This is a genomic window from Streptomyces sp. NPDC107546 (assembly GCF_055639175.1).
This window is the reverse complement of the sequence record NZ_JBVKBA010000009.1, coordinates 56,673-137,964: the sequence shown is the minus strand read 5'-3', so window position 1 is coordinate 137,964 and position 81,292 is coordinate 56,673. Positions and strand designations below refer to the sequence as shown.

Sequence of the window (81,292 nt, the reverse complement as noted above, 5' to 3'; positions counted from 1 at the left end):
GAACGACCGCTCACGGACGACGACCACGAGCGACGATCCCCGAACGACCGCTCACGGACGACGACCACGAGCGACGATCCCCGAACGACCGCTCACGGACGACGACCACGAGCGACGATCCCCGAACGACCGCTCATGGACGACGACCCACGAACGACCGCTCGCGGACGCCCACCCCCGGGCGATGCCCCCGCACGGCCGCTCACGGGCAGCGAATCACCTGTCCCGCGTACGAGAGGTTCCCGCCGAACCCGAACAGCAGCACGGGTTCACCGCTCGAGATCTCCCCGCGCTCCACGAGCTTCGACAGGGCGAGGGGGATGCTCGCCGCCGAGGTGTTCCCGGACTCGGTGACGTCGCGCGCGACGACCGCGTTCACGGCTCCCAACTTCTCCGCGAGCGGTTCGATGATGCGCAGGTTGGCCTGGTGCAGCACGACCGCGGCGAGCTCCTCGGGCGGGATCCCGGCCCGCTCGCACACCCGGCGCGCAATGGGCGGCAGCTGGGTCGTCGCCCACCGGTACACGCTCTGCCCTTCCTGCGCGAACCTCGCAGGTGTGCCCTCGATTCGGACCGCGTGCCCCATCTCGGGCACCGAGCCCCACAGCACGGGCCCGATCCCTGGCTCCTCACCGGCGGGGCACGCCTCGACGACGGCGGCCCCCGCACCGTCCCCGACCAGCACGCATGTCGTACGGTCCGTCCAGTCCGTGACATCGGACATCTTCTCGGCGCCGATGACCAGTGCCCTGCTCGCCGCGCCCGCGCGCACGGCGTGGTCGGCGGTGGCGAGCGCGTGGGTGAAGCCGGCGCAGACGACGTTGACGTCCATCGCGGCGGGCTGCGCCATGCCGAGCCGGGCCGCGACGCGGGCCGCCGTGTTCGGGGAGCGGTCGACGGTGGTGCAGGTGGCGACCAGGACGAGGTCGATGTCACCGGGCGCCAGGCCGGCCGCCGCCAGCGCCTTGGCGGCGGCGTGCGCGGCGAGCTCGTCGACGGGCTCGCCGGCTCCGGCGATGTGGCGCGTACGGATGCCCACCCGGGTCCTGATCCACTCGTCGCTGGTGTCGACCATGCCCGCCAGGTCCTCGTTGGTGAGCACCTTGGCGGGCTGGTAGTGGCCGACGGCGGTGATGCGTGAGCCGTTCATGGGTGGTTCCCCCTCGTTGCCGTAGGTGTCGGGATCCACCAGTCTGATCAGTGACTCACGGGTAGGACGGCAGGTGAAACGACAGGAATGGGGCGCCCGGCTTGTCGGCTTCCCGCAGTTCTTCGGGCGCCCCGGCATGTGCCCGAACTGTCACCCGGTGAAGAGCTGCTTGGCCTTCAGGACCAGCTCGTACAGGCCGTAGCCCAGCGGCGCCCCCACCCACACCCAGGCGAGGGCGATCAGGGCGCGCCGGTCAGGCGGGCTGCTCTCGGCGGCCATCGGCGGCCTCCTTCGGTGCGGGGACGTGGTGACGGGGGTGGACGGGCCGGACCAGCTCGTTGGCGGCGAAGCCGATGACGAGCAGCCCGATCATGATCACGAAGGACAGGCCGTAGAGGGACGACCCGTGCTTTCCGGCTTCCTTCTGGTGGTCGGCGATCCAGTTGACGATCAGCGGCCCGAGGACCCCGGCGGTCGACCAGGCGGTGAGCAGCCGGCCGTGGATCGCACCGACCTGGTACGCGCCGAACAGGTCCTTCAGATAGGCGGGGATGGTCGCGAAGCCGCCGCCGTAGAAGGAGAGGATCACCAGCGCACAGAGAATGAACAGCGGCTTGGAGGAGTCGCCGAACGACGCGATGAGCAGGTACATGATCGCACCGGCGCCCAGGTAGACGCGGTAGACGTTCTTGCGCCCGATCAGGTCGGAGGCCGACGACCAGCCGATCCGGCCCGCCATGTTGGCCGCCGACAGCAGGGCGACGAAGCCGGCCGCGGCGGAGGCCGACACCGGGGTGGAGGTGTCCGCGAAGAAGTCCGCGATCATCGGGGCGGCCTTCTCGAGGATGCCGATGCCGGCCGTCACGTTCATGCAGAGCACGATCCACAGGCACCAGAACTGCGGGGTGCGCACGGCGCTCCGGGCGGAGACCTGCACCCCTTCGAAGGCGCTCGGCCCGGCGGCCGTGCCTGCGAGGTCCTCGCTGCGCGGCACCCGTACCAGCAGGACCCCGAGCGACATGAAGACGGCGTACGACAGCCCGTGCACCAGGAAGGCGAGCGCGATCCCGGAGTGGTCGGAGCCGAAGGAATGGAGCATCTGCGCCGACCAGGGGGAGGCGATGAGCGCGCCGCCGCCGAAGCCCATGATGGCGATGCCGGTGGCCATGCCGGGCCGGTCCGGGAACCACTTGATCAGGGTGGAGACGGGTGAGATGTAGCCGATGCCGAGGCCGATGCCCCCGACGAACCCGTAGCCGAGGACGATCAGCCAGTACTGCTGTGTCTGCGCGCCCAGCGCGGAGATCAGGAAGCCGGTCGAGAAGCAGACCAGGGCGACGGTCATGGCCCAGCGCGGGCCGTTGCGTTCGACGAGCGTGCCGCCGAACGCGGCCGACAGTCCGAGCATCACGATGGCGAGCTGGAAGGGCAACGCGCTCTGGGTGCCGCTGAGGTGCAGGGCGGATTCGAGCGGCGGCTTGAACACGCTCCAGGCATAGGCCTGGCCGATGGACAGGTGGACGGAGAGAGCTGCGGGCGGCACCAGCCAGCGGCTCCATCCCGGGGGTGCGACAGGAGGGCTCATGATCCCGAACAGTAGGAAGGAGGACGGGAGTTGAGAACCCGCGGGTCGACCGTATGCGGTGAACGGTATCCAGGGTGCGCCGAACGGTCGTGCCGCCCGGTGTGACCCTGCACAAGGCAGGGCGCGGGGGCGGACGGCGAGCCCGATACGGCTCGCGGTCCGCCCCCGCGATGTTCTCACGTCCTCACCGCGCGGGATGTCAGAATCCGATGGCCTCGCGCAGTAGCAGGACGGTGCCACGCCCGGGATGCGGCTCGGCGTTGAGGACCAGCAGACGGTTGACCGCGCTCGGCTGCCCGTAGACCGCCTGGGCGCGCGCGGTCTCCAGTGGGAGGGCGTGCTCCTCGACCCGGCGCAGTGCGGTGCTCAGGTCGGGCACCACCTTCTGCGCCCCGACGACCCAGATCACCCTCGCGGCGCCGCCGGCACAGGCGGGCAGCTGGCTGCCGCTGCCCGAGGCGATGACGAGCGAGCCGGTCTCGGTGACGGCCGCGACGCTGGCGACGAAGACGTCGGGGGCGGCCACCAGCCGGCGGATCTGGTCGGACTCGGTGGCGCGGTCCATCTTCAGCACGCGCGGCCGGATGGCCTGGTAGCGGTCGCCCGCCTCGATGTCCTCCGCGATGCCGGAGATCCGAAGCGTCTCGCTGGCCCCGGTGAACACGCCCGCGCCCTGCGGGATCAGATCCTTGATGCGGGCGCGGGCCGCCGCGGCGTCGTCGAGCAGTTCGGCGGTGAAGCCGTTCGCCCGCAGCGCCGCGATCGCCCGGTCGAGCCGTTCGCCGGACGCCGGTGCGGCGAAGTCGTCGGCCACCCCCGTGGCCGACGCTCCCGTCTCGCCGGCCCGCGGTGCCCGACCGGCGTCCCCGGCCTTACCGGAGTCGAGCGCCTGAGCGTCGGGGCCGGGCGCCGAACCCCCCAGCGGGGTGCTGTCGAGGTACCTGACCTCGTAGACCCGCTCGGTGAACTTCCATCCCTCCGGCGTACGCCGGTAGGTGTCGTGGTAGATGGCGAAGTTCAGGCCCGATCGGCCGTCGAGCAGGCGCGCGATCTCTTGCACGTAGGTGCGACCGGTGGCGGTGTCACCGTCGATCCGGATGGTGCCTGGATGGCTGTTCTGCACGAAGAAGTCCCACTGGCTCTGCAGGCGTTCACCTCCGGTCCGGATCTCCTCCCGGCCGATGAGCTCGACCGGGACGTTGGGCATGCGCAGAACGCCGTCGGGGGTGAACAGTGCGGCGAGGCGGGCGCGGTCGCGCATCATCGCCGCGTCTGTGAACTCGGCGCGCAGCGCCTCGATCTCCACGCGGTCGGCGATCTCCTGGAAGTCGTTCATGCTGAGCTTCCTGTCCTGTGGATGGTGTCTCGTCCTCACCAGTCCGACAACGCAGCCCCACCGAATGTGAGGCGAGCCGCCGACCTCACGTTCCGCCACTCTGATTTGCCGTACCGGAGGGGGCACAAAGTCGCCGACGACGACCGGATCACGCACATCCGGGGGGTGCGCAACCCGGACCGTCCCAACGGGCCGACGGTCTCCGGTGCTGCACGGACTCTTGCCGCCCCAACTTCCATACTGTAGACAATATTTCGTCGACATCCTGTATCGACCCTCATCGGCAGTTCCTGCCACCTCCGCGGTACTCCCTCGACCGAACGGAGTGTTCCTGTGAAAGTCGCAGTTCTCGGCGCCGGTGCGATCGGCGCCTACGTCGGCGCCGCGCTGCACCGTGCGGGCGCCGATGTGCACCTCATCGCCCGTGGACCGCATCTGGCGGCCATGAGGCGGCACGGAGTGCGGGTGCGCAGCCCGCGCGGTGACTTCACCGCGCACGCCCACGCCACCGACGACCCGGCCGTGATCGGCCCGGTCGACTATGTGTTCCTGGGTCTGAAGGCCCACTCGTACGCGGCGTGCGGGCCGCTGATCGAGCCTCTCCTGCACGGCACGACGGCGGTCGTGGCCGCCCAGAACGGCATCCCGTGGTGGTACTTCCACCGCCACGGCGGCCCCTACGACGGCCGTCGCCTGGAGAGCGTGGACCCCCACGGCGCGGTCAGTGCGGTGCTCGCGCCGGAACGGGCCATCGGCTGTGTGGTGTACGCGGCGACCGAACTCGAAGGCCCCGGTGTCGTACGGCACCTGGAAGGCACCCGGTTCTCCGTCGGCGAGCCGGACCGCAGCATCTCCGGGCGCTGTCTGGCCTTCGGTGAGGCGATGCGGGCGGGCGGCCTGAAGTGCCCGGTCGAGCCGGACCTGCGAAGTGACATCTGGGTCAAGCTGCTCGGCAACATCTCCTTCAACCCGATCAGCGCGCTGGCCCGCGCCACCATGCGCCAGATGTGCCTGCACGGCGGCACCCGCAGGGTCATCGAGATCATGATGCGGGAGACGCTCACGGTCGCCGAGGCCCTCGGCTGCACGGTCGGCGTCTCCATCGAACGGCGCCTCGCGGGCGCCGAGCGCGTCGGCGACCACCGCACCTCCACGCTCCAGGACCTGGAACGCGGCAAACCGCTCGAACTCGACGTACTCCTCGCAGCCGTCGTCGAGCTGGCGGAGATCACCGGCGTCGAAGTGCCCACCCTGCGGACCGTGCACGCCATCTCGGACCTGCTCGCGCTGAGGAGCGCCGCATGAGGAAACGCGAACCGAAGACCTACACCCGGCTCACCCACCCGCTCGTCCGTGACTCCCGCGACGAGCCCTTCCGCCCGGCGACGTGGGAGGAGGCGCTGGACCGCACCGCGCGGGGCCTGACCCGCAACCGCGGCGCGTTCGGCATGTTCTCCTGCGCCCGCGCGACCAACGAGATGAACTACGTGGCGCAGAAGTTCGCCCGGGTGGTGATGGGCACCAACAACGTCGACTCCTGCAACCGCACCTGCCACGCCCCGAGCGTCGCGGGCCTGTCGGCCGCGTTCGGCTCGGGCGGCGGGACATCGTCGTACGAGGAGGTCGAGCACACCGACGTCATCGTGATGTGGGGCTCCAACGCCCGCTTCGCGCACCCGATCTTCTTCCAGCACGTGCTGAAGGGCATCAGGAACGGCGCGCGGATGTACGCCGTCGACCCGCGCCGCACGTCCACCGCCGAGTGGGCGGAGAGCTGGCTCGGCCTGAACGTCGGCACCGACATCCCGATGGCGCACGCGATCGGCCGCGAGATCATCCACGCCGGCCTGGTCAACGAGGCGTTCGTCGAGCGGGCCACCACCGGCTTGGAGGAGTACAAGGCGCTGGTCGAGCCGTGGACGCTGTCGCTCGCCGAGAAGGTGACGGGCGTACCGGCCCGCGCCATCCGGGAGCTGGCCCACGCCTACGCCCGCGCCGAGCGCGCCCAGCTGTGCTGGACCCTCGGCATCACCGAGCACCACAACGGCACCGACAACGTCCGCGCCCTGATCAACCTGGCCCTGCTCACCGGTCATGTGGGCCGCCACGGCTCCGGGCTGCAGCCCCTGCGCGGCCAGAACAACGTGCAGGGCGGCGGTGACATGGGGGCGATCCCGAACCGTCTGCCCGGCTTCCAGGACATCCTCGACCCCGAGGCGCGCCACCGGTTCGAGTCCGCCTGGGACACCGTCATCCAGCCGCACTACGGGTTGAACCTGACGGAGATGTTCGAGGCGATGGAGGAGGGCTCGCTCCGGGCGGTCTACTGCATCGGGGAGAACCCGGCGCAGTCGGAGGCGGACAGCGAACAGGCCGTGTGGCGGCTGCAACAACTGGACTTCCTCGTCGTGCAGGACATCTTCCTGACGAAGACGGCCCAGCTGGCGGACGTGGTGCTGCCCGCGACGGCCGGCTGGGCGGAGACCGAGGGCACGACGACCAACAGCGAGCGCCGGGTGCAGCGGGTACGCCGGGCGGTCACCCCGCCCGGTGAGGCGCGCGAGGACATCGACATCCTGTGCGACCTGGCGGCACGCCTCGGCCACGAGTGGAAGTACGCCGACGCGCAGGCCGTGTGGAACGAGCTGCGGTCGGTGTCGCCGGACCACTACGGGATGACGTACGCGCGCCTGGAGGAGCACCAGGGCATCCAGTGGCCGTGTCCCAGCACGGACCGGCTGGAACCCACCTACCTGCACGGCCGGTTGTGGGAGAGGGACCCGGAAAGGCGTGGCACGCCCGCGCCGTTCGGGATCGTCCGGCACGACCCGCCCGTCGACCTCACCGACGAGCAGTACCCGATCCGGCTGACCACCGGGCGTCGGCTCGACTCGTACAACACCGGGGTGCAGAGCGGTGGTTATGCCTCCCCGCTCCGGCGCGGCGAGTACGTCGAGCTGTGCCCGGAGGACGCCGAGCGCTACGGGGTCGTCGTCGGTGAGGAGGTGCGGGTGACCTCGCGGCGCGGGTCCGTGGTCGCGCCGGTGTGGATCGACACCGGCCTCAGGCCCGGGCTCGCCTTCATGACCATGCACTTCCCCGACGAGGTGGACACCAACCAGCTGACGATCGAGGCGAACTGCCCGATCGCCGGCACGGCGGAGTTCAAGGCGTCGGCGATCCGGATCGAGAAGCTGCCCGTCGCGACCATCGTGAGGTGACGCAAGTGGACCTGCACTTCGGTGACAGCAAGCCGACGGACGAGGAACGGGCGGCCGTCGACGCCCTGTTGGGCCCGCCGGAGTCCTCGTGGGATGGCGCCGACCGTACGGACGCCGACCTGAGGTGGGCCCGCGGCGGCCGCGCGGCCCGGGACCGCCGCGACCTGCTGTTGCCGGGGCTGCACGCGCTCAACGACCGGGTCGGCTGGATCAGCGAGGGCGGCCTCGACTACCTGTGCCGGCGGCTGACCGTGCCGCCGGCACAGGCGTACGGGGTGGCCACGTTCTACGCGATGTTCTCGGTCAGGCCCCGCCCGGTGACCGTGCTGCACGTCTGCACGGACCTGGCCTGCACGGCCGCCGGGGCGGCCGGGTTGTGCGCCGGTGTCGAGGCGCGGCTCGGCCCCGGCAGCGGGGTGAGCGTCGAGCGCAGCCCGTGCCTGGGCCTGTGCGAACGCGCCCCGGCGGCGCTCGCGATCAAGGCGGGCGACCCGGTGCGAACGGCGGTGTCGGCGCCGGGGACGGTGGAGGCGGCCGTCCTCGCCGCCACCGCGCCCGACTCGGCACCCAAGGAGCCGCAGGCGGCGATGGCGGTGCCCCAGGCCGGAGACCCGTCGTTGTTGCTCCTGCGCCGGGTCGGCGTCGTCGATCCGTCCTCCCTGGACGACTACCGGGCCCACGGCGGCTACACGGCCCTGCGCCGGGCCTTCGCACTCGGCCCCGCCGGGGTGATCCGCGAGGTCACCGACTCCGGTCTGCTCGGGCGTGGCGGAGCGGCCTTCCCCACCGGCCGCAAGTGGCAGACCACCGCGTCCCGGCCCGAGCACCCGCACTATCTCGTGTGCAACGCCGACGAATCCGAGCCGGGCACCTTCAAGGACCGCGTGCTCATGGAGGGCGACCCGTACGCGCTCGTCGAGGCGATGACGATCGCGGGGTACGCGATCGGAGCGCACCGGGGCTATCTGTATCTGCGCGGCGAGTACCCGCGCGCACTGCGCCGCCTGGAGCACGCCCTGGCGCAGGCACGCGCGCGGGGCCTGCTCGGTGACGACGTCCTGGGCCAGGGATACGCCTTCGACATCGAGATCAGGCGGGGGGCGGGCGCCTACATCTGCGGGGAGGAGACGGCCCTGTTCAACTCCATAGAGGGATACCGGGGCGAGCCGCGCTCGAAGCCGCCCTTCCCCGTGGAGAAGGGTCTGTTCGGCAGACCGACGGTGGAGAACAACGTAGAGACCCTGGTCAATGTGCTGCCCATCCTCACGATGGGCGCCTCCGCGTACGCCGCGATCGGCACGGAGATCTCCACAGGGCCGAAGCTGTTCTGCGTGTCGGGCAGCGTGGAGCGGCCGGGGGTCTACGAGCTTCCGTTCGGCGCCACGCTCGGCGAACTGCTGACGCTCGCGGGTGCGCGGGAGCGGTTGCGCGCGGTGCTGCTGGGCGGTGCGGCCGGCGGTTTCGTACGGCCCGACGAGCTGGAGATCCCGCTCACCTTCGAAGGCACCCGGCAGGCGGGCACGACGCTCGGCTCGGGCGTCGTCATGGCCTTCGACGACACGGTCCCCCTTCCGCGGCTGCTGCTGCGCATCGCGCAGTTCTTCCGCGACGAGTCGTGCGGGCAGTGCGTGCCGTGCCGGGTGGGGACCGTGCGCCAGCAGGAGGCGCTCCAGCGGATCGTGGAGCGTACGGGCGCCGACGCCGCCGACGACATCGCCCTGCTCCGGGAGGTGGGCCGCGCGATGCGGGACGCCTCGATCTGCGGTCTCGGGCAGACCGCGTGGAACGCCGTGGAATCCGCCATCGACCGTCTGGCGGCGTACGCATGACCGCGATACCGCTGGGGGTGCCGCGCAGGCTCGTCGAGTTCACTCTCGACGGGCAGCGGGCCCGGGTGCCCGAGGGCTCGACGATCCTGGACGCGTGCCGTGCCGCCGGGAGGGACGTCCCGACCCTCTGCCAGGGCGACACGCTCACCCCGAAGAACGCCTGCCGCGTCTGCGTGGTCGAGGTGGAGGGGTCGAGGACCCTCGTCCCGGCCTGCTCGCGGAAGGCCGAGCCGGGCATGGAGGTGCGGACCGGCACCGAGCGCACCCGGCACAGCCGGAAGGTCGTGCTCGAACTGCTCGCGTCCTCGGTGGACCTGTCCACCACGCCGGGGGCCGCCGAGTGGATCAAGGAGTACGAGGCGAAGCCGGACCGTTTCGGCCCGGACGCGGCCCGCGTCGACGAGCAGCCGAGGATCGACAACGACCTGTACGTGCGCGACTACGGCAAGTGCGTCCTCTGTTATAAGTGCGTGGACGCGTGCGGCGAGCAGTGGCAGAACACCTTCGCGATCTCCGTCGCCGGGCGCGGCTTCGACGCCCGGATCGCCGTGGAGCACGACGCGCCGCTGACCGACTCGGCGTGCGTGTACTGCGGCAACTGCATCGAGGTGTGCCCGACGGGCGCGCTGTCGTTCAGGTCCGAGTTCGACATGCGCGCGGCGGGTACGTGGGACGAGTCGGCGCAGACGCGGACCACCACGGTGTGCGCCTACTGCGGTGTGGGCTGCAACCTCACGCTGCACGTGCAGGACAATGAGATCGTGAAGGTCACCTCCCCGCACGACAACCCGGTGACCCACGGCAATCTCTGCATCAAGGGCCGTTTCGGCTACCAGCACGTACAGAACCGGGGCTGATCAGGACATGGGACGAGTCACGGAACGACGCAAGGTGATCCGCATCCGGGACGGGGTGGTCTCCACCCGGCCGGACACGCTGGTCGCCGAGGAGCCGCTGGAGATCCGGCTCAACGGCAAGCCGCTGGCGATCACCATGCGCACACCCGGCGACGACTTCGCGCTCGCCGCCGGGTTCCTGGTCAGCGAGGGCGTGCTGGGCGACCACCGTGACCTGCAGAACATCGTCTACTGCGCGGGCGCCACCGTGGACGGCTCCAACACCTACAACGTGGTGGACGTGAAGACCGCGCCCGGTGTCGCGATCCCGGACATCACGCTGGAGCGCAACGTCTACACCACCTCCTCCTGCGGCCTGTGCGGCAAGGCCAGCCTGGACGCGGTCCGTACGACGGCGCGCTGGCCGATCGCGGACAAGCCGCCGGTGCGGGTCGAGCCGGAACTGCTGGCGAGCCTCCCGGACCGGCTGCGCGCGGCCCAGCGGGTCTTCGACCGGACCGGGGGCCTGCACGCGGCGGCCCTGTTCGCCGAGGACGGCGAGCTGCTCGACGTACGGGAGGACGTGGGCCGGCACAACGCGGTGGACAAACTGGTCGGCCGCGCCCTGCAGAACGGGGACCTGCCGCTGTCCCGCGCGATCCTGCTGGTGTCGGGCCGGGCCTCCTTCGAGCTGGCGCAGAAGGCCGTGATGGCGGGCATCCCGGTCCTCGCCGCCGTGTCGGCGCCCTCCTCGCTGGCCGTGGACCTGGCCGCGGAGTCCGGGCTGACCCTGGTGGGCTTCCTGCGGGGCAGCTCCATGAACGTGTACGCGGGCGAGGACCGCATCGCCCTGCGGGCCACGGCCGCCCAGGGCTGACCGCCTCCCCGCGACACGGCGGCGGGGACCCCGGCCGGCGGGGAGCGCCCCCTGCGCCGCCGGGGTCCTGCTGTGCCCTCGCGCCCGAAGCAGCAGGCCCCGCGCAGGTCGAGATCTCCGGTCGCGCTTTGCGCCGTTCCGGTGGCGGTGCCCTCCGGGTATCGCCACGGACGGAAGAGGTCTTGGACGGCGAGGTGCCGCCGGGCGCAGGCTGAAACCCCGTCGGACACATCGGAAAGGGGCATCGGACACGGGCCTGCGAGGACAGCGGATCGTGGTCGTCGGCGGTACGTCGGGCATCGGCCTGGCGGTCGCTGAAGGGGCCGCCCGCGAGGGGGCCGAGGTGGTGGTCGTGGACGGCGGCGGGCTGCTGGTCTGAGGCCCTGTGGCACCGGCTCTGCCGTGTCAACCGGTCGTGAGCCGCACCTGCGAGGCGGCCACGACCGATCCTAGGCGCGGGAAGTCCAGCCCGACCGACGCCTGGTGCTCTGCGGCGGTGAGGGCGGCCATGGCGTCCTCGACGAAGACGAGGTCGTACCCGAGGTCGGCGGCGGCACGGGCGGTGGACTCCACGCCGAGGTTGGTGGCGACGCCGCCGAACACCAGGGTGGTGATGCCGCGTTCGCGCAGGCGCTCGTCGAGGCCCGTGCCCTGGAAGCCGCCGATCGTCCGCTTCACCACCTCGAGGTCACCGTCCCGGAGCAGGCCGGCGACCAGGCCGCTGCCGGGCGGCTGTTCGGCGACGCCGGGGCGTTCGACGCGGATGAGGACGACGGGAGCGCCGGCCGAGCGGAAGGCGTCCGCCAGCCCCTCGGCCGTGGCGAGGACGTCCGTGCCCTTGCGTGGCTCCAGAGGCAGGGCGACGATGCGGTCCATCAGGTCGACGAGCACGAGGGCGGTGCGCGCCGGATCGAGTGTGTCAGCTGCGGTCATGACGGAACGTTAGCCGTCGTCCTCCGTCCGTACCGGAAATACGGATCAACAGATCCATGAACCGCTCGCGTTCGGCCGCGGAGAGCGGGGCGAGCAGTGTGTCGTTCGCCTCGCGGGCCGCCTTCTCGCAGCGCTTCAGCAGTCGGCCGCCCTCCTCGGTGAGCGACACCGCGTTCTTGCGGCGGTCCCTGGGGTCGGGCTCGCGCAGGACGAGACCCGCGGCCTGCAGGTCGTTGAGGATGCCCACCAGATCCTTCGGGTCGAGCGCGATGCCGCGGCCGAGGTCGGCCTGGGCGACCGGGGCGAGGTCACGGACGGCGGAGAGCACCACGTGGTGCCACATCTTCATGCCCTCCGCGGCGAGGGCGTCGGCCATCTCGCCGTGCAGTTGGCCCGGGTGCGCGGGGCGTCCCGCGTCGTGGGCGCCGTGTCCGGCTCCGGCAAGGCGGAGTTCGTGCGCGCGCTCGGCGCCGACGAGGTGGTCGCCTACGACGCTCCCGAGTGGGGCGAGCCCGTCGACTACGCCCTCGACGCGGTGGGCGGCGACCTGCTCGGACCGGCCGTCGCCGCGCTCGCCGCGGGCGGCCGGCTCGTCGCGTACAGCTCGGGCGGCGGCACCGTTCAGGCGTACGACCTGCTGGTGGGCGCCAAGTCCGTGATCGGCTTCCAGATGGCGCGGATCGCCCGCGGGAAGCCGGAACTGTACGAGCGGTGGCGGCAGGAGCTGTGGCGGCTGTTCGCCGAGGGCGCGCTGAAGCCCGTCGTGCATGCCGAGTTCCCGCTCGAGGAGGCGGCGAAGGCACACGCGGTCATCGAGTCGCGCGGCAACCTCGGCAAGGTGGTACTGCGCCCCTGAGCCGCCACTGGCGCCGACCGGTGGCGGTCCGGATGTGGGCCGGCTCGTCAACGGGCCACCGCGTCTCGAGCGCCGAGCGCCTTTCCACGGTCGGCGCGGGCGTACCTCAGCCGGAACGTGTCGCCGTACCGACCGCGGTCCGTGATGCCGCGGCCGGCTCCGGGCCGGCGGCGTCCTGGGCGCGGCGCTTGGCGATCACCGCGCAGACCATCAGCTGCATCTGGTGGAACAGCATCAGCGGGAGCACGGCGAGGGAGGCCTGAGCGCCGAACAGGACGCTCGCCATGGGCAGCCCGGAGGCGAGGGACTTCTTCGACCCGGCGAACTGGATCGCGATCCGGTCCTCCCGACCGAAGCCGAGGGCACGGCCGCCGTACCAGGTCAGCGCCAGCATCACGGCGAGCAGCGCGGCCTCGACCACGAGCAGGCCGCCGAGCCGGAGCGGGCTCACCTGGTGCCAGATGCCACGCACCATGCCCTCGCTGAACGCGGTGTAGACGACCAGCAGGATCGAGCCGCGGTCGACGAGCCCGAGCACCTTCTTGTGCCGGGTGACGAACTCCCCGATCCAGCGCCGCAGGACCTGTCCCGCGACGAACGGCACCAGCAGCTGCAACACGATCTTGACGAGCGAGTCCGCCGAGAATCCGCCGCCGCTGTCGCCCAGCAGGGCCGCCGCGAGCAGCGGGGTGACGACGATGCCGGCGAGGGAGGAGAAGGAGCCCGCGCAGATCGCTGCGGGCACGTTGCCGCGGGCGATCGAGGTGAAGGCGATCGACGACTGGATGGTGGAGGGGACGAGGGTGAGGAAGAGCAGTCCGGTGTAGAGATCGTGCGTCAGGAACACCGGCACCAGGCCCCGGGCCGCCAGACCCAGCAGCGGGAAGATCACGAAGGTGCAGGCCAGCACGGTGACGTGGAGCCGCCAGTGCCGGAGCCCCTCCAGCGCCTCACGGGTGGAGAGCCGGGCCCCGTACAGGAAGAAGAGGAAGGCGATCGCGGCTGTGGAGGCACCGGAGGTGACGCTCGCGGCCGTGCCCCGCGCCGGGAGGAGGGCGGCGAGCCCCACGGTCCCCAGCAGCAGGAGGATGTACGGATCGACGGGCATCCGACGCGGCCATCGCAGGCGTTCCACAGTGCTCCACTACTTCGCTGTACGTCCGGTGCAGGGGCACGATCGTGCCCGGTGCGGGGCACGGTCGTGCCCTCTCCATGCTCCTCCTCCGGCGGGTGATCGGGAATCCGTCATACCGCTCTGAGTGCCATCGTGTTCCGCGATAACCTTCACGCCATGTACGACCCGTCCCACCTCCGTACGTTCCTCGCGGTGGCCCAGACGCTGAGCTTCACGCAGGCCGCCCGGCGGCTGGGGTTGCGCCAGTCCACGGTGAGCCAGCACGTGCGGCGGCTGGAGGACGCGACCGGGCGCCCCCTCTTCCTGCGGGACACGCACTCCGTGGAGCTGACCGAGGACGGCGAGGCGATGCTCGGCTTCGCACGGCGGATCCTGGAGGTGCACGAGCAGGCGACGGCCTTCTTCACCGGGACCCGGCCGCGCGGTCGACTGCGGTTCGGCGCCTCCGAGGACTTCGTGCTCACCCGGCTGCCGGAGATCCTCGAGGGCTTCCGGTACGAGCACCCCGAGGTGGATCTGGAGCTGACGGTCGAGCTGTCGGGCACACTGCACGAACGGCTGGCGGCGGGCCGGCTCGACCTGGTGCTGGCCAAGCGACGCCCCGAGGACCCACGCGGCGAACTGGTCCGGCACGACAAGCTGGTGTGGATCGGCGCGGAGCGACTGCGCCTGGACCCAGACCGCCCGGTTCCGCTGATCGTCTACCCGCCGCCGGGCATCACTCGCGCCCGCGCCCTTCAGGCCCTGGAGGAACAGGGGCGGCCCTGGCGCATCACCTGCACGAGCGGCAGTCTCAACGGCCTGATCGCGGCGGCCCGCGCCGGCCTCGGCGTGATGGCCCACTCCCGGGACCTCATCCCTCCGGGACTGGTCAGGATCCCCGAGCGTGCGGGCCTGCCGGATCTGGGTGAGGTCGACTTCGTCCTGGTCCACTCAGAGCGCCGGGGCCCCGCCCACAGCGCGGCCCAGGCGCTGGCGGCCACGATCCTCGCGGGCGGCGACCGGCTGCACCGACGGTAGTCACCGCACCGGCCGCGGATACGCCGGGCCTGGGCGCCGTCGGGGCCGTCCCGGCCGTGGTGCCGCCCAAGCGGCGGGCATGGCGGAGTGCGGTGAACCCGGTCCGGCAGCGTGACGGCCGGCATGGTGGGGCTGGTCGCGGGGGCGGCCGTGCTGGTGCCGGTGCAGCAACCGCGGGACCGAGTGACAGGATCGGCGCCGCGGACGCTGATGAAGACAGTGGTGGGCCGGAGTGACCGCCGGGGGCGGTGGCCGGCGGAAGGCACCGGCCCCGCCGCGCCGTACTCGTCAGTAGGTCGTGCGGCGCGGTAATCGGCCCGTACAGATTCCGTGGAGATTACGGGACCGGAACTTACGCCGCCGTAAGGGATTCTGTCCGTCCCTTCCCTTTGTGCTCGCATTTTCCATGGCTGACCTGTGCGTTTGTGAGCAGTTCCGGGGTTCTCGACCCTCTCCCGCCGGGCTCCTGGGTGGGGTAGCTTTCACGGCGCTGTGCGGAGCGCCACCAGTGAGCCTGACCGGCTGGAGCACCCCGCAGGCGAACCAAGAGCCGGGAGCGGGGATTGCGCGAGTTCACCAACCCTCCGTTGGCGTCGGCGCCGCCGGTGGGCGGCCTGGCCGATGTCGTCTTCGAGTATGCCCAGGAAGATCCGCTCCGTGTCGCCCTCGGCCGCAAGGACGAGCAGGGCCGGTGGCGCGATGTGACCGCCGCCGAGTTCCGCGACGAGGTGCTGGCGCTCGCCAAGGGGCTGCTGGCCCAGGGCGTGCGCTTCGGGGACCGCGTCGCGATCATGTCCCGTACGCGCTACGAGTGGACGCTCTTCGACTTCGCGCTGTGGACGATCGGCGCGCAGGTCGTCCCCGTCTATCCCACCTCGTCGGCCGAGCAGGTCTTCTGGATGCTGCACGACGCGGAGGTGGTGGCCGCGATGGTGGAGCACGAGGACCACGCGATGACGGTCGCCACGGTCATCGACCGGCTGCCGCAGCTGCGCAGGCTGTGGCAGCTCGACGCGGGCGCCGTGCAGGAGTTGTACGACGCGGGCGCGACCATCGAGGACGAGGTGGTGCACCGGCACCGGCAGGCGGTCACCCCGGAGACGGTGGCGACCGTCATCTACACCTCCGGCACCACCGGCCGCCCCAAGGGCTGTGTCCTCTCGCACGGCAACTTCATGTTCGAGGCCGACACGGTCATCGAGCGGTGGGAGCCGGTGTTCCACTCCAAGCGGGGCGACGAGGCGGCGACCCTGCTGTTCCTGCCGCTGGCGCACGTCTTCGGGCGGATGGTCGAGGTCGCGGCCATTCGCGGCCGGGTCAAGTTCGGCCACCAGCCGCAGCTGAACGCGGCGGCACTGCTGCCCGATCTGGCCGCGTTCAGACCGACGTTCTTCCTCGCCGTGCCGTACATCTTCGAGAAGGTCTTCAACGCGGCCCGCCGCAAGGCCGAGAAGGAGGGCCGCTCCGGGCCGTTCGAGAAGGCGGTCGAGGTCGCCGTGAAGTACGCGGACGCGATGGAGGCCAAGGCGTGGGGCACCGGCCCCGGCCCGTCGGCGGGTCTGCGCATGCAGCACCAGTTCTTCGACAAGGTCGTCTACGCCAAGATCCGCGCCGCGATGGGCGGCCGGGTACGGCACGCGATGTCCGGCGGCTCGGCGATGGACCGCCGGCTCGGCCTGTTCTTCGCGGGCGCCGGCGTGCACATCTACGAGGGCTACGGGCTGACGGAGTCGACGGCGGCGGCGACCGCCAACCCGCCCGAGCGCACCCGCTACGGCACGGTCGGCCAGGCCGTCCCCGGCACCACCGTGCACATCGCGGACGACGGCGAGATCTGGCTGCGCGGCGCCCATGTCTTCCAGGGCTACCTCAACAACCCCAAGGCCACCGACGAGACACTCCACGACGGCTGGCTCGCCACCGGCGACCTGGGCTCCCTGGACGAGGACGGCTATCTCACGATCACGGGCCGCAAGAAGGAGATCCTGGTGACCTCCGGCGGCAAGAGCGTCTCCCCCGGGCTGCTCGAGGAGCGCGTACGGGACCACCCGCTGGTCGCGCAGTGCATCGTCGTCGGCAACGACCGCCCCTACGTCGCCGCGCTCGTCACACTCGACTCCGAGGCCGTGGAGCACTGGCTGCAGATGCAGGGCAAGCCCAAGCTGTCCCCGGCCGAGATGGTGCGCGACCCGGACCTGGAGACGGAGGTGCGGCGCGCGGTGGTCGCCGCCAACACGCTGGTCTCGCAGGCCGAGTCGATCCGTACGTTCCGTATCCTCGCCCACCAGTTCACCGAGGAGCACGGGCTCCTCACGCCGTCGCTGAAGCTGAAGCGCAAGGCCATCGAGAACGCGTACGCGAACGAGGTCGAGGCGCTGTACCGGACCTGAGGCCGGCACAGCGCCCCCTCCCGCTTCGCTCCCTTCGGGGCCGGCTACTCGATCGTCACTCGGAAGATCTTGTCGGAACCGTCCGCCGCGCCTCCGTTGTTGTCGCAGTTCGTGGTGGACAGCCACAACTGGTCGGCGCCGGGCACCTTGCTGACCGTGCGCAGCCGGCCGTAGGTGCCGACGTAGTACGCGCTCGGGGTGCCCACGCTCTCACTGTCGCCGTTGATCGGGATCCGCCACAGCCGCTCGCCGCGCAGGGAGGCCATGTAGACCACGTTGCGGACGATGGCGATGCCGCTCGGTGAGGCCTCGGAGACGTTCCAGGTGGCCTTGGGGTTGGTCATCCCGGCGACGTCGCAGCTTCCCTCACAGGTGGGCCAGCCGTAGTTCGCGCCCGGCTTGATGAGGTTCAGCTCGTCCTTGGAGCTGTTGCCGAACTCCGCCTCCCACAGGCGGCCGTTGCGGTCGAAGGCGAGGCCCTGCGGATTGCGGTGACCGAGACTGTAGACGTAGTTGCCGAACGGGTTGCCGGGGGCCGGCTTGCCGTCGGTCGTCATGCGCAGGATCTTGCCGTTCAGGGAGTTCCTGTCCTGCGCCAGCTCGGGCGTCTGGGCCTCGCCGGTGGAGACGTACAGATAGCCGTCGGGGCCGAAGGCGAGGCGGCCGCCGTTGTGGTAGCGGTTCTTCTTGATGCCCTGGAGCAGGATCTTGTAGTCGCCGAGCCTGGTGCCGTCGTACGTCATGCGGACCACGCGGTTGCCCTCGGACGCGGTGTGCATGAAGTAGACGTAGTGGTCGGTGTCCCACTTGGGGTCGACGGCGACGCCGAGCAGTCCGCCCTCGCCGTTGGTGGTCACCGCGTTCGGCACGGTGCCGACCTGCGTCTTCGTGCCGTCCTTGGTGACCTTCCAGACCCGGAAGTCGTCCCGCTCGGTGACCAGCGCGGTCTTGCCGTCGGGCATCCAGTAGGTGCCCCACGGGATGGTCCAGCCGCTGGAGAGGGTTGTTATCGAGGACGGCACCCCGCCGTCCGTCGAGCAGGCCCTGGTGGTGAACGTGACCGTGTTGCTCGGCTCGGAGACGTTGCCCGCCGCGTCCCGGGCGACCACGTTCAGGCTGTACGGGCTGTTGCAGGCGAGCCCGGTCAGCGTGGTCGAGGTGCCGCTGGTGACCGTGTCGTAGACGGTGGTGTCGCTGCGCACGTCGTAGGCGGCGACCGCCTTGTCGTCGGTCGAGGCGCCCCACTTGAGATCGACGCTGTTGGTGCCGACGTTGCTCGCGGAGAGCGGGCCCGGCCTGCTCGGCGGGGTGGTGTCGGAGCTGGGCTTGGTCGTGCAGTCGACGACGGGGCTGGCGAGCGAGGTGTTGCCCGCCGCGTCGCGGGCGATCACCGTGAGGTTGTAGTCGGTGTTCGGCGTGAGCCCGGTCAGCGCCTTCGAGGTCGAGCTCCCGGGCGCCTCACCGATCTTGTTGCCGTGCTCGTAGATGTCGTACGCCGTCACGCCCACGTCGTCCGTGGAGGCGCCCCAGGTCAGGGTGAGCGCGTCCTCTCCGATGTCCGAGCAGCTGGGCCGGCCGGGGCGGGTCGGGGCCTGGGTGTCGGCGGCCGCGTCCAGGCTGACGCGGTCGAGGTTGGGGCCGCCGTTGGCGGTGGTGGCGGTGGCCCGGATCTTGTCGGTGCCCGCGGTCAGCGGCACGTTGAGGGTCTTGGTGACCCAGGTGTTCCAGTCGGCGGTGGCCGGGAAGGAGACGCCGGAGGCGACCACGGTGCCGTTGACGGAGATGTCCATCGGTCGGTCGGTGGAGGTCCCGTTGGCGTAGCGGAGCGTGAGGGCGGAGGTGCCGGCGGAGGGCGCGTTCACCGTGAACTCCACGTAGGAACCCTTGACGTTGGAGTAGTCGACGAAGCCGCTGCCCGTGTAGCCGGTGTGGTTGGTGGCCACGGTGCCCTGCGAGATCCGGGCGTCCTCGGCCTGGTAGTCGGTGGCGGCGAGGGCGGTGCCCTGGCCGAGACCGGCGAGCGGCAGCGCCAGGGCCGCCGCGACGCCGTACGGCAGAACTCTTCTGATGTGCACGGATGTTCCCCTCAGCCCGTGTACTGGGTGAAGACCTTGAGGTAGTCGTACGGCTGCTGCGTCACGCCGCTGCAGGAGTCGCCGTCGGCGCCCGAGCCGCAGGCCCGGTCGCGGTTGACGGCCCAGTAGGTGAGCCGCCCGATGTGGTGCTGCTGGGCGTAGGCGAGCATGGTCTTGAAGTCGGCCACCCGGACGCGCTCACCGGAGTCGTCGGTCCTGCCGTTCATCGACGACAGCCCGATGTGCGTGTAGGCGGTGGCGTCGCTGTAGCCGTACGCCGACTTCACCTGGGCCTTGAGGCCTTCCATGGCCTTGGTGGTGAGGGTGCCCATGTTCGTGGTGCCGCCGCCGAAGTCGAACGGCATGATGCACCAGACGTCGTTCCCCAGACCGGAGGTGGCGGCCCGCTTGATCATGTCGACGCCGGTGGAGTCGGGACCGCTGGAGGTGGTGCCGAAGGTGATGACGGTCTTCAGCCCCGGGTTGTTCGCCTTGACCGTCTTCAGCGCGTCGACGACCCGCTGCCGCACGGTGGCGTTGGACCACTCGGTGTTCTCGATGTCGATGTCCAGCGCCTTGAGCTTGTAGGCGTTGATCACCTTCTGGTAGGCGCCGGCGAGCGCGGAGGCGCTGGAGCACTTCTCACCGAGCTTGTTCCCGCTCCAGCCGCCGACGGAGACGACGACGTCACCGCCCGCCGCTCTGACCGCGTTGATCGTCGACTGGTCGCTGCCTCCGGTCAGCGGGCGGGAGCCGTCCCACTTCGGGTTGCAGGTGCCGTCGGAGAGGATGAAGGCGAGGGTGAACCACTTGACGCCGGTCGCGGACATGACGGACGTGGGGTTCTGGGGGTTGCCCCAGCCGAGGTACTCGTATGGGGCGACGGCGAAGCCGGGGGAAGCCGCGGTCGTGCTCAGGGAGTTGACGGGCTTGACCCGGATCAGCCGGGTCTCGCCGGGGCGCAGGGTCGCGCTGTACGAGTTCGCGATCACGCCCTTGTGGGAGCCGGACCAGAGGTCGGTGACGTCACCGGAGCCGCTGAAGCCGACCTGCGACCAGTTCACGCTCACGGTGGCGTTGCCCGAGGTGCCGGTGTTGAAGAGCGCGACGACGTACTGTCCGTCGCTCTCCTTCTTGCTCCAGACCTGTTTGACACCGCTGTCGACGATCCGCTTCGCGGCGACCCCGTCCTGGTCCACCCCGATCAGCCGGTCGTTGGTCAGCATCGCCTTGTCGACGGAGTCGAGTTGCGTGAGGTCGGTGCCGAGCAGCAACGGGGCCGCGGCCATCGCCCAGAGCGTGAAGTGCGAACGGCGCTGGTCCGCCGTCAGGCCCACCTGGTCGCCGTTGCCGATCTCCAGCGAGTCCAGGTCGTTCCAGCCGCCGGACCCGGCGTACGGCTGCCAGGAGGCGGCCGAGTCGAACCGCTTGGAGACGTGGGACCAGTCGGTCAGCGGATAGCCGCTGCCGTTGCTCCCCGGTCCGCAGTAGCACTCCACATCGCCCTGGGTACGCCAGCTGTTCGCCAGTTTGCGCCAGGTGGCGGCGTCGGCGATGGGCAGGTTGTTGGAGAGTGCGAAGTTGATGGGCCGTCCCGAGGCCCGCAGCGCCTTGTCCCAGGCCTGGACGTCGGGGATGTCGGCGCCGCCCACCCCGTCGATCTTCAGGTAGTCGACTCCCCAGGACGCGAACTGCTTGGCCCAGGAGTTCACGAACTCCTGGGCGCCCGGCTTGGAGTAGTCGATGGCGTACATGTTCTTGCAGTTGTAGTTCTTCTCGGTCTTCGACGTGTCCGCGATGTCCTTCGCGTGGTACGAGGTCCCCTCGATCGGCGTGTTCTCGGCGACCGCGTTCTTGGCGATGCCGGGGGTCACGTAGAAACCGAACTTCAGGCCCTTGGAGTGGACGTAGTCGGCCAGCCCCTTGATGCCGTTGGGGAACTTGGCCGTGTCGACGGCCCAGCGGCCGTAGTTGTCGACGGTGAAGCCGTTGTCGTCGCACTTCTGCCAGAAGTCGTCGAGGTTGACGTAGACGAAGCCGTGGTCCTTCAGACCACTGGAGACCAGGGCGTCGGCCTGCGCCTTGATCTTCGCCTCGGTCGGCGTGCGGCGCACGAAGCTCCAGCTTGACCAGCCCATGGCGGGCCGGACGGACTGGCCGTTGTCGGAGGCGGCGGCCGGATGAGCGGTGACGCCTGCCAGCGGTACGGCGGCCGCCACGAGCAGGCCGGCCGCCGCGGCCGTGAGCGATCTGATGCGGGTCATGACTGTCCCCCGTTCACGGGTGTCGCGTATGACGTGCCGATCCACGCCTCGTCGATCCGCAGGCGCTTGTAGCGGGCCGAGTCGCTGGAGGCGGCCCAGGTGGTGTCGACCTCGAGACGGACGTAACGGGCGTTGGCGGCCGTCAGGTCGATGCCCTGGATTCCCCGACGACTCGGCAGTTGCCCGGTCTTGACCGCGCTCCCCCAGGTCGAACCGTCGTTGCTCAGGAACACCTTGTAGTCCTTGATCCGCGCGGACTGCTCGGTACTGGAACGGGCGTAGGCGACGGAGTCCTCGCGTTGGTTGAGCCCGATGTACTGCACCTTCTTGGCCGAGCCGAGGTCGAAGGTGAGGTTCACCGGGAGGGTCTTGTTGTTGTCCCAGTAGGTGAGGTAGTCGCCGTCACCGGCGGCTGATCCGGCATGTCCGCCGGCGGAGGCGCTCGCGCTGACCTTGACGCCGGTGAGGGTGCCCTCGCGGCCGGCGGTGGTCACCTTGAAGACGGTGTCGTACGGGTCCCAGCCACCGAGCCCGGACAGCGTCAGCACGCCCCCTGACTGCGACCACGAAACCGCCTCGCCTGTACGGAGGTCGGCGACCGAGGCGATGCGGTAGCCGTTGTCGCGGACGCGCAGGGTGCCGGTACTGGGCGGGGTCAGGACGTGGATGTACTGCCGGTTCGCATCGTCCTTGGCGACGGTCGTCACGCCGTGGGCGCCGTCGTTCCAGGCGCCGGGCTTGAGGCCGCCGTACATGTAGCCGCCGCCCTCGGTGCCGTGCAGGGACTCCCAGATGGGGCCCAGGTAGGAGTTCGCGAAGTTGTTGAAGGAGGCCTGGTTCGACGGGAACTTGCCGTTGACCTGGGCCGTCTCGGCCATCAGCGCCTTCACCGAGGAGCCGGCGTTGGTGATGAGGCGGCCGAGGGTGAGCATGCGGTCGACGGAGGGGTCGGAGCCGTCGTACCACCAGGCGCCGGTCGAGGGCAGCTTGAAGTCGGCCTCGGTCAGGCGGGGCTGGGCGGTGTAGATCGCCTGCGGGTAGTCGTAGGCCGGGGTCATCCCGGTCTTCTGCTCATTGCTGATCATGTCCATGATCGGCGTGTCTTCGTTGTTGTTGCTGAGCGTGTAGTTCGGGCGCTTGTCGTAGATCTGCTGGTAGAGGTTGTGGCTCTCCCAGTACGGGTTGTCGTTGTCGATCCAGAAACCGCCGAGGTCGGGGTAGCGGTCCATGACCTCGAAGAAGTTGTCGTAACTGAACTGCCCGAAGCCGTCGTTGGTGGTCAGGTCGACGTTCTTGCCCTTGTAGGCGGAGTAGGCGGCCGAGTCGAGCCATTCGTGGCCGCCCTCCTCGTGCCACTGGGGGTCGTTGGTCATGTAGAGGACGACCTTCATGCCCTTGGCCTTGGCGGCGGTGATCAGCTCGCCGAGGAAGTCCCGCTTGGTGGAGCAGGAGCCGGGGATCTTCGACGGCCAGGGGCGGGCGTAGCCGAGGCGGCTGTGGAAGGTGGCGAGGACCATGTACTGGGTGTGCAGCTTCTGCGCCTCGTTCACCCAGTAGTCCGGGCTCCAGCCGCCGCTGGTCACGTCGTTCTCCCAGGCGGTGCAGCTTGCGTGGGCCGGCGCGGTGCGCAGGCCCCAGTGCAGGAAGAGCCCACCGACGGAAGCGCGCAGGAAGTCCTGACGGGGGTTCTCCAGGTCGAGCGGTTTCACCGCCGTACTGGCGCAGTCCTGGCTTCCCGAGACCCGCAGAGCGCCGCCGGACGTGTTGTGGCTGCCCGTCAGGCAGGCGCCGGTGACGTCGTGGAAGCCCACGTCGAACGGGGAGTCGCCGCCCTTCTGCGCGGTGAAGCGGGTGAGGCGGATGCCGTCGGCCGCGTCGGCGATGAACGCGGGCCGGCCGTCGTTCGAGGCGAACTTCACCGAGCTGTCCGTGAACTGGACGTTGTCGGCGTTGTGCAGATACCAGCCGTAGGCCGGGCGGGTGCCGATGCTCTTGGGGTTGTAGTCGGTCGGGTCGTTGCTCGGCACGCCCGTGGACATCGTTCCGTTGCCGCCGGGGACCGTGACGTTGACGTCGGTGAAGGTCACGCCGTTGATGCGGTGGCCGCTCTCGCCCCACAGGGTCGGGCTGAGGGACGGGCTGTTGCCGGTGGCCGTGATGTGGTCGTACGTGACGTCGCTGATCGATCCGACGCCGGGACTGTTCCCGCACCGCTTGCGGGTGCCGATCTTCTGCATGATCGGCGAGTGGACGTTCGTCATCGTGATGTCGCGGTAGTGGACGTCGGAGATCTTCGAGCCGTCCATGGAGACCATGCCGAGGCCGGACTTGTCGGCGCCGTCGATGCGGATGTTCTCGAACCGGTAGTCCGAGAAGTCGCCGCAGGTCTCGGAGCCGAACATCAGGGCGTTGCAGCACTTGGCCCCGAGGGTCGAATCACTCACCCGCACATGCCCGTTGGCCAGCTTGGCACCGAGCGCGTAGTCGCTCTTGAAGACCAGGGCGTCGTCGTTGGCGTGGATGGTGGCGTTGGTGATCGTGACGTTGGTGGTGGAGATGACGTTCCAGCCGTCGCGGTCGCTTGCGGTGTCGATGGTGAGGTGGTCGGAGGTCACGTTCTTGCAGCCGTTGATGAGGGCCGCGAAGTGGCCGCCCCGGCGCAGGGTGAGGCCGTCGCCGATGCGCAGGCCGTCGCACCGGGTCAGCGAGATGATCTTGTCGGCCTCGCCGGACTTGGGGTTGCCGGTGATCAGGTTGCCCGCGCCGTCGATGACGCCCTGGCCGACGAAGCCGATGTCGGTCAGCTTGTCGCCGTGGATCATCGCGTCGTGGAAGTGGCTGTGCCCGTAGTCCTGGTAGCCGTCGTACGGGTTGGACTCGGCCTTGTCGTAGGTGTCGGCACTGGAGCCCTGGAGAGTGGCGCCCTTGTCGAGTTGGAGCGTCACATGGCTCTTCATGTGGATGGTGTTCCTGGACTTGTAGGTGCCGGAGGGGAAGCGGACGGTACCGCCGCCCGCCGAGTTGGCCGCCGTGATCGCCTTGTCGATGGCCGGGGAGTCGTTGGCGGAGCCGTCGCCCTTGGCGCCGTAGTCGCGCACGTCGTACTCGGTGGCGGCGCGGGCGGTGGTGTGCGGGGCGGCGAGGGCCGCGGGATGGGTGAGGCCGAGGACGGCGGCCACGACGAAGAGGACGACGGCCGCCGCTCGGCTGCGTGGACCGGTGGGGGGTTTCACGTGACGGCTCCTCACACCAGTTGGTATCCACGGAGGTCGGTGAGCAGGAGGTAGGTGTCCTGCAGGGACCCGGAGGTGTCGCCGAGGGAGCGGTAGATGCCCCACTTCGGGCGCACCCGGTCGGCCAGGAAGGTGTCGACGCCTGTCTTCGACGCGTCGATCACGGTCGAGCCGCCGGACTTGAGTATCCAGCGGACCGAACCCGCCGAGCCGTTGCCGACCTTGATCTGGAAGTCGACGTCGGTCCACTTGTCGTGTAGCGGGTCCAGGTCGGTCCGGCCGACGAGGATGTCATCGACGGCGAGCTTCAACTCGATGGTCTGCTTGCCGTTCACCCGCCGCAGCGACTGCACGACGATCGGCGAGGTGCCGTTGCCCGGCTGCTTCATCTGCATGATGTGGGTGAAGGTGGTGGTCGCCTTCAGCGAGCTCGGGATGTACATCGAGTACGTGACCCGCCAGGTCTGTCCCTCGGTCCACTTGAGGTAGCTGCTGCTCGTGCGCAGGCCGGTGACCTCCTGGCGCTGGCGGTCGGTCGAGGTGTCGCGGTCGACCATGTGCATGTTGAAGCGCCAGTTGTCGCCGGTGGCGAAGATGTGCGGATGCCCGGCGGGGTGCGAGTCGGCACGGTCGTCCTCGATCGTCTCGAAGGCGCCGAGGCCGTCGCTGCTCGCGGAGGGCGCCCACTTCTGCCGCCAGGAGGCGGCGTGGGCCGTGGCAGCGGTCGGCAGGCCGGCCGCGACCGCCGCCGCACCACCGAGGGCGGCGCCCAGCAGCGCCCTTCTGGACGTGCTCATGACACTAATCACCTCGCAGTTGTTCGTTCATGATCAGGAAGGCACCCAGGCCGTGGAAGTCGTTGGTGGCCCGGGGGCGGCCGACGTAGTACGCGTAGTCGCCGACGTTGGTGCCGATGGAGATGTCGGCGAGATTCGTGCGGCCGTCGGAGCCGACCGAGAGCTTCGCCAGCACGCCCTGGTAGCCACGGCGCGCGACGGCGGCGTAGTGCGGGTCGATGTAGCCCTGTCGCGCGCCGCGCGACAGGGCGTAGGTGAACATGCTGGAGCAGGAGGTCTCGGTCCAGTCGTCGGGCCGGCTCCCCTTGTCCATCACCTGGAACCAGCGCCCGGTCGCCGGGTCCTGGTACTTCTCCAGACCCGCGGCCAGCTTCCGGAAGATCGACACCAGTCGGGGGCGGCGGGGCTGGTTCGCGGGGACGGCGTCCAGGACGTCGACGATCGCCATGGAGTACCAGCCGACGGCCCGGCACCAGTGCTCGGGGGCGAGCCCGGTCTGCGGATCGGCCCAACCCGCGCTCCTGGACTCGTCGTAGGCGTGCTTGAGCAGGCCGTCGGCGACCTGCAGATGGCTGCCGTAGACGGAGAGCTGCTTGGCCGCCTCGTCGTCGGTGTACGCGCTGTCGCCGAACTCCTTGCCGTACTCGACGAGGAACGGGTTCACCATGTAGGCGCCGTCCGCCCAGAGCTGGTGCGCCCGGCTGCTGGTATCGGCGTGCCAGAAACCGCCGTCCGAGGTGCGGGGATAGGTGTTCAGCCGGTCGCGGATCTGCCGGGCGGCGATGCGGTAGCGGTCCTGACCGGTCTCGTGGTGCAGGAGCACGAGCAATCGGCCGGCCTGCATGCTGTCGAGGCTGTCGAAGCCCTGGCCGATCGAGCCGTCGCTTTTCACGAAACGGTCGACATAGCTCTTGATGTACGTCAGGTAGCGAGCGTCGTGTGTGCGCCGGTAGACGAGGTACTGGCCGTACAGGTACAGGCCGACCGGGTAGGACCAGCCGCCGATCGTGCTCGGCGTGTAACGGGACGTGGTCGAGTCCACGACCGCGACCGACCAGTCCGGGGCGGCGACGGGGCGCGCGGCGTGGGGTACCGGAGCCGGGGCGGCCGGTGCGGTGGCCGCCAGCCCGGTCAGCCCGGCGGTGGCGAGCGCGCCCGCCGTCAGTGCGGCTCGCAGGCGTCGTCTCATGACGCTTCCTTTCGATGGGCGCAGGGATGGGCTCGGGACGGGCGCGGGATGGGCGTACGGGTGCGGCGGGTGACGGCGGCCTCGTGCCGGGAGCGGGACGGTGGCCTCGTGCCGGGAGCGGGACGGTGGCGTGTGAGCAGGCCCCGCCCGGCCGCACGCCGCCCTCCGCGAACTCCGCGCGCGCCGTCAACTGCCGTGGAACGGCGAACAGTTCGCTTCACCGGGTCGCCGGCGCACCGGTGGTCCGGTCAGTCGGGGACCTGACCGGCCACGTCCTCCGATGTTTCCCGGATGCTCTGCTCCAGTTGGCAGGCCCCGTGGGCCTTCTCGTTCATGGCTGCGTACCTGCTTTCCAGCGAGTGGGGGGTGGGATGGGCCCAGTCAGGGCCAGGCAGGCGCGTGATTCACATAGATGCACCGGGTTCAGTGATGCGTTCGGTGCCGCGATACAGAGTTGCGGCATGGCGTGACCCGGTCAATGGTCCGGACCGATAAGGTCGGATCCATTTCCGGCCAATCTGGGGTTGTCGTCGAGACTTCGCGGGGAACCCGGGGCTCAGGAATGCACGTAGGGTGGTGATCGTTGACGATAGGAGCACCACCCGACGACTGAAGGATCGAGAGCTCGTGAGCAGCAAGGTCCCCCCGATCATCCTGAACAACGGCGTCGAGATGCCCCAGCTCGGCTTCGGCGTCTGGCAGGTGCCGGACGACGAGGCGGAGAGCGCGGTCACCACCGCGCTTCAGGCCGGTTATCGCAGCATCGACACAGCGGCGATCTACGGCAACGAGGAGGGCGTCGGCAAGGCCGTCGCCACCTCCGGCATCCCCCGCGAGGACCTCTTCATCACCACCAAGCTCTGGAACAGCGACCATGGGTACGACGCCACGCTGCGCGCCTTCGACGCGTCGCTGGACAAGCTCGGCCTGGAATACGTGGACCTGTACCTGATCCACTGGCCGCTGCCGTCCCGGGGCACGTTCGTCGAGACGTACAAGGCCTTCGAGAAGCTCCACGCGGACGGCCGCGCCCGGGCGATCGGTGTCTCCAACTTCCTTCCGGAGCACCTTCAGACGCTGCTCGACGCCACGTCCGTCATCCCGGCGGTCAACCAGATCGAGCTGCACCCGCACCTGCAGCAGCACGCCGCCCGCGAGTACCACGCGGAGCAGGGCATCGCGACCGAGGCCTGGTCGCCGCTCGGCCAGGGCAAGGGTCTCCTCGAGGTGCCGGCGATCGTGGCCATCGCACAGAAGCACGGCCGCACCCCGGCCCAGATCGTGCTGCGCTGGCACGTCCAGCTCGGCAACATCGTGATCCCGAAGTCCGTGACGCGGGCCCGGATCAGGGAGAACATCGAGGTCTTCGACTTCTCGCTGGACACCGAGGACATGGCGGCGATCAGCGCGCTGAACGAGGACCGTCGCCTGGGTCCCGACCCGGCGACGTTCGACCTGGGCTGACCGGCGACCGAACGACGCGCCCCGAACCTCCGCCACGGCGGTTGCGGGGCGCGTCGCCGTGGTCCCGGGGCGCGTCGCCGTGGTCCCGGGCCGCGTCGCCGTGGTCCCGGGCCGCGTCGCCGTGGTCCCGGGCCGCGTCGTGGTGCGCGTCCCCGCGTGCCGTCACATAGGCGCTGACCAGGATCAGCGCGCAACCGACCCCCTGCATCGACGTGGGCCGCTCCCCCAGCACCAGGGCGCCGAGAGCGAGCGCGCCCACCGGGGTGAGCAGGAGCAGGACCGCTCCGGTGTGGCTCGGCAGCCGTGGGGAGTTGACGGCCACCAGCAGCCAGCCGACGACCTGGCTGCTCAGCGCGACCAGCGCCAGCCAGCCCAGCGCAGTCCAGGACGGCGTGAGGTCCAGGACGCCCCATGCCGCGCCGCCGACCGCCGAGACGACGGTCGCCGCGCAGATCACCACGGTGTACGTGGTCCGGACATGCCCCCGGAAGCCCCCGCGGCGCAGCAGGAAGAGAAAGCCCGAGTAGCTCAGCGCGGCGAGGACCGCGTGGACCGTGCCCGCGGTGGGATCGCTGCCACCGGCGCCCTTCTCGAACAGCCCGCCGGTCAGTACGACCCCAACGACCAATACCGGCAGCCAGCTCAGGAACCGGCGGGGCACATGCTCCCGGTCCACCGCCCAGGCGAGCAGCGGCACCACCACGACCTGCACATTGACCAGCACGGTGGACAGCCCGGCGCCGACCTCGGTGATCGACCTGGCCCACAGCAGGGTGTCCCCGGCGAACAGCACCCCACCGGCCAGCCCGTAGCAGAGCTGTCGCCGGGGCGGTGGGCCTTCGCGGCGCCACTCGGGGAGGGCCAGCAGCACCAGGAACGGCAGAGAGATCAGACAGCGGTACGCCGAGGCGGTGCCCGCCCCGGCGCGGCTGAGCGCGATGAAGACAGGTGACGCGGACAGCGACAGGGCACCGGCCGCCTGACCCCAGCGAGGTCCGCGCGGGACCCGCGGGGCGCGTCGACGCGTGGCGGCGATGTCCGTTCGCGTCACTCGGCGGACTCCTCACGGCAGGCGTGAAAACGTGCTTCGAGTACCCGCCGGCCGATCGGCCATGCGCGGCCTCGCTCACGCGGCCGAGCTGCGGATTTCGCCGTCGGCGCCCAACCGGGGCCGCTTCCCCGCGCGTTGCAGGGCTTGACGCGAGCATGCAGACGGGTCCACCTTGTACGGCACCCGGTAAGGAAACTTTCCTAACAGAAGGGTCCCCCACAGTGCGCACTCGACCACTGACCCTCGCCGCGGCCGCCGGCGCCGCACTCCTCGCCACCGCCGTACTCCCCGCGAACGCCTCCGGAGCCGCCCCCACGTCCGCCCAGGAGGGCTCGGTCAGCGCGGCCGACCTCCTCGCCAAGGTGACGTCCTGTTCTCAGATATCGAACGGCAAGTACAAGACGGACGACGAGACCTCGGCCACCGTCCCCGTCTGCGGCAAGAACGGCGCGGTGTTCTGGAAGGCCGACATGGACGTCGACTGCGACGGCCAGGTCACCGGCAAGTGCAACGGCGACACCGACCCCTGGTTCCAGGACGACACCGCGTTCCACCAGTCCGACGGCAAGCCACTGCGCGCCGACTCGCTGCCGTACGTGGTCGTGCCGAGCGCCGGCAGCATCTGGAAGTACTCCAGCTCCGGCATCAAGGGCGGTGGCGTGGTCGCCGTGATCTACAACAACAAGGTCGAGTACGCGGTCGTCGGCGACACCGGCCCCACGAAGATCATCGGCGAGGCGTCCTACGCCACCGCGAAGGCGCTCGGCATCGACCCCGACCCGGCCACCGGCGGCGCGGACTCCGGCGTGACGTACATCCTGTTCAAGAATTCGCAGGTATCACCGATCGAGAGCCACAGCGCGGCGGTGTCCCTCGGTGAGTCGCTGGCCAAGAAGTTCATTCAGAACAACTGAGCCCGTGATGCCGGGCGCCCGCCACCGGGCGCCCGGCACACGTCAGTCGGGCCGGCCGGTCGGTCGTGGAGCGCTCGCCGAGTCAGGCCTTGACGGCCGTGTGCATCGTGTGCGCCTGCAGCACGTAGACATCGCGGCGGTGGTACAGGCTCGCCTTGTCGTCCGGGTCCAGGAGGCGGTCCAGGGTTGAGCGGTCCGTCGCGTCCAAGCCGTCCGCGAGCTTGTCGCGACGGCGCTGGAACTCGGCGACGACACAGGTGCGGGCCTGGTCGGAGAGCGGAGCGGGCAGCTCGAACAGGAAGGTGCGGGTCACCGGCGCGCGCAGCCCGACGGAGGTCATGAGCGCGGCCCAGTCCTCGGTCTCCGTGACCGCGCCGGGCAGCTCCGCGCGCATCGCGGTGAACCGCTCGGTCTCCACCGCGTCCAGCCGGGCCTCCAGACCCGGGCGTCCGATGCCGATGTCACGCGGGAGCGAGCGCGGGGGCAGACCGCCCTCCAGCAGGGCCAGGACTCCGCCGGGAGCGAGACGATCCGCGAAAGCGGCAAGTGCCGCGCGCTGGTCACCGAGGTGGTGCAGGCTGCGACTCGCCCACAGCAGGTCCGCCGGGTACTCCAACTCCCCCAGGACACCCGGAAGTTCACCGGACAGAGTGCTGAAACGGTCGGCCAGCCCCAGCCGGGCGGCCCGCATACGGGCGCGTTCCAGCAGCGGCCCGGACCCGTCGGCCGCCACGACCCGGGCGTCCGGGAAGGCCTCGGCGAGGACGCAGGTGACGGCTCCCGGTCCGCTGCCGGCGTCGACGATCAGCCCCGGCCGCGCACCGCGCTCCTCCAGCCAGCTCGCGATCCGCCGGTACATGGGGGTGAGCAGCTCGGCCTGCGACTCCAGCAGCGGGGCCATCGCGGCCCAGTCGACATCGGCGTGCGCGTGATGGTCGTGGTGCTCGTGCGCCATGGTGGTCACCCTCTCTTCTCGGTGCCGCCAGCCTGCGCCGACGCACCGTGAGGGGGCAACTTCTGTTGCCGCTGCGGCAAAACGGGGTGCGCCGCCGCCGGCCGGTCGCCGATGATGGCCCCATGGACGACCGGATGGTGGAGCGCTTTCTCCAGGACGGGTTCGTGCGGATCGAGGGCGCCGTGCCGCCGCGGGTCGCGGAGGACTGCGCGCGGCTGCTGTGGCGGGAGACGGGGTACGACCCCAAGGACCCCGGCACCTGGAAGGATCCGGTCGTCTGGGTGGGCGGCATGGCCCAGGGCCCGTTCGCGGCAGCGGCCAACTCCCTGGTTCTGCACGAGGCGTTCGATCTGCTGGTAGGCGAGGGCCGGTGGGTGCCCCGGTACTCGCTGGGCAGCTTCCCGCTGCGGTTCCCGCACGAGCGGGAGCCGGACGACGCGGGCTGGCACATCGAGGGCAGCTACCTGCCCGAGGGAGCGAACTGGCACTACGCCAACCTGCGCTCGAAGGACCGCGCGCTGCTGATGCTGTTCCTTTTCAGCGAGGTGACCGAGGACGACGCACCGACCCGCATCCGGGTCGGCTCCCACCTGGACGTGCCGCCGCTGCTGGAGCCGTACGGCGAGGAAGGCGTCTCAGGGCTGGAGATCGCGCCGAAGCTGGTGGCGGCGACGGAGCACCGCCCCCTGGCGTACGCCACCGGCCGCCCCGGTGACGTGTACCTCTGCCATCCCTTCCTCGTCCACGCCGCCCAGCCCCACCACGGCACCCGTCCTCGCTTCATGGCGCAGCCGCCGCTGTACCCCGCGGTGCCGTACGAGCTGGACCGCCCCGACGGCGACTACTCGGCGGTGGAGTTCGCGATCCGCCGGGGCCTGGCCCGGGAGGACTGACCCCGGCGGATCACCTCAGCTCACGGCAGAGGCGGGTAGGCGTTCTGCATCAGCTGCTGGAACTGGGCCGAGAACCAGTGCCCGGACAGCGGTGCGTTCGGCAGGGCGCCCGACATGTTGTTGTTGTTCCGTGCGTTGCCCGTGTACGTCGGGTCGCACATCCGGTCGAAGCCCTTGCCCTCGTCGTTCGGGATCGCGGAGCTGGAGCCGTCGGACTCCCCCGGCGGCTTCATCCACACGTAGGCGTCGATCCCGGCGGCCGGGTTGGCCTGCGGACGCTCACCGAGGCCGGCGCCCGCCTGGTTGCACCAGTTGCCGGTATTGATGCGCCGGTCGTAGCGACCGCCGTTGACGTACGCGTCCACGTCCGTCTTGGGACCGGGGCCGGTGGGCCGTGCCGAGCCGCCCCAGCCGTTCCTGGAGGTGTCGATCAGCATGCCGATGTTCGAGTTGAAGCCGACCGAGATGAGCTTCTCCCGCAAGGCCTGCGCGTACGACAGCTCGTCGACGTACCGGTTCCAGTCCACCCACTTGGACTGGCGCACCGACGTGCCGTTCACGGTGTCGTCGACGGTGAAGTTGTCCTCCTTCAGGGCGCTGTAGTTCGCCGTGTTGGTGATGAAGCCCGCCACGTCGTCGACCGTCGCGCCCTCACTTGTGGCCGCCTGCTTGAGCAGGTCGGCCGTCGGGCCGAAGTTGTCGTCCCAGCCGAGCCAGCCGTGGTGACCTGCGTCCACGTAGTTGTAGACGTTCGGGATGGCGCCGAGTTTGGCGAGCGCGTAGCCGACGCCCTTCACGTAGTTGCCGTTGGCCTTCATCGTGTCGCACAGCGGGACGGCCGTGGCGCGGCTGCCGGTGTTGGTGATGAGGTTCGGCAGCGAGTCGAGCTCGACGGTGGTGACGATCCTGAGGGAGGCGTACTTGGAGTCGGAGAGGATCGCCGCGATCGGGTCGATGAACTGCGTCTTGTACTTGTCGATCTCCGTCGGGCCCAGCTCGCCATTGGACGCCAGGGCCGAGCAGTCCCGTCCCGGCAGGTCGTAGACCACGAGCTGGACGACCTCCTCGCCGCTGCCCTTCTGCTTGAGCGCCTCGTCGAGGTGGGCGCGCAGGCCCATGCCGCCGTTCACGCCGTTGATCGCGGCGATGCGGTCGAGCCAGACGCCGGTGGGCTGGTTGGAGACGCGGGTGCCGCCCGGCTCGGCGGCGGCCTTCGCGGACCACTCCGGGTTCACGTACACCTTGGCGCCGGTGTACGGGTTGTCGACGCGGCTGCCCGAGCCGGTGCCGCCGCCTCCACCGCCGCCACCCCCACCGCTGCCGCCACCGGCATCGACATTGCAGATGACACCGTCGAGCGTGAAGGTGGCGGGGATCGCGTTCGTGCCGCTGTAGGAGGCGTTGAACCCGAAGCCGACCGAAGCACCGGTCGCCAGCGCTCCGTTGTAGCTCTCGTTGGCGGCGGTGACGTCGGCGCCGCTCTGGCTGATCCTGGCGTTCCAGCCGCTGGTGACCTTCTGGTTTCCGGCGTACGACCACTTCACCGACCAACTCGACTTGGCTGCCGAGTTGTTGGTGACAGTGACGGCGGCGGTGAAGCCGGTGTCCCACTGGTTCTGCACCTTGTAGTCGACGGTGCAGGGGACGGCTGCATGCGCGGGGGTGGAAACGGCCGCGGTGCCGATGCCGCCCGCGACGAGAGCCAGGGCGGCCAGTAGCGACGTTCTTGTACGACTCATGAGTGCGGGTTCCTGTCTGGTCGTGAACTGTGTGGACTATCCGTTGAGGGCGCGCAGGTGGTCGCGCAGCCCGATGCCGTACGCCGTGGGCGTTCCGTCGTAGTTGGAGATCAGGGACGGCCCCGACGAGCAGTCCCAGGTGTTCCAGGTCCAGCCGAGGTAGGACAGGTTGCGGTCGTCGAACCACTTCATGACCTGGTCGACGAACCCGTGCGAGCAGGTGTTCTCACCGATCTCCCCGGCCACCAGCGGCACCTGGGCCGCGACCGGGGCGAGCGTTGACTTCCAGCAGCTCTCGCTCGCACAGGTGTTGAAGTTGTAGACGTGGTAGGCGGCGACAAGATTGCCCGCCGGGTCGCTCGGCCTGTACGTCAGCCACCGGCTCAGGTCGTTGGAGTACGCGAGTCCGCCGGACAGGATCACGTTCTTGGCGCCGCTGGAGCGCACCGCGTCGACCAGGTCCTGCATGCCGGCGACCTCGTAGGAGATGCCGGGACAGGTGCCGCCGTCCTTCCAGCACTTCCAGGCGTCCGTGACGGAGGACGTCGCCCGGTCCGGATAGGGCTCGTTGAACAGATCGAACGCCACCGCCTGGTCGTCCTTGAACGTACTCGCGACCGACGACCAGAACGACGGGGTGTACTGGGCGTCCGGCATGGGCTTCTGGCAGGTCGCGTGCACGTCGGAGCAGCCGGCCGAGTTGCCGGTGTACTGGCCGTAGGTCCAGTGCAGCTCGACGATCGGGGTCATGCCGTGCGCCTCGACGCGAGCCACCAGGTCCTTGACGGCCTTGATGTAGTTGGCGCCCGCGTACTCCGGCTTGACGTCGGAAAGACCCAGCCAGCACTCCTCGTTGAGCGGAATGCGGACCGCGTTCGCCTTCCAGTCGGCGATCGCCTTGATCGCCGCGTCGTCCACCGGGCCGTCGAAGATGCCGTAGCCCTGGACGCACATGAACTCGCCGCCGGACCGGTTCACGCCGAGCAGACGACGCGTCCTCCCCGCGGCGTCCACGAGTCTGTTCCCGGACACGTGCAGGGCCGGGGCCGAGCCGCTCGCCGGGGGCTCGGTCGGGGGCGGCGTCGGTTCGGAGTCGACGTTGCACGTGGTCCCGTTGAGCTTGAACGCCGTCGGGACGGCGTTGCTCCCCGACCAGGAGGCCAGGAACCCGGCGCTGACGCTCGCGCCGGTGGCCAGCGGGCCGTTCCAGCTCTCGTTGGCCGCGGTCACCGTCGTGCCGGACTGGGACCACCTGGCGTTCCAGCCCTGGCTGACCTTCTGACCGCCCACGAAGTCGAAGGTCAGGGTCCAACTGCTCACAGCGGCGCTGTTGTTGGTGATCTGCACGGCGCCCTGGAAGCCATTGCCCCACTGACTGGTGACGGAGTACTCCACCGTGCACGCGGGGGCGGCGCCCGAGGCCGTGACCACCGGGACGACCACGCTGCCGACGACGGCGACCGCGCCGGCCATGAGTAAGAGTGCTGAGCGAGGGGGGTGTCGCATGAGCGATTCCTTGCAGCTCGGGCGCGTCCGTGACGGACGCGTCGACTGGTGGAGTCGCTCCCACTGGTGCCGGTGAAGGTAGCGCCGAGTGACGGCAAAGAACAGAGGGGTCGCTGACTTTCCTTCAGCGCACCGTGTCGAATCTTTTCGACTCTTCAAGCACCTTGACCCCTCTTGGCCTCCTCCCCAATATGGGAGCGCTCCCACTGGTTCAAGGCTTGTCGCTCCTCCCCCCACCTCTGCCCCGAGCCGCAAGGAGGAACCAGCACATGGCACCCAGACGCAGACGCCGCGCCGCGCGACGGCTCTGGACCGCTGTCACGGCGGCCCTCGCACTCCCCCTGACCATGCTCGCGAACGGTACGACTCCCGCCCACGCGGCGGTCCTTCAGTGCAGCGTCGACTACAAGACCAACGACTGGGGGTCCGGCTTCACCGCGGACCTCACGATCACCAACCGCGGCGCCGGCGCCATCGACGGCTGGACGCTGACGTACGACTACTCGGGCAACCAGACGCTGACGAACGGGTGGAGCGGCACCTGGTCCCAGTCCGGCAAGTCGATCACGGTGAAGAACGCCTCCTGGAACGGCACGATCGCCGCCGGGGCCGCCGTGAACACGGGCGCCCAGTTCACGTACAGCGGCACGAACGCCGCGCCGACGAACTTCGCCGTCAACGGCACGACGTGCGCGGGCGCGCACCAGCCGCCGGTCACCGTGGTGACCAGCCCGGCCGCCGGCGCCGTCTACACCCAGGGTGACGCGGTCCCGCTGGCAGCCACCGCGGCCGCCGCCGACGACGCGACGATCAGCAAGGTCGAGTTCTACGACGACACGACGCTGCTCGGCACGGACACGAGCGCGCCCTACTCGCTCTCGGTCTCAAGCTTGACCGTGGGCAGTCATTCCCTGGTGGCGAAGGCGTACGACAGCCTGGGTGCGTCGGCGGAGTCGACGCCGGTCGGCATCACGGTCGCCTCGGGTCCCGCCGTGGTGGCCTCGCCGACCCAGCTCGGCGTCCAGCAGGGCAAGACGGGCACGTTCGGTGTCACGCTGTCGAAGCAGCCAAGCGCGAACGTGACGGTGTCGGTCGCCCGTACGTCCGGCAACTCGGGCCTGAGCGTCACCGGCGGCTCCTCGCTCACCTTCACGCCGTCCGACTGGAACACGGCCCAGACGGTCACCGTCGCGGCGGACGCCTCCGGTACCGGATCGGCCACCTTCACGGCCTCCGCGACCGGCTACGCCAAGGCCACGGTCACCGTCACGGAGCTGGCGGCCACGAAGGCGTACGACGCCCGCTTCCTGGACCTCTACGGCAGGATCACCAACCCGGCGAACGGCTACTTCTCCCCCGAGGGCATCCCCTACCACTCGGTGGAGACGCTGATCGTCGAGGCGCCGGACCAGGGCCATGAGACGACGTCGGAGGCGTACAGCTATCTGCTGTGGCTGCAGGCCATGTACGGGAAGGTGACGGGCGACTGGTCGAAGTTCAACGGCGCCTGGGGTCTGATGGAGAAGTACATGATCCCGACCCACGCCGACCAGCCGACCAACTCCTTCTACAACGCCTCGAAGCCCGCCACCTACGCTCCCGAGCTGGACACCCCGAACGAGTACCCGGCCAAGCTCGACACGTCCGTCTCGGTCGGCTCGGACCCGATCGCCGGCGAGCTGAAGAGCACGTACGGCACGGACGACGTCTACGGCATGCACTGGCTGCAGGACGTGGACAACGTGTACGGGTACGGCAACGAGCCCGGCAAGTGCGAGGCGGGCCCGACGGCCACCGGGCCGTCGTACATCAACACCTTCCAGCGCGGTCCTCAGGAGTCGGTGTGGGAGACGGTGCCGCAGCCGACCTGCGACGCCTTCAAGTACGGCGGCAAGAACGGGTACCTCGACCTGTTCACCGGGGACTCGTCGTACGCGAAGCAGTGGAAGTTCACCGACGCACCCGACGCCGACGCGCGCGCCGTGCAGGCCGCGTACTGGGCGGATGTGTGGGCCAGACAGCAGGGCAAGGGCAGCGATGTCTCCGCGACCGTGGGCAAGGCCGCGAAGATGGGCGACTACCTGCGCTACGCGATGTACGACAAGTACTTCAAGAAGATCGGCAACTGCGTGGGCGCCTCGTCCTGCCCGGCGGGCACCGGCAAGGACGCCTCGCACTACCTGCTGTCCTGGTACTACGCCTGGGGCGGCGCCACCGACACCAGCGCCGGCTGGGCTTGGCGCATCGGCTCCAGCCACATCCACGGCGGCTACCAGAACCCGCTCGCCGCGTACGCGCTCAGTTCCTACGCCGACCTGAAGCCCAAGTCGGCAACGGACGCCTCGGACTGGTCCAAGTCGCTGCAGCGGCAGCTCGAGTTCTACCAGTGGCTGCAGTCGTCCGAGGGCGCCATCGCGGGCGGCGCGACCAACAGCTGGCAGGGCCGGTACGCGACTGCGCCGAGCGGCACCTCCACCTTCTACGGCATGTACTACGACTGGCAGCCCGTCTACCACGACCCGCCGTCCAACCAGTGGTTCGGCTTCCAGGCGTGGTCGATGGAGCGGGTCGCGGAGTACTACCAGCAGACGGGGAACGCCACGGCGAAGGCGGTCCTCGACAAGTGGGTGAAGTGGGCGCTGTCCAAGACCACGGTCAACCCGGACGGCACCTACCGGATCCCCTCCACGCTGCAGTGGTCCGGGCAGCCCGACACGTGGAACCCGTCGTCGCCCGGCACCAACAGCGGGCTGCACGTCACCGTCGCGGACTACACCAACGACGTCGGTGTGGCGGCCGCGTACGCGAAGACGCTGGCGTACTACGCCGCCAAGTCCGGTGACGCGACGGCGAAGTCGACGGCGAAGGCGCTGCTGGACGGCATGTGGAGCAACTACCAGGACAGCCTGGGCATCGCCGTCCCGGAGACCCGCGCCGACTACAACCGCTTCGGCGACACGGTGTACGTGCCGAGTGGCTGGAGCGGCACGATGCCGAACGGCGACGCGATCGACTCCTCGTCCACCTTCACATCGCTGAGATCCTTCTACAAGAACGACCCGGCCTGGTCGAAGATCGAGGCCTACCTCAAGGGCGGCGCCGCGCCGTCGTTCACGTACCACCGGTTCTGGGCCCAGGCGGACATCGCCCTCGCCATGGGCTCGTACGCGGAGCTCCTCGAATAGTCCCCGCGGGGTCCTGTCGCCCGGCTGACGGCAGCCCGGCGACAGGACCCCAGCTCTGCGTACCGCGCCGGGCGGACTCCACCCGCACTGGGGTCCGCCCGGTTGCCGCGCCCTTGGCACCCCCCAGCCATCAGCGTGACCATCCGCAGGCCGGACGGTTATGCCGGTCATGGAAGCCCCTCGTTCCGGCAGGTCCGCCGCCCTCGGCGCCGTGACCTCACTCCTGCTTCTCGTCGTCACCGTCCTGGCCGGGTCCCCGGCCACCGCCGCCCGTCACGCGGTCCCCTCGGCGGACCCCGCGGCGATCCGCGCGTGGAACGCCATCGCCACCGACACCATCGCCACCAACCTCGGCCCCGCCCGCCCATCGGGACAGGCGGTCGTCTGGCACGGGTTCGTCTCGGTCGCCGTCTACAACGCCGTGGTCGGCATCCAGGGCGACTACGCACCGTACAAGTGGCAGCAACGCGGCCCCTCCACGGCATCGCCCGAGGCGGCGGCCGTGGCCGCGGCACACCGTGTCCTGCTCACCTACTTCCCCGCCTCCCGGGCCGGGCTCGACACCGCCTACGCCGACTGGCTCGCCAGGATTCCCGACGGCGCGGCGAAGACACAGGGCGTGGACTTCGGAGAGCGTGCCGCCGACCGCATCATCACGTTGCGAGAAGGCGACGGCCGGTACGCGCCCGTGCAGTTCACCACCCCGCCTGCGCCCGGTGTCTGGCGACCCACCCCGCCGGGCCATCTGCCCTTCATCGACCCCTGGCTCGGCAGGCTGCGCCCGATGCTGCTGCTCTCCCCGGCCCAGTTCCGTCCCGGCCCGCCACCGGCCCTGCCCTCGGCCAGCTATGCCCAGGACCTGAACGAGGTGAAGAGCATGGGGGCGAAGACCGGCTCGCCGCGCACCGCGCTCCAGACCGAGACGGCCCTGTTCTTCGGGGGCAGTCTGGTGACACAGATCCAGGCGGCGCTCAGGGACCACACCGACCGGCACCACCTGGGCATCGCCGAGACGGCGCGCATGTTCGCCGCGGTGAACACGGCGGCGACCGACGCCGTCATCACCGCCTGGGACGCCAAGCTCCGGTACGGACGCTGGCGGCCCATCACCGCCGTCCAACTGGCCGACACCGACGGCAACCCCGCGACCCAGGCCGACCCGCGGTGGCAGCCGCTGCTCGTCACGCCACCCCACCCGGACTACCTCAGCGGCCACACCACGGTCACCGGCGCGGTGACCCGGACCCTCAGCGGAATCCTCGGCACCACGCGGTTGGACCTGAACATCCCGTCCGAGATCACCGGCACCACCCGGCACTACGCATACGCCGACCAGCTCAACCAGGACATGATCGACGCGCGTGTGTGGGCCGGAATCCACTTCCGCTCGGCGGACGTGGCCGGGGCCCAGGTTGGCAAGCGGATCGGCGGCTGGGCACTGACCCACTACTTCCAACCGCTGCACCGCTGATCCGAGGCGGTCCCCTGGCGTCCGCCGAAGGTACGGGAACGCGGGAAACGGAAAGCACGTATGAGTGCGGGCATGGATCGTCCGGGGCCGCGGGTATGCGAGCGGTCCCTGACCGACCGTGCCCTTGAAGCGTGCGGCGAGAGGGGAAGGGGCGGATCGCTCGCGCTGTCCGGCCTTGTGCCGCTGGTAGTGGTGGGCGACGCACCCGGTTGCCGCAGCGGGCGGCGGAGCACCGTCAGTCCGCCTGCTCGCGCCGACGGGTGGTGAGACCGGCGCACCTCCTGAGGGGACTGCGGGGGGGCCGTGGCCTCAGTCGCCGCCACCCGGCCCAGGGGTGCCGTATCTTTCGGCCAGCTCGGACGCCGTTCGGGCGATCCGCCGGCGCAACTCCTCGGGTTCCAGCACCTCGATGTCCGCGCCCAGACTGAGGAACTCCCCGTACGCGTGCTCGACGGACTCGATCGGTACGGTGGCCAAAGTCCATCCGTCGTCCATCTCACGGCCGTCGGTTTCGACCGCCTTCCCCGCCGGTCCGGTGAGCCGCGCACCCGGGGCCAGCCGGACGACCGCCTCGCCGCGGTACAGCCGCTCGTGGAAATCCCTTTGGTACGCCGCCCAGTAGGTTGCCAGATCGAAGTCCTCGGGGACGGTGAACTCCTCGTCGCTCGGGCTGAGTTCGAGGAACTGGTCGACCCGGAAGGTGCGCGGTCCCGGCCCGGCGACGACGTACCAGCGCCCCGCCTTCAGTACGAGCCCGTACGGCTCCAGACGGCGCTCCACATCGGTGGGTTCGCGCCAGCGCCGGTACAGGACGTGCAGCACACGGCTGTTCCAGACGGCGTCCGCGACGGCAGTCAGAAACGGGGCCTCGCCGGCGTCCGCGTACCAGCCGGGGGCGTCCAGGTGGAAGCGACCACTGATCCGGTCGGCGTGCACGCGCAGTTCGGGCGGCAGCGCGGCGCGGACCTTCAGCTGGGCGGCCGCGAGGACGGAGCCCAGTCCGAGTGCCGCGGCCGGTCCTGGGGCGCCGGACAGGAACAGGGCCTCGGCCTCGCCCGCGGTCAGTCCGGTGAGCCGGGTCCGGTAGCCGTCGAGCAGCCGGTAGCCGCCCGCGTGACCGGCGTCGCCGTAGAGCGGAACGCCCGCGGCGTGCAGCGCCTCGACGTCCCGGTAGACGGTGCGCACCGAGACCTCCAGCTCTGCGGCCAGCTGGGCGGCGGTCATCCGACCGCGCGTCTGGAGCAGCAGCAGGATGGAGACGAGCCGACTGGACTTCACTGACACAGGATGTCAGGGAACCGGCCTTAGCGTTGCCGGCATGGCCTTCAGGGAGAAACTCCTCACCGTGCCGCCGCCGATCGAGGTGGCGGGCCGGTGGATCAAGCGGTACCACGTCACTGCCGACCCGGCCGGCATCGCGCCCGACGTCGAGAAGGCGGCGTACGCGATGCTGCCCCAGCTGCTGCCCGAGCCGGATGCCACGCCGCCCGCGACGTTCGTCGTGCTCCACCGGGGCGATGACGACGGCGCCTATCTCAACGCGTACAGCTGGGTGTGGGACAACGTCCTGCACTTCCGCGGCGCGGCGGCCGGCCAGCCTGCGCTCGGCTGCCCGGACCGGGACACCGCTCACTTCGTCCTGACCGATCGGCCGTGGATCGGCTGTGTCTGGGAACTGCCGCCCGTTCTGCACGAACGGGACGCCTGGGTACGGCATCTGCTCGCACCCGACGTCCCCGATCTCGACGCTTACCTGACCGACTCCCTGCCCGAGGGCACGACAGGAGACCGCTGATGAGCAGCCCGCACGACTTCGACTTCCTCCACGGCGAGTGGCAGGTCCTCAACCGCCGCCGGACCGACTTCCTCGACCCCGGTAGCGACTGGGAGGAGTTCACGGCGACGCAGCGCTGCCGGCCGCTGTTCGACGGAGCGGCGAACATCGACGAGATCGACATGCCGCATCTGGGGTCGAAGGGGCTCACCCTGAGGCTGTTCGACCGGGAGACCGAGCAGTGGTCGCTGAACTGGTCCTCCAGCACCAGCGGAAAGCTGTTCCCGCCCGTGACCGGGCAGTTCGACGGCGACCGGGGCGAGTTCCACGGCGACGACACACACGACGGCAAGGACGTGCGGGTCCGGTTCGTGTGGTCGGGGGTCTCACCCACCGCCGCCCGCTGGGAGCAGGCGTTCTCGGTGGACGACGGGGAGACCTGGGTGACCAACTGGGTCATGGAGTTCAGCAGGCCCCTGTGAGGCCCTCGGTCCCCTCGTCAGGGCATCCTCGGGTATCAGGCGAGCACGGCGTCGGCCGCCGCGGCGGCCCGGGGTTCGCCGCCACGCAGGGCGTCGTACTCCGCGCCCTCCTCCTCGTAGTCCAGCACGTGTGGCGACCGCTCAGTGCGCGCCGTGCCCGGGCGCCAGTTCCTCGACCCTGCGGGCCAGTTCGAAGTCGAGGTCGGTGACCGCTCCGCCGGCGCTGTGCGTGTTCACCGTCAGGGAGACGGTGTTGTAGCCGAGGGTGAGGTCGGAGTGGTGGTCCAGCTCCTCCTGCACCTGGGCGATGTGCACGACCATCGCGGTCGCCGCGAAGTGCGTGCCGAGCCGGTAGGAGCGGGCGATCCGGTCGCCCTCGAGGGACCAGCCGGGCAGCTCCGCCAGCCGGTCCTCGATCTCCTTCTGCGACAGTGGTTCGACGGGCATGACCTGGCTCCTTCCGTACGACGCGACGCGGGGACGGCCCCACCCTGTCACATCCCCTCCGTGCGGCCCCGTACGCGCGGCCGTGGCCCTTGAGGCCCCGTGTGCCACGGGCCCTCAGCGTCGTACGCACTCCGCGGCGAAGTCGTCCGCCAGGACGGTCGTCTCGGCCCGTCCCTCGACGCGCTCCAGCCACTCGTGCGGCAGCCCGTGGTCGCCGTGGTGGGCGCCGAGGAGGTTGCCGCAGATGGCGCCGGTGGAGTCGCTGTCGCCGGAGTGGTTGACGGACAGCAGCAGCGCCTGCCGGACGTCGGGCTCGGCCAGGGCGCAGTACACGGCGATGGCCAGGGCCTCCTCGCCGATCCAGCCCCCGCCGAGCGTCTCCACCTTCTCCGCGGTTGGCGCGCCCTCGGCGGCCAGGTCGAGGGCGCGCCGCAGCGCGGCCGTGGTCTCCTCGTGGCCGGGGTGACGGGCGAGCAGGCGCAGGGCGCGCAGTACGGCGCCTTCCAGGGAGTCGCCCTCCACCAGGTACGCGACGATCGCGGCGAAGGCACCCGCGCAGTAGTAACCGGTGGGGTGGCCGTGGGTGGTCTGGGCGCACAGCGCGGCCATCAGGAACGCGGTGTCGCCGGGCACCCGGGCCAGCCCGAAGGGTGCCGAGCGCATGACCGCGCCGCAGCCCTTGGAGTCGGAGTTGACCGGGCCGGGGCGGCCCAGTGCGGCGCCGGGGTCGGGCACGAAGTCCTGGGCGAGGCCGGAGAGGCAGGCGTTGCCGGGAGCGCGCCGCGCGTACAGCCACCCCTGCGCGGCGAGTCCGGTGGCGCCTGCGGGTGGGCCGGGCAGGCGCTGGGTGTCGAACCAGCGGCCGTACGCGTCCCGTACCAGCCGGGACCAGGCGCCGCCGATGCCCTTGTGGCGCTCACGCTCGTGCGCCTGCCGCAGGGCCTCCACCGTGAACAGGGTCATCTGCGTGTCGTCGGTGACGCGGCCCACGGTGCCCTGCCCGTCGGGTACGAGAGAGGTGACGCCCTCGGCGCCGTGCGTGGAGCGTATGCGCTCCAGGGAGGCGAACTCGATCGGGTAACCGAGGGCGTCGCCGATCGCGCCGCCGAGGAGGGATCCGCGCACCCTGGCCCGGTAGATCGCGGTCGCCTCCCAGGACGGGTTCAGCCGGTCGTCCATGCACCACTCCTCGACTACGGTCCTGTGTATGGCCATTGTCGCGTCCTCACCCGCCGCCCCCTCCCTCGCCCCCTCGGAGCAGGGAATCGGTCCGCTGCTGCGCGGGTGGCGGGAACGGCGGCGGGTCAGTCAGCTGGAACTGGCGCTGCGGGCGGGCTCGTCGGCGCGGCACATCAGCTTCATCGAGACGGGCCGGTCACGGCCCAGCGAGGAGATGGTGCTGCGGCTCGCCGAACATCTGGACGTGCCGGTGCGGGAACGCAACGCGCTGCTGCTGGCGGCGGGTTACGCCCCGCACTATCCGGAGACGCCGCTGGACGACCCGTCGATGGAGGCGCTGCGGGCGGGTGTGGAGCGGTTGTTGCAGGGCTACGAGCCCTACCCGGCGCTGGTGGTGGATGCGACGTACGAGGTGGTGGCGGCGAACCGGGGTATCGCGATGTTCCTGGAGGGCGTCCCGGACCGCCTGCTCACCCCGCCCCTGAACGCGATGCGTCTGACGCTGCATCCGGAGGGCCTGGCGCCGCGCATCCGCAACCTGGCCGAGTGGCGCGGCCACCTGCTTGCGCAGATGGAGCGCCAGATCGCGCTGCAGCGCTCGCCGGCTCTGCGTGCGCTGTACGAGGAGGTGGCGGCGTACCCGGTCCCGGACCGGAGCGAGTCCGCGTCCGGACCGGGTGCGGAGGTCGAGGAGGTCCCGTACTTCGCGCTGCCGATGCGGATCGAACACGAGGGCCGGGTGCTGTCCTTCGTGTCGTCCATCTCCACCTTCAACACCCCGATGGACGTGACGGTCGCGGAGCTGGCCATCGAGACGTTCCTGCCCGCGGATCCGGTGACGGTGAAGTACCTCCAGTCACGCGGGACGTGACGGGGCGTCGGTGACGGGCGGTACGCCACCGTCCGCACACCCGAGTGTTCTCCACGCCGAGGTCACGCTGAGGATCCCGTACGTTCAGGTGCTGCTGTCACATGTCGGCGAAGGCGGCCTCCGTGACGCGCACGCGGGAGATCCCGGGAGTACCGCGACAGCTTCTGAGGTGGCACCGCCCCGCCCGGCGGCCCGGTCACGGCAGTTCGTCCGCCCACATGTCCAGCAGGTCCGCGTCCGAGTCGGGCGCTGTCCTCGCGGGGGGCCCGTCGGCTCCGGGAAGCGCCTGTTCGGCCCAGATGACCTTGCCCTGGGGCGTGTACCGGGTGCCCCAGCGCTCGGTCATCCGCGACACCAGGAACAGGCCCCGGCCTCCCTCGTCGGTCGTCGCCGCGTACCGCAGGTGCGGTGAGGTGCTGCTGCCGTCGGCCACCTCGCAGACCAGCGTCCTGTCGTCGTGGATCAGCCGCACGTGGATCGGCGGGGAGCCGTAGCGGATGGCGTTGGTGACGAGTTCGCTCAGGACGAGTTCCATGCCGAAGCCGAGTTCGGCAAGGCCCCACTCGTCGAGCTTGCGGGACAGGGCGACGCGCATCCCGGCGACGGCGGACGGGTCGGGCGGCACGTCCCAGTCGGCGACCCGGTCGGCCGGCAGCACCTGGGTGCGGGCGATGAGCAGGGCGACGTCGTCCTTGGGGCGTCCGGGCAGTAGTTGGTCCAGCACGGCCTGGCAGCTCTCCTCGGGCGAGCGGCCGGGGTGGCCGGCGAGCACGGCGCCCAGCATCTCCATGCCCACGTCCAGGTCGCGGGTGCGGTCCTCGATCAGGCCGTCGGTGTAGAGCACGATCTGGGTGCCCTCGGGGAGGTCCAGCTCGGCCGTTTGGAAGGGCATGCCGCCGAGGCCGAGCGGCGGTCCGGCCGGCAGGTCGGGGAAGGTGACGCCACCGTCGGGGTGGACCAGCGCGGGCGCCGGGTGCCCGGCGCGTGCCATGGCGACGCGGCGCGCGACGGGGTCGTAGACGGCGTAGAGGCAGGTGGCGCCCACGATGCCCACGGCCGTCTCGCTGCCCGCCTCGTCCTGGTCGATGCGGCCGACCAGGTCGTCGAGATGGCTGAGCAGCTCGTCGGGCGGCAGGTCGAGGGAGGAGAAGTTGTGCACCGCGGTCCGCAGCCGTCCCATGGTCGCGGCGGCGTGCAGGCCGTGGCCGACCACGTCGCCCACGGCCAGCGCCACCCGGCTCCCCGGCAGCGGGATCACGTCGAACCAGTCTCCGCTCACGCCGGACTGGGCGGGCACGTATCGGTAGCCGACATCGAGGGCGCTCTGCTCGGGCAGGGCCCGCGGCAGCAGGCTGCGCTGGAGGGTGACCGCCAGGGTGTGCTCGCGGGTGTAGCGACGGGCGTTGTCGATGCTGACCGCGGCGCGGGCCACCAGCTCCTCCGCCAGTGACAGGTCCTCCTCGTCGAAGGGCTTCTGCTGGGTGGAGCGCCAGAAGTTGGCCATGCCGAGCACGACGCCGCGGGCCCGGATCGGGGCGGCGATGAGGGAGTGGATGCCGTAGTCCACGACCTCCCTGGTGCGCTCCGGGTCCTGCGCGTGCCAGCCCGCGGCGGTCGCCAGGTCGGTCACCAGCTCGGCGCGGCCGGTGCCGAAGCCGCGAGCCTGGGGCGTGGAGGGCACGAAGTCGAGCAGCCGGCCCCTCTCGTAGAGCGGGTGGTCGTCCCGGACGCCGCGCACGGCGGTGCGCCGCAGGTCCGTGGCCGTGGGGCCGGGCTCCTCGCCGTGCAGCACGGCGTCGGCGAGGTCCACGGTGACGAAGTCGGCAAAGCGGGGGACGGCGACCTGGGCCAGCTCGTCGGCGGTGCGGACCACGTCGAGTGTGGTGCCGACGCCCAGTCCGGCGTCGTAGAGCAGCTTCAGCCGCTCCCGCGCGACCTCCGCCCTGCCGGACACCGCCTGCAGCTCGGTGGAGTCGCGCAGGGTGACCACCGTGCCCTCGGGGCCTCCGTCACGGTCCGTGGGCCGCTGGTTGACCGCCAGCAGCCGTTCCCCGGCGAAGACCACCTCGTCGGTCGCCTCGCGCCCGGAGACCAGCAGCGCCACCGTCGCGGGGTCGAGGGCCGCCAGGTCCGACACGCGCTGTCCCTCGGCGTCCAGGGGCAGCCCCAGCAGCCGTCTGGCCTCGTCGTTGGCGAGCAGCAGCCGCCTGTCGTCCCCGATGATGAGGACTCCCTCGCGCACCGAGTGCAGCACCGCGTCGTGGTGCTCGTACATGCGGGTCATCTCGTCGGGGGCCAGGCTGTGGGTCTGCCGTCGCAGCCGCCTGCCGACCAGTGCCGTGCCGCCGGTGGACACCACGAGCGCGCCGGCTCCGGCGCCGAAGATGATCGGGAGTTGCCGGTCCACCTCGTTGGTCACGTTCTTGACCTTCAGACCGGCGGAGACGAGGGCCACCACCTTGCCCTGGGGATCGTCGACGGGAACAGTGGCCTGGACTTCCTCGCCGAGCGGGCCGTGGACGCTCTCGGTGTAGACCTTCCCCGCGAGCGACGGGCCGATCGTGCCCACGAACCGGTGGCCGATCCGGCTCGGCAGGGGGTGGGTGTAGCGGATGCCCTTGGTGTTCATGACCACGATGAAGTCGACACCGGCCGACTTGCGCCCCGCCTCGGTGAGGGGCTGGAGCACCTTCGTCGGATCGGGAGTGCGCAGCGCCTCCAGGATGCCCGGAGAGTGCGCGAAGGTCTGCGCGACGGCTATGGAGCGGCGCTTGGCCTCGGAGCCGGTGTCCCGCTTCGACTGCAGCACCAGGGCGACCACGGCGCAGACCACGAGCAGCACGACCAGCGCCACCTGCAGGACGAATACCTGTCCGGCGACGCTTCGTGGACTTCTGCCGATCAAGGGCCGCATTGATATGCGCCGAAATCGAGCGTTTCCGCTCGCCATGCGACATTTCTAGCACAGCGTTCCCCGCGGTCCGCCGGGACGACAGGTTCGCGCCAGATCCTACGCCGCCGCCCAGCGGCCGCGCAGCCCGGCCGCGGGGCGCCCCGGCGGGCCCGTATGACCGCTCCCACCTGCGCGAACGGCGATCCGTCGGGCGACGTCCAGGGTTGTCCGGCCCTCGCGGGATCAGCCCCTGCTCCCCCCGAAATCCCCACACCGGTCCGGCCGGAAGATCCTCGCCGCGGATCCGGCCGTAGGGCGTGGCGCACGCGAAACCGCCGGTGCGGCAGGTCGCGGGGCGCGGGGCGTGGGCTCAGGCAGCGCCCCCCTTGGTGTCCCTGTCCTCGTCGACGATCTCCGCGTCCACCACGCCCTCTTCGTCCCGCGGTGCCGTGTGCTGCCGGGCGCCTTCCGTGGACGTCTGCTGGGACTGGGCGTACATCGCCTGGCCCATCTTCTGGCTGACCGTGGCGAGCTTGTCCACGCCGCCCCGCAGGGCCGCGGTGTCGGCGCCCTCCTTGAGCAGGTCCTTCAGCTCGGCGACCGCCGCCGTCACCTCGCCCTTCGTGTCCGCCGGCACCCGCTCCCCGTTCTCCCGCAGGAAGTTCTCCGTCTGGTAGACGAGCTGCTCCGCCTGGTTGCGCGCCTCCGCCGCCTCCCGGCGCCTGCGGTCCTCCTCGGCGTACTGCTCCGCGTCCCGCATCATCCGGTCGATGTCGTCCTTGGCGAGCGCCGAGCCGCCGGTCACCGTCATCTTCTGTTCCCGGCCAGTCGCCAGGTCCTTCGCCGAGACGTGCATGATCCCGTTGGCGTCGATGTCGAAGGTCACCTCGATCTGCGGCACACCGCGCGGCGACGGCGGCAGCCCGGTCAGGTCGAAGACGCCGAGCTTCTTGTTGTACGCGGCGATCTCCCGCTCGCCCTGGTAGACCTGGATGCCGACCGAGGGCTGGTTGTCCTCGGCGGTGGAGAAGATCTCCGAACGCTTGGTGGGGATCGTCGTGTTGCGTTCGATCAGCTTGGTCATGATGCCGCCCTTGGTCTCGATGCCGAGGGACAGCGGGGTCACGTCGAGCAGCAGCACGTCCTTGACGTCGCCGCGCAGGACACCGGCCTGAAGTGCCGCGCCGACGGCCACGACCTCGTCCGGGTTGACGCCCTTGTGCGGGTCCTTGCCGGTGAGTTCCCGTACCAGGTCGGTGACCGCGGGCATCCGGGTGGAGCCGCCGACGAGGATCACGTGGTCGATCGCGGAGAGCTCCACGCCCGCGTCCCGGACCGCCTGGTGGAAGGGTGTCCGGCAGCGGTCCAGCAGATCGGCCGTGAGCTCCTGGAACTGGGCGCGGGTCAGCCTCTCCTCCAGGTGCAGCGGGCCCTCGGCGGAGGCGGTGATGTAGGGCAGGTTGACGGTCGTCTCGGTGGAGCTGGACAGCTCGATCTTGGCCTTCTCCGCGGCTTCCCGCAGCCGCTGCAGCGCCATCTTGTCGGCGCCGAGGTCGATGCCGTACTGGCCCTTGAACCGCTTCACCAGATGGTCGACGACCCGCTGGTCCCAGTCGTCGCCGCCGAGGTGGGTGTCACCGTTGGTCGCCTTGACCTCGATCACTCCGTCGCCGATCTCCAGCAGGGAGACGTCGAAGGTGCCGCCGCCGAGGTCGAAGACGAGGACGGTCTGCTCCTCGCCGCGGTCGAGCCCGTACGCGAGGGCCGCCGCCGTCGGCTCGTTGATGATCCGCAGGACCTTCAGCCCCGCGATCTCCCCGGCCTCCTTGGTGGCCTGCCGCTGGGCGTCGTCGAAGTAGGCGGGCACGGTGATCACGGCGTCCGTGACGTCCTCGCCCAGATACGCCTCGGCGTCCCGCTTCAGCTTCTGCAGGACGCGCGCGGACAGCTCCTGCGCCCGGAAGCGGGTGCCGTCCACGGACCCGTCCTCCGGGAAACGCCACTGCGCGTCGCCCATGTGCCGCTTGACCGAGCGCGCGGTGCGCTCGACGTTGGTCACGGCCTGCCGCTTGGCGACCTCACCGACGAGCACCTCGCCGTTCTTGGCGAAGGCCACGACCGACGGCGTGGTCCGCGCGCCCTCGGCGTTGCTGATGACGGTGGGCTCACCACCCTCCAGGACGGCCACCACCGAGTTCGTCGTCCCCAGATCGATCCCGACCGCACGTGTCATCGCCGTCCCCTTCCGCGAGGGCGCTTTCCCAGACTCCAGCACAGATCTTGAGCGGCCCCTTGTCAACGTGCTCGACGGGGGGCTCCCGACGTGATGCCGGGTACCCGGAAACGGCGGTGCCGCGCCCCCTCGGCGGGAAGCGCGGCACCTTCGCGAACGCGGGGGTCAGGCGAGCTTGGCGTCCAGCGTGATCGTCGTACCGGCCAGGGCCTGGCTGACCGGGCAGTTCTTCTTGGCGTCCTCGGCGGCGGCGACGAACGCGTCGTTGTCGATTCCGGGGACGGTGCCCTCGACGGTGAGGTGGATGCCCGTGATGCCCTCACCCGGCTGGAAAGTGACGTCGGCCTTCGTCTCGAGCTTGGTGGGCGGGGTGCCGGCGCCGGCCAGGCCGTGCGACAGCGCCATGGAGAAGCAGCTGGAGTGGGCGGCGGCGATCAGCTCCTCGGGGCTGGTCCTGCCGTTCGCGTCCTGGGAGCGCGAGGCCCACGTGACCGGCTGCTGGGCGATGCCGGAGGAGTCGAAGGTGACGACGCCGTTGCCCTCGAGCAGGTTGCCTTCCCAGACGGTGTGAGCGGTGCGCGTGGTTGCCACGGTTCTTCCTTTCGATGGGGTCCCCGTTTCCGGGGTTCCGTCGCTCCCATCCGATCACACCCGACCCCCATGGACCCAGCTCCCCGCCGCGTCGCCGTCCAGCCCGTCGTCAGGCTGCCCGTTCGTCCTCCTCCTCGGCGGCGGCAAGCGGCACTTGGGGGCCCTCGCACTCGCCCAGCCAGCGGCGGAAGACCTGGTGGACCTGCTCGGCGCCGACCAGTTCGGCGCCCTCCTCGACCGGTGCGGACAGCTCCACCGGCCACAGCAGGAAGGGCCGGCCCTGCGCGCCGCCGAGCCCGCCGTGCGAACCGATCTGCTCCTCGAAGGCCAGGACTTCGCCCTCGGCCGGGTCGTACCAGGAGTTGACCATGATGTCGGCGGCGTGCGCGAAGGAGTGCGTGCGGCGCACGGCGTCGGCGGCACCCGGTCCGAAGCCCGTGAGCGGACCGGTCTCGTCGGCGAGCCGGTCCACGGGGATCTCGGCGCCGAACGCGCCCAGCACCACCCCGCCGTGCTCCTCGCTGCGGACGAGGACGAAGCCGACGCCGGGATGGTTGGCGAGCGTCGACAACAGCGCGGGGTACCGGCGGTCGATCTCCTCCTTGCTCATCCGGTGCGCCACATCGGGGAAGGAGACGAGCCCGAGGTTCCCGGAGGCGAGCACGACGGGCTCCGAGTGGCGGCGGCCGGCCCTGTGGTGCTCGGCCTTCTCCTCGACGGGCCGGCGCAGCGCGGCGCGTACGGCGGCACGTGCCTCGGCCCCGCTGTGGGTCCGCTCCACCTTGCGCGGCACGTGCAGCCCGCAGCCGGCCCGCACCAGGTTGGCGAGGCTGAGCCCGTACCGCGTGCGGAAGGTCTCGCCGGGGCTCTGCCCGTGGTCGGACAGGACGACGATCCGGTACGGCCGCGGGGCGTGCTCGGCGACCTGCGCGAGCAGCGCCAGCGAGCGGTCGAGCCGGTGCAGGACCTTCTCGGCGTCGCAGCTGTGCGGCCCCGAGTGGTGGGCCACCTCGTCGTAGGCCACCAGGTCCGCGTAGATCGCGCTGCGCCCGGCGAGCATGTCGCCGATCACCGCGGCGACGACCACGTCCCGTTCGACGACGGTGGCGAAGGCACGCACGAAGGGGTACAGGCCGCCGCGGCCCACACGCGGCCGCTGTCGCTTCAGCCGGGCCCGGGTGGACTGGCCGATCTCGCGGGCGACTTCGGCGGCGAACGACATGGCGGTGCGGACGGCGTTGGCCGGGTCGCTGAAGTACGCGAAGTAGCCCACGCGTGAGCGGTTCTCCCTGCCCCGCCGGGCGGAGACGGACAGCACCAGCGCGAGCTGGTCGGCGCCGCCGCTGAACAGGTTGCCGCGGCTCGCGCCGTCGACGGTGAGCAGACCGCCGTCGCCGGTCCGCTCGATGGCGCGGCGCTGGAGTTCCGCGGCGCTCGTCGGGCGGTTGCACACGACGACCTCGCGGGTCTCCTTCTCATACCAGCGGAACGCGGGAACGTCGTGGTTGGAGCCGTGCAGGATGCCGAGCTGGCTGGCGCCGGTCTGGCTGGACCAGTCGGTGCGCCAGGCGGTGAGCCGGTGGCTGGGGCCGCCGTCGCGCGGGCCGAGCCAGGAGGCGACGGTCGGCATCAGGCCCTTGGCCACGGCCGCCCGCAGCACGTCGTGTCCGACGCCGTCGAGCTGGACGAAGACCGCGCCGGGGGTGACACGGCCGGAGCGTCCGTCGCCGCGTCTGCGGCGGCGGTCGGCGAGCCGGTACAGCCTTCTGCGGTACGCGTCGTCGTCCCGCACGGCGAGGGCGGCACCGGTGGCCGAGGCGACGGCGGACATCGCGGCGGCGACCACCACGGCGGTCTCGGGGGCGGCCTCGGCGTCGCCGGAGGGGCTGACGCGGAGGGCGACGAGCAGGAGGGAGCCGTTGAGGAAGAAGACGAGCAGACCGAGGACGAGGGCGGGGACGAGCAGCAGGAGCCGTACCAGCAGGGGCCACACCAGGGACGACAGCAGACCGAAGACGCCGGCGCCGGCAGCGGCCGTGACGGCTATGCGGGTCGCGCTGTCGCCGCCGGGGGACTGAAGCCGGAAGTCGGGCAGGACGCCGGCGAGGACGAGCATGGTGGCGGTGGAGGCGGCCCACACGGCGATACTGCGCCCCACACCGCTGAGCAGCTTCCGCCAACGCCCGTGCCCCACGCCCAGCTCACCTCACGTCATGGCCCTGCCGCCCTCCCGGATGCGCCCCCACCTTGTCACAACACCGGGAGCCCCCGGTCAGCGGCCGTCGTAACCCGCCGTCGGCAGCGACAGGCGGCGGTGGATCCGGGCCTTCATCCCTGCGTCGTACGACGGTTCCGCGCGGCCGACCGTCTCGACGCGGACGCCTCGCCGGGCGCACTCCGCGGTGAACTCGTCCACCGAGGTCAGGGCCCGCTCCAGGACGCGGCGGCTGGGAGCCACGAACAGGTCGACCAGACCCGCCTCCACATCCGTCCACAACGCGCAGTGGTCGGGGCGCAGGCCACGGACGAGGAGTTCCCGCGTCACCACGTAACCGCGCTCCGCCGCCCAGCGCGCGCACATCGCGTGCTGGCTGCGGGAGTCGACGAGGAAGGGCTCCGCGTCCAGCTCCTCGAGCGGCGTCAGGCTGGCGATCGACGTGACCCGGACCGTGCCCGGCCGGACGCGGGCGTCGCGTGCGCCGGCGTTGCCGTGCGCCTCTCCCATGGGACCCCCCTCACCTCAGGGTTTCCCCGCCGACCCTACCCCTGCCCGTAGGCTCGGGGGGAGTCGCGCGAAGGAGGCAATGGAGTGCCGGTGGAGGTCACGTGGTGGGGTCACGCCACCTGCACGGTCGAGGACTCCGGCGTACGGGTGCTCACCGATCCCCTGTTCGCGCGCCGCCTCGCGCATCTGCGGCGGCGCCGCGGTGCCCCGCCGCCGCCCGAGGCCGCGGTCGCGGACGTGACCCTGGTGTCGCATCTGCACGCCGACCATCTGCACGTGCCCTCGCTGGCCCGGCTGGCCCCGGGCAGCCGGGTGCTGGTGCCGCGCGGCGCTGCGGCCCAGGTGCCGGGGCTGCGCAGGCTGGGCCGTCTACGGCTCACGGAGGTGGCGCCCGGGGACCGGGTGCGGGTCGGTGACCTGGTCGTACGGGTGGTGCCGGCGCGGCACGACGGGCGCCGGCTGCCGGTGGGACCGCACCGCTCCCCCGCGCTCGGGTTCGTCGTCGAGGGGGACGCGCGGACCTACTTCGCCGGGGACACCGGTCTGTTCGAGTCGATGGCCGAGGAGGTGGGACCGGTCGACGTGGCGCTGCTGCCGGTCGGCGGCTGGGGGCCGTACCTCGGCGAGGGGCACCTGGACGCGGGGCGCGCGGCGCAGGCGCTGGCCCGGCTGATGCCGCGCAGCGCGGTGCCGGTGCACTACGGCACGTACTGGCCGATCGGGATGGACGCCGTGCGCCCCCACGAATTCCACGCGCCGGGCGCCGAGTTCGCCCGCCTCGCCGCGCGGTACGCGCCGGACGTCACGGTGCACCTGCTGTCCCACGGGGAGAGCGCCCGCCCGGAGGTCGCCCGGTGATGCACCTCGCCGCCACGGCCACCCTCGTGCCCACGGAGTCCACCCAGCAGGCCATCGGCTACCCGTCGTTGTTCCTGCTGGTGCTGATCGGGGCGCTGCTGCCGGTGGTGCCGACAGGGGCGCTGGTCAGTTCCGCAGCGGTCGTGGCCTTCCACCGCACCGCGCCCTACTCCCTCGCCCTGGTCTTCGTCGTCGCCGCCCTCGCGGCCTTTCTCGGGGACGTCGCGCTGTACTGGCTCGGGCGGCGCGGCATGCGGTCGAAGAACGGTTCACGCTGGCTGGAGAACCTCCGCGGCCGCGCCCCCGAGGACCGGCTCGCCCAGGCGCAGGAGAAGCTGAACGAGCACGGGATCGCGGTGCTCACCCTCTCCCGGCTGGTCCCGGCGGGCCGCATTCCGGTGATGCTCGCCTGCCTGCTGGCCCGTATGCCGCTGCGGGAGTTCGCCCGTGGCGACGCCCCCGCCTGCCTGGCGTGGACCGCGACGTACCAGCTGATCGGCATCCTCGGCGGCTCGCTGTTCCCGAAGCCGTGGGAGGGCGTGGTGGCGGCGATCGTGCTGACGGTCGTGATCAGCGCGGCACCCGGCCTGTGGCGCCGGATGCGCAGGGCCGCCGCCTCGTGAGTCCGAAGCGCCGGCTCACTCCAGCACCCGGGAAGCCCCCACCGGCAGGTCCCACAGGTCCTCGCGGGCCAGTCCCGCCTTCTCCCAGGCCGCCCGCACCCGGGTCAGCGGTTCCAGGACCGGCTCCGCCGACAGCACGAACGTGGCCCAGTGCATGGGCGCCATCCGCCGTGCCCCGAGGTCGAGCGTCGCCCGGACCGCCTCCTCCGGGTCGCAGTGGACGTCGCTGAGCCACCAGCGCGGGTCGTACGCGCCGATCGGCATGAGGGCCAGGTCGATCCCCGGATAGCGCTGCCCGATCCGCTCGAACCAGTGCCCGTACCCGGTGTCGCCCGCGAAGTAGACCCGCTGCCCGTCGGGCGCCGTCAGCACCCAGCCGCCCCACAGCGAACGGCATGTGTCGGTCAGGGTGCGCTTGGACCAGTGGTGGGCGGGCACGAAGTCGAACCGGACGCCCTTGACCTCGGCGGCCTCCCACCAGTCCAGCTCGGTGACACAGGTGAACCGTCGGCGGCGGAACCACGCGGCGAGCCCGGCCGGTACGAGCACCGGGGTGTCGCGCGGGAGGCGGCCCAGGGTCGGGGCGTCGAGGTGGTCGTAGTGGTTGTGGCTGATGACGACCGCGTCGACGCGCGGCAGGGCGTCCCAGTCGATGCCGACGGGCGTGATCCGGGTGGGTGTACCGAGGATGCGCCGGGACCAGACGGGGTCGGTGAGGACCGTCAGCCCGCCGATCCGCACCACCCAACTGGCGTGGCCCGCCCACGAGACGGCGACCGTGCGCGCGTCGACCCGCGGCAGCGGGCCCGGCTCGTAGGGCAGCAGGGGAATGTCCTTAAGGCCCTCCGGGCCGGGCCGCACCGCGCCCTCGCGGGCGAAACGGGCCATGGCCTTCAGGCCGGGCAGGGGCGTGGTCAGCCGGTCCGTGAAGGAGCGCGGCCAGATACGGCGCTCGCCGAGAGGGCGGGGCGCTGCGAGCGGCGGCGCGACCAGCGGCGCGGGGTCCCGGCTCAGCAGAGGGGTGGACGCGGGCCCACCGGTGTCCCGGTGTGCCGCAACGGTGCTCGTGGTCGACTCGGACTGCTGCGTCATCGGGGAGGCTCCCATCGCTGAGCGTCGTCGCGGAGATCGTCGAAGACGGACCCCACATGGGTCAACGCGCGTTGTACGTGTGGCAGTTCCAGCGGCTCCGGTGAGGTGAGGCACTGCGCCCGTTCCTCGGCGGTCGCGCCGAGGAGGGGGCCGGTGGACAGACGGACGCGGAGCGCCGCGAGGTCGTCCCCGAAGCGGTGGCCGCCGGGCGCGGGCATGCCGAGCCGGGCGGTGAGGAGGTCCTCGAGTTCCTGCGCGTCACCGACGCCGCGCACGTCGAGCGCGGAGCGCAGCGGCTCCAGGTCGGCGTAGAGATGGCGGCCGGCCTGCGGGGGCAGGACGAGGGCGCCGGCCGCGACGACGGCCCGGCGCGCGGCGTCGGCCACGCGCGCGTGGAGCGCGGTGCCGGCGGCGAGGCGCTGGGTGACGTCGGCGGGCTCGTCGAGCGCGTACACGGCCGCGGCGGCGACCGGGTCGGCGATCCGGGCGCCGAGCGCGGTGAGCACGTCCAGGGCGCAGGCGCGCAGTCCGGCGCCGTCGGCGGTGGCCGGGAAGCGGGCGACGGCCGCCGGCCAGCCGGGCGGCAGGAAGGGCCCGGCGAGGTCCGTGACGACGGTGACCCGGTCCGGCAGCATCTCGGCGGGGCTGAGCAGCACGGTGTCGTGCGGCCGGTGCATGGTGTCGCGCCAGGTCTCGTCGCTGACCAGGTGCAGCCCCTCGCCGGCGGCGGCCTCGACGGTCTCGTGCACGAGTTCGGGCGGGGCGACGGTGGCGGTGGGGTCGTCGGCGACGGCGAGCACGAGGAGGCGGGGGTCGCCGCCCTCGGCGCGGATTCTGCGGACGGTCTCCAGGAGGGCGTACGGATCGGGGACGCCGCCGCACTCCATGGGTGTCGGCACATGGAACACGGACCGCCCCAGCGCCCGGACCTGGGGCGCCCACCAGGCCGGGCAGGGCCGCGGGACGAGTACGTCGCCGCCGAGCGCGGCGGTGACGGCGACGAAGAGGGCGGGGGCGCCGGGGGCGGCGGCGATGTCGTCGGGCTCGGCGGGCAGTCCGCGCCGGGCGAAGTAGCCGCACGCGGCGGCGAGGAGGGCGGGCAGACCGGAGGGGCCGGAGCCGTCGTGGTCGGCCGCCTCGGCGAGCGCCGCGGACAGGCCCGGCACGAGGGGCAGCCCCTGCTCGGGGAGGGGCGGTCCGTAACGGACGGAGCCGTGCCCTTCCGGATCCGTCCGCCGCATGCGTGCCTCCGCGCAGTCCCTGGTGCCGTCGCCGGTTCCCCGTGCTCCGGCTCGCTCCACGCCCTCGACCCGTGGCCGCCGCCCGCTGCCGTACTCCTGTTCCCCTACGGTGTCGAAGACGTCCTCGGGCTCTGAGTACCCAGGGTTCGGGCCGGTCATGGGCGTCCGGCCGGGTTGCCCGGATCACAAGGTCAGGTGTTCGGATCACGGGTGCGGGTTCAGGCGTGGCCGGACCGTCCGCGCCCCCAGACCCGGTGGACCGCGGCACCGAGCGCGCCCGCGATCAGGAGACCGCCGGCGGCCAGGGCGGGCACCGAGTCGGTGAAGGCGCCGCCTTCCCCGGCGTGCACGCCTTGCTGCGCGCCGACGGGAGGCTGCGCCGCACTCTGCTTCCCCTGGTCACCCTGCTGCTTGCCCATGGCTTGCTTGCCCTGGCTGTCCCCCTGCGGCTTGCCCTGCCCGTCGCTCTGCTGCTTGCCCTGGCTCTCGCCTTGTTGCTTGCCGGACGCCTGGGACTGGCCGTCACCCTGCTGCTTGCCCTGCCCCTCCCCCTGCTGCCTCCCAGACCCCTGCCCGTCCCCCTGCTGCTTCCCGGACCCCTGCGACTGCCCGTCCCCCTGCTGCTTGCCCTGACCCTCCCCCTGCTGCTTCCCGGACCCCTGGGACTGACCGTCCCCCTGCTGCTTGCCCTGCCCCTCCCCCTGCTGCCTCCCAGACCCCTGCCCGTCCCCCTGTTGCTTCCCAGACCCCTGGGACTGACCGTCCCCCTGCTGCTTGCCCTGCCCCTCCCCCTGCTGCCTCCCAGACCCCAGCCCGTCCCCCTGTTGCTTCCCAGACCCCTGGGACTGACCGTCCCCCTGCTGCTTCCCAGACCCCTGGGACTGACCGTCCCCCTGCTGCTTGCTCTGACCGTCCCCCTGCTGCCTCCCAGACCCCTGGGACTGACCGTCCCCCTGCTGCCTCCCAGACCCCTGGGACTGACCGTCCCCCTGCTGCCTCCCAGACCCCTGGGACTGACCGTCCCCCTGCTGCTTGCCCTGACCCTCCCCCTGCTGCCTCCCAGACCCCTGCGACTGACCGTCCCCCTGCTGCCTCCCAGACCCCTGCGACTGACCGTCCCCCTGCTGCCTCCCAGACCCCTGGGACTGACCGTCCCCCTGCTGCTGCCTGCCGCTCGGCGGGGCGTCGCCGTCGTGGTGGTGGCCGTGGTCCTCCCAGTACACGGTGAACGAGACGGTCCACGGTCTCTCACGGCCGCCCGGGCCCCCCGGGCACCGTCCGTCCACGCCCCACGACGCCTCGCGGCCGGCCAGGTCGGCGACGGCGTTCACGCTCCCGCCGGCCGGGACGCGGGCCGTGCCGCGGTAGCGGACACCGCCCCGGCGTTCGGTCCGGTCATCGTCGTCGTCGCGGTCGACCCGGTGAAGCCGCACCCTGCCCCCCTCGAACGCCTGGGAGGCGCCCTCGATGGCGTCGGGCAGGCCGGCGCCGACCGCGTCGCAGGACACCGAGACGGTGACCGTGTCGCCGGGCGCGACGGAGCGTGGGGTGATGTCGGCGGACGAATCGGCGGACGCGTTCGTGGCGGCGGTACCCAGGGCGGCACCGGCCAGAGCGGCGGCGGACAGGACTCGGGCAGTGCAGCGCATGGGGCGGGCTCCTTCGGCCGGGTTCCTCCATGACAGCCCGCCCGGCCGCGGCCCGCGCGCGGCCGTGCCCCATTCGCGCGACCGGCACCGCCGTGCGGGTGACGGACAGGCCGCGCACCGAGGGATCAGCCGGCCAGGGAGACCAGCTCCCGTTCCAGGCCGCGGCCCCGCTTGTCCACGACGCCGGCGGCGACGTCGGCGAGTTTGCGGTTGGCGCCCTGGGAGATGCGGCGCAGTACCTGGAAGGCCGTCTCGGCGTCGCAACCGAGGACGTACATCACGATGCCGCACGCCTGGTCGACGACGGGCCGGGAGCGCAGGGCGGCGCCGAGCTGGTCGAGTTCCGTGAGGGCGGCACGGTAGGAGCGGTCGCGCACCAGGCAGCCCACGGCGAGGTCGCCGAGCACCCGGGCGGGGCCGTGCGGGGCGCCCTTCAGGGTCCCGGGCCGGAAGCTGTAGAGGCTGAGCGTGACGGCCAGCCCGGACCGCCAGAAGGGGATCGTGACGCTGGACCGTACACCGGCGTCGAGGGCGAGGGCGCGGTACTCCGGCCAGCGCTCCTCGCGCAGCAGATCCAGGGCCTCGACGGACTCGCCCGACTCCAGCGCCGCGGGGATCGGCCCGTCGCCGCCGCGGAGCTGGACGGTGACGAGCGGGGCGAGATCGGGGTGGGTGACGGCGGCGGGTCGGTCCGTACCGCCCTCGACACCGCCTTCCACGACCGTGATGCTGGCGCCGCAGCAGTCGGGGGTGCACCGCGCGGCCTGTTCGACGAGTTCCGACAGCCGGCGCCCCGGGAGGGCGGACTCGGGGGATTCAGCCGCCAGGTGGTAACCCCCCGGGTGGTAACCGAGTTGTCCGGTCTCCGGCATCCTTCACCTCCTCTTCGGGCGGCTGCCCGCTCGCCCCGGTGGAAAACGGCGTCCGTGAGGACGTGGCCGGTTCCGTGCGCAGCCCCCCGGCAAGCAGCAGGTCCGGGTTAGGTTCGTCGCATGACGCAGACGGACGAGTTCGGTGAAGAACTGGCGGATTTCGTCCGCCGGGTCGCGGCGCTCAAGGCGGCCCGTGCCATACCCGCGGACGACCTGCCCTCGGTGCTCGACGCGGCGATCTTCGAACTCGACCATGTGGCGGGCCAGTTGTGGCCGTGGTATCAGCGGCTGTCCACGGGCGCCGGGGGCGCCCCGGCCGGTTCCGGTGAGCGCCAGGAGCAGCAACTGCTCAAGACCCTCTTCCAGCGGCTCCCGGTGCCGGTCGCGCTCGTGGACCGCGAGACGGTGGTGCGGCGGCTGAACTTCGCGGCCATCTCCTTCACCGGGGTGCGCGCGGGCTATGCGACGGGCCGCCCGCTGACCGGGCTTCTGGCGCACGCCGACCGGGCGGCGTTCCGTTCGCAGACGGCCGCGGTGGCGCGCGGCGAGGGCGACCGCAGCATGACGGTACGTCTGCCGCAGCATCCGTCGGTGCCGGTACGGGCGACGCTGGTCGCGGTGCGGCCGAGCGGGGAACCGCGCACGGCGGTCATGGTGGTGCTGCAGCCCGCGGACACCCGGGTGCCGGCCGGCGAGCACACCCCGCCCGGCGGCATCCCGAACCTGACCGAGACCGCTCGGCACGCGGCGCTGATGGACCTGCTGGACGCGATGACCAGTGCGCTGCTCACCGCGCCGGCCGGGGCCGGCCTGGAGCAGGCGGCCCGGGTGCTGCACGGCCGGTTCGCGGACTGGGTGGTGGCGGACGCGGGAGACGGGCGCCTGACCCGCACGGCGGTACTGGGACCGCCCGGTGAGGACGCGGACGCGCTGGTCGCGCAGGACCCCGCCGGGTGCCCCCTCGTCGTCGAGGCGGCCCGCGGCGGATCCACGGTCCTGCGGGTGCGGCCGGAGGACCCGGAGGCCTTCGGGCGTGATACCTCGGGTGCTCCCGTCCTCGTCCGCGCGAACGTGACGTCCCTGCTGTGCGTGCCGCTCACCGACGGGGGCACCGTGCGGGGCGTGCTCACACTGTTCCGCAGCGGGGCCCGGCCGGCGTTCTCGATGGCGGAGGCGCAGGCGATGGACATGATGTCCCGTCACATCGCGCTGGCGCTGCGCGCCGTCCGTTAGACGGCGTCCCGCATCACCTGCTCGCGCAGCCGGGAGCAGCAGCGGCTGATCAGGCGGGAGACGTGCATCTGGGAGATGCCGAGCTGCTCGGCGATGCTGCTCTGGGTCATGTCGTCGAAGAAGCGCATGTACAGGATGGCGCGTTCGCGCTCCGGGAGGGCCTGGATGCGGGGCTTGACGGCCTCGCGGTCCACGACGGTGTCGAGCGCGGGGTCGGGCGAGCCGAGCGAGTCGCCGAGCGAGTACCCGTCCTCGCTGCCGGGCAGTTCGGCGTCCAGGGAGAGCGCCGTGAAGCTCTCCAGGGCCTCGAGGCCGGCCAGGACGTCCTCCTCGCTCATGTTGGCGTGCTCGGCGATCTCGGCGACGGTGGGCCTGCGGCCCGAGATGGTCTGCGACAGGTCCTGGACGGCGAAGCGGACGCGGTTGCGCAGGTCCTGGACGCGCCGCGGCACGTGCAGGGTCCACATGTGGTCGCGGAAGTGCCGCTTGATCTCACCGGTGACGGTGGGGACGGCATAGCTCTCGAAGGCGTGCCCGCGCTCGGGGTCGTACCGGTCCACGGCCTTCACCAGGCCGAGGAACGCGACCTGACGCAGGTCCTCGAAGCTCTCGCCACGACTGCGGAAGCGACCCGCGAGCCGTTCGGCCATGGGCAGCCACGCCTCGACGATCTCGTCACGGAGCGCGTCGCGCTCTGGGCCCTGGGGAAGCGAGGCGAGCCTGCGGAAGGCCTCCGTCGTGTCGGGGGCGTCGTCGTGGGGGTGGTGCTTCACGCTAGCTCGGTTCTGCATGGTGCGTCGCAACTCCCTTGCTGGTGCCTTGCTGGGTGCCTTGGGTGGACGGTCACCGTGGGAGGGGGTGGGCGGGTGCGACAGGGCACACCGTGGCGTGATTCACCGCTCCCACGGACGTGCCTCCTGTCCGAAGCACTGAGTCGCGCCTGCCCGGGCGTATTCACCGCAAACACCGGTCTTCGGAAAGTCTTCGGCCCTGTCCCGGCGCGCTGCGGACGACGCATCGCACGGGCGCCGTGCCGCCTCCCCGGCGCCCTGGACGACTCGCAGGCCGGCGCCCTGGACGGCTCGCGGGCGTGCCACCCGCCCCCACGCCGACCCCTCATGGCGTCCCCGCGGCGCCCGGGCTCACCGTCGGGCGGCAGGTTTTCCCCGCACCGGCCGGGTGACTCGACAGGTGCGATCCGTACGCCCCCTCTTCCCACGGGAGGTTCCCGATGGCCACCAAGGTCGCCGACCACGTCCTTTCGCGCTTGCGCGAGTGGGGCGTGGAGCAAGTCTTCGGCTACCCCGGCGACGGCATCAACGGGCTGCTCGCCGCCTGGGGCCGCGCCGAGGACAGGCCGCGGTTCCTGCAGGCGCGGCACGAGGAGATGGCCGCGTTCGAGGCGGTCGGCTACGCCAAGTTCAGCGGCCGTCTCGGTGTGTGCGCGGCCACCTCGGGACCCGGCGCCATCCATCTGCTCAACGGCCTGTACGACGCCAAGCTCGACCACGTGCCCGTGCTCGCGCTGGTCGGCCAGACCCACCGCACGGCGATGGGCGGCTCGTACCAGCAGGAAGTCGACCTGCACACCCTCTTCAAGGACGTCGCCTCGGACTTCGTGGAGACCGTGATGGTCCCCGAGCAGCTGCCGAACGTCCTCGACCGCGCGATCCGCACCGCGTACGCGCGCCGCGCCCCCACCGCCCTGATCATCCCCGGTGACGTGCAGGAGCTGGACTACTCCCCGCCGACGCACGAGTTCAAGATGGTCCCCTCCAGTCTCGGCCGCAGCGCCTGGACGGCGGTACCCTCGCAGGAGTCCCTGGAAAAGGCCGCGGAGGTCCTCAACGCCGGCGACAAGGTGGCCATCCTGATCGGTCAGGGCGCGGCCGGCGCGGTGACCGAGGTGCAGCAGATCGCCGAGCTGCTGGGCGCGGGTGTGGCCAAGGCGCTGCTCGGCAAGGACGTGCTCAGTGACGAGCTGCCGTACGTCACCGGCTCGATCGGTCTGCTGGGCACCCGCCCGTCGTACGAGCTGATGCGCGACTGCGACACCCTGCTCACCATCGGCTCGTCGTTCCCGTACACGCAGTTCATGCCGGACTTCGGCAAGGCGCGGGCCGTGCAGATCGACATCGACCCGCACATGATCGGCATGCGCTATCCGTACGAGGTGAACCTCGTCGGCGACGCCAGGGCGACCCTGCAGCGTCTGATCCCGCTGCTGGACAAGGACCGCGGCCGCGAGTGGTTCGAGACCGTGTGCGCGAACGTGTCGCGCTGGCACGAGGTCATGCAGAAGCGGGCGGAGCTGTCCGCGGACCCGATCAACCCGGAGTACGTGGCCCGCGCCCTGGACCCGATGCTGCCGCACAACGCGATCATCACCTCCGACTCGGGTTCGGTCGCGAACTGGTACGCACGGCACCTGACGATGCGGCCCGGCATGCGCGGGTCGCTGTCCGGGACGCTGGCGACGATGGGCAGCGGGGTCCCGTACGCGATCGGCGCGAAGTTCGCCCACCCCGACCGGCCGGTGATCGCGCTGGTCGGTGACGGCGCGATGCAGATGAACGGCCTCGCGGAGATGATCACGGCGGCGAAGTACAAGGACCGCTGGGAGGACCCGCGGCTGGTGGTGGCCGTGTGGAACAACCACGACCTCAACCAGGTGACGTGGGAGATGCGCGCGATGGAGGGCGCCCCGTCGTTCCTGCCGTCGCAGGAGATCCCCGACGTGCAGTACGCCGCCTTCGCCCGCTCCCTGGGCCTGACCGGCATCCGGGTGGAGAAGCCGGAGGATGTGGAGGCGGGCTGGCGCGCGGGGCTGGAGGCGGACGGCCCGGCGGTCGTCGAGTTCCTGACCGACCCGGCGGTGCCGCCGATCCCGCCGCACGCCAGCTGGGAGCAGATGCAGGCCACGGCGGCCTCGATCCTGAAGGGCGACGCGGACCGCGTCGGGATGATCCGCCAGGGGTTCAAGGCGAAGGTGCAGGAGTTCCTGCCCACACGCGGCGACAAGGAGTCGTGAGGAGCCGTATCGAGACCCGGACACGGCCGAAAGCGGACCATCACCTGCGGGGCGGCCGTGTCGACCGCCGCCCCTCGGGTACACGCGGGGCCACGCGACATATGGAGGGACTCATGCAGCGAGGCAGCGACCGGCTGAACGTCCACCGCGACGACGAGATGAAGCACGAACTCCAGGGACTGCTGCGCTCGGGCCACCCGACGCGGACCGAGGAGTGGCACGACCCCGAGCCGACCGCCGACGACGACCCGGCGGTGTGGGCCGGTCCGGTGATTCCGGGCGGCGCGCGGTCCGTGGCCGATGTGCGCTTCGAGCTGGCGCGGATCCTGGGGCGTACGGCGTTCCCGGGCCGCCCGCCCGAGCTGATCGACGCCCTGCGCCGCCACCACGCCCCGGACGCCCTGGTCGCCCCCCTGGAGCGACTGCCGCGCTCCTCGCGCTACGCCAACGCGCAGGAGCTCGCCGAGGCGATCGTGGGCGGCGAGGGGGCGGGCCGGAGCGCATAGGCATCCGACGCGCGGGTACTGCGGGCGTCGTCCCGCCGACACAGCCGCCCCCTGACGGCCGGGGGCAGGAAAGGACAGCAGGCCATGGCTGATTTCGTCAGGGAGGTCATGACGCAGGGCGTCGTGGCGGTCCTCCCGGACGCCTCACTGGTGGAGGCGGCGCAGCTGATGCGCGCCGAGGACATCGGGGACGTCCTGGTCGCCGAGGACGGGCACGTCGTCGGTGTACTCACGGACCGTGACATCGCGCTGCGTGCCGTCGCGGACGGCGCCGACCCGCTGACCGTGAGCGCCCGTGCGGTGTGCACCCCCGACCCGGTGGTGGTCGGTCCCGACGATCCCGTGTCCACGGCCGTGGACCTCATGCGCGGGCACGCCGTCCGCCGGCTGCCGGTCGTCGAGGACGGCCGGCCGGTGGGCATGGTGAGCCTGGGTGACCTGGCCGTCGCGCAGGACCCGACGTCGGCGCTCGCGGACATCAGCCAGGCCGAGCCCGGAGGCGGGCGCGGCGGGGTGCCCGCGTGAGCCGCCGGGGCCGGGCCGACCGGGTCAGCGCGTACGGCGCCACCGTGGACGTCGGCGACGCGACGACCCGCTACCTGCTGTACGGGCTGCTGCCGTTCTGGTTCGCGCCGGGCCTCGCCGACTGGCTGATGCACCGGCGCACCCGCATCGAGGACACGTCCGGGACGAAGGAGTCGTTGATCCACGCGCTGATGATGACCGAGGTGGGCGTGCCCATCGCGCTCACCCTGCGCTACGAGGTCAACCCGCTGCTGCTGTGCGTGCAGTTGGCGGGCACCGCGGTGCACGAGGCGACCGCGCTGTGGGACGTGCGCACCGCCGAGGACAGCGACCGTGAGGTCAGGCCGGTGGAGCAGCACATCCACAGCTTCCTGGAGTCGCTGCCGTTCGCGGCGCTCGCCGCGCTCGGGTGTCTGCACTCCGACCAGGTGCGGTCGCTGCTGCGCGGCGGTCGGGGCGACCCGCGCGCCTGGCGGCTGGTGCGGCGGCGCCGGCCGCTGCCCCGGGGCTATGTCATGGGCATCGCGGCGGCGATCGGTGCGTGTGTGGCCCTGCCGTACGGCGAGGAGCTGCTGCGGTGTGTCCGGGCCGCCCGGCGCCGGGCGCGCGATGGGAAGGCGCCGGAGGAGGCGGGCGACGAGGCCGTGTGGCAGGCAGCCGTATGGCACGCACAGGCACAGAAAGGACTGTGAACATCATGCGTATCGCGTTCCTGACCGCGCCCGAGGGCGTGGAGCAGGTGGAACTGACCGAGCCCTGGCAGGCGGTGAAGGACGCCGGCCACCAGCCGGTCCTGGTGTCGACGAAGCCGGGCCAGGTGCAGGCGTTCAATCACCTGGACAAGGCGGACACGTTCCCGGTGGAGGCGGTGGTCGGTGAGGTGCAGGCCGAGTCCTTCGACGGGCTGGTGCTGCCGGGCGGGGTGGCGAACCCCGACTTCCTGCGGATGGACGAGCAGGCGGTGGGGTTCGTCCGCGCGTTCTTCGACCAGGGGCGGCCGGTCGCCGCGATCTGCCACGGCCCGTGGACGCTGATCGAGGCCGACGCCGTACGGGGCCGCACCCTGACGTCATGGCCGAGCCTGAAGACGGACATCCGCAACGCGGGCGGCACCTGGGTCGACGAGCAGGTGCACATCGACCGCGACGGCAACCTGCTGATCACCAGCCGGAAGCCGGACGATCTGAAGGCGTTCGACGAGGCGATCCTGACGGAGTTCACCCGCCAGAACGGCTGAACGGCTGAACGAGACACAGGTGCACCCGCGACATGTGAACCACAGGCGTGAATCGGCGCAGGCACCACCCACAACCCTCGCCCAACCGGCGGAACAAGCGGAAAGGACCCGCCCCGCAGCCCCGATCGGGGCTGCGGGGCGGGTCCTCGCGCAGGCGGTCAGCGGGTCGGTTCGGCTTCCTGGGGTTCTTCACAGGTGCCGCGCTCCCGGGCGCCGTCGCGGGTGCGGCCGGCCGCGGTCGGGCGGCGCGGATGTCGGCGGAGGTATTCGCCCTCCAGTTGCGCCATCCGGTCGTTGTGCGTGCGCAACGCGTCGTTCGAGCCGTAGAGCAGCGTGTCGTGGCGCGTCCGGTGGATCGTCTCCAGCTCCTTCATGAGCTGCTGGTCGGTCAGCCGGCCCGGGTCGACTCCGGTCATTGCTGGTACCCCGCTCGTCGTGTTCGTCGGTGCGGTCCGGGTACCCGCCCGGAAAAGCAATACCCCGAGCGGCATCCGGGAGGGAGCCATGGATCTCGCCTTTCTCCATCCACTGTACGAACATCCCGGCCCCTGGGCCTCCGTATACGTCGACACCTCCCGGCGCACGGAGTCCACGCCTCACGAACGCTCCCTGACCGCTCAGTCCCTGTACCGCGAGCTCGCCGACCAGGGCGCGGACGAGCCGACGTGCCGGGCCGTGCAGTCCGCGGTCGAGGACCTGGCCCACTCCCCCGAGCCGCACGGCAGGGCCCTGTTCGCCCGTGCGGGCGAGGTGGTCCTCGATCCGCCGCTGGCCGCGCCGCCGCAGGGCTCCTGCGCGCTGTGGGCCACGCTGCCGCACACGGCGCCGCTGCTGGAGCTCGCGAACGAGGAACCGGTGTGCGTGGTGGCGTACATCGACCGCAAGGGCGCCGAGTTCGAGCTGCGCGGGGCCCTCGGCAGCCGGCAGGCCGGGTCGGTGACCGGGAAGCAGCATCCGCTGCACCGGACGAGCAGCGCCGACTGGTCGGTGCGCCACTTCCAGCTGCGCGTGGAGAACACCTGGGAGCACAACGCGGCGGAGATCGCGGACGCGCTCGCCGTCTGCCAGGAGGAGACCGGCGCCGACCTGGTGGTCCTGGTCGGCGAGATACGCGAACGGCGCTCGGTGCACGAGCGGCTGCCGCGCCGGCTCGAGGACCAGGTGGCCGAGACGACCCACGGTGCGGGCAGTCGGCTGCTGGACGAGGAGGTGGAGCGGATCCGCACCGAGCATGTGCAGCGCCGCGCCGAACAGGAGCTCGAGCGCTTCCTGGCCGCCCGGGCACCGGACGAGGAGGGTCGTGCGGGCGCGGTCGAGGGCGTGCCGGCGGTGATCGAGGCGGCACGCGAACACCGTATCGACGAACTCCTGATCAATCCGGACGGCCCGGACACCCGCCGTGAGGTGTGGATCGGCGAGGACCCGGACCAGGTCGCGGTGCGCCGCACGGACCTCAAGGCGGTGGGCGAGCGGCACGCCTGGTCGGCCCGCGCGGACGACGCGCTGCTGCGTTCCGCGGTGGAGACGGGCGCGGCGGCCGTCTCGGTGACGGCCGCCAGGAGCGGCCCGGTGGGTGGAGTGGGCGCGCTGTTGCGCTGGGCATAGGCGCAGGCCCGGCGCACGCCGGCATGCGCCGGGCCTGCGCCTAGTGCTGTGGCCGGAAGGGTTCGCCGGAAAGCTCGCTGCGTCCGGTGCGGTGCATCGCACGGCGGAGCGTCGCCCGCGTACTGGATGTGCTCGGGCGATGCGACAACGCGGCGAGGTGCCGTGCCGGGCGTCGCGAGCCGGTGAACCTTTCCGGCCACAGCACTAGCGTGCGCGCTCCACTCTGCGTTCGTCCCACACGGGCTCCGATGTCTCCCGTACCCGGCCGTCGGCGCCGAAGACGAGGTAGCGGTCGAAGGAGCGGGCGAACCAGCGGTCGTGGGTGACGGCGAGTACCGTGCCCTCGAAGCTGTCCAGTCCCTCCTGAAGCGCCTCGGCGGACTCCAGGTCGAGGTTGTCGGTCGGCTCGTCGAGCAGCAGCGCGGTCGCCCCCTCGAGTTCGAGGAGCAGGATCTGGAACCGGGCCTGCTGGCCGCCGGAGAGCCGGTCGAAGCGCTGCTCGGCCTGGCCCGTCAGCTCGTAGCGCCGCAGCCGGGACATGGCCGCGCCGCGGTCCTGGGCGTGCTCCTTCCAGAGGATGTCGAGGAGGGTGCGGCCCTGGAGCTCCGGATGGGCATGGGTCTGGGCGAAGTGGCCCGGTACGACCCGTGCGCCGAGCTTCCACTGCCCGGTGTGGGAGACGTCGTCACCGGCGAGGAGGCGCAGGAAGTGGGACTTGCCGGAGCCGTTGGAGCCGAGGACGGCGACCCGTTCGCCGTAGAAGACCTCGAGGTCGAACGGTTTCATCAGCCCGGTGAGTTCGAGCCCCTGACAGGTCAGGGCCCGTACGCCGGTACGGCCGCCCTTGAGCCGCATGGTGATGTTCTGCTCGCGCGGCGGCTCCGGCGGCGGGCCGGCCTCCTCGAACTTCCTCAGCCGGGTCTGAGCGGCCTGATAACGGGACGCCAGCTCATGGCTGACGGTCGCCGCCTGGCGGAGGTTCAGCACCAGCTTCTTCAGCTGGGCGTGCTTCTCGTCCCAGCGGCGGCGCAGCTCCTCGAAGCGGGCGAACCGCTCGCGGCGGGCCTCGTGGTACGTGGCGAAGCTGCCGCCGTGCACCCAGGCGTCGGCACCGGCCGGCCCGGGCTCCACGGTGACGATCTTCTCGGCGGCGCGGGCGAGCAGCTCGCGGTCGTGGGAGACGAACAGGACCGTCTTGCGGGTCTCGGCCAGCCGTTCCTCGAGCCACCGCTTCCCGGGTACGTCGAGGTAGTTGTCGGGCTCGTCGAGCAGCAGGACCTCGTCGCCGCCGCGCAGCAGGGCCTCCAGGACGAGCCGTTTCTGCTCGCCGCCGGAGAGGGTGCGGACCTGGCGCCACTGGGCCCTGTCGTAGGGGACGCCGAGTGCGGCGGTGGTGCAGATGTCCCACAGGGTCTCGGCGTCGTAGCCGCCGGCCTCGCCCCAGTCGGCGAGCGCCTGCGCGTAGCGGATCTGGGCGGCCTCGTCGTCGACGGTCATGATGGAGTGCTCGGCGGTGTCGACGGCGCGGGCCGCTTCGCGGATGCGGGGCGGGGCGACCGAGACGAGAAGGTCGCGTACGGTCGTGTCGTCGCGTACGGACCCGACGAACTGTCGCATGACGCCGAGGCCGCCGGTGACGGTGACGGTGCCGGCGTGGGGTTTCAGCTCGCCGGAGAGCAGGCGCAACAGGGTGGTCTTGCCTGCGCCGTTGGGTCCGACGAGTGCGACGACGGTGCCGTCGCCGACGCGGAAGGACACGTCTCCGAGCAGGGTCCTCCCGTCGGGGAGGTGGTACTCGAGGTGCGCGGCTTCAAGGTGTCCCATGGGGCGCATTGTCAACGGCCGCGCCGAAGCCGAGCAAAGGGTTTTCGCCCCGCCGCCCCTACCCGTCCCACCTCCAGGGGCTCCGCCCCTTCACCCCCGACAGGGCTCCGCCTCTGATCCCGGCCGGGACTACGTCCACGGCCCCCGCCTGCGCTTGAAGCTCTGCCCCCGGGGCTCAGCCCCAGGGGTGGAAGGGCAGGGCGGCGGGGGCGAAAAGCCTTCGTCGGGGTACCCGCAGGGCCATGAGCGCTGATGTCGACCTCACCACCCAGCCAGCCGGTCCCCACCCCCTCCGCGACCGCCTCCTCGGCCTCGACTGCCGACTGTTCGAGTCCGTCGCCGCCCGCCACTGGCCCGGCGCCGACCCCCTGCTCCCCCGCCTGAGCCGGGCCGCCAACCACGGCGTGCTGTGGTTCGCCACCGCCGCCGCCCTCGCCGCCACCCGCAGCCCCCGGGCCCGCCGCGCGGCCGCCCGCGGTGTCGCCTCCCTCGCGCTCGCCTCCGCCACCATCAACACCCTCGGCAAGCGCTCGGTCCGCCGCCCCCGCCCCGTCCTCGATCCGGTCCCGGCCGTGCGCCGGCTCAAGCGGCAGCCGATCACCACGTCCTTCCCCTCCGGCCACTCCGCCTCGGCCGCCGCCTTCGCCACCGGTGTCGCCCTGGAGTCGCGTGGCTGGGGTGCCGCCGTCGCGCCGCTCGCCACCGCCGTCGCCGTCTCCCGCGTCTACACCGGCGTCCACTTCCCGAGCGACGTCCTCGCGGGCGCCGCCCTCGGCGTGGGCGCCGCCTACGCCGTACGGGGCCTCGTCCCGACCCGCGATCAGCTGCCGCCGCCCGACCGCCGGCGCTCCCTCGAGGCCGCCGCCGCGCCGGAACCCCTCGCGCCCGCGCTCGGCGACGGCACGGGGCTCGTGGTCGTCGTGAACAAGGGCGCGGCGACCTGGGAGCGGGTACGGGCGCTCACGGACGCGCTTCCCGGCGCGGAGACCGTGGAGTGCGAACCGTCCGAGGTCCGCACCGAGTTGGAGAAGGCGGCCGCCCGCGCCCGTGTCCTCGGCGTGTGCGGCGGCGACGGCACGGTGAACACGGCGGCCGGCGTGGCCCTGCGCCACGGCCTCCCGCTCGCCGTGCTTCCCGGCGGCACCCTCAACCACTTCGCGCTGGACCTCGGCGTGGAGGACCCTCGTGACCTGGTGGGCGCCCTCGCGCGGGGCGACGCCGTCCGTGTCGACGTGGGCCGGTTCACCTCGGGTGAGACCCAGGGCTGCTTCCTGAACACCTGCAGCCTCGGCGTGTACCCGGAGCTGGTGCGCGAGCGGGAACGCTGGTCCCCCCGGATCGGAGGGTGGCCGGCCGGTGTGCTCGCCGCCTGGCGGGTCCTGCGGGCCGACCGCCACCCCCTGGCCGTACGTGTCGGCGACCGCACGCACCCGCTGTGGCTCCTGTTCGCGGGCAACGGCACCTACCACCGTATGGGCCTGGTGCCCGGACGCCGCTACGACCTGGCCGACGGACTGCTCGACGTGCGCGTCGTGCACGGCGGGCGCCGGCCCGCCGCCCGCCTGCTGGCGGCCGCGTTCGCGGGCCCGCTGTCGCGCTCACCGTTCCACGCCGCCCTACGGGTCCGGCGACTGCACCTGGACGGAGTCGCCCCCGGCACCCTCCTCGCCTACGACGGAGAGGTCACCGCCGTCCAGGGCGAAGTGAGCCTCGAGGCCCTGCCCGAGGCGTTGACCGTCTACCGGCCGCTTCCCGCCGACTGAACCCTGCACCGCCGGTGTTGAGGGCGCCCGGCACCCACCGTCCCCTGCCACAGCCACTCGTCCATATCATAAGACGGCCGTCTCATTATTCGGTTCGATCGCTTACCGTGACACGTACCGCCCGCGGCGACGCCCGGGTCCGTACGAGGGGAAGAGGATCGTCATGCCGAAGGAGACGGCCGTCTACACGCACGGCCACCACGAGTCCGTGCTGCGCTCGCACACCTGGCGGACCGCCGCCAACTCCGCGGCGTACCTCCTCGGCTCGCTGAAGCCGCACATGAGGATCCTGGACATCGGCTGCGGGCCGGGCACCATCACCGCGGACCTGGCGGCCCTGGTTCCCGACGGTCACGTCACGGGCGTCGACCGCGCCCCGGAGATCCTGGACCAGGCCCGGGCGGCGGCCGACGCCCGCGGGGTCACCAACGTGGACTTCGCGGTCGCGGACGTGCACGCGCTGGACTACCCGGACGACACGTTCTGCGTGGTCCACGCCCACCAGGTGCTCCAGCACGTGGGTGACCCGGTGCAGGCGCTGCGCGAGATGCGCCGAGTCACCCGGCCGGGTGGTTTCATCGCCGCGCGCGACGCCGACTACGGGGCCATGACCTGGTATCCGGCGTCCCAGGGCCTGGACGACTGGCTGGACCTGTACGAGCGGGTCGCCCGCGCCAACGGCGGCGAGCCCGACGCGGGGCGGCGCCTGAAGTCCTGGGCGCTGCAGGCGGGCATCAAGGACGTCACCGCCACCTCCGGCACCTGGACCTTCGCCACCGCCGAGGAGCGGGCCTGGTGGAGCGGGCTGTGGGCGGACCGCACGCTCGCCTCCGCGTACGCCGAACGGGCGACGGGTGGTGGCCATGCGACCGTCGAAGAACTGAGGGCCGTTTCGGCTGCCTGGCGGGAATGGGGCGGGCACGAGGACGGATGGTTCTCGGTGCTGCACGGAGAAATTCTCTGCCGAAAAGAGGCCTGATTCCCGCTGTTCGGGAAACATGAATGACAGGAGGTGTGACTATGGTTCCGATCCTGCTCGTTCTTCTTCTGGCCGTGATTCTCTTCGGCGTCGGATTCGCCGTGAAGGCACTGTGGTGGATCGCCCTGGCCGTGCTGGTCGTCTGGCTGGTGGGCTTCCTGGCCCGCGGCACTACAGCGGCCGGCGGACGGGGCCGATGGTATCGCTGGTGAATCGGCGGTGCCCGGGCGGTGATCCGCCCGGGCACCTGATTCCCGTGATCCTTCGGCGATCACTCCCGCGGAAGCAACGATCCAAGCGGCCCGAGGTCCAGATTCAGGTCCTCGGGCCGCAGTCCGTAGCGCTCCCGCAGCTCGGCCATACGGTCCTCGAGCAGCATCAGAGTGAGGCCGATGCGCTCCTCCTGGTCTTCGGTCAGCTCACCGGTGTCGAACCTGCGCAGCGCCTGCCGCTCCATGAGCTGCCGCAGCAGCTCGACGACGGTCAGCACGAGTTTGACCAGGTCCCGCTCCACCGTGTCGGGTTCCAGGTCGAGTCGGTTGCGTCCGTCGCTCATGTCACCGCTCCTCCGGCCAGGGGGCCGGCACCTGGGCGCCGACCGAGCTGATCAGCGCGTTGAGGTCGATGCGGACGAGATCGACGTCCGCGATGCGCAGGGTGAGGTCGCCGGTGATGACGACGCCGCCGGACAGCAGCCGGTCGAGAAGGTCCACCAGGGCGACCTGACGGTGCTGGAGTCCGTCGGCGGTCACGGCCCCTCCCGCCCTTCGACGCCGCTGAACGAGTACGCCGCCCAGGGCCCGGTGAGTTCGACCCGCACCCCCGTAATTCCGCTTTTCTCCTGCTCCACCTTTGTCACGAACGCCTCGGACCCGGAACGCGGAACGAGATAAGCCGCGTTGAGCACATTGCTACCGGAAGAACCGGAGAGCGCGGGATTCTGCGGGGCGTGCAGCCGGAAATCCTCGGCGCAGCCGGAAAGATTCTCGTGCAGTCGGCGCGCGAACCGTTCGGTGTTCTCCTGCATTTCCTCCTGGGCCTGCCGGCGCACACGGCGCTGGCGCAGGTAGTCGCGGCCGGAGATCGGTTTCCGCGCCAACTGGGGAGCATTGCCGGCCCCTTCCGCCCCTCCCGGACTTCCCGTTCCCGGCGTCTGTCCCTGTGGCTGTCCATGCATTTGCGTCTGTTCTTGCGTGTGTTCCGTCTGTGCGTACACCTTGACGCCCCATTCGACCCGGCCGTCCAAGCGGTCGAGGGCGCGGTGGAAGTCGTCCGCCCGCTCCTGGAGCATCGCGCGTACGCCGCTGTCGTCACGGAACACCGTGGCGAGCCGCAGCGGCAGGGGCGTGGTGACGGCGGTGAGCGCGTCCACGACGCCCTGGTGGGCGCGGGCGGTGGCGGCCAGCCAGTCCAGGTCCTCCAGGCGGGCGCGGAGCGGCTCCTCGGCGAAGTCCGCCTCGGGGACGGTGCTGACGACGGCGACCAGGCCGTCGTGCGCCAACTGCCTGGGCGGCACGCCCGCGACGCCCGCCGGGCCGTCCTCGAGCGCCGCGTGAAAGGGGCGGCAGACGGCGTACACGTACCGCAGTCCGTTCACGATGCCTCCTTCTCGCCGCGCGCGCCCTCCAGTTCGGCCAGCCGGTCGCGCAGTTCGGCGTTCTCCCGGGCCAGTTCGTTGTTGCGGGCGCGGGACGAGAGCGCCGGGTCGGTCTCCCACCAGTCGATGCCCATCTCCTTCGCCCGGTCGACGGAGGCGACGACGAGGCGGAGCTTGATGGTGAGCAGTTCGATGTCGAGCAGGTTGATCCGGATGTCGCCGGCGATCACCACGCCCTTGTCGAGGACGCGTTCGAGGATGTCGGCGAGGTTGGCTCCGCCGCCGGCGCCGTACGGCTCGGGAAACCGGCCGGGCGTCGTCATCGACGGCCCCCGCGCGCGACGTCCCCGGGCTCCTCATCCGCGTACTCGTCGCCCTCCGCGTCCTCGTACCCTTCCGCGTCCTCGTACCCTTCCTCCTCGTCCGCGTCCTCGTAGGATCCTTCCTCCGCGTCCTCGACCGCCTCGGGTCCTTCCTCCTCGTCCGCGTACCCCTCCGGCTCCTCCTCGTCCGCGTGCCCCTCCGGCTCTTCTTCGTCCGCGTAGGGCTCCTCGCCCTCTTCGTCCTCTCCGCCCTCCAACTCGGCGCTTTCGTCCTCGTCGTGGGGTTCCTCGTCGCCGGGTTCCTCGGCCTCCTCGTCCGCCACCGCGTCCTCGTGGCTGCGGACCACCTCGCCGTCACGGATCTCGCCGCGCCAGCCGTCCTCCGCCTCACCCTTCAAGGTGATGAACCGGGCGAAGTTCTTCAGATCCAGCCTGACCCGGCGGCCTTGCGCCCGCCACAGATTGCCGGTCTTCTCGAACAGGCCGCTCGGGTAGTACTCCATGACCAGCAGGACCCGGGTGAGGTCCTCGCCCAGGGGGTGGAAGGTCACGACGCCCTTCGCGGTGCCCTTGGCCCCCTCCGACGTCCACTGGATGCGCCGGTCGGCGAGCTGCTCGGTGGTGTGCGCCTTCCAGCTGCGGTTGGACCAGAAGATCTTCGCCTGCCAGTCGGAGTGGGTGTCGTCGGCACTGTTCGCGCTCTTGACGCCCTTGGCGAAGGTGGAGAAGTCCTGGTACTGCGTCCACTGGTCGTAGGCGGTGCGCAGCGGCACGCCGACGTCGACGGACTCCATGATGACGGTGGGCTTCTTGCCGCCCCCGCCCTTCTTCCTGCCCTTGCCGCCCCCCAGGTTGCTGACGGCTTCCTTCACGTTGTCCTTGGCGCGGGAGGCGCCGAGTTCCAGGGCGGAGCGCAGCGGTCCCTTGCCCTCGGCCAGCTTGCGGCCGCCGTCGAGCGCCAGCTTGGCGAAGCCGGGGCTGTTGCCTTCGGCGATGTCGTTGAGCTTGACGGTGGTCTCGCCGAGCTTGCGGCCGAGGCCGGTGAGCAGCTTCGTGGCCCCCGCGGTGAGGTACTCCTGGGCCTCGGCCTTCAGCCGGTCCGCGGCCTCGCCGCGGGCGAGGTGCGTCAAGGGGTTGTCCGTGGCCGCGTCCGTGGCCTTGCCGGCCGCGGAGGTGGCCGATCCGAGGGTGTCGGTCATCGGTCGTCACCGCCCTTCGAGGAGCCCGCGCCGCGGGCGCCGGCGGTCTTCTTCGCGGCCGTCCTGCGGGCCGCGCCGGCCGAGCCGCCCACCGCCTTCTTCGCGGGGGCCTTCTTCGCCGCGGTCTTCTTCGCCGCGGTCTTCTTCGCCGCGGTCTTCTTCGCCGGGGCCTTCTTGGCCGCCCTCCTGCCGGACGGCTCCTCCCGCCGGCTCTCGCGGTCGCTCTCGCCGCGCGGCGGGCGGTCGTCTCCGTCCCGTTCGGTGCGGTTGCCGTCCTCCCGCTCATCGCGGTCGTCGTCCCGCGCCGCGCGGTCGTCGTCCTCGTCCCGGTCCTTACCGGAGCCGCCCTCGGGCAGCTCGTCGCGCATCCGGGCGGTACGGTCGTGCAGCCGGTCGGCGAGCGCGTTCATCTGCCGCTCGACCATGGCCCCGGTGGCGGCCTTGCCGACACCTCGCAGTTCCTGGCGCAACTGGTCGCCGATCTCCTTGAACTGCGGAGCGTTCATGAGCTGCTGGTTCACCGCGTTCGCGAGCGTCCGCGGGCTGAGGTTGAGCTTCTTGCCCGCCACCAGGGAGCCGACCGCGAGCGCCATTTTCAGCTTCTTGGTGCGTCCCAGAAAGTATCCGGCCCCTACGGCGAGGCCCAGTGCGGTTCGGTTCATGTCACGTCCCGTTGCCTGTGGTGTCGCCGGAGCGCAGCGCGATCTCCAGCCGGTCGAGCAGTTCGTCCTCGCGCCGGTCGAACTCCTCCTCAGTGATCTCGCCCGCCCCCAGTCGCTCCTCGAGGCGGGCGAGTTCGGCCCTCACGGCGGCGGGGTCGTAGTAGATCCGTTCCGCCTCACGGAGCACCTGTCTGATGGCCCAGGCGCTGCCGCGCACGGGGGCGAACGGCAGCATCAGCACCTCACCGATCAGTCCCACCGTGTCCTCCTTCCGCTCGGGCCGAAGGCCCCGCTAATGAGCGCCGGCGTCGATGCCCGCGGTGGTCCCCGCCGGCTCGGCGGGCCCCGGTTCGACGAAGCTGTACGGCGGCAGCGGCCCGTTGACCCGCACCTCGAGGTGCGGGTGCGCCTTGCGGAGCTGTTCGACGGCGGCCAGGAACGTGTCGGCCGTGTCACGCGCCACCAGGAACGAGACGTTGGCGAGCCAGCCGGTGGACTCGGGGCCCACGCTGACGCCATCGGCGGCGGCCTCCAGGGCGCGCTGGAGCTCCCTGGCGTCCTCGGCCTCGCGGCTCTGCACCGCGGCCGCCACCATCTCACCGAGCTTGAGCTTCTCCTCGTAACTTCCGCCGCCCGCCTTGCGGTTGGCTTCGGCCAGGGATCGGACCTCGGGGTTCTCGGCCATCACGCGGTGCAGGACGGCCTCCTCGTCGTGGCTGGCCTTGATGTTGTACTCGACCTTGCCGTCCAGGGTGCCGAGCCGCTCCCGGTAGTGGTCGGCGCGCTCCTCGAGGACGCCGGTGACGGCGTCGTCGTCCGGTGCGAGGCTGCCGAACCGCATGGGCAGGATCGGCCCGCCCGCGGCCGCCTCGCTCAGTACGTTCTGGTGGGCGAGCAGGTCACGGCGCTTGGGGCGCAGCCCTTCGGGGGCGTCGCTGACGATCGCCGCCAGTTCGCCGCGCTTCAGGATGCGCACGGTGCGGGCCGGGTCGCCGACCCCGCCCATGCCGTCGGGGAGCGAGGGGTGGTCGGCCGCGGCGATGCCGTAGACGTACGTGCTCACTCCTGCTCCTCCTTCTTCTCGCGCGAGGCCGTCGACTTACGGGTGCGCCGGCTCGGTTCGCCCTGGGCCTCCCCGCGGGCCTGCCGGAAGGCGTCGGAGATGGTCTCGGCGGCGCCGGACAGCGCCCCCTTGGACTTGCCGCGCGCGCCGGACTCGGTCATCTCCCCGACCAGGTCGGGCAGTCCGGGGTCCTTTCGCGGGCCTGCCTCCAGGTCGAGCCGGTTGCACGCCTCGGCGAAGCGCAGATAGGTGTCGACGCTGGCGACGACGACCCGTACGTCGATCTTCAGGATCTCGATGCCGACGAGGGACACGCGGACGAACGCGTCGATGACGAGCCCTCGGTCGAGGACGAGCTCCAGGACGTCGTACAGGCCGCTGGAGCCGCCTCCGGATGTCTGTTGTGCCGGGACAACTGTCATGCCGACCGGCCCTCCTTGTCTGTCTGTCGGTGCGTGCGGCGGGCTAGCTGCCGCCGCCCCTGCGTGTGTCGGCCCTCCCGCGCTCGTAGCGGCGGACCTTCCGGTACCCGGTGAGCTCGCCGTCGGCGGACACGTCCACCGAATAGCTCGCGAGCAGACTCATGGTGTCGGGGACCCGGGCGAGTTCGAGGACCTCGATCTCGAGCGTCCAGCCGTCCTCGGTGGGTTCGAAGGACGACACCGACTCGGCGGCCAGTCCGGTGAGCTCCGTGAACTGGGCGCGCGCATGGCGCAGCACCTCCATGGGGCTCGGCCGGCCGTCCGCCCGGTCGCCGTTCTCGGGGGAGTTCCGTGAATGTGTACGTGATGTGTTCGACATGGCCACCTCCACCACCGGGTGGCCACAAAGGCGTTGGCCAAACCTTCGGATGTCCGACGGCTTCGGCCGGGCTTCAACCGTGCAGGTCGTCGAGTCGCCGCCGGGCAGGTGCGAGGGAACGCCCCCGGGACGGCACGTCCGCCCAGGGGTCGGTGCGGGCCTGCTCCACCGCGTCGGCGACGGTCCAGCGACGGGCGTTCAGATCCGGGTCGTCCAACTGGCCCCAGGACAGCGGCGTGGCGACCGGTGCGCCCGGCAGCGCCCGTACGGTGAAGGGGGCGACGGCGGTCTGCGCGTACCCGTTGCGCTGCACGTCGAGGTAGAGGCGGTCGCCGCGGTCCTTCTTGCGGGCGGCGGTGGACAGCAGGTCGGGGTGGGCGGCGGCGAGGACGTCGGCGGCGTCCTTCGCGAACTGACGTGCCTCGTTGAAGTCGTGGCCGCCGCTGATCGGGACGACGACGTGCAGGCCCCGCGAGCCGGTGGTCATCAGACCGGACGGCAGCCGCAGTTCGTCCAGCAGCTCCCCCACCAGCCGGGCGGCTGCGCGCACTTGACCGAAGTCGCCGTCCGCCGGGTCGAGGTCGAACACGATCCGGTCGGGGCATGACGGCCGGTCGACGCGGGAGAGCCAGCGGTGCAGGGTGAGGCAGGCCTGGTCGGCGAGGTAGAGGAGGGTGGCGGTGTCGTCGCAGACGGTGTGGCAGACGGTGCCGCCCTCCTTGGCCAGTTCGACGCGGCGGATCCACTCCGGGTAGTGCTCCGGAGTGTTCTTCTGCATGAAGAGGGGCCCGTCCACGCCGTCCGGGTGGCGCTCCAGCATCAGGGGCCGTCCGCGCAGGTGCGGCAGCATGAAGGGGGCGACGGAACGGTAGTACGCCACGAGGTCGGCCTTGGTGTACTCCTTTCCTTCCCCGTCCCCGGCACCGGGGAAGAGCACCTTGTCCGGCCGGTGCACCTCGACCGTGCGGCGGCCGGCCCGCACGGTCCGCGTGCTGCTCATGTCGCTCCCCCCGCTCACGGCACCACGGCGTGCTCCACCAGCAGCCGGGCCGAGGCGGCGATCGACTCGGCGTCGATGCCGGCGGCGTGCAGCTGCTCCTCGGGCGTCGCCGAGCCCGGCATCGTACGGACGGCGAGGCGCACCAGACGCGGTACGGGCCGCCCGTCGAGGAAGGCGTCGAGGACCGCGTCGCCGAGGCCGCCCTCCTCGCGGTGGTCCTCCACGGTGAGCAGGCAGCCGGTGCGGTCGGCGGCCTCGCGCAGGGTCTCGCGGTCGACGGGCTTGACCGAGTAGAGGTCGACGACCCGTACTCGGATGCCCTGGTGGGCGAGGGCGTCGGCGGCCTTCAGCGCCTCGTGCACGGTGACCCCGGCGGCGACGATGGTGAGTCGGTCCTCGTGGGAGGCGCGCAGCACCTTGCTACCGCCGATCGGGAACTCCTCGGTGGGCCCGTAGATCACCGGTGACTTCCCGCGCGAGGTGCGCAGATAGCGGATGCCCTCACGGCCGGCCATCGAGGCGACGAGCCGGGCGGTCTGGTTGGCGTCGCACGGGTACAGCACGGTCGAGTCGTACACCGAGCGGAACATCGCGAGGTCCTCGAGGCCCATCTGCGAGGGGCCGTCCTGGCCGATGGCGCAGCCGGCGTGCGAGCCGACGAGGTTGATGCCGGAGCCGCTGATCGAGGCCATGCGCACGAAGTCGTGGGCGCGGGTGAGGAACGCGGCGAACGTGGAGGCGTACGGCACCCAGCCGCGCGCGGCCATGCCGACGGCGGCGGCGACCATCTGCTGTTCGGCGATGTAGCACTCGAAGTAGCGTTCGGGGTGCTCCTTGCCGAAGTACTCGGACCGGGTGGAGTCGCCGACCTCGCCGTCGAGCGCGACGACGTCGCCGCGGGCGTTGCCGAGCGCGGCGAGCGCCTGGCCGTAGGCGTCGCGGGTGGCGACCTCGTCGCCGATGTCGTAGCGCGGCAGTTCCAGGTGGCCGCTCTGCACGGCGTGCAGCATGCGGGCGGCGGGCGGCCCCTGCACCTCGACGTGGAGGTCGCGTAGGCCGCCGAGTTCCGCGATCGCCTCGTCGGCGTCCGGCAGCGGCTTGCCGTGCTGCCCCTCGCGGTCCTGAACGGCGGCGACGCCCTTGCCCTTGAGGGTGCGGGCGAGGATGACGGTGGGCTGTCCGGTGGTGGACTCGGCCTCGGCGAAGGCGCGGTCGATCGCCTCGACGTCGTGGCCGTCGACCTCGACGGTGTGCCAGTCGAAGGCCTTGAAGCGGCGCGCGTAGGCGTCCAGGTCGTGGCCGTGGCGGGTGGGTCCGCGCTGGCCGAGCCGGTTGACGTCGACGATCGCGATCAGGTTGTCGAGGTGCTCGTACCCGGCGTGCTCGGCGGCCTCCCACACGGAGCCCTCGGCGAGTTCGCTGTCGCCGCACAGCACCCAGACCCGGTAGCCGGTGCGGTCCAGCCGCTGCCCGGCGAGCGCGATACCGACCCCGACGGGCAGCCCCTGGCCGAGCGAGCCGGTGGCGGTCTCCACCCAGGGCAGCCGACGGGGCGTGGGGTGCCCCTCGAGACGGCTGCCCAGCTTGCGGAAGGTGAGCAGCTCCGTCTCGTTGATGGCCCCCGCGGCCTTGTAGGCGGCGTACAGCAGGGGTGAGGCGTGCCCCTTGGACAGGATGAACCGGTCGTTTCCGGGGTGGGCGGGCCGTTCGAAGTCGTAGCGGAGGTGGTGGGCCAGCAGGACGGCCATCAGGTCCGCGGCGGACATCGAGGAGGTGGGGTGTCCGGAGCCGGCCGCGGCGGAGGCGCGGACGCTGTCGACGCGCAGCTGCTGGGCGAGTTCGGTGAGATGACGGGTGTTCATGTCTGTTCCTCCTTGCCCGGGTTGCCGTTGCCGTTGCCATTTCCTCCTGGTACTCGAGCCAGTTCGGGCGACGACGACTCCAGCGGCACCGACCAGGAGCGGACCAGCCCCAGCTGGACGGCCTGGCGCGGCAGCAGGGCGTCCAGGAGCCAGTCGGCGGCGACCCGGATGCGGTTGCCGGGCATCGCGGCGAGGTGGTAGCCGTGCGTGACGGCCGAGGCGAGCGGCCCGGACAGCGGGATGCCGAGCGGGGCGGCTGCCGCCTGCGGGCCGCCGAGGTCGACGACGAAGCCCAGGTCGTGGTGGCGGTAGGCGCGCCGGGAGCCGATGCCGAGGGAGGCGGCTACGTTGCGCGCGCAGACCTTGCCGTGCCGCCAGGCGTGCTGCGCCGTCATCGGCGTGTACTGGCCGGGGTTCTCCAGGTCGGGCACGGCGGCCGCGTCACCACAGGCGAACACCTCGGGGTGGCCCGGCACCTGCAGGTAGGGGTCGACGAGCAACCGACCGCGCTCCAGGGGCTTGCCGAGGCCCTCCACGAACGGGTCGGGGCGTACGCCGACACACCACACCAGCGTGCGGGTGTCGACGAACTCCCCGTCGGTCAGCAGGACTCCGTCGTGCATCGCCTCCTTCACGGAAGTTCCCATC

At 71.3% G+C, this 81,292-nt stretch carries 69 protein-coding genes and 4 pseudogenes (1 of these 73 running past the window's edge); 28 read left to right on the top strand and 45 right to left on the bottom strand.

The features are described 5' to 3' along the window. Positions 1 to 202: 202 nt before the first annotated feature. From ACZ7L1_RS15745 to ACZ7L1_RS15730, 4 genes are all read right to left on the bottom strand, one after another. Positions 203 to 1,150: a beta-ketoacyl-ACP synthase III gene (locus tag ACZ7L1_RS15745; protein ID WP_471437600.1), complete on the bottom strand. Its 948-nt coding sequence runs from the start codon at positions 1,148 to 1,150 to the stop codon at positions 203 to 205. A 150-nt stretch (positions 1,151 to 1,300) separates the two neighbouring features. Further along, a complete protein-coding gene (locus tag ACZ7L1_RS15740) occupies positions 1,301 to 1,429 on the bottom strand; it encodes an MFS transporter small subunit (protein WP_471437599.1) in 129 nt (42 codons plus the stop codon). Continuing rightward, the gene (locus tag ACZ7L1_RS15735; protein ID WP_471437598.1) at positions 1,404 to 2,735 is read right to left on the bottom strand and encodes an OFA family MFS transporter; all 1,332 of its coding nucleotides are present in this window, start codon (positions 2,733 to 2,735) and stop codon (positions 1,404 to 1,406) included. Before ACZ7L1_RS15735 ends, ACZ7L1_RS15740 begins: the two co-directional genes overlap by 26 nt. 199 nt (positions 2,736 to 2,934) lie before the next feature. Then, positions 2,935 to 4,071 (bottom strand): LUD domain-containing protein, encoded by a 1,137-nt coding sequence (locus ACZ7L1_RS15730; protein WP_471437597.1) that lies wholly within the window; start codon positions 4,069 to 4,071, stop codon positions 2,935 to 2,937. 333 nt (positions 4,072 to 4,404) lie between these two features. Here ACZ7L1_RS15730 and ACZ7L1_RS15725 point away from each other — a divergent pair, with 333 nt between their 5' ends. The 5 genes from ACZ7L1_RS15725 to fdhD are packed head-to-tail and all read left to right on the top strand — an operon-like array spanning position 4,405 to position 10,834. Beyond that, positions 4,405 to 5,376 (top strand): 2-dehydropantoate 2-reductase, encoded by a 972-nt coding sequence (locus tag ACZ7L1_RS15725; RefSeq protein WP_471437596.1) that lies wholly within the window; start codon positions 4,405 to 4,407, stop codon positions 5,374 to 5,376. Further along, a complete protein-coding gene (locus tag ACZ7L1_RS15720; RefSeq protein ID WP_471437595.1) occupies positions 5,373 to 7,292 on the top strand; it encodes a molybdopterin oxidoreductase family protein in 1,920 nt (639 codons plus the stop codon). The genes ACZ7L1_RS15725 and ACZ7L1_RS15720 overlap by 4 nt, the downstream gene beginning before the upstream one ends. A 5-nt stretch (positions 7,293 to 7,297) precedes the next feature. After that, positions 7,298 to 9,121, top strand: a complete 1,824-nt coding sequence (locus ACZ7L1_RS15715; RefSeq protein ID WP_471437775.1) for an NADH-ubiquinone oxidoreductase-F iron-sulfur binding region domain-containing protein — start codon at positions 7,298 to 7,300, stop codon at positions 9,119 to 9,121. Next, positions 9,118 to 9,978 (top strand): 2Fe-2S iron-sulfur cluster-binding protein, encoded by an 861-nt coding sequence (locus ACZ7L1_RS15710; protein WP_471437593.1) that lies wholly within the window; start codon positions 9,118 to 9,120, stop codon positions 9,976 to 9,978. The genes ACZ7L1_RS15715 and ACZ7L1_RS15710 overlap by 4 nt, the downstream gene beginning before the upstream one ends. Positions 9,979 to 9,985: 7 nt before the next feature. Then, complete coding sequence (gene fdhD / locus ACZ7L1_RS15705) at positions 9,986 to 10,834, top strand: formate dehydrogenase accessory sulfurtransferase FdhD (RefSeq protein ID WP_471437591.1); 849 nt, start codon at positions 9,986 to 9,988, stop codon at positions 10,832 to 10,834. A gap of 405 nt (positions 10,835 to 11,239) precedes the next feature. Here the strand turns inward: fdhD and ACZ7L1_RS15700 are convergent, their stop codons facing one another. Next, the gene (locus ACZ7L1_RS15700; protein WP_471437589.1) at positions 11,240 to 11,767 is read right to left on the bottom strand and encodes an isochorismatase family protein; all 528 of its coding nucleotides are present in this window, start codon (positions 11,765 to 11,767) and stop codon (positions 11,240 to 11,242) included. Then, positions 11,754 to 12,140 (bottom strand): annotated as a pseudogene (locus tag ACZ7L1_RS15695) (MarR family winged helix-turn-helix transcriptional regulator); the annotation flags it as partial. The gene ACZ7L1_RS15700 and the pseudogene ACZ7L1_RS15695, both read right to left, overlap by 14 nt. On the opposite strand from ACZ7L1_RS15695, the pseudogene ACZ7L1_RS15690 reads away from it, so the two are divergent. Continuing rightward, a pseudogene (locus ACZ7L1_RS15690) lies at positions 12,132 to 12,623 on the top strand (quinone oxidoreductase family protein); the annotation flags it as partial. The pseudogenes ACZ7L1_RS15695 and ACZ7L1_RS15690 overlap by 9 nt on opposite strands. 106 nt (positions 12,624 to 12,729) lie before the next feature. Here ACZ7L1_RS15690 and ACZ7L1_RS15685 read toward each other — a convergent pair. Then, the gene (locus tag ACZ7L1_RS15685; RefSeq protein ID WP_471437587.1) at positions 12,730 to 13,731 is read right to left on the bottom strand and encodes a bile acid:sodium symporter family protein; all 1,002 of its coding nucleotides are present in this window, start codon (positions 13,729 to 13,731) and stop codon (positions 12,730 to 12,732) included. 183 nt (positions 13,732 to 13,914) lie between these two features. On the opposite strand from ACZ7L1_RS15685, the gene ACZ7L1_RS15680 reads away from it, so the two are divergent. Next, entirely contained in the window at positions 13,915 to 14,778 is an 864-nt protein-coding gene (locus tag ACZ7L1_RS15680) for a LysR substrate-binding domain-containing protein (RefSeq protein ID WP_471437585.1), read from the top strand. A gap of 563 nt (positions 14,779 to 15,341) precedes the next feature. Then, entirely contained in the window at positions 15,342 to 17,168 is a 1,827-nt protein-coding gene (locus ACZ7L1_RS15675) for an AMP-dependent synthetase/ligase (protein WP_471437583.1), read from the top strand. Positions 17,169 to 17,212: 44 nt separating this feature from the next. On the opposite strand, the gene ACZ7L1_RS15670 is transcribed toward ACZ7L1_RS15675, so the two are convergent. From ACZ7L1_RS15670 to ACZ7L1_RS15650, 5 genes are read right to left on the bottom strand one after another with little or no spacing between them, the layout of a single operon-like run. Continuing rightward, complete coding sequence (locus ACZ7L1_RS15670) at positions 17,213 to 19,243, bottom strand: PQQ-dependent sugar dehydrogenase (protein WP_471437581.1); 2,031 nt, start codon at positions 19,241 to 19,243, stop codon at positions 17,213 to 17,215. Between the two features lie 11 nt (positions 19,244 to 19,254). Further along, complete coding sequence (locus ACZ7L1_RS15665) at positions 19,255 to 21,507, bottom strand: alpha-galactosidase (protein ID WP_471437579.1); 2,253 nt, start codon at positions 21,505 to 21,507, stop codon at positions 19,255 to 19,257. Continuing rightward, entirely contained in the window at positions 21,504 to 24,740 is a 3,237-nt protein-coding gene (locus tag ACZ7L1_RS15660) for a glycosyl hydrolase family 28 protein (protein WP_471437577.1), read from the bottom strand. The genes ACZ7L1_RS15665 and ACZ7L1_RS15660 overlap by 4 nt, the downstream gene beginning before the upstream one ends. Positions 24,741 to 24,751: 11 nt before the next feature. Further along, on the bottom strand, positions 24,752 to 25,537 hold the full coding sequence (locus ACZ7L1_RS15655; protein WP_471437575.1) for a heparin lyase I family protein: 786 nt from the start codon (positions 25,535 to 25,537) through the stop codon (positions 24,752 to 24,754). A 4-nt stretch (positions 25,538 to 25,541) separates the two neighbouring features. Next, positions 25,542 to 26,726: a glycoside hydrolase family 88/105 protein gene (locus ACZ7L1_RS15650; protein ID WP_471437573.1), complete on the bottom strand. Its 1,185-nt coding sequence runs from the start codon at positions 26,724 to 26,726 to the stop codon at positions 25,542 to 25,544. Positions 26,727 to 27,353: 627 nt separating this feature from the next. Here ACZ7L1_RS15650 and ACZ7L1_RS15645 point away from each other — a divergent pair. Continuing rightward, positions 27,354 to 28,190 (top strand): aldo/keto reductase, encoded by an 837-nt coding sequence (locus ACZ7L1_RS15645; RefSeq protein ID WP_471437571.1) that lies wholly within the window; start codon positions 27,354 to 27,356, stop codon positions 28,188 to 28,190. On the opposite strand, the gene ACZ7L1_RS15640 is transcribed toward ACZ7L1_RS15645, so the two are convergent. After that, on the bottom strand, positions 28,129 to 29,241 hold the full coding sequence (locus tag ACZ7L1_RS15640) for a DMT family transporter (protein WP_471437570.1): 1,113 nt from the start codon (positions 29,239 to 29,241) through the stop codon (positions 28,129 to 28,131). The two genes, ACZ7L1_RS15645 and ACZ7L1_RS15640, sit on opposite strands and share 62 nt — an antisense overlap. 221 nt (positions 29,242 to 29,462) lie before the next feature. Between ACZ7L1_RS15640 and ACZ7L1_RS15635 the strand changes: the two genes are divergently transcribed. Next, positions 29,463 to 30,155: a glycoside hydrolase family 75 protein gene (locus ACZ7L1_RS15635; RefSeq protein WP_471437568.1), complete on the top strand. Its 693-nt coding sequence runs from the start codon at positions 29,463 to 29,465 to the stop codon at positions 30,153 to 30,155. An 82-nt stretch (positions 30,156 to 30,237) separates the two neighbouring features. Here the strand turns inward: ACZ7L1_RS15635 and ACZ7L1_RS15630 are convergent, their stop codons facing one another. Then, a complete protein-coding gene (locus ACZ7L1_RS15630; protein WP_471437774.1) occupies positions 30,238 to 31,110 on the bottom strand; it encodes a class I SAM-dependent methyltransferase in 873 nt (290 codons plus the stop codon). Positions 31,111 to 31,232: 122 nt separating this feature from the next. On the opposite strand from ACZ7L1_RS15630, the gene ACZ7L1_RS15625 reads away from it, so the two are divergent. Further along, positions 31,233 to 32,003 (top strand): phytanoyl-CoA dioxygenase family protein, encoded by a 771-nt coding sequence (locus tag ACZ7L1_RS15625; protein WP_471437566.1) that lies wholly within the window; start codon positions 31,233 to 31,235, stop codon positions 32,001 to 32,003. Between the two features lie 20 nt (positions 32,004 to 32,023). On the opposite strand, the gene ACZ7L1_RS15620 is transcribed toward ACZ7L1_RS15625, so the two are convergent. Both ACZ7L1_RS15620 and ACZ7L1_RS15615 read right to left on the bottom strand, forming a co-directional pair. Continuing rightward, a complete protein-coding gene (locus ACZ7L1_RS15620) occupies positions 32,024 to 33,742 on the bottom strand; it encodes a glycoside hydrolase family 6 protein (protein ID WP_471437565.1) in 1,719 nt (572 codons plus the stop codon). Positions 33,743 to 33,778: 36 nt separating this feature from the next. Next, positions 33,779 to 35,248, bottom strand: a complete 1,470-nt coding sequence (locus tag ACZ7L1_RS15615; protein WP_471437563.1) for a cellulase family glycosylhydrolase — start codon at positions 35,246 to 35,248, stop codon at positions 33,779 to 33,781. 269 nt (positions 35,249 to 35,517) lie between these two features. Between ACZ7L1_RS15615 and ACZ7L1_RS15610 the strand changes: the two genes are divergently transcribed. Together ACZ7L1_RS15610 and ACZ7L1_RS15605 are read left to right on the top strand one after the other, a co-directional pair. Continuing rightward, positions 35,518 to 38,433 (top strand): glycoside hydrolase family 48 protein, encoded by a 2,916-nt coding sequence (locus ACZ7L1_RS15610; protein WP_471437561.1) that lies wholly within the window; start codon positions 35,518 to 35,520, stop codon positions 38,431 to 38,433. Positions 38,434 to 38,602: 169 nt separating this feature from the next. Next, positions 38,603 to 39,904, top strand: a complete 1,302-nt coding sequence (locus tag ACZ7L1_RS15605) for a vanadium-dependent haloperoxidase (protein ID WP_471437560.1) — start codon at positions 38,603 to 38,605, stop codon at positions 39,902 to 39,904. A 309-nt stretch (positions 39,905 to 40,213) separates the two neighbouring features. Here ACZ7L1_RS15605 and ACZ7L1_RS15600 read toward each other — a convergent pair whose 3' ends face one another. Next, the gene (locus ACZ7L1_RS15600; RefSeq protein ID WP_471437558.1) at positions 40,214 to 41,182 is read right to left on the bottom strand and encodes a helix-turn-helix transcriptional regulator; all 969 of its coding nucleotides are present in this window, start codon (positions 41,180 to 41,182) and stop codon (positions 40,214 to 40,216) included. 40 nt (positions 41,183 to 41,222) lie between these two features. Here ACZ7L1_RS15600 and ACZ7L1_RS15595 point away from each other — a divergent pair, with 40 nt between their 5' ends. Both ACZ7L1_RS15595 and ACZ7L1_RS15590 read left to right on the top strand, forming a co-directional pair. Continuing rightward, on the top strand, positions 41,223 to 41,699 hold the full coding sequence (locus ACZ7L1_RS15595) for a hypothetical protein (protein WP_471437557.1): 477 nt from the start codon (positions 41,223 to 41,225) through the stop codon (positions 41,697 to 41,699). Next, positions 41,699 to 42,160: a hypothetical protein gene (locus ACZ7L1_RS15590; protein ID WP_471437555.1), complete on the top strand. Its 462-nt coding sequence runs from the start codon at positions 41,699 to 41,701 to the stop codon at positions 42,158 to 42,160. Before ACZ7L1_RS15595 ends, ACZ7L1_RS15590 begins: the two co-directional genes overlap by 1 nt. Before the next feature lie 41 nt (positions 42,161 to 42,201). On the opposite strand, the pseudogene ACZ7L1_RS15585 reads toward ACZ7L1_RS15590, so the two are convergent. The 3 genes and pseudogenes from ACZ7L1_RS15585 to ACZ7L1_RS15575 form a co-directional block, all read right to left on the bottom strand. Continuing rightward, positions 42,202 to 42,288 (bottom strand): annotated as a pseudogene (locus tag ACZ7L1_RS15585) (SAM-dependent methyltransferase); the annotation flags it as partial. 13 nt (positions 42,289 to 42,301) lie between these two features. Further along, on the bottom strand, positions 42,302 to 42,607 hold the full coding sequence (locus ACZ7L1_RS15580) for a 4a-hydroxytetrahydrobiopterin dehydratase (RefSeq protein ID WP_200417958.1): 306 nt from the start codon (positions 42,605 to 42,607) through the stop codon (positions 42,302 to 42,304). A gap of 114 nt (positions 42,608 to 42,721) precedes the next feature. Then, positions 42,722 to 43,786: an ADP-ribosylglycohydrolase family protein gene (locus tag ACZ7L1_RS15575; RefSeq protein WP_471437554.1), complete on the bottom strand. Its 1,065-nt coding sequence runs from the start codon at positions 43,784 to 43,786 to the stop codon at positions 42,722 to 42,724. A gap of 28 nt (positions 43,787 to 43,814) precedes the next feature. On the opposite strand from ACZ7L1_RS15575, the gene ACZ7L1_RS15570 reads away from it, so the two are divergent. Continuing rightward, on the top strand, positions 43,815 to 44,657 hold the full coding sequence (locus ACZ7L1_RS15570; protein WP_471437552.1) for a helix-turn-helix domain-containing protein: 843 nt from the start codon (positions 43,815 to 43,817) through the stop codon (positions 44,655 to 44,657). A 196-nt stretch (positions 44,658 to 44,853) separates the two neighbouring features. Here the strand turns inward: ACZ7L1_RS15570 and ACZ7L1_RS15565 are convergent, their stop codons facing one another. From ACZ7L1_RS15565 to ACZ7L1_RS15545, 5 genes are all read right to left on the bottom strand, one after another. Beyond that, entirely contained in the window at positions 44,854 to 47,571 is a 2,718-nt protein-coding gene (locus ACZ7L1_RS15565) for a SpoIIE family protein phosphatase (protein ID WP_471437551.1), read from the bottom strand. 349 nt (positions 47,572 to 47,920) lie between these two features. Further along, the gene (gene dnaK, locus ACZ7L1_RS15560; protein ID WP_471437549.1) at positions 47,921 to 49,783 is read right to left on the bottom strand and encodes a molecular chaperone DnaK; all 1,863 of its coding nucleotides are present in this window, start codon (positions 49,781 to 49,783) and stop codon (positions 47,921 to 47,923) included. 165 nt (positions 49,784 to 49,948) lie between these two features. Then, positions 49,949 to 50,374 carry an OsmC family protein gene (locus ACZ7L1_RS15555; protein WP_200417962.1) on the bottom strand — a complete coding sequence of 142 codons (426 nt, stop codon included), beginning with the start codon at positions 50,372 to 50,374 and terminating at the stop codon, positions 49,949 to 49,951. A 109-nt stretch (positions 50,375 to 50,483) separates the two neighbouring features. Continuing rightward, positions 50,484 to 52,568 carry an alkaline phosphatase family protein gene (locus ACZ7L1_RS15550; RefSeq protein WP_471437547.1) on the bottom strand — a complete coding sequence of 695 codons (2,085 nt, stop codon included), beginning with the start codon at positions 52,566 to 52,568 and terminating at the stop codon, positions 50,484 to 50,486. 78 nt (positions 52,569 to 52,646) lie between these two features. Further along, entirely contained in the window at positions 52,647 to 53,099 is a 453-nt protein-coding gene (locus tag ACZ7L1_RS15545) for a hypothetical protein (protein WP_471437545.1), read from the bottom strand. An 84-nt stretch (positions 53,100 to 53,183) separates the two neighbouring features. Between ACZ7L1_RS15545 and ACZ7L1_RS15540 the strand changes: the two genes are divergently transcribed. Beyond that, a complete protein-coding gene (locus ACZ7L1_RS15540; protein ID WP_471437544.1) occupies positions 53,184 to 53,957 on the top strand; it encodes an MBL fold metallo-hydrolase in 774 nt (257 codons plus the stop codon). Further along, positions 53,957 to 54,580: a DedA family protein gene (locus ACZ7L1_RS15535; protein ID WP_471437773.1), complete on the top strand. Its 624-nt coding sequence runs from the start codon at positions 53,957 to 53,959 to the stop codon at positions 54,578 to 54,580. The genes ACZ7L1_RS15540 and ACZ7L1_RS15535 overlap by 1 nt, the downstream gene beginning before the upstream one ends. Before the next feature lie 15 nt (positions 54,581 to 54,595). On the opposite strand, the gene ACZ7L1_RS15530 is transcribed toward ACZ7L1_RS15535, so the two are convergent. The 4 genes from ACZ7L1_RS15530 to ACZ7L1_RS15515 all read right to left on the bottom strand — a co-directional run bounded on the left by ACZ7L1_RS15530 (position 54,596) and on the right by ACZ7L1_RS15515 (position 59,434). After that, complete coding sequence (locus ACZ7L1_RS15530; protein ID WP_471437542.1) at positions 54,596 to 55,672, bottom strand: MBL fold metallo-hydrolase; 1,077 nt, start codon at positions 55,670 to 55,672, stop codon at positions 54,596 to 54,598. Further along, a complete protein-coding gene (locus ACZ7L1_RS15525) occupies positions 55,669 to 56,913 on the bottom strand; it encodes an aminotransferase class I/II-fold pyridoxal phosphate-dependent enzyme (RefSeq protein ID WP_471437541.1) in 1,245 nt (414 codons plus the stop codon). The genes ACZ7L1_RS15530 and ACZ7L1_RS15525 overlap by 4 nt, the downstream gene beginning before the upstream one ends. Positions 56,914 to 57,131: 218 nt before the next feature. Continuing rightward, entirely contained in the window at positions 57,132 to 58,562 is a 1,431-nt protein-coding gene (locus ACZ7L1_RS15520; RefSeq protein ID WP_471437799.1) for a hypothetical protein, read from the bottom strand. A gap of 125 nt (positions 58,563 to 58,687) precedes the next feature. After that, entirely contained in the window at positions 58,688 to 59,434 is a 747-nt protein-coding gene (locus ACZ7L1_RS15515; protein ID WP_471437539.1) for an ANTAR domain-containing response regulator, read from the bottom strand. A gap of 120 nt (positions 59,435 to 59,554) precedes the next feature. On the opposite strand from ACZ7L1_RS15515, the gene ACZ7L1_RS15510 reads away from it, so the two are divergent. Further along, entirely contained in the window at positions 59,555 to 60,667 is a 1,113-nt protein-coding gene (locus ACZ7L1_RS15510; protein WP_471437537.1) for a GAF domain-containing protein, read from the top strand. Here the strand turns inward: ACZ7L1_RS15510 and ACZ7L1_RS15505 are convergent. Continuing rightward, entirely contained in the window at positions 60,664 to 61,458 is a 795-nt protein-coding gene (locus ACZ7L1_RS15505; RefSeq protein WP_471437535.1) for an RNA polymerase sigma factor SigF, read from the bottom strand. The two genes, ACZ7L1_RS15510 and ACZ7L1_RS15505, sit on opposite strands and share 4 nt — an antisense overlap. Before the next feature lie 440 nt (positions 61,459 to 61,898). Between ACZ7L1_RS15505 and ACZ7L1_RS15500 the strand changes: the two genes are divergently transcribed. The 5 genes from ACZ7L1_RS15500 (at position 61,899) to ACZ7L1_RS15480 (ending at position 65,966) form a co-directional block, all read left to right on the top strand. Further along, complete coding sequence (locus ACZ7L1_RS15500) at positions 61,899 to 63,698, top strand: thiamine pyrophosphate-requiring protein (RefSeq protein ID WP_471437534.1); 1,800 nt, start codon at positions 61,899 to 61,901, stop codon at positions 63,696 to 63,698. A gap of 113 nt (positions 63,699 to 63,811) precedes the next feature. Beyond that, on the top strand, positions 63,812 to 64,204 hold the full coding sequence (locus ACZ7L1_RS15495) for a DUF2795 domain-containing protein (RefSeq protein ID WP_103843324.1): 393 nt from the start codon (positions 63,812 to 63,814) through the stop codon (positions 64,202 to 64,204). 84 nt (positions 64,205 to 64,288) lie between these two features. Continuing rightward, positions 64,289 to 64,729, top strand: a complete 441-nt coding sequence (locus tag ACZ7L1_RS15490; RefSeq protein WP_388995745.1) for a CBS domain-containing protein — start codon at positions 64,289 to 64,291, stop codon at positions 64,727 to 64,729. Next, positions 64,726 to 65,421 carry a diguanylate cyclase gene (locus ACZ7L1_RS15485; RefSeq protein WP_471437532.1) on the top strand — a complete coding sequence of 232 codons (696 nt, stop codon included), beginning with the start codon at positions 64,726 to 64,728 and terminating at the stop codon, positions 65,419 to 65,421. Before ACZ7L1_RS15490 ends, ACZ7L1_RS15485 begins: the two co-directional genes overlap by 4 nt. 5 nt (positions 65,422 to 65,426) lie before the next feature. Further along, positions 65,427 to 65,966 carry a type 1 glutamine amidotransferase domain-containing protein gene (locus ACZ7L1_RS15480; protein WP_471437531.1) on the top strand — a complete coding sequence of 180 codons (540 nt, stop codon included), beginning with the start codon at positions 65,427 to 65,429 and terminating at the stop codon, positions 65,964 to 65,966. 158 nt (positions 65,967 to 66,124) lie between these two features. On the opposite strand, the pseudogene ACZ7L1_RS15475 reads toward ACZ7L1_RS15480, so the two are convergent. Continuing rightward, positions 66,125 to 66,491 (bottom strand): annotated as a pseudogene (locus ACZ7L1_RS15475) (DUF6158 family protein). On the opposite strand from ACZ7L1_RS15475, the gene ACZ7L1_RS15470 reads away from it, so the two are divergent. Beyond that, positions 66,471 to 67,571 carry a baeRF2 domain-containing protein gene (locus ACZ7L1_RS15470; protein WP_471437530.1) on the top strand — a complete coding sequence of 367 codons (1,101 nt, stop codon included), beginning with the start codon at positions 66,471 to 66,473 and terminating at the stop codon, positions 67,569 to 67,571. The pseudogene ACZ7L1_RS15475 and the gene ACZ7L1_RS15470 overlap by 21 nt on opposite strands. Before the next feature lie 204 nt (positions 67,572 to 67,775). Here ACZ7L1_RS15470 and ACZ7L1_RS15465 read toward each other — a convergent pair whose 3' ends face one another. Then, entirely contained in the window at positions 67,776 to 69,395 is a 1,620-nt protein-coding gene (locus ACZ7L1_RS15465; protein WP_471437528.1) for an ABC-F family ATP-binding cassette domain-containing protein, read from the bottom strand. Between the two features lie 242 nt (positions 69,396 to 69,637). Here ACZ7L1_RS15465 and ACZ7L1_RS15460 point away from each other — a divergent pair, with 242 nt between their 5' ends. From ACZ7L1_RS15460 to ACZ7L1_RS15450, 3 genes are all read left to right on the top strand, one after another. Beyond that, positions 69,638 to 71,158: a phosphatase PAP2 family protein gene (locus ACZ7L1_RS15460; protein ID WP_471437526.1), complete on the top strand. Its 1,521-nt coding sequence runs from the start codon at positions 69,638 to 69,640 to the stop codon at positions 71,156 to 71,158. Positions 71,159 to 71,321: 163 nt separating this feature from the next. Further along, entirely contained in the window at positions 71,322 to 72,137 is an 816-nt protein-coding gene (locus tag ACZ7L1_RS15455; protein ID WP_471437524.1) for a class I SAM-dependent methyltransferase, read from the top strand. Between the two features lie 41 nt (positions 72,138 to 72,178). Beyond that, positions 72,179 to 72,349 carry a hydrophobic protein gene (locus ACZ7L1_RS15450; protein WP_200417980.1) on the top strand — a complete coding sequence of 57 codons (171 nt, stop codon included), beginning with the start codon at positions 72,179 to 72,181 and terminating at the stop codon, positions 72,347 to 72,349. Positions 72,350 to 72,408: 59 nt separating this feature from the next. On the opposite strand, the gene ACZ7L1_RS15445 is transcribed toward ACZ7L1_RS15450, so the two are convergent. From ACZ7L1_RS15445 to ACZ7L1_RS15385, 13 genes are all read right to left on the bottom strand, one after another. Next, positions 72,409 to 72,693 (bottom strand): gas vesicle protein K, encoded by a 285-nt coding sequence (locus ACZ7L1_RS15445; RefSeq protein ID WP_471437523.1) that lies wholly within the window; start codon positions 72,691 to 72,693, stop codon positions 72,409 to 72,411. Between the two features lies 1 nt (position 72,694). Beyond that, complete coding sequence (locus ACZ7L1_RS15440) at positions 72,695 to 72,889, bottom strand: gas vesicle protein (protein ID WP_471437521.1); 195 nt, start codon at positions 72,887 to 72,889, stop codon at positions 72,695 to 72,697. Continuing rightward, the gene (locus tag ACZ7L1_RS15435) at positions 72,886 to 73,734 is read right to left on the bottom strand and encodes a GvpL/GvpF family gas vesicle protein (RefSeq protein ID WP_471437519.1); all 849 of its coding nucleotides are present in this window, start codon (positions 73,732 to 73,734) and stop codon (positions 72,886 to 72,888) included. The genes ACZ7L1_RS15440 and ACZ7L1_RS15435 overlap by 4 nt, the downstream gene beginning before the upstream one ends. After that, positions 73,731 to 74,057, bottom strand: a complete 327-nt coding sequence (locus ACZ7L1_RS15430; RefSeq protein ID WP_471437518.1) for a gas vesicle protein — start codon at positions 74,055 to 74,057, stop codon at positions 73,731 to 73,733. The genes ACZ7L1_RS15435 and ACZ7L1_RS15430 overlap by 4 nt, the downstream gene beginning before the upstream one ends. After that, positions 74,054 to 75,256, bottom strand: a complete 1,203-nt coding sequence (locus tag ACZ7L1_RS15425; RefSeq protein ID WP_471437516.1) for an SRPBCC family protein — start codon at positions 75,254 to 75,256, stop codon at positions 74,054 to 74,056. The genes ACZ7L1_RS15430 and ACZ7L1_RS15425 overlap by 4 nt, the downstream gene beginning before the upstream one ends. After that, positions 75,253 to 75,918, bottom strand: coding sequence for a DNA primase (locus ACZ7L1_RS15420; RefSeq protein ID WP_471437514.1), 666 nt, complete (start codon positions 75,916 to 75,918; stop codon positions 75,253 to 75,255). The genes ACZ7L1_RS15425 and ACZ7L1_RS15420 overlap by 4 nt, the downstream gene beginning before the upstream one ends. 1 nt (position 75,919) lies before the next feature. After that, complete coding sequence (locus ACZ7L1_RS15415; RefSeq protein WP_468249124.1) at positions 75,920 to 76,177, bottom strand: gas vesicle protein GvpG; 258 nt, start codon at positions 76,175 to 76,177, stop codon at positions 75,920 to 75,922. A gap of 33 nt (positions 76,178 to 76,210) precedes the next feature. Then, on the bottom strand, positions 76,211 to 76,981 hold the full coding sequence (locus ACZ7L1_RS15410) for a GvpL/GvpF family gas vesicle protein (RefSeq protein WP_471437512.1): 771 nt from the start codon (positions 76,979 to 76,981) through the stop codon (positions 76,211 to 76,213). Further along, the gene (locus ACZ7L1_RS15405) at positions 76,978 to 77,403 is read right to left on the bottom strand and encodes a gas vesicle structural protein GvpA (RefSeq protein WP_388995706.1); all 426 of its coding nucleotides are present in this window, start codon (positions 77,401 to 77,403) and stop codon (positions 76,978 to 76,980) included. The genes ACZ7L1_RS15410 and ACZ7L1_RS15405 overlap by 4 nt, the downstream gene beginning before the upstream one ends. Before the next feature lie 43 nt (positions 77,404 to 77,446). Next, a complete protein-coding gene (locus tag ACZ7L1_RS15400) occupies positions 77,447 to 77,782 on the bottom strand; it encodes a gas vesicle protein GvpO (protein WP_446793131.1) in 336 nt (111 codons plus the stop codon). A gap of 73 nt (positions 77,783 to 77,855) precedes the next feature. Continuing rightward, positions 77,856 to 78,782, bottom strand: a complete 927-nt coding sequence (gene ligD, locus ACZ7L1_RS15395; protein ID WP_471437510.1) for a non-homologous end-joining DNA ligase — start codon at positions 78,780 to 78,782, stop codon at positions 77,856 to 77,858. Positions 78,783 to 78,796: 14 nt separating this feature from the next. After that, the gene (locus tag ACZ7L1_RS15390; RefSeq protein ID WP_471437509.1) at positions 78,797 to 80,644 is read right to left on the bottom strand and encodes a transketolase; all 1,848 of its coding nucleotides are present in this window, start codon (positions 80,642 to 80,644) and stop codon (positions 78,797 to 78,799) included. Beyond that, positions 80,641 to 81,292: the final stretch of an NAD(P)/FAD-dependent oxidoreductase gene (locus ACZ7L1_RS15385; RefSeq protein WP_471437508.1), read on the bottom strand. It continues 698 nt past the right edge of the window; 652 of the gene's 1,350 nt are visible here — the last part of the coding sequence; its start codon lies off the right edge, out of view — the gene reads right to left on this strand; it ends in the stop codon at positions 80,641 to 80,643. The genes ACZ7L1_RS15390 and ACZ7L1_RS15385 overlap by 4 nt, the downstream gene beginning before the upstream one ends.

What these genes read in the sequence shown, in the direction of transcription:
- ACZ7L1_RS15425 (WP_471437516.1), bottom strand. Translation starts at nt 75,256, where the DNA reads ATGACCGACACCCTCGGATCGGCCACCTCCGCGGCCGGCAAGGCCACG.
- ACZ7L1_RS15730 (WP_471437597.1), bottom strand. Translation starts at nt 4,071, where the DNA reads ATGAACGACTTCCAGGAGATCGCCGACCGCGTGGAGATCGAGGCGCTG.
- ACZ7L1_RS15490 (WP_388995745.1), top strand. Translation starts at nt 64,289, where the DNA reads ATGGCTGATTTCGTCAGGGAGGTCATGACGCAGGGCGTCGTGGCGGTC.
- ACZ7L1_RS15720 (WP_471437595.1), top strand. Translation starts at nt 5,373, where the DNA reads ATGAGGAAACGCGAACCGAAGACCTACACCCGGCTCACCCACCCGCTC.
- ACZ7L1_RS15595 (WP_471437557.1), top strand. Translation starts at nt 41,223, where the DNA reads ATGGCCTTCAGGGAGAAACTCCTCACCGTGCCGCCGCCGATCGAGGTG.
- ACZ7L1_RS15470 (WP_471437530.1), top strand. Translation starts at nt 66,471, where the DNA reads ATGGATCTCGCCTTTCTCCATCCACTGTACGAACATCCCGGCCCCTGG.
- ACZ7L1_RS15510 (WP_471437537.1), top strand. Translation starts at nt 59,555, where the DNA reads ATGACGCAGACGGACGAGTTCGGTGAAGAACTGGCGGATTTCGTCCGC.
- ligD (WP_471437510.1), bottom strand. Translation starts at nt 78,782, where the DNA reads ATGAGCAGCACGCGGACCGTGCGGGCCGGCCGCCGCACGGTCGAGGTG.
- ACZ7L1_RS15580 (WP_200417958.1), bottom strand. Translation starts at nt 42,607, where the DNA reads ATGCCCGTCGAACCACTGTCGCAGAAGGAGATCGAGGACCGGCTGGCG.
- ACZ7L1_RS15680 (WP_471437585.1), top strand. Translation starts at nt 13,915, where the DNA reads ATGTACGACCCGTCCCACCTCCGTACGTTCCTCGCGGTGGCCCAGACG.
- ACZ7L1_RS15665 (WP_471437579.1), bottom strand. Translation starts at nt 21,507, where the DNA reads ATGACCCGCATCAGATCGCTCACGGCCGCGGCGGCCGGCCTGCTCGTG.
- ACZ7L1_RS15520 (WP_471437799.1), bottom strand. Translation starts at nt 58,562, where the DNA reads ATGCGCTGCACTGCCCGAGTCCTGTCCGCCGCCGCTCTGGCCGGTGCC.
- ACZ7L1_RS15515 (WP_471437539.1), bottom strand. Translation starts at nt 59,434, where the DNA reads ATGCCGGAGACCGGACAACTCGGTTACCACCCGGGGGGTTACCACCTG.
- ACZ7L1_RS15605 (WP_471437560.1), top strand. Translation starts at nt 38,603, where the DNA reads ATGGAAGCCCCTCGTTCCGGCAGGTCCGCCGCCCTCGGCGCCGTGACC.
- ACZ7L1_RS15655 (WP_471437575.1), bottom strand. Translation starts at nt 25,537, where the DNA reads ATGAGCACGTCCAGAAGGGCGCTGCTGGGCGCCGCCCTCGGTGGTGCG.
- ACZ7L1_RS15525 (WP_471437541.1), bottom strand. Translation starts at nt 56,913, where the DNA reads ATGCGGCGGACGGATCCGGAAGGGCACGGCTCCGTCCGTTACGGACCG.
- ACZ7L1_RS15620 (WP_471437565.1), bottom strand. Translation starts at nt 33,742, where the DNA reads ATGAGTCGTACAAGAACGTCGCTACTGGCCGCCCTGGCTCTCGTCGCG.
- ACZ7L1_RS15615 (WP_471437563.1), bottom strand. Translation starts at nt 35,248, where the DNA reads ATGCGACACCCCCCTCGCTCAGCACTCTTACTCATGGCCGGCGCGGTC.
- ACZ7L1_RS15500 (WP_471437534.1), top strand. Translation starts at nt 61,899, where the DNA reads ATGGCCACCAAGGTCGCCGACCACGTCCTTTCGCGCTTGCGCGAGTGG.
- ACZ7L1_RS15625 (WP_471437566.1), top strand. Translation starts at nt 31,233, where the DNA reads ATGGACGACCGGATGGTGGAGCGCTTTCTCCAGGACGGGTTCGTGCGG.
- ACZ7L1_RS15530 (WP_471437542.1), bottom strand. Translation starts at nt 55,672, where the DNA reads ATGACGCAGCAGTCCGAGTCGACCACGAGCACCGTTGCGGCACACCGG.
- ACZ7L1_RS15590 (WP_471437555.1), top strand. Translation starts at nt 41,699, where the DNA reads ATGAGCAGCCCGCACGACTTCGACTTCCTCCACGGCGAGTGGCAGGTC.
- ACZ7L1_RS15575 (WP_471437554.1), bottom strand. Translation starts at nt 43,786, where the DNA reads ATGGACGACCGGCTGAACCCGTCCTGGGAGGCGACCGCGATCTACCGG.
- ACZ7L1_RS15740 (WP_471437599.1), bottom strand. Translation starts at nt 1,429, where the DNA reads ATGGCCGCCGAGAGCAGCCCGCCTGACCGGCGCGCCCTGATCGCCCTC.
- ACZ7L1_RS15700 (WP_471437589.1), bottom strand. Translation starts at nt 11,767, where the DNA reads ATGACCGCAGCTGACACACTCGATCCGGCGCGCACCGCCCTCGTGCTC.
- ACZ7L1_RS15455 (WP_471437524.1), top strand. Translation starts at nt 71,322, where the DNA reads ATGCCGAAGGAGACGGCCGTCTACACGCACGGCCACCACGAGTCCGTG.
- ACZ7L1_RS15685 (WP_471437587.1), bottom strand. Translation starts at nt 13,731, where the DNA reads ATGCCCGTCGATCCGTACATCCTCCTGCTGCTGGGGACCGTGGGGCTC.
- ACZ7L1_RS15745 (WP_471437600.1), bottom strand. Translation starts at nt 1,150, where the DNA reads ATGAACGGCTCACGCATCACCGCCGTCGGCCACTACCAGCCCGCCAAG.
- ACZ7L1_RS15465 (WP_471437528.1), bottom strand. Translation starts at nt 69,395, where the DNA reads ATGGGACACCTTGAAGCCGCGCACCTCGAGTACCACCTCCCCGACGGG.
- ACZ7L1_RS15545 (WP_471437545.1), bottom strand. Translation starts at nt 53,099, where the DNA reads ATGGGAGAGGCGCACGGCAACGCCGGCGCACGCGACGCCCGCGTCCGG.
- ACZ7L1_RS15450 (WP_200417980.1), top strand. Translation starts at nt 72,179, where the DNA reads ATGGTTCCGATCCTGCTCGTTCTTCTTCTGGCCGTGATTCTCTTCGGC.
- ACZ7L1_RS15460 (WP_471437526.1), top strand. Translation starts at nt 69,638, where the DNA reads ATGAGCGCTGATGTCGACCTCACCACCCAGCCAGCCGGTCCCCACCCC.
- ACZ7L1_RS15710 (WP_471437593.1), top strand. Translation starts at nt 9,118, where the DNA reads ATGACCGCGATACCGCTGGGGGTGCCGCGCAGGCTCGTCGAGTTCACT.
- ACZ7L1_RS15400 (WP_446793131.1), bottom strand. Translation starts at nt 77,782, where the DNA reads ATGTCGAACACATCACGTACACATTCACGGAACTCCCCCGAGAACGGC.
- ACZ7L1_RS15505 (WP_471437535.1), bottom strand. Translation starts at nt 61,458, where the DNA reads ATGCAGAACCGAGCTAGCGTGAAGCACCACCCCCACGACGACGCCCCC.
- ACZ7L1_RS15480 (WP_471437531.1), top strand. Translation starts at nt 65,427, where the DNA reads ATGCGTATCGCGTTCCTGACCGCGCCCGAGGGCGTGGAGCAGGTGGAA.
- ACZ7L1_RS15495 (WP_103843324.1), top strand. Translation starts at nt 63,812, where the DNA reads ATGCAGCGAGGCAGCGACCGGCTGAACGTCCACCGCGACGACGAGATG.
- ACZ7L1_RS15390 (WP_471437509.1), bottom strand. Translation starts at nt 80,644, where the DNA reads ATGAACACCCGTCATCTCACCGAACTCGCCCAGCAGCTGCGCGTCGAC.
- ACZ7L1_RS15445 (WP_471437523.1), bottom strand. Translation starts at nt 72,693, where the DNA reads ATGAGCGACGGACGCAACCGACTCGACCTGGAACCCGACACGGTGGAG.
- dnaK (WP_471437549.1), bottom strand. Translation starts at nt 49,783, where the DNA reads ATGACACGTGCGGTCGGGATCGATCTGGGGACGACGAACTCGGTGGTG.
- ACZ7L1_RS15610 (WP_471437561.1), top strand. Translation starts at nt 35,518, where the DNA reads ATGGCACCCAGACGCAGACGCCGCGCCGCGCGACGGCTCTGGACCGCT.
- ACZ7L1_RS15420 (WP_471437514.1), bottom strand. Translation starts at nt 75,918, where the DNA reads ATGAACCGAACCGCACTGGGCCTCGCCGTAGGGGCCGGATACTTTCTG.
- ACZ7L1_RS15570 (WP_471437552.1), top strand. Translation starts at nt 43,815, where the DNA reads ATGGCCATTGTCGCGTCCTCACCCGCCGCCCCCTCCCTCGCCCCCTCG.
- fdhD (WP_471437591.1), top strand. Translation starts at nt 9,986, where the DNA reads ATGGGACGAGTCACGGAACGACGCAAGGTGATCCGCATCCGGGACGGG.
- ACZ7L1_RS15535 (WP_471437773.1), top strand. Translation starts at nt 53,957, where the DNA reads ATGCACCTCGCCGCCACGGCCACCCTCGTGCCCACGGAGTCCACCCAG.
- ACZ7L1_RS15405 (WP_388995706.1), bottom strand. Translation starts at nt 77,403, where the DNA reads ATGACAGTTGTCCCGGCACAACAGACATCCGGAGGCGGCTCCAGCGGC.
- ACZ7L1_RS15430 (WP_471437518.1), bottom strand. Translation starts at nt 74,057, where the DNA reads ATGACGACGCCCGGCCGGTTTCCCGAGCCGTACGGCGCCGGCGGCGGA.
- ACZ7L1_RS15565 (WP_471437551.1), bottom strand. Translation starts at nt 47,571, where the DNA reads ATGCGGCCCTTGATCGGCAGAAGTCCACGAAGCGTCGCCGGACAGGTA.
- ACZ7L1_RS15630 (WP_471437774.1), bottom strand. Translation starts at nt 31,110, where the DNA reads ATGGCGCACGAGCACCACGACCATCACGCGCACGCCGATGTCGACTGG.
- ACZ7L1_RS15735 (WP_471437598.1), bottom strand. Translation starts at nt 2,735, where the DNA reads ATGAGCCCTCCTGTCGCACCCCCGGGATGGAGCCGCTGGCTGGTGCCG.
- ACZ7L1_RS15650 (WP_471437573.1), bottom strand. Translation starts at nt 26,726, where the DNA reads ATGAGACGACGCCTGCGAGCCGCACTGACGGCGGGCGCGCTCGCCACC.